The 113,389-nt window shown below is 61.1% G+C and carries 102 protein-coding genes and 15 pseudogenes (2 of these 117 only partly in view); 51 read left to right on the top strand and 66 right to left on the bottom strand.

Annotated elements, in window-relative coordinates; translation table 11 throughout:
- The 3 genes in view from P0D87_RS12935 to P0D87_RS12925 are tightly spaced (at most 38 nt apart) and all read left to right on the top strand, a layout consistent with a single transcriptional unit that may run on beyond the window.
- A protein-coding gene (locus tag P0D87_RS12935; protein ID WP_053860466.1) for an acetate/propionate family kinase crosses the window boundary here: on the top strand, nt 1-938 show its 3' portion. Its footprint begins 250 nt before the window's first position; only the last 938 of its 1,188 coding nucleotides appear in the window; its start codon lies beyond the left edge, outside the window; it ends in the stop codon at nt 936-938.
- 38 nt (nt 939-976) lie between these two features.
- Complete coding sequence (fabI, locus tag P0D87_RS12930; RefSeq protein ID WP_053860465.1) at nt 977-1,759, top strand: enoyl-ACP reductase FabI; 783 nt, start codon at nt 977-979, stop codon at nt 1,757-1,759.
- Nucleotides 1,760-1,791: 32 nt separating this feature from the next.
- Nucleotides 1,792-2,052: a hypothetical protein gene (locus P0D87_RS12925; RefSeq protein WP_006051621.1), complete on the top strand. Its 261-nt coding sequence runs from the start codon at nt 1,792-1,794 to the stop codon at nt 2,050-2,052.
- A gap of 175 nt (nt 2,053-2,227) precedes the next feature.
- On the opposite strand, the gene P0D87_RS12920 is transcribed toward P0D87_RS12925, so the two are convergent.
- On the bottom strand, nt 2,228-2,602 hold the full coding sequence (locus P0D87_RS12920; RefSeq protein ID WP_053860464.1) for a winged helix-turn-helix transcriptional regulator: 375 nt from the start codon (nt 2,600-2,602) through the stop codon (nt 2,228-2,230).
- A 97-nt stretch (nt 2,603-2,699) separates the two neighbouring features.
- On the opposite strand from P0D87_RS12920, the gene P0D87_RS12915 reads away from it, so the two are divergent.
- Complete coding sequence (locus tag P0D87_RS12915) at nt 2,700-3,461, top strand: NADPH-dependent F420 reductase (RefSeq protein ID WP_053860463.1); 762 nt, start codon at nt 2,700-2,702, stop codon at nt 3,459-3,461.
- 36 nt (nt 3,462-3,497) lie between these two features.
- Here P0D87_RS12915 and P0D87_RS12910 read toward each other — a convergent pair whose 3' ends face one another.
- Nucleotides 3,498-4,853, bottom strand: coding sequence for an LLM class flavin-dependent oxidoreductase (locus P0D87_RS12910; RefSeq protein ID WP_006051624.1), 1,356 nt, complete (start codon nt 4,851-4,853; stop codon nt 3,498-3,500).
- 131 nt (nt 4,854-4,984) lie between these two features.
- Nucleotides 4,985-6,574, bottom strand: coding sequence for an ABC transporter substrate-binding protein (locus P0D87_RS12905; RefSeq protein ID WP_053860462.1), 1,590 nt, complete (start codon nt 6,572-6,574; stop codon nt 4,985-4,987).
- Nucleotides 6,575-7,056: 482 nt separating this feature from the next.
- On the opposite strand from P0D87_RS12905, the gene P0D87_RS12900 reads away from it, so the two are divergent.
- The 4 genes and pseudogenes from P0D87_RS12900 to P0D87_RS12885 all read left to right on the top strand — a co-directional run.
- Complete coding sequence (locus tag P0D87_RS12900; RefSeq protein ID WP_006051627.1) at nt 7,057-7,200, top strand: hypothetical protein; 144 nt, start codon at nt 7,057-7,059, stop codon at nt 7,198-7,200.
- 126 nt (nt 7,201-7,326) lie between these two features.
- Nucleotides 7,327-8,535, top strand: a complete 1,209-nt coding sequence (locus tag P0D87_RS12895) for an LLM class flavin-dependent oxidoreductase (protein WP_053860461.1) — start codon at nt 7,327-7,329, stop codon at nt 8,533-8,535.
- Between the two features lie 234 nt (nt 8,536-8,769).
- Nucleotides 8,770-10,395: an ABC transporter substrate-binding protein gene (locus P0D87_RS12890; protein ID WP_053860460.1), complete on the top strand. Its 1,626-nt coding sequence runs from the start codon at nt 8,770-8,772 to the stop codon at nt 10,393-10,395.
- A 34-nt stretch (nt 10,396-10,429) separates the two neighbouring features.
- Nucleotides 10,430-11,440, top strand: a pseudogene (locus tag P0D87_RS12885) (aldo/keto reductase); the annotation flags it as partial.
- Between the two features lie 136 nt (nt 11,441-11,576).
- Here the strand turns inward: P0D87_RS12885 and P0D87_RS12880 are convergent.
- From P0D87_RS12880 to P0D87_RS12820, 13 genes and pseudogenes are all read right to left on the bottom strand, one after another.
- Nucleotides 11,577-13,319 carry an ABC transporter ATP-binding protein gene (locus tag P0D87_RS12880; RefSeq protein WP_053860458.1) on the bottom strand — a complete coding sequence of 581 codons (1,743 nt, stop codon included), beginning with the start codon at nt 13,317-13,319 and terminating at the stop codon, nt 11,577-11,579.
- A 2-nt stretch (nt 13,320-13,321) separates the two neighbouring features.
- Complete coding sequence (locus P0D87_RS12875) at nt 13,322-14,299, bottom strand: ABC transporter permease (RefSeq protein WP_006051632.1); 978 nt, start codon at nt 14,297-14,299, stop codon at nt 13,322-13,324.
- 58 nt (nt 14,300-14,357) lie between these two features.
- Complete coding sequence (locus tag P0D87_RS12870) at nt 14,358-15,338, bottom strand: ABC transporter permease (protein ID WP_029968779.1); 981 nt, start codon at nt 15,336-15,338, stop codon at nt 14,358-14,360.
- Nucleotides 15,339-15,351: 13 nt separating this feature from the next.
- Nucleotides 15,352-16,950: an ABC transporter substrate-binding protein gene (locus tag P0D87_RS12865; RefSeq protein ID WP_053860457.1), complete on the bottom strand. Its 1,599-nt coding sequence runs from the start codon at nt 16,948-16,950 to the stop codon at nt 15,352-15,354.
- A 285-nt stretch (nt 16,951-17,235) separates the two neighbouring features.
- Entirely contained in the window at nt 17,236-17,583 is a 348-nt protein-coding gene (locus tag P0D87_RS12860) for a DUF3088 domain-containing protein (protein WP_006051635.1), read from the bottom strand.
- A 44-nt stretch (nt 17,584-17,627) separates the two neighbouring features.
- Nucleotides 17,628-18,845: an acyl-CoA dehydrogenase family protein gene (locus tag P0D87_RS12855; protein ID WP_006051636.1), complete on the bottom strand. Its 1,218-nt coding sequence runs from the start codon at nt 18,843-18,845 to the stop codon at nt 17,628-17,630.
- A gap of 306 nt (nt 18,846-19,151) precedes the next feature.
- The gene (locus tag P0D87_RS12850; RefSeq protein WP_053860456.1) at nt 19,152-20,246 is read right to left on the bottom strand and encodes an extracellular catalytic domain type 1 short-chain-length polyhydroxyalkanoate depolymerase; all 1,095 of its coding nucleotides are present in this window, start codon (nt 20,244-20,246) and stop codon (nt 19,152-19,154) included.
- A 40-nt stretch (nt 20,247-20,286) separates the two neighbouring features.
- Entirely contained in the window at nt 20,287-20,712 is a 426-nt protein-coding gene (locus P0D87_RS12845) for a ribbon-helix-helix domain-containing protein (RefSeq protein ID WP_053860455.1), read from the bottom strand.
- A gap of 331 nt (nt 20,713-21,043) precedes the next feature.
- The gene (locus tag P0D87_RS12840) at nt 21,044-21,847 is read right to left on the bottom strand and encodes a transglutaminase-like domain-containing protein (protein ID WP_053860454.1); all 804 of its coding nucleotides are present in this window, start codon (nt 21,845-21,847) and stop codon (nt 21,044-21,046) included.
- 250 nt (nt 21,848-22,097) lie between these two features.
- The gene (locus tag P0D87_RS12835; RefSeq protein WP_408636841.1) at nt 22,098-23,255 is read right to left on the bottom strand and encodes a GGDEF domain-containing protein; all 1,158 of its coding nucleotides are present in this window, start codon (nt 23,253-23,255) and stop codon (nt 22,098-22,100) included.
- A gap of 182 nt (nt 23,256-23,437) precedes the next feature.
- Nucleotides 23,438-23,662: pseudogene (locus P0D87_RS12830) on the bottom strand (hypothetical protein); the annotation flags it as partial.
- 785 nt (nt 23,663-24,447) lie between these two features.
- Nucleotides 24,448-24,693 carry a helix-turn-helix transcriptional regulator gene (locus P0D87_RS12825; RefSeq protein WP_082367211.1) on the bottom strand — a complete coding sequence of 82 codons (246 nt, stop codon included), beginning with the start codon at nt 24,691-24,693 and terminating at the stop codon, nt 24,448-24,450.
- Between the two features lie 338 nt (nt 24,694-25,031).
- Nucleotides 25,032-25,173: pseudogene (locus P0D87_RS12820) on the bottom strand (transposase); the annotation flags it as partial.
- 205 nt (nt 25,174-25,378) lie between these two features.
- Here P0D87_RS12820 and P0D87_RS12815 point away from each other — a divergent pair.
- Both P0D87_RS12815 and P0D87_RS12810 read left to right on the top strand, forming a co-directional pair.
- Entirely contained in the window at nt 25,379-25,585 is a 207-nt protein-coding gene (locus P0D87_RS12815; protein WP_006051641.1) for a type II toxin-antitoxin system VapB family antitoxin, read from the top strand.
- Nucleotides 25,582-25,743: pseudogene (locus P0D87_RS12810) on the top strand (VapC toxin family PIN domain ribonuclease); the annotation flags it as partial. The gene P0D87_RS12815 and the pseudogene P0D87_RS12810, both read left to right, overlap by 4 nt.
- A gap of 10 nt (nt 25,744-25,753) precedes the next feature.
- Here P0D87_RS12810 and P0D87_RS12805 read toward each other — a convergent pair.
- The 4 genes from P0D87_RS12805 to P0D87_RS12790 form a co-directional block, all read right to left on the bottom strand.
- Nucleotides 25,754-26,215: a hypothetical protein gene (locus tag P0D87_RS12805; protein ID WP_053860452.1), complete on the bottom strand. Its 462-nt coding sequence runs from the start codon at nt 26,213-26,215 to the stop codon at nt 25,754-25,756.
- A gap of 16 nt (nt 26,216-26,231) precedes the next feature.
- Nucleotides 26,232-26,456 (bottom strand): hypothetical protein, encoded by a 225-nt coding sequence (locus P0D87_RS12800; RefSeq protein WP_149029255.1) that lies wholly within the window; start codon nt 26,454-26,456, stop codon nt 26,232-26,234.
- Nucleotides 26,457-26,857: 401 nt separating this feature from the next.
- A complete protein-coding gene (locus P0D87_RS12795; RefSeq protein ID WP_053860450.1) occupies nt 26,858-27,223 on the bottom strand; it encodes a type II toxin-antitoxin system VapC family toxin in 366 nt (121 codons plus the stop codon).
- A complete protein-coding gene (locus tag P0D87_RS12790) occupies nt 27,217-27,435 on the bottom strand; it encodes a ribbon-helix-helix protein, CopG family (RefSeq protein ID WP_006051645.1) in 219 nt (72 codons plus the stop codon). Before P0D87_RS12790 ends, P0D87_RS12795 begins: the two co-directional genes overlap by 7 nt.
- Before the next feature lie 205 nt (nt 27,436-27,640).
- Between P0D87_RS12790 and P0D87_RS12785 the strand changes: the two genes are divergently transcribed.
- Complete coding sequence (locus P0D87_RS12785) at nt 27,641-27,838, top strand: hypothetical protein (protein ID WP_006051646.1); 198 nt, start codon at nt 27,641-27,643, stop codon at nt 27,836-27,838.
- Between the two features lie 408 nt (nt 27,839-28,246).
- Here P0D87_RS12785 and P0D87_RS12780 read toward each other — a convergent pair whose 3' ends face one another.
- The 3 genes from P0D87_RS12780 to P0D87_RS12770 form a co-directional block, all read right to left on the bottom strand.
- A complete protein-coding gene (locus P0D87_RS12780) occupies nt 28,247-28,501 on the bottom strand; it encodes a hypothetical protein (protein ID WP_053860449.1) in 255 nt (84 codons plus the stop codon).
- A gap of 233 nt (nt 28,502-28,734) precedes the next feature.
- Nucleotides 28,735-29,025 carry a type II toxin-antitoxin system RelE/ParE family toxin gene (locus P0D87_RS12775; protein ID WP_006051648.1) on the bottom strand — a complete coding sequence of 97 codons (291 nt, stop codon included), beginning with the start codon at nt 29,023-29,025 and terminating at the stop codon, nt 28,735-28,737.
- Complete coding sequence (locus P0D87_RS12770; protein WP_006051649.1) at nt 29,022-29,330, bottom strand: type II toxin-antitoxin system RelB/DinJ family antitoxin; 309 nt, start codon at nt 29,328-29,330, stop codon at nt 29,022-29,024. The genes P0D87_RS12775 and P0D87_RS12770 overlap by 4 nt, the downstream gene beginning before the upstream one ends.
- 1,054 nt (nt 29,331-30,384) lie before the next feature.
- On the opposite strand from P0D87_RS12770, the gene P0D87_RS12765 reads away from it, so the two are divergent.
- On the top strand, nt 30,385-31,587 hold the full coding sequence (locus tag P0D87_RS12765; protein WP_053860448.1) for a phage tail protein: 1,203 nt from the start codon (nt 30,385-30,387) through the stop codon (nt 31,585-31,587).
- A gap of 52 nt (nt 31,588-31,639) precedes the next feature.
- On the opposite strand, the gene P0D87_RS12760 is transcribed toward P0D87_RS12765, so the two are convergent.
- Both P0D87_RS12760 and P0D87_RS12755 read right to left on the bottom strand, forming a co-directional pair.
- A complete protein-coding gene (locus tag P0D87_RS12760) occupies nt 31,640-32,710 on the bottom strand; it encodes a tetratricopeptide repeat-containing glycosyltransferase (RefSeq protein WP_006051651.1) in 1,071 nt (356 codons plus the stop codon).
- 65 nt (nt 32,711-32,775) lie between these two features.
- Nucleotides 32,776-32,970 carry a hypothetical protein gene (locus tag P0D87_RS12755; RefSeq protein WP_149029254.1) on the bottom strand — a complete coding sequence of 65 codons (195 nt, stop codon included), beginning with the start codon at nt 32,968-32,970 and terminating at the stop codon, nt 32,776-32,778.
- 900 nt (nt 32,971-33,870) lie between these two features.
- On the opposite strand from P0D87_RS12755, the gene P0D87_RS12750 reads away from it, so the two are divergent.
- Both P0D87_RS12750 and P0D87_RS12745 read left to right on the top strand, forming a co-directional pair.
- A complete protein-coding gene (locus tag P0D87_RS12750; RefSeq protein WP_321175845.1) occupies nt 33,871-34,506 on the top strand; it encodes a two-partner secretion domain-containing protein in 636 nt (211 codons plus the stop codon).
- A gap of 8 nt (nt 34,507-34,514) precedes the next feature.
- Nucleotides 34,515-36,254, top strand: a complete 1,740-nt coding sequence (locus P0D87_RS12745) for a filamentous hemagglutinin (protein ID WP_321175844.1) — start codon at nt 34,515-34,517, stop codon at nt 36,252-36,254.
- Nucleotides 36,255-36,811: 557 nt separating this feature from the next.
- Here the strand turns inward: P0D87_RS12745 and P0D87_RS12740 are convergent.
- Nucleotides 36,812-37,468, bottom strand: a complete 657-nt coding sequence (locus P0D87_RS12740) for a TetR/AcrR family transcriptional regulator (RefSeq protein ID WP_053860447.1) — start codon at nt 37,466-37,468, stop codon at nt 36,812-36,814.
- Between the two features lie 35 nt (nt 37,469-37,503).
- Entirely contained in the window at nt 37,504-38,289 is a 786-nt protein-coding gene (locus P0D87_RS12735; protein ID WP_006051655.1) for an SDR family NAD(P)-dependent oxidoreductase, read from the bottom strand.
- A gap of 690 nt (nt 38,290-38,979) precedes the next feature.
- Here P0D87_RS12735 and P0D87_RS12730 point away from each other — a divergent pair.
- Complete coding sequence (locus P0D87_RS12730) at nt 38,980-40,545, top strand: methyl-accepting chemotaxis protein (RefSeq protein WP_006051657.1); 1,566 nt, start codon at nt 38,980-38,982, stop codon at nt 40,543-40,545.
- A gap of 729 nt (nt 40,546-41,274) precedes the next feature.
- Here the strand turns inward: P0D87_RS12730 and P0D87_RS12725 are convergent.
- From P0D87_RS12725 to P0D87_RS12710, 4 genes and pseudogenes are all read right to left on the bottom strand, one after another.
- Nucleotides 41,275-42,471: an aminotransferase class V-fold PLP-dependent enzyme gene (locus tag P0D87_RS12725; RefSeq protein WP_053860446.1), complete on the bottom strand. Its 1,197-nt coding sequence runs from the start codon at nt 42,469-42,471 to the stop codon at nt 41,275-41,277.
- 26 nt (nt 42,472-42,497) lie between these two features.
- Nucleotides 42,498-42,635, bottom strand: a pseudogene (locus P0D87_RS12720) (RidA family protein); the annotation flags it as partial.
- A gap of 579 nt (nt 42,636-43,214) precedes the next feature.
- Nucleotides 43,215-43,652 carry an NADPH-dependent F420 reductase gene (locus P0D87_RS12715; protein WP_006051661.1) on the bottom strand — a complete coding sequence of 146 codons (438 nt, stop codon included), beginning with the start codon at nt 43,650-43,652 and terminating at the stop codon, nt 43,215-43,217.
- A gap of 35 nt (nt 43,653-43,687) precedes the next feature.
- Nucleotides 43,688-43,891: pseudogene (locus P0D87_RS12710) on the bottom strand (NAD(P)-binding domain-containing protein); the annotation flags it as partial.
- Between the two features lie 230 nt (nt 43,892-44,121).
- On the opposite strand from P0D87_RS12710, the gene P0D87_RS12705 reads away from it, so the two are divergent.
- Entirely contained in the window at nt 44,122-44,439 is a 318-nt protein-coding gene (locus tag P0D87_RS12705; protein WP_321175843.1) for a winged helix-turn-helix transcriptional regulator, read from the top strand.
- 3 nt (nt 44,440-44,442) lie between these two features.
- Here P0D87_RS12705 and P0D87_RS12700 read toward each other — a convergent pair whose 3' ends face one another.
- Complete coding sequence (locus tag P0D87_RS12700) at nt 44,443-45,039, bottom strand: TetR/AcrR family transcriptional regulator (RefSeq protein ID WP_053860880.1); 597 nt, start codon at nt 45,037-45,039, stop codon at nt 44,443-44,445.
- Nucleotides 45,040-45,148: 109 nt separating this feature from the next.
- On the opposite strand from P0D87_RS12700, the gene P0D87_RS12695 reads away from it, so the two are divergent.
- Nucleotides 45,149-45,904 (top strand): SDR family oxidoreductase, encoded by a 756-nt coding sequence (locus P0D87_RS12695; protein WP_006051663.1) that lies wholly within the window; start codon nt 45,149-45,151, stop codon nt 45,902-45,904.
- Nucleotides 45,905-46,071: 167 nt separating this feature from the next.
- On the opposite strand, the gene P0D87_RS12690 is transcribed toward P0D87_RS12695, so the two are convergent.
- The 3 genes from P0D87_RS12690 to P0D87_RS12680 are packed head-to-tail and all read right to left on the bottom strand — an operon-like array spanning nt 46,072 to nt 46,975.
- Complete coding sequence (locus P0D87_RS12690) at nt 46,072-46,359, bottom strand: tannase/feruloyl esterase family alpha/beta hydrolase (protein ID WP_082367208.1); 288 nt, start codon at nt 46,357-46,359, stop codon at nt 46,072-46,074.
- The gene (locus P0D87_RS12685) at nt 46,356-46,580 is read right to left on the bottom strand and encodes a hypothetical protein (protein ID WP_053860445.1); all 225 of its coding nucleotides are present in this window, start codon (nt 46,578-46,580) and stop codon (nt 46,356-46,358) included. Before P0D87_RS12685 ends, P0D87_RS12690 begins: the two co-directional genes overlap by 4 nt.
- Complete coding sequence (locus P0D87_RS12680) at nt 46,553-46,975, bottom strand: tannase/feruloyl esterase family alpha/beta hydrolase (protein ID WP_408636840.1); 423 nt, start codon at nt 46,973-46,975, stop codon at nt 46,553-46,555. Before P0D87_RS12680 ends, P0D87_RS12685 begins: the two co-directional genes overlap by 28 nt.
- Between P0D87_RS12680 and P0D87_RS12675 the strand changes: the two are divergent.
- Nucleotides 46,944-47,123, top strand: a pseudogene (locus P0D87_RS12675) (LysR family transcriptional regulator); the annotation flags it as partial. The gene P0D87_RS12680 and the pseudogene P0D87_RS12675 sit on opposite strands and share 32 nt — an antisense overlap.
- On the opposite strand, the gene P0D87_RS12670 reads toward P0D87_RS12675, so the two are convergent.
- A complete protein-coding gene (locus P0D87_RS12670) occupies nt 47,108-47,998 on the bottom strand; it encodes a LysR family transcriptional regulator (protein WP_006051666.1) in 891 nt (296 codons plus the stop codon). The pseudogene P0D87_RS12675 and the gene P0D87_RS12670 sit on opposite strands and share 16 nt — an antisense overlap.
- A 92-nt stretch (nt 47,999-48,090) precedes the next feature.
- Between P0D87_RS12670 and P0D87_RS12665 the strand changes: the two genes are divergently transcribed.
- From P0D87_RS12665 to P0D87_RS12650, 4 genes are all read left to right on the top strand, one after another.
- Nucleotides 48,091-49,065 (top strand): zinc-binding dehydrogenase, encoded by a 975-nt coding sequence (locus tag P0D87_RS12665; RefSeq protein ID WP_053860444.1) that lies wholly within the window; start codon nt 48,091-48,093, stop codon nt 49,063-49,065.
- 536 nt (nt 49,066-49,601) lie between these two features.
- A complete protein-coding gene (locus P0D87_RS12660; protein ID WP_006051668.1) occupies nt 49,602-49,979 on the top strand; it encodes a DUF2306 domain-containing protein in 378 nt (125 codons plus the stop codon).
- Nucleotides 49,980-50,053: 74 nt separating this feature from the next.
- Entirely contained in the window at nt 50,054-51,103 is a 1,050-nt protein-coding gene (locus P0D87_RS12655; RefSeq protein WP_052303218.1) for a sensor histidine kinase, read from the top strand.
- Nucleotides 51,100-51,990: a LytR/AlgR family response regulator transcription factor gene (locus tag P0D87_RS12650; RefSeq protein WP_006051670.1), complete on the top strand. Its 891-nt coding sequence runs from the start codon at nt 51,100-51,102 to the stop codon at nt 51,988-51,990. The genes P0D87_RS12655 and P0D87_RS12650 overlap by 4 nt, the downstream gene beginning before the upstream one ends.
- Nucleotides 51,991-52,348: 358 nt before the next feature.
- Here P0D87_RS12650 and P0D87_RS12645 read toward each other — a convergent pair whose 3' ends face one another.
- The 8 genes and pseudogenes from P0D87_RS12645 to P0D87_RS12610 form a co-directional block, all read right to left on the bottom strand.
- Nucleotides 52,349-52,747: a potassium channel family protein gene (locus tag P0D87_RS12645; protein ID WP_006051671.1), complete on the bottom strand. Its 399-nt coding sequence runs from the start codon at nt 52,745-52,747 to the stop codon at nt 52,349-52,351.
- A gap of 125 nt (nt 52,748-52,872) precedes the next feature.
- Nucleotides 52,873-53,886: a DUF2955 domain-containing protein gene (locus P0D87_RS12640; protein WP_006051672.1), complete on the bottom strand. Its 1,014-nt coding sequence runs from the start codon at nt 53,884-53,886 to the stop codon at nt 52,873-52,875.
- A gap of 19 nt (nt 53,887-53,905) precedes the next feature.
- Complete coding sequence (locus tag P0D87_RS12635) at nt 53,906-55,033, bottom strand: HlyD family secretion protein (protein ID WP_053860443.1); 1,128 nt, start codon at nt 55,031-55,033, stop codon at nt 53,906-53,908.
- Nucleotides 55,030-56,601, bottom strand: coding sequence for a TolC family protein (locus tag P0D87_RS12630; protein WP_053860442.1), 1,572 nt, complete (start codon nt 56,599-56,601; stop codon nt 55,030-55,032). Before P0D87_RS12630 ends, P0D87_RS12635 begins: the two co-directional genes overlap by 4 nt.
- A complete protein-coding gene (locus tag P0D87_RS12625) occupies nt 56,601-57,704 on the bottom strand; it encodes an AI-2E family transporter (RefSeq protein WP_053860441.1) in 1,104 nt (367 codons plus the stop codon). The genes P0D87_RS12630 and P0D87_RS12625 overlap by 1 nt, the downstream gene beginning before the upstream one ends.
- 132 nt (nt 57,705-57,836) lie before the next feature.
- A pseudogene (locus tag P0D87_RS12620) lies at nt 57,837-58,396 on the bottom strand (hypothetical protein).
- A 77-nt stretch (nt 58,397-58,473) separates the two neighbouring features.
- Nucleotides 58,474-59,043 carry a BPSL1445 family SYLF domain-containing lipoprotein gene (locus tag P0D87_RS12615; RefSeq protein WP_006051677.1) on the bottom strand — a complete coding sequence of 190 codons (570 nt, stop codon included), beginning with the start codon at nt 59,041-59,043 and terminating at the stop codon, nt 58,474-58,476.
- A 99-nt stretch (nt 59,044-59,142) separates the two neighbouring features.
- Nucleotides 59,143-59,490 carry a hypothetical protein gene (locus P0D87_RS12610; protein WP_082367202.1) on the bottom strand — a complete coding sequence of 116 codons (348 nt, stop codon included), beginning with the start codon at nt 59,488-59,490 and terminating at the stop codon, nt 59,143-59,145.
- A 2,530-nt stretch (nt 59,491-62,020) separates the two neighbouring features.
- Between P0D87_RS12610 and P0D87_RS12605 the strand changes: the two are divergent.
- From P0D87_RS12605 to P0D87_RS12585, 5 genes and pseudogenes are all read left to right on the top strand, one after another.
- Nucleotides 62,021-62,185, top strand: a pseudogene (locus tag P0D87_RS12605) (integrase core domain-containing protein); the annotation flags it as partial.
- A 354-nt stretch (nt 62,186-62,539) separates the two neighbouring features.
- The gene (locus P0D87_RS12600; protein ID WP_232292367.1) at nt 62,540-62,893 is read left to right on the top strand and encodes a hypothetical protein; all 354 of its coding nucleotides are present in this window, start codon (nt 62,540-62,542) and stop codon (nt 62,891-62,893) included.
- Complete coding sequence (locus P0D87_RS12595) at nt 62,890-63,762, top strand: hypothetical protein (protein ID WP_149029253.1); 873 nt, start codon at nt 62,890-62,892, stop codon at nt 63,760-63,762. The genes P0D87_RS12600 and P0D87_RS12595 overlap by 4 nt, the downstream gene beginning before the upstream one ends.
- 498 nt (nt 63,763-64,260) lie before the next feature.
- Nucleotides 64,261-64,587, top strand: a pseudogene (locus P0D87_RS12590) (NAD(P)-dependent oxidoreductase); the annotation flags it as partial.
- A gap of 213 nt (nt 64,588-64,800) precedes the next feature.
- A complete protein-coding gene (locus P0D87_RS12585) occupies nt 64,801-65,199 on the top strand; it encodes a hypothetical protein (RefSeq protein ID WP_053860438.1) in 399 nt (132 codons plus the stop codon).
- A 616-nt stretch (nt 65,200-65,815) separates the two neighbouring features.
- On the opposite strand, the gene P0D87_RS12580 is transcribed toward P0D87_RS12585, so the two are convergent.
- A complete protein-coding gene (locus tag P0D87_RS12580; RefSeq protein ID WP_006051689.1) occupies nt 65,816-66,376 on the bottom strand; it encodes a hypothetical protein in 561 nt (186 codons plus the stop codon).
- 1,055 nt (nt 66,377-67,431) lie between these two features.
- Between P0D87_RS12580 and P0D87_RS12575 the strand changes: the two genes are divergently transcribed.
- Both P0D87_RS12575 and P0D87_RS12570 read left to right on the top strand, forming a co-directional pair.
- Nucleotides 67,432-68,382: a transporter gene (locus P0D87_RS12575; protein ID WP_408636839.1), complete on the top strand. Its 951-nt coding sequence runs from the start codon at nt 67,432-67,434 to the stop codon at nt 68,380-68,382.
- A gap of 147 nt (nt 68,383-68,529) precedes the next feature.
- Nucleotides 68,530-69,969 carry an IS1182 family transposase gene (locus tag P0D87_RS12570; protein ID WP_053860436.1) on the top strand — a complete coding sequence of 480 codons (1,440 nt, stop codon included), beginning with the start codon at nt 68,530-68,532 and terminating at the stop codon, nt 69,967-69,969.
- 399 nt (nt 69,970-70,368) lie between these two features.
- Here the strand turns inward: P0D87_RS12570 and P0D87_RS12565 are convergent, their stop codons facing one another.
- Genes P0D87_RS12565 through P0D87_RS12555 form a run of 3 tightly spaced genes read right to left on the bottom strand, consistent with a single transcriptional unit; the run spans nt 70,369 to nt 76,316 of the window.
- Nucleotides 70,369-71,856 (bottom strand): efflux transporter outer membrane subunit, encoded by a 1,488-nt coding sequence (locus tag P0D87_RS12565; protein WP_053860435.1) that lies wholly within the window; start codon nt 71,854-71,856, stop codon nt 70,369-70,371.
- Nucleotides 71,853-75,065: an efflux RND transporter permease subunit gene (locus tag P0D87_RS12560; protein WP_053860434.1), complete on the bottom strand. Its 3,213-nt coding sequence runs from the start codon at nt 75,063-75,065 to the stop codon at nt 71,853-71,855. The genes P0D87_RS12565 and P0D87_RS12560 overlap by 4 nt, the downstream gene beginning before the upstream one ends.
- A 12-nt stretch (nt 75,066-75,077) precedes the next feature.
- On the bottom strand, nt 75,078-76,316 hold the full coding sequence (locus P0D87_RS12555) for an efflux RND transporter periplasmic adaptor subunit (RefSeq protein ID WP_053860879.1): 1,239 nt from the start codon (nt 76,314-76,316) through the stop codon (nt 75,078-75,080).
- A gap of 336 nt (nt 76,317-76,652) precedes the next feature.
- Here P0D87_RS12555 and P0D87_RS12550 point away from each other — a divergent pair, with 336 nt between their 5' ends.
- A complete protein-coding gene (locus P0D87_RS12550) occupies nt 76,653-77,393 on the top strand; it encodes a response regulator (protein WP_053860433.1) in 741 nt (246 codons plus the stop codon).
- Nucleotides 77,377-78,624, top strand: a complete 1,248-nt coding sequence (locus tag P0D87_RS12545) for an ATP-binding protein (RefSeq protein WP_053860432.1) — start codon at nt 77,377-77,379, stop codon at nt 78,622-78,624. The genes P0D87_RS12550 and P0D87_RS12545 overlap by 17 nt, the downstream gene beginning before the upstream one ends.
- Nucleotides 78,625-79,576: 952 nt before the next feature.
- Here the strand turns inward: P0D87_RS12545 and P0D87_RS12540 are convergent.
- Both P0D87_RS12540 and P0D87_RS12535 read right to left on the bottom strand, forming a co-directional pair.
- Nucleotides 79,577-79,999 carry a type II toxin-antitoxin system VapC family toxin gene (locus tag P0D87_RS12540; RefSeq protein ID WP_006053134.1) on the bottom strand — a complete coding sequence of 141 codons (423 nt, stop codon included), beginning with the start codon at nt 79,997-79,999 and terminating at the stop codon, nt 79,577-79,579.
- Nucleotides 79,996-80,247: a FitA-like ribbon-helix-helix domain-containing protein gene (locus P0D87_RS12535; protein ID WP_006053135.1), complete on the bottom strand. Its 252-nt coding sequence runs from the start codon at nt 80,245-80,247 to the stop codon at nt 79,996-79,998. The genes P0D87_RS12540 and P0D87_RS12535 overlap by 4 nt, the downstream gene beginning before the upstream one ends.
- Before the next feature lie 130 nt (nt 80,248-80,377).
- On the opposite strand from P0D87_RS12535, the gene P0D87_RS12530 reads away from it, so the two are divergent.
- Nucleotides 80,378-80,932, top strand: a complete 555-nt coding sequence (locus tag P0D87_RS12530; protein ID WP_149029252.1) for a hypothetical protein — start codon at nt 80,378-80,380, stop codon at nt 80,930-80,932.
- Here P0D87_RS12530 and P0D87_RS12525 read toward each other — a convergent pair.
- Nucleotides 80,914-81,117: a hypothetical protein gene (locus P0D87_RS12525; RefSeq protein ID WP_053860431.1), complete on the bottom strand. Its 204-nt coding sequence runs from the start codon at nt 81,115-81,117 to the stop codon at nt 80,914-80,916. The genes P0D87_RS12530 and P0D87_RS12525 overlap by 19 nt on opposite strands.
- Before the next feature lie 63 nt (nt 81,118-81,180).
- Nucleotides 81,181-81,828: a POTRA domain-containing protein gene (locus P0D87_RS12520; protein WP_321175841.1), complete on the bottom strand. Its 648-nt coding sequence runs from the start codon at nt 81,826-81,828 to the stop codon at nt 81,181-81,183.
- Nucleotides 81,829-81,940: 112 nt separating this feature from the next.
- Here P0D87_RS12520 and P0D87_RS12515 point away from each other — a divergent pair.
- Nucleotides 81,941-82,197 (top strand): annotated as a pseudogene (locus tag P0D87_RS12515) (ISL3 family transposase); the annotation flags it as partial.
- 494 nt (nt 82,198-82,691) lie between these two features.
- Here the strand turns inward: P0D87_RS12515 and P0D87_RS12510 are convergent.
- Nucleotides 82,692-82,994: a hypothetical protein gene (locus P0D87_RS12510; protein WP_408636838.1), complete on the bottom strand. Its 303-nt coding sequence runs from the start codon at nt 82,992-82,994 to the stop codon at nt 82,692-82,694.
- A 44-nt stretch (nt 82,995-83,038) separates the two neighbouring features.
- On the bottom strand, nt 83,039-83,299 hold the full coding sequence (locus tag P0D87_RS12505; protein WP_053860427.1) for a hypothetical protein: 261 nt from the start codon (nt 83,297-83,299) through the stop codon (nt 83,039-83,041).
- A gap of 122 nt (nt 83,300-83,421) precedes the next feature.
- Here P0D87_RS12505 and P0D87_RS12500 point away from each other — a divergent pair.
- Nucleotides 83,422-83,826: pseudogene (locus P0D87_RS12500) on the top strand (amino acid kinase family protein); the annotation flags it as partial.
- Between the two features lie 231 nt (nt 83,827-84,057).
- Here the strand turns inward: P0D87_RS12500 and P0D87_RS12495 are convergent.
- The gene (locus P0D87_RS12495) at nt 84,058-85,185 is read right to left on the bottom strand and encodes a hypothetical protein (RefSeq protein WP_053860426.1); all 1,128 of its coding nucleotides are present in this window, start codon (nt 85,183-85,185) and stop codon (nt 84,058-84,060) included.
- Nucleotides 85,186-85,590: 405 nt separating this feature from the next.
- Here P0D87_RS12495 and P0D87_RS12490 point away from each other — a divergent pair, with 405 nt between their 5' ends.
- Entirely contained in the window at nt 85,591-85,974 is a 384-nt protein-coding gene (locus P0D87_RS12490; protein ID WP_006050710.1) for a hypothetical protein, read from the top strand.
- 57 nt (nt 85,975-86,031) lie between these two features.
- Here P0D87_RS12490 and P0D87_RS12485 read toward each other — a convergent pair whose 3' ends face one another.
- The 5 genes from P0D87_RS12485 to P0D87_RS12465 form a co-directional block, all read right to left on the bottom strand.
- Nucleotides 86,032-86,952 (bottom strand): hypothetical protein, encoded by a 921-nt coding sequence (locus P0D87_RS12485; protein ID WP_321175840.1) that lies wholly within the window; start codon nt 86,950-86,952, stop codon nt 86,032-86,034.
- A gap of 197 nt (nt 86,953-87,149) precedes the next feature.
- Nucleotides 87,150-88,571, bottom strand: a complete 1,422-nt coding sequence (locus P0D87_RS12480; RefSeq protein ID WP_053860424.1) for a DUF2252 domain-containing protein — start codon at nt 88,569-88,571, stop codon at nt 87,150-87,152.
- A gap of 71 nt (nt 88,572-88,642) precedes the next feature.
- A complete protein-coding gene (locus P0D87_RS12475; RefSeq protein ID WP_053860423.1) occupies nt 88,643-90,376 on the bottom strand; it encodes a SulP family inorganic anion transporter in 1,734 nt (577 codons plus the stop codon).
- A 175-nt stretch (nt 90,377-90,551) separates the two neighbouring features.
- On the bottom strand, nt 90,552-90,782 hold the full coding sequence (locus P0D87_RS12470) for a hypothetical protein (protein ID WP_321175839.1): 231 nt from the start codon (nt 90,780-90,782) through the stop codon (nt 90,552-90,554).
- 375 nt (nt 90,783-91,157) lie between these two features.
- Nucleotides 91,158-91,370 carry a potassium channel family protein gene (locus tag P0D87_RS12465; protein WP_321175838.1) on the bottom strand — a complete coding sequence of 71 codons (213 nt, stop codon included), beginning with the start codon at nt 91,368-91,370 and terminating at the stop codon, nt 91,158-91,160.
- Between the two features lie 255 nt (nt 91,371-91,625).
- On the opposite strand from P0D87_RS12465, the gene P0D87_RS12460 reads away from it, so the two are divergent.
- Nucleotides 91,626-92,576, top strand: a complete 951-nt coding sequence (locus P0D87_RS12460; protein WP_321175837.1) for a hypothetical protein — start codon at nt 91,626-91,628, stop codon at nt 92,574-92,576.
- 572 nt (nt 92,577-93,148) lie between these two features.
- On the opposite strand, the pseudogene P0D87_RS12455 reads toward P0D87_RS12460, so the two are convergent.
- Both P0D87_RS12455 and P0D87_RS12450 read right to left on the bottom strand, forming a co-directional pair.
- Nucleotides 93,149-93,433: pseudogene (locus tag P0D87_RS12455) on the bottom strand (site-specific integrase); the annotation flags it as partial.
- A gap of 444 nt (nt 93,434-93,877) precedes the next feature.
- Nucleotides 93,878-94,939: a DMT family transporter gene (locus tag P0D87_RS12450; protein ID WP_053860421.1), complete on the bottom strand. Its 1,062-nt coding sequence runs from the start codon at nt 94,937-94,939 to the stop codon at nt 93,878-93,880.
- 128 nt (nt 94,940-95,067) lie between these two features.
- On the opposite strand from P0D87_RS12450, the gene P0D87_RS12445 reads away from it, so the two are divergent.
- The 6 genes and pseudogenes from P0D87_RS12445 to P0D87_RS12420 all read left to right on the top strand — a co-directional run.
- Nucleotides 95,068-96,048, top strand: a complete 981-nt coding sequence (locus tag P0D87_RS12445) for a chromate resistance protein ChrB domain-containing protein (protein WP_053860878.1) — start codon at nt 95,068-95,070, stop codon at nt 96,046-96,048.
- Nucleotides 96,049-96,062: 14 nt separating this feature from the next.
- Nucleotides 96,063-97,237, top strand: a pseudogene (locus P0D87_RS12440) (chromate transporter).
- A 36-nt stretch (nt 97,238-97,273) separates the two neighbouring features.
- Complete coding sequence (locus P0D87_RS12435) at nt 97,274-97,996, top strand: superoxide dismutase (protein WP_321175834.1); 723 nt, start codon at nt 97,274-97,276, stop codon at nt 97,994-97,996.
- Between the two features lie 91 nt (nt 97,997-98,087).
- Nucleotides 98,088-99,263: an MFS transporter gene (locus P0D87_RS12430; protein ID WP_321175833.1), complete on the top strand. Its 1,176-nt coding sequence runs from the start codon at nt 98,088-98,090 to the stop codon at nt 99,261-99,263.
- Entirely contained in the window at nt 99,263-100,318 is a 1,056-nt protein-coding gene (locus tag P0D87_RS12425) for a YncE family protein (protein WP_053860876.1), read from the top strand. The genes P0D87_RS12430 and P0D87_RS12425 overlap by 1 nt, the downstream gene beginning before the upstream one ends.
- A gap of 56 nt (nt 100,319-100,374) precedes the next feature.
- A pseudogene (locus P0D87_RS12420) lies at nt 100,375-100,513 on the top strand (FAD-dependent oxidoreductase); the annotation flags it as partial.
- A gap of 305 nt (nt 100,514-100,818) precedes the next feature.
- On the opposite strand, the gene P0D87_RS12415 reads toward P0D87_RS12420, so the two are convergent.
- A complete protein-coding gene (locus P0D87_RS12415; protein ID WP_053860419.1) occupies nt 100,819-101,943 on the bottom strand; it encodes a VIT1/CCC1 transporter family protein in 1,125 nt (374 codons plus the stop codon).
- Nucleotides 101,944-102,200: 257 nt separating this feature from the next.
- On the opposite strand from P0D87_RS12415, the gene P0D87_RS12410 reads away from it, so the two are divergent.
- From P0D87_RS12410 to P0D87_RS12390, 5 genes are all read left to right on the top strand, one after another.
- Nucleotides 102,201-102,557: a hypothetical protein gene (locus P0D87_RS12410; RefSeq protein ID WP_053860418.1), complete on the top strand. Its 357-nt coding sequence runs from the start codon at nt 102,201-102,203 to the stop codon at nt 102,555-102,557.
- Between the two features lie 21 nt (nt 102,558-102,578).
- Nucleotides 102,579-103,181 (top strand): cytochrome b, encoded by a 603-nt coding sequence (locus tag P0D87_RS12405; RefSeq protein ID WP_053860417.1) that lies wholly within the window; start codon nt 102,579-102,581, stop codon nt 103,179-103,181.
- A 175-nt stretch (nt 103,182-103,356) separates the two neighbouring features.
- On the top strand, nt 103,357-104,187 hold the full coding sequence (locus tag P0D87_RS12400) for an undecaprenyl-diphosphate phosphatase (RefSeq protein ID WP_053860416.1): 831 nt from the start codon (nt 103,357-103,359) through the stop codon (nt 104,185-104,187).
- 698 nt (nt 104,188-104,885) lie between these two features.
- A complete protein-coding gene (locus tag P0D87_RS12395) occupies nt 104,886-107,348 on the top strand; it encodes a cation-translocating P-type ATPase (protein ID WP_321175895.1) in 2,463 nt (820 codons plus the stop codon).
- A gap of 16 nt (nt 107,349-107,364) precedes the next feature.
- A complete protein-coding gene (locus P0D87_RS12390) occupies nt 107,365-108,000 on the top strand; it encodes a hypothetical protein (protein ID WP_408481771.1) in 636 nt (211 codons plus the stop codon).
- Between the two features lie 98 nt (nt 108,001-108,098).
- Here the strand turns inward: P0D87_RS12390 and P0D87_RS12385 are convergent, their stop codons facing one another.
- Together P0D87_RS12385 and P0D87_RS12380 are read right to left on the bottom strand one after the other, a co-directional pair.
- Nucleotides 108,099-108,641: a cytochrome b/b6 domain-containing protein gene (locus P0D87_RS12385; RefSeq protein WP_321175832.1), complete on the bottom strand. Its 543-nt coding sequence runs from the start codon at nt 108,639-108,641 to the stop codon at nt 108,099-108,101.
- 5 nt (nt 108,642-108,646) lie between these two features.
- Complete coding sequence (locus P0D87_RS12380) at nt 108,647-108,931, bottom strand: PepSY domain-containing protein (RefSeq protein ID WP_053860413.1); 285 nt, start codon at nt 108,929-108,931, stop codon at nt 108,647-108,649.
- Between the two features lie 213 nt (nt 108,932-109,144).
- Here P0D87_RS12380 and P0D87_RS12375 point away from each other — a divergent pair, with 213 nt between their 5' ends.
- The 4 genes from P0D87_RS12375 (at nt 109,145) to P0D87_RS12360 (ending at nt 113,057) form a co-directional block, all read left to right on the top strand.
- Nucleotides 109,145-109,807, top strand: coding sequence for a response regulator (locus P0D87_RS12375; protein WP_053860412.1), 663 nt, complete (start codon nt 109,145-109,147; stop codon nt 109,805-109,807).
- Nucleotides 109,804-111,180, top strand: a complete 1,377-nt coding sequence (locus P0D87_RS12370; RefSeq protein ID WP_053860411.1) for an ATP-binding protein — start codon at nt 109,804-109,806, stop codon at nt 111,178-111,180. Before P0D87_RS12375 ends, P0D87_RS12370 begins: the two co-directional genes overlap by 4 nt.
- 97 nt (nt 111,181-111,277) lie before the next feature.
- Complete coding sequence (locus P0D87_RS12365) at nt 111,278-112,240, top strand: universal stress protein (protein WP_053860410.1); 963 nt, start codon at nt 111,278-111,280, stop codon at nt 112,238-112,240.
- Between the two features lie 634 nt (nt 112,241-112,874).
- Nucleotides 112,875-113,057, top strand: coding sequence for a hypothetical protein (locus P0D87_RS12360; protein WP_321175831.1), 183 nt, complete (start codon nt 112,875-112,877; stop codon nt 113,055-113,057).
- A 36-nt stretch (nt 113,058-113,093) separates the two neighbouring features.
- Here P0D87_RS12360 and P0D87_RS12355 read toward each other — a convergent pair whose 3' ends face one another.
- Nucleotides 113,094-113,389, bottom strand: partial view of a CreA family protein gene (locus P0D87_RS12355; protein WP_053860407.1) — the 3' portion only. The gene runs 181 nt beyond the window's last position; the window shows 296 of its 477 coding nt (coding positions 182-477); the start codon falls outside the window, past its right edge; it ends in the stop codon at nt 113,094-113,096.

Genomic DNA, 113,389 nt, shown 5'->3' with positions numbered 1-113,389 from the left:
ATCGTCTGATCGCCGTCGGCCATCGTGTCGTACACGGCGGTCAGATGTACTCGGGCCCGGTGACGGTGACGCCCGCCGTTCTCGACGAACTGGACAAGCTGGTGCCGCTCGCACCGCTGCATCAGCCGCACAACCTGAGTCCGATACGCATCATCGCGCGAACTCGGCCCGATATCCCGCAGGTAGCCTGCTTCGATACGGCGTTTCATCGCTTGACACCCGAGGTCGCGCAGGCTTATGCGCTACCCTCGGCGATCACGGAAAGAGGCGTGCGCCGTTATGGCTTTCACGGCCTCTCCTATGAGTACATTGCGAGCGTGCTGCCTCGGATCGCACCGGCCGCGGCAGCAGGCCGATGCGTCGTAGCCCATCTCGGCAACGGCGCCAGCATGTGCGCGATGGTGGGCGGCAAGAGCGTCGCGAGCACGATGGGCTTCACCGCCGTCGATGGCCTCCCGATGGGCACACGCTGCGGCAATCTGGACCCAGGCGTAATTCTCTATCTGATCGATGCACTGAAGATGGAGAAGCAGGACATCGAAGATCTGATCTACCGGCAGTCGGGCCTGCTTGGCGTGTCCGGTATTTCGAGTGACATGCGCGCACTGCTCGCGAGCGATGCGCCACGCGCCCGTTTCGCAGTCGATATCTACACGTACAGGATCGCCCGTGAACTCGGCTCGCTAGCGGCCGCGATGCACGGCATCGACGCGCTCGTTCTCACAGCCGGCGTGGGGGAAAACGCCAGCGCGATTCGCGAGCGCATTGTGCGCGACGCCGCATGGCTCGGACTGGAACTCGACCCTGCGGCAAACGAGTCGGGCGGCCCCTGCATCAGCGCTGCGTCGAGCAAGGTATCTGTCTGGGTCATCCCGACCAATGAAGAACTCATGATAGGGCAACACACACTCGCGGCGATCCATGCCGCCGCCTCATAGAGCGAACGTACGCCGGACCGGACCCGAAGGATACCTCCATGACATCCGCCCCGCCGCAGCCGATCCTGAGTGGCGCGAAAGCGCTGGTCACAGGCATTGCCAACGAATATTCGATCGCGTACGGATGTGCGAAAGCGTTTCGCGAGCTGGGCGCGGACCTCGCGATTACCTATGCCAACGAGAAAACAAGGCCCTATGTAGAGCCGCTTGCAACGGCCCTCGGTGCATCGATCTTCGAGCCGCTCGATGCTTCGAGCCCGGGCGAGCTTGCGGCCGTGTTCGAGCGAATCGACAGGGAATGGGGCAACCTCGATATTCTCGTCCATTCGATCGCGTGGGCGCCCAAAAATGATCTGCAAGGACAGTTGATCGACAGTTCGAGCGAAGGCTTCGCGAGTGCAATGGACATTTCGTGCCACTCGTTCGTGCGCATGGCACGCCTTGCCGCGCCGTTGATGAAAAACGGCGGCACCATGCTCACCATGAGCTATCACGGCGCAAACAAGGTAGTGCCTTCCTATAACATGATGGGCCCCGTCAAGGCCGCACTGGAAGCCTGCGCCCGTTACCTTGCATATGAACTCGGCCCGAAGGGAATCCGCGTGCACGCCATTTCACCGGGGCCGCTCAAGACGAGAGCCGCGTCTGGCCTGAAAGACTTCGATCTGCTACTTACGGAAGCTGCGCAACGCGCGCCGCTGGGCGAGCTGGTCGACATCATGGATGTTGGGTTTACCTGCGCCTTTCTGGCGACGCCCTACGCCCGGCGCCTGTCCGGAGAGACGCTGTATATCGACGGCGGCGTCAATATCATGGCCTGACCGCCGTATCGATTCCACTAAGGGAGCACTTTATGGCTGATCTGTGGATGGGAAACGTTGAAGACAATACTTCGGATGACGAAATCAATGATTTCCTTATCAAATACGGCTTTCCGCCATTCGATCGGATCCACCGCTATCACGGAACGGGAGCGCGGCCCGCGATCGTGCTCAGCTTCAGCGGCACGTCGCCGGATGCGTTGCGCAATCTGCAGGCCCGAGTCCACAACATGTTCTGGAAGAGCCGGCCCATTGTCGTTCAGGTCATGCCGGAGCGCGCCGACAGGTCGTAGAAGGTAAGCGGAACGGTATGTGACTGGTCCTGGACCCCTTGCTTGCCGACCCAGGTTACCGACGGCGACGGGATCAGTTACGTCGGGAACGGCGACTCGTAGTCCTTGCACTTTGCCCGAGGTATCAGCGAGCCGCACGCCGCGCCGCGCGGTCGAGCCGCCGCCGGCCTCTTTCTCAGTAGCCGTCACCTCCGGCACGTTTGCGCCTCATCTCGGCCCACTCGATTAACGCCTGCATCGACGGCCCGAGCGCATATCCCATATCGCAAAGTTCGTACTCTACCTTCGGCGGCACTTGGGGATACACCGTTCGCCGCACGATGCCGTCTTTCTCCAGCTGCTTGAGCTGCTGAATCAGCATTTTCTGGTTGATGCCGTCAATCAGCTTCTCCAGATCGGAGAATCGCAGCGGGCCTTTTGCGGCAAACAACTGGCAAATGATGACGATCTTCCACTTGCCCTCCAGAACCCGGAGGGCCTCTGTCGTCGCCTCGGCCCATTCAAGCCGCTTCTTGGGATCTTCGCAGTTCCATTCACGCTCTTCAGACACAAACACCTCGGTACGCTACTTACTTTTTAGTCGGTACTTACCATTACAACATAAGCCAGCTAAAGTGGGCGCCACGTGCAATATGGAGGATACAGCTATGAAAATCGGGATCGTCGGAACAGGAAACATTGGCGCGTCTCTCGCCCGCAAGTTGAGCGCGGCAGGCCATGAAGTCCGCGTCGCGAACTCTCGCGGGGCGGATGGTGTTCGACAGTTCGCCGACGAGATCGGCGCGCAAGCCGTGGATGTTCGCGGCGCGGTCGATGGCGCGGAAGTCATCATCCTGTCGATTCCGCTGCCCGCCATACAGGCGCTTCCTGCGGATTTGTTTGGTTCCGTAGCGGCTGACGCGATCGTCGTCGACACCGGCAACTACTACCCGGACATGCGCGACCCGCACATTCCGGAAATCGACGAAGGAATGCCCGAAAGCGTGTGGGTATCCCGACAGATCGGGCGCCCTGTCATCAAGGCATTCAACAACGTGCTGGCCTACACGCTCGCAGAACTGGGTCAGCCGGAGGGGACGCCTGGCCGCCTCGCCGTCGCCGTGGCGGGGGATGACCTGCGCTCCAGGGAAATCGTGATGGAGCTGGTGAATCAGACGGGCTTCGATCCGGTCGATGCGGGCTCGCTCGCAGAATCCTGGCGCCAGCAGCCGTCAACTCCTGCGTATTGCTGCGACTACGATGCGGATGCCATGCGCAAGGCGCTGGCTGCGGCCGCTCCTGGAATTGCGCCCAGGATACGCGACCGGCTGCCGGAGGTTTTCGCCAGCCTCGGCCCGAATCCCACCCACGCCGATATTGTCGCGGCAAACCGTGCAACCAACATCGTTGCAGGCAAACCAGCGTCGTGAGCGGGCTAGTTGTAGCGCCGCGCTTCATCTAACGCCTCAAGCTACGGTAGCTTCGCGCTGATACCGCGACACCGGCCGCCGCAGGCCCAGGTTCTCGCGCAACGTCGCACCTTCGTATTCCGTGCGGAAGAGGCCTCTGCGCCGCAATTCCGGCAATACCAGTCGGATGAAGTCGTCGAGGCCGTCCGGCAACAGCGCCGGCATTACGTTGAAGCCGTCTGCACCATAGTTGACGAAGCGTTCCTCGAGCGCATCGGCGATATGCTTCGGGGTACCGATTAGTTGCCAATGCCCGCGTGCGCCCGCGACGCGCAGATACAAATCGCGGATCGTCAATTTCTCGCGCCGCGCCAGTTCGAGCGTCAACGACTGCCGGCTCTTGCTTGCATTGGTCTCAGGCAATTCGGGAATCGGCCCGTCGAGCGGATAGCCCGACAGATCGAAGCCGCCCGTGAGCCCGGACACCAATGCAAGTCCGACCGCCGGATCGATCAGCGCCTGTAGCGCGGCGAACTTGTCCTGCGCTTCCTGCTCGGTCGCGCCGACAATCGGCATCACGCCGGGCATGATCTTCAGATCGTCCGGGTCGCGTCCGTACTGCGCGAGGCGGCCCTTCACGTCCGCGTAGAACGCAACGGCGTCGTCCAGCGTTTGCTGCGCGGTGAAGATCACTTCGGCGGTACGCGCTGCGAGCGCCTTGCCTGCTTCCGAGGAACCCGCCTGCACGACGACCGGCCTGCCCTGAGGCGAGCGTTCGACATTCAGCGGCCCGCGCACGTTGAAGAATTCGCCGCGATGATCGAGCACATGACGCTTTGCCGGATCGAAATAACGCCCGGCTGCTTTGTCTCGCACGAACGCGCCTTCATCCCAGCTGTCCCACAGCCCCTCGACCACTTCCGCAAATTCCACCGCGCGCTCGTAGCGGCGCGCGTGAGCGAGATGTTCGTCGAAGCCAAAATTCTTCGCCTCGTGTGCATTCGACGACGTGACGAGGTTCCAGCCCGCTCGCCCGCCGCTAATGTGATCGAGCGACGCAAACTTGCGGGCAATGTGATACGGCTCGTTGAAGGTCGTCGACGCCGTGCCCACAAGGCCGATTCGCTCCGTGACCGCAGCCAATGCCGAGAGCAAGGTGAGCGGCTCGAACTGCGCGACGTAGCTGTGCGCTGTGCGGCTCAGGAAGTCGACGTTGTCGCCACGCGTTCCCGAGCCGTCCGCGAGGAAGACCAGATCGAACCTTGCTGCTTCGGCGGCTTGCGCAAGCCGGACGTAGTGCCGAAAGTCGCGTCCCGCATCCGCGTGACTGCCCGGATGACGCCACGCGGCGATGTGATGCCCGGTCGGATAGAGAAACGCGCCGAGGTGCAGTTGTCCTTTTCGTTGGCTCATGGTGTGTGCGAAGTGTGCTTCGGATGGCGAGCGCGCGATGCTGCCGGTCGCGTGCGCCAGCGCTGTGCGTTGGCGGGATGCGCGAGACCGGCATGCACGGCGCGTTCAGTTCGGATCGGCAGCCAGGCGATTCAGCGTTCGATATACAGGTCGGCGAAATTGCCGCGTATGCCCTCGCCGCCCGGCGCATAGTTCTTCACTTTCCTGGACGAAATCGTGATGTTCGGATTTGCACCGAACTCGACGGACGGAATATCGTCGTGCACGATCTGCTGAAACTGCATGAAGAGCTGGCGGCGCTGGGCATCGTCGGTAGCGACGGAGGCTGCCTCGAGCAATCGGTCTACTTCCGGATTGGAGTAGTGCGCGGCGTTCGAGAACGGCAGACCGATCTTGAAGTTCTTCGACCAGAACACTCGCTGAACTCCGACGGTCGGATCGAAGGTGTTCGAAAGCGCTTCTAGCGTGATGTCGAATGCGCGATCGGTGTACGCCCGCTTCACGTACGTGGCGAAGTCGTAACTTTCGATCTCGCCGTCGATCCCGATTCGCGCCAGCGATTGCCGGACGAAATCCGCCGCACGCGGGTCCTGGAACGGGTTGTACAGCAGCCGCAAGCCGAAGCGCTTGCCATCGGGTCCGCGCTTATAACCCGCTGCATCGAGGGCCGCGTTCGCCTGCGCGACGTCGTACGGAAAGTAGTGAATGTCGGCGTTGTGATACTTCGCGTTCGCCGTACCGATCGCGGCGGCCGACACCTGACCATATCCATACCAGACCACACGGTTCAGCGCATTGACGTCGAGCGCCTGCGAGATCGCCTTGCGGACCGCCTTGTCTTTCAGAACGGGCGTATCCAGGTTGAAAATCAACTGCTGATGATTGCTGTTGTACGCCCAGTTCGTCGTATCGACATTGAAGTTCGACAGCGCGCTAAAGCGCTTCACATCCGATAGCGGGATGGCCTGGTCGCCGAGATTGGCGGCGCCCGACTCCAACGCCGCGGCGCGCGCCGCGCCATCCGGCAAAAACCGCACGACGATCCTGTCGACGTAAGGCTTCGGCTTGTCCCAATAGTCGGGGTTGCGTTCGAGCACGATGTTGCTGCCGTGCACGAACGACTTGAATACAAACGGACCCGTGCCGACCGGGGCGCTGTTGTATGGGCTCGCCGCGATGTCGGTGCCCTCGTACAGGTGCCTCGGAATGATCGGCGACTCGGTGCCCGCGAGCGCCGTCAACAGAAACGGCGCGGGCCTGGAAAGCTCGATGACTGCGGTGTAAGGGTCCGGCGTTTTCACGTCGGTCACGTTGGCAAACGTGCTTCGCCCCCGCGGATGCACCTGCTTTAACGTCAGGATCGAAAAGGCAACGTCGGCGGACGTGAAGGGCTTGCCGTCATGCCACTTCACACCGCGACGCAGATTGAACCGGTATTGCAGTCCGTCCGTGCTGACTACCCAGGAAGTGGCGAGCAGCGGCTTCGGGTTGAGGTTCCTGTCATACGTCAGAAGGCCCTCCACCACCTTGGGGCCGATCTCCGCATTGCCCCCGGCCGTCGTAGTGAGAGGAACAATGGAAGCCGGCTCGGGCGTCACGAGCCAGGTCAGCGTTCCACCGTGGTCGGGCGCGGCGCTCGCGCCCGCAGGCACGATCCCGATGAATGCGCTCGCCAGTAGCGCGACAAGCCGGATCGCGCGTGCCCTGTGTGTCGTTTTCATTGTGGTCCTCTTGTTGTCTTTTCGTTGTCGTTGTTGTCGCTTTGTTGTCGTTTCATTGGGCTGGCGCGGCTGCGTGCTGCGGCGCTATTGGGTCCGACTCTCGCGCCTTGAGCCGGTTGGACTTGAGATCCGGATCGTTGCGCGCGGCTTCGCGTTTCGCAAGCCAGGCAGCGCGCTTTTGCACGAGATACTCGTTGAGCGTCGTCATGTATGAGCGGTTGAAATGATGGGTGACTGGACAAGGCTAATACGCTGCACAGCATAGCCAGCCACTCCACATGAGCGAACCAAGCGATTCTTCTTTGCTTACGCTTTTGCGTTATTTCCCGCGCTGCCCAATTGCATGAGCAGATAAGGATAGAAATTATTGTTCGTTGTCCGATGTGTTGAGTTGCCGGTAAGTTTTGATGGCTCCGGTGCGCCTGCCCGAATGCGACGCCCGACCCTGAACTTCGTCTGTCACAGCATCGGATATGTCCGTCATGACCGGTTTTTTCGCGCCATTGGCGCTCATCCGCAACACCGACCGGGTCCACACGGTGCATGACCCGGTGCGCTGGAAGTACGCGGCGATCGGCGACTTCTATCCGAATGGTGTGCGGCCGCCCGCGACCGGCAAAACCTGACGCGCTGCGCCCAGGCATGCGCTTAGGCTGCATCGCCGTTGATCGCGCCGCCATCCGGCCGAAGAGCGAGACCTGACACGCGCCACGCCGAACCGAACCGCCACGTTCTCTACACCGATTATCGCCATGACCGACACCCTTCTCGCCGCCGCACCGCAAGCATCAGGACAAGCGCCGGACGCCACGTCTTTCGTGCCGGTGCGCTCGCCCGCCGACTTCCCTGCCAGTCCCGTTGCACGCGCGCTCGAACAGCCGCTGCTGCTCGGGCTCTTCCTGCCAATCCAGGCGGGCGGCTGGAGCGCGTCGACGCTGCCGCGCACCACCGACTGGAACTTCGACTACAACCTCGCGCTGGTGCGGAGAGCCGAGAGCCTCGGTTTCGATCTCGTCTTCGCGCTCTCGCAGTGGCTCCCCAAAGGCGGCTACGGCGGCGTGTTCAACGGCGAGGCGCTCGACTCCTTCATGTCGCTCGCGGCCATGACCGCGTGCACCGAAAAAATCATCCTGGTCGCAACCAGCCATGTGCTGTACGGGCCGTGGCATCCGCTGCATTTCGCGAAGTTCTGCGCGACGCTCGATCACATTTCGAAGGGACGCTGGGGCATCAATGTCGTCACCGGGCATCGAGCCGTCGAACACGAGATGTTCGGCTGGCATCGCATCGAGCACGATCGCCGCTATGAGCTGGCGAGCGAGTTCCTCGACGCCGTGCAACAGCTATGGGCACAGCCCGATAACTTCAGCTTTGCGCCGCCTTTGTCGAGCTGGAGGCTCGACAAGGCGTTCGTCACGCCGAAGCCGCAATACGGCCGCCCGTTGCTCGTCAATGCGACCGGCTCCGATGCGGGGATCGAGTTCGCCGCCCGCTATTCCGACGTGGTGTTCATCACGAGTCCCGCGGGCTCGGAGATCGAAGCGGCGCTCGCCGCCTTGCCCGCGCACACGGCGCGTGTGAAGGCCACTGCGGCGAAATATGGCCGCAAGATCCGCACGCTGATCAATCCCATGGTGATTTGCCGCGAAACGGCTGCCGAAGCGCTGGCCTATCGCGACGCGATCGTCGCGCATGGCGACGAAGGCAGCTTCCATCGCTTCGAGAGCGACGCGCACGCCTGGCGTGGCAATTCCGAACAGCGCAATCAGGCAGCCGCGCGCGCGGTGGGCGGCAACATTTCGATAGTCGGCTCGCCGCAGCAAATCGCCGATTACATCGTGCGGCTTCACCGGGCCGGTATCGACGGCGTGCAATTGAGCTTTTTCGATTTTCAGCCGGACCTCGAATTCTTTGGCGCACACGTGTTGCCGTTATTGCGCGAAGCCGGTCTGCGCTACTGATCCCGGACCCATCCCCCACTTTCTCTTTACTTCATGGCGAGACGCATGAGCCGACTCTGGTACACCCGCTGCCCCGCTCCAACTCCATTCGGCATCGCCGTACAGAAGGGCTGGCGTGGTGCTCTGGCGCGACGCGATGCAACGGCTTCGGCTTCCGTCTGAGGCGCCGCCATTCCGCTGCCATTGCGCTGCCATTGCGCTGCCATTCATCTCCTCTTTCTATCGAACCGTAAGATGCTTGCTCTCATCTCGCAGGCGGCGCCGCGTCGTCGCGGCACCTCGTTGTTGCAGAGCGCGCTTGGACTCGGCACCGCCCTGCTGATCTCGCTCTCGTCTTCATACGCAAGCGCGCAAACGCCTGTGCGCGGCGGCACCCTGAACTTCGTCGTCACGCCCGAGCCGACCGCGCTGGTGGATCTCGCCACGACCGCGACCAACGTGCTGAAGGTCAGCGCGAAAGTCGTCGAAGGACTGCTCGAATACGACTTCTCGTTGCAGCCGAAGCCGTCGCTCGCAACTTCATGGGACATCAGCGACGACAGCCGCAAGTATGTGTTTCATCTGCGGCACGGCGTGAAATGGCATGACGGCCAGCCGTTCACCTCCGCCGACGTCGCCTATTCGCTGCAGACACTGCGGCAAGTGCATCCGCGCGCCAAGACCACCTTCGCGAATGTGACCGCCATTACGACGCCCGATCCGTACACGGTCGTCATCACGCTGTCGAAGCCGGCGCCGTATCTGATCAAGGCGTTCTCTTCGTCGGAGACGCCGATCGTGCCGAGGCATCTGTACGAAGGCAGCGACCCGCTGACGAATCCCGCCAACAACGCGCCGATCGGCACGGGGCCATTCCGCTTCGTCAAATGGGTGCGCGGCAGCTACATCGAATACGCGCGCAACGACGACTACTGGGACAAAGGCAAGCCGTTCCTGGACAAGATTGTCGTCAAGATCATTACCGATCCTGCGGCGCGCACCGTCGCCTTCGAAGACGGCTCGATCGATCTGAGCGGCGACACGCCGGTGCCGCTGTCCGACCTCGCGCGGCTGAAGAACAGCCCGAAGCTCGCACTCGACTCGCGCGGCTACGAGTTCCAGGCCGGCGTCACCCGCATCGAATTCAATCTGGACAATCCGGTACTGAAGAACTTGCAGGTTCGCCAGGCGATTGCATCGGCGATCGACCGTGAAGTGATCCGCAAAGTGATTTTCTACGGCTACGCCACGCCGCTTGCCAGCCCGATCATTCCGTCGAATCCTTACTACGATCCCGCGCCCGCGCCGTATCCGTATGACGTGGAGCGCGCCAACGCGCTCCTCGATGCAGCCGGCTTTCCACGCAAGGCCGACGGCACACGCTTCGCGCTGACGGTCGACCCGTTGCCGATCGGCGAGCTGCCCGCTCGCACCGCTGCCTACGTGAAGTCGGCGCTCGCCAGAGTCGGCATTGCGGTCACCGTGCGCAGCCAGGACCTGCCCGCGTATCTGAAGCGGATCTACACCGACCGCGACTTCGATTTTTCGATCAACGGCATGAGCAATCTGTTCGATCCGGTGGTCGGCGTCGCGCGCCTCTACACGACCGGCAACTTCCGGCGCGGCGTGCCGTTCACGAACGGCTCGCACTACAGCAATCCGCAGATCGATCGATTGTTCGCACAGGCGGCCGAAGAAACGGACGAGGCGAAGCGCAAGCAACTGTTCTCGCAGATCCAGCAGATTCTGGAGCGCGACCTGCCCGACCTGAATCTCGTCGCTCCGCGATACCTCACCGTGTATTCACGCGCGGTTCACAACCATACGACTGGCCCGGACGGGGTCTCGGCAAGCTTCGCCGACGTCTGGCTGCAACGTTGAAACGATCCCCACTCACTCTGACGGAACTGTACTCATGGAATATAGACAACTCGGCCGCAGCGGCATCAAGGTTTCCGCACTCACGCTCGGCACGATGATGTTCGGCGGCCCGACCGACGAAGCGACCTCCGCGCGCATCGTCGGAGAGGCGCTGGAGCAAGGCGTCAATTCGATCGACACCGCGGACGTCTACGGCAAGGGAGAATCGGAGCGCGTAGTGGGCCGCGCGATCGCCGCGCAGCGCGAGCGCTGGGTGCTCGCCACCAAATTCGCCAACCCGCTCGACGAACGCGACGTGAACGCCCGAGGCGCGTCGCGCAAACACATCCAACGCGCAGTCGAAGCGAGCCTCACGCGCCTCGGCACCGACTATATCGACGTGCTGTACCTGCATCGCGAGGATCATTGGACGCCCGTGGAAGAATCCGTGCGTGCGCTCAACGATCTGATCCGCGCCGGCAAGCTGCGCTACTACGGGCTGTCGAATCATCGGGCGTGGAAGATCGCGGAATTCGCGCATACGGCGCAGGCCCTCGGGCTCGACGCGCCTGTCGCGAGTCAGCCGCTCTACAACATCGCCAACCGCCAGGCCGAAGCCGAACAACTGACGGCGGCGCACCGCTACGGTCTCGGCGTGATTTCGTACAGTCCGCTCGCCCGTGGCGTGCTGACCGGTAAGTACGAACCCGGCGCGGCCCCTCGCGCCGACACGCGCGCGGGCCGCAGCGACAGGCGTCTGCATCAGACGGAGTGGCGGCCCGAATCCATCGAACTGGCCCGCCGAGTCGGTGAGCATGCGCAGCCGCGCGGACTGTCGGCGGGTCAATTCGCGCTTGCGTGGGTGCTCAATAGCCGCTACATCAGCTCGACGATTGCCGGACCGCGCACCGAGGCGCAGTGGCAGGACTATTTACCCGCGCTCGGCTACCGCTTAAGCGCGGAAGACGAAGCGTTCGTCGATTCGCTCGTTACCACGGGCCATCCATCGACGCCGGGTTTCAACGATCCGGGGCATCCGTTCTTCGGGCGCCTCGTTCGTCATGGCGACACAACGTCAGACGGCAACCGGATTCGAGTGGACGTGACCGGGCACGCCGGGATCGCCGGGATCGCCGGTCAAGCCGGCATCAAGCTCGTTCCGTTGGAATCGACACGGGCGCCAGTGATTCGAGGCACCCGCCTCACGCGGCCCGCGCGTCCTCGGACTTGCGGCCCGGTACTGCGTCGAGCAACGTGCGGGTGTACGGATGCTGCGGCGCACGCCAGATCTCGCGATGGTCGCCGCTTTCGACAATCCGTCCGGCCTGCATCACATGCACCCGGTCGGCGATATAGCGCACCACCGACAGATCGTGCGAGATGAACAGATACGCAAGTCCGAGATCGCGTTTCAGGTCGACGAGGAGGTTGAGAATCTGCGCCTGAATCGATACGTCGAGCGCGGACACCGGTTCGTCGCAGATCAGAAGATCGGGCTCCAGCACGAGCGCGCGTGCAATGCCGATGCGTTGCCGCTGGCCACCGGAAAACTCATGCGGAAAGCGCTGCTGCGCGCTGCCCGGCAAGCCCACTCGGTCGAGTATTGCCGCAATGCGCGTGCGGCGTCGCCGTGCATCGCTCACACCATTGACCACCAGAACCGTGTCGAGGATTTCGCCGACAGTACGCCGCGGATTGAGCGACGCATACGGGTCCTGAAACACCATCTGCACGTGGCGGCGCAAAGGCCGCAACTCGCGCTCGCGAAGCGGCACGAGATCGGTGCCCCGTAAGCGGATCTGGCCGCCCGAGGCCGGCACGAGCCGCAGAATGGCTTTCGACAGCGTCGACTTTCCACAACCCGACTCGCCGACCAGACCCACCGTTTCGCCGGGTGCGATCTGGAGGGACACGCCGTCCACCGCACGCAGCGTCGTCTTGCCATGACGCTGCGGATAGTCGATCCGGACGTCGTGCAACGAGAGCAACGGCGCGTCGACGCTTGCGGCGTTGTCCGCCTCGCGCCGCGCGTCGTCTTCGATCGAGTACGGCGCGCGCGGGATCACTGAAAAGGCTGCGCTGCCGTCGTCCGATCGAACATGTCGGATCTCCGGCAATTTCCAGCCGCGATAGTGCAGATCGTCGACGAGATTCAACGACGCGCCAAGCAATCCGCGCGTGTAGGCATGTTCGGGCCGCGCGAAGAGTTGCGAAGTGGCCGCCTGCTCCACCAGCCGGCCCGCCAGCATGACCGCGACGCGATCGGCGTGTTGTGCGACCACGCCCAGATCGTGCGTGATCAGCAGCAACGACATGGACAGTTCGCGTTTCAGGCCGTCCAGCAGTTCGAGAATGCGCGCCTGGATCGTGACGTCGAGCGCGGTAGTCGGTTCGTCGGCAATCAGCAGGCGCGGCCGGCATGCCACGGCCATTGCTATCATCACACGCTGCCGTTGGCCGCCGGAAAGCTCGTGCGGATAGTCGAACACGCGCCGTTGCGGCTCGGGAATGCGCACAAGGTCGAGTAACTCCACGGCCCTCTTCCATGCCGCGGTTTTAGACAGGTTCTCGTGCTGACGCAATGTTTCGACGATCTGTGCGCCGATCGACAGAACCGGATTGAGCGAAGTCATCGGCTCCTGAAAGATCATGGAGATCTGCTGGCCGCGCACAGCGCGTATCTCAGAGGCGGACAGATCGAGCAGATCGCGGCCATCGAACCGCACGCTGCCGCTCACACGCCCCGGGCTGGGCACGAGGCGCATCAGCGATAGCGCGGTGGCCGACTTGCCGCAACCCGACTCGCCCACCAACGCGAGCGTCTCGCCCCGGGCAACCTCAAAACCGATTCCACGTACCGCTTCGTGCGCGCCGAAGCTGACGCGCAAATCACGCACTTCGAGCAGGTTGTCGGCTTTGCTCACGCCTTGCGTCCTTGCGTTCATGGTCAGGTACGCTCCCGCAAACGCGGATTCAACGCGTCGTTCAGGCCGTCCCCGAGGAGGTTCAACGCCAACACGGCGACGACGATCGCGGTGCCCGGAACCGCCGTCAAATACCACGCCGTTCGCAACGAATCGCGCCCCGCGCCGATCATGGCGCCCCAGCTCACAACATTCGGATCGCCCATGCCGAGAAACGACAGCGACGACTCGATCAGGATCGCGCTCGCCACCATCACCGAAGCGGTCACGATCACCGGCGGCAGTGCGTTGGGCAAAATCTCGCCGAATATGATGCGCGCGTTGCCGAAGCCCTGAGTGCGCGCCGCCAGCACGAAATCGGCCTCGCGCAGCGTGCGAAACTCGGCGCGCACGATTCGCGCAACAGTAGGCCACGACGCGACGCCGATAGCGAGCGCGATCACCTCCACGCTCGGCCGGCCAATCGCAACGATCACGATCACCAGCAGGAACGAAGGAATAGTCTGGAACAGCTCCGTTACACGAACCAGCACGTTGTCGACCAGACCGCCGAAGAAGCCGCCCACGGCGCCCACCAGTGTACCGATGAGCAGCCCGATGCCAGCCGCCGACGCTCCGATCAGAAGCGACACGCGCGTACCGTGAGCAATGCCCGCCGCCACGTCGCGACCAAGGGAATCGGTGCCGAGCCAGTATTGCGGATCGCTGCCCGGCCATTCGAAAGGCGCGGCGACCATGTCGAGCGGATCGCCGGGAAACAGATGCGGTGCGGCGAGCGCCAGCACGATGAAGGCAGCGAGCAGGACAAGACCGCTCAACGCCGACGGATTGCCGGCGAGCGTGCGCAGCACGCCGCGTCCGCTGCGCCGTGACAATCCGGCCGCAGCGATCCGCTCACGGCGCTGGCCGAACAGCGCACCGGCCAGTTGACGCCGCCATGAAGACGATCCGGCAGACTGCTTCGGCGTCGTCGAAATGATATTGGAGGATTCGGAAGCCATTGCGTCTCTCAGGTGAATAACGGTTCAGCGACAGCGAACAGATTCAAAGGCACACTGCTTAGGCGATACGCGGATCGAGCCAGGCCTGCAGCAGGTCCACCAGCACGTTAGCGATAATCACCAGCAGCGAAGACAGCAGCAATACGCCGAGCAGCACGCTGAAATCGCGCGCCATCACCGCATCGAGGGCGAGACGGCCAAGGCCTGGCCAACTGAACACGGTCTCCGTGACCGCCGCGCCACCGAGCAACGTGCCGAAGTGAATGCCGATCATGGTCGTCAGCGGCATCAGTGCATTGCGCAGCACGTGACGCACCGTGACACGCCACGGGTGCAGTCCCTTGGCCTGCGCGGTGCGGACGAAATCCTGGCGCTGCACTTCGAGCATCGCCGCGCGCGTGAGCCGCGCGTAGATTGCAATGAAGAACGTCGACAGCGTCGCGGCAGGAAGCAACACGTGTTTTGCCGCATCGGCGAACCAGGCAAAGCCATGCAACTGGACGCCGAGCGTTACGTTCCCGCCGCTCGGCAGCCAGCCGAGGTGCACCGAAAACAGCACGATGGCGAGCAGCCCGATCCAGAATCCAGGCGTCGAATAGAACAGTAATGCCAGCACCGACAGCACACGATCCGGCCACCGGCCTACCCAATGCGCCATGACGGCGCCGAGCGTGACGCCGACCGCGATCGCGAACGTCAACGCCACGCCCATCAGCAGCAGCGTATTGGGCAGGCGTGACAGGATCAACTGCATGACGGGCGCGTCGTAGCGCGGCGAATAGCCGAGGCTGAAGTGCGCAAGATGAGTCAGATACGACCACAACTGATGCAGCACCGGCTGGTCGAGCCCAAACTTCGCACGCAGTACCTGCATCGTCTCCGCCGTCGCCGAGCCGGATTCGCCGGCGAGCACATCGGCGGCGTCGCCGGGCATCAGCTTCAGCAGGAAGAAGTTGAAGATCACGATGCCGATCACGGTCGGCAACACCTGCCACGCTGTCCGCCGCGCAACCGCTCCGAAACGCACACTCCGGCTCATGCTGGATCTCCTGTCACGCGCTGAGAAAGACATCCGCAAGATTGCCCTCGAGGCCCTGCGCGGAAACGGTGTGGTTGCGCACGCGCCGGTTCGCCAGCGTGATCATGCGCGGCGCCACGAGGTTCAGAATGGGCAGATCGCGATACACGATCTGCTGAAACTCCTGATAGAGCGCGACGCGCTTGCCTTCGTCGGTCTCGACGGACGCGCCTTCCAGCAGCCGGTCCACCTCGGCGTTGCTGTAATGCGGCGCATTGGAGAACGGCACGCCCGGGCGGATGTTTTTCGACCAGTACAGACGCTGCACACCCACGCTCGGATCGAACAGCGTATTCACGCCGATACTCGTGAAATCGAACTGACGGTCTGCATAAACGCGTTTCAGGAACGCGGGAAGATCCTGAGAACGCACCGTTACATCGATACCGACGCGCGCCAATGCGGACTTCACGTAGTCAGCCTGACGGCGATACATATCGCCATAAGGCAGGAAGTCGTGCGTCAGCCGGAAGCGCACGCCGTCCTTGCGCGGATAGCCCGCCGCGTCGAGCAGTTGCTCCGCCTTTGCAATGTCGAACGCATAGGGCGAGAGCTTTGCGTCGTGATAGGGCGATCCCGGTGTGATCGGCGTCGGCGAGATGTCCGCGTAGCCATACGCGATCGTGCGCTGCACGACCTGCGGATTGATCGCATGGGCAATGGCCTGGCGAACTTTGAGGTCCCTGAGGATGGGATGATCGAGATTGAAGTCGATCTCCGACAATGGCTCGAGAAACCGGTAGCCGCGCGTCTCGGTGACGAGTTGCGGCAATTGCGAGAGGCGCGGCAGATCGGTCAACGGCACGGGGTTTTCGCCGCCCAGGTCGAGTGCGCCGGTTTCGAAAGCCGCCGAGCGCGCCGCCGCGTCCGGAATCACCTTGAACACCAGTGCGTCGATATACGGCTTGCCGGCATCCCAGTAGTCCGGATTGCGTTCATAGACGATGCTGGCGCCGCGTGTCCATGACTTGAAGCGGAACGGCCCTGTGCCGATCGGCGCGCTGTTGTGCGGGTTCGTCAACGGATCGCCGCTCGCGTACAGATGCCTGGGCACGATGGGAGATTCGCCTGCGGACAGCGCCTTCAGCAGGAACGGTGCGGGCTTCGACAATTCGATGATCGCGGTGCGGGCATCCGGCGTGACGACGCGTGTCACATTGGCGAAGGTGCTGCGACCGCGTGGGTGCACCGCCTTGAGCAGCTCGATTGAAAACGCAACGTCTGCCGACGTAAAGGGCTGACCGTCGTGCCATTTCACGTTCTGACGCAACGTGAAGCTGTATTGAAGACCGTCGCGACTCACTGCCCACGCAGTCGCAAGTTGCGGCTTCGGTCGCAGATCGAAGTCGTAAGCCAGCAGGCCTTCGAGTACCTTCGAACTGGCGACGAGCGCGGGGCCGGTCGTCTGAAAGATCGAGACGAGGACCGGCGGCTCAGGGTTGATCAGCATGTTCAACGTGCCGCCCCTTCTCGGCGCGACGTTGCCGCTCTGCGCGAGTGCCCATGCAGGCATGCCGGCTGACAGCGTTGCGGCCGTCGAGATCAGAAACTCGCGTCGGTTAAGTCCCGCCATTTGATGCAGATCCTTTTTGTCGATGCGCTGCCTCCGGTTCGAGGGCCTATTCCATCGCCGGCCATGCAGCAACGCACACGATAAAGCCGCTGCCGCGCCAAAAGAACCAACGGTTGCGCATAAGCAAAGCACGACACCGACGATAGAACCAGGCGCGCCTCCGGGAGTTTTCTCATCTGCGCGGCGACTTCTGTCGTTAACGCTTCCCCTTTTTTCGACCGCACAAAGCAAGGCGGGCGCGGCGACCACCTGGTCATCCGCGCCCGCATTTCAACGCCGTTGTATTCAATGCACCTTGGGAAAACCGTGACGTTCTGCGAGCAGGTCCAGAATGCGGCGAGTATCGGTCACGAAGCGCTTGTCGCCCAGCACCTGTGCATCGGCAGGCGCGGGTTGTTCGTCGCCGAAAATCAGCACAGGCAGCCCCTGGTGGTCAGCGTCGAGCGCCGCGACCACTTCAGCGCGCGGACGCGCAAACGCCACCCTGCGAATGTCGAGGCGCGCGTTGCGCGGCGCATCGCTCGCGAGCAGTCCTTCAATGGGCGCGCCCGCCGGACAGATGAAGCGCTCGCCCGGGTACTTCGGGTCGGTGAAGCCCGGTTCCAGCAATAGCAGCAAGTCTCGTCGGCTCATGGTGTTCCGTGACGGCAAGTGGATAAAAACGAGGCACGGCCGCGCTAGAACACGCGACCTTCGGTGAGATGCGTTGTCACGCCGTTCAATTCGTAGTCGCCGATCACTCGCGCTTTGTGAAGCAGCGGATTGTGGCTGAATATGGTGCGTAGATTGCGCCAGTGGCGATCGAAGTTGTGCGAGCGCGCAGTCGCCGACGCACCACCGATTTCGAACAGCCGCTCGGCCGTATGCAGCGCGAGTTTGCTGACGACGAGCTGGGTCTTCGCGGTTGCAAGCGCGCCTTCCAGCACCAGTTCTTCGGCGTTCGCCGCGCCGTTGCGGATCGCATTCGCCGAGCGATCCAGCGTGCGTGCATTCTGCTGCACGAGCGCGTCGATCGAGTGGCTGTGCGCCGCAATGTCGCCCACCACCTGCTGCACGAAGCCATCTTCGCGCGAAGATGGAGCGGGACTGTGAAGCACCGGACGGCCATGCTGCACGACGTAGCGTCGCGCGTCGGCGAGAATATTGCGCACAATTCCCGCAGCGACGGCAACGAGATGCAACTGTCGCAACGCACCACCGTGCCGACCTGGGAGAGTCCCGTAACCGCGTGCGGAGATCTCGTGCGCAAAGACCTGCACATTGTCGAGCAGAAGACTGCCGCTCGCCGTCATGCGCTGTCCCATGCCATCCCAATCGTCGACGACCTGAAGGCCTTCACGCGATACCGGCACAATGAACGATACGTTTTCGCCGTTCTCGTCCTGCACGTTGATCCGCGCATAGTCCGCGAACGCCGTACCGGTCGAGTAATACTTCTTGCCGGTCACGCGGAAATGCTCGCCGTCGCGCACGAGCCTCGTGACAATTTCGCCGGGCCGCGATGTGCCCAGTTCCGTCGATGCCCCGCCGAAAATCGCGCCTTGCCTTACCCGTTCGATCTGCGTGTCGTTGAACGACGAACGCGGCGACAGCAACAGTTGCTCAGTCTGATCGTAGTGAATCCGTAGAGCGTGCGCGACGTTCGACTCGTGGGCTGCCAAAGTACTCACGACATGAAAGAGATCTTCGAGCGATCCGCCAAGGCCGCCCCACTCGACTGGAAATCGCAGCACACCCAGCCCCGATGCACGAAATAGCGCGAAGCGGTCCAGCGGCAACTCGCGCCGCAATTCGCGCCCGGCCGCATCTTCTCCGATTGCCTGCGCGAGCGCAGGCAACGCTGCAAGCGCGCTTTCGAGTTTCGAGCGTTTAATGGTGTCCTGAGACGCCTGCATAGACTGGTTTCCTTTTGCTACCGCACACATCTTGAGATGGCCACGGCGGAAAGCCGCGCCACCATCGTTGACGAATTCACGCCGTATACGTGGGTTCGACGCAGCAGTATAGGTGCGCAGCTTTCGAGACAGAACCAGCGAATCAAGCTATGAATATGCGCGATTCCGAAATGCGAATCGCCGATAAGGATTGGTGAATTTGTTATTGGAGTGCCAGGCATCGAGTTCGTATTCGATGCCGGTCAGCGAGCGAGGCGCTCGGCTCCTTCATGTAGCCGCACCACTGCCGATTGCGAGTAGCGCGGCTTACCCGCGTCGCGGATGGTCAAGAAAGAAGCGAAGCATTTCGGCACTTGCGTCCGGCCCCGCAGGGTCGGTGTAACTGCCTCCTGCGTTTCCACCCGCCCATGCGTGCCCGGCGCCATGAATGGTCCAGAGTTCTGCGTCGATGCTATCGGCGGAATGCAGTCGGCAGACAGTGCAGGCGCGCCGGCCCTGGTAGGTCCGGTGCCCTTCGCTAGGGTCGTCAGGCCGTGCAGCGAAGCCGTGCAGAAGCCGGGTCGCATTCGCGATGTTGACTGTGGCATCGGCGTCACCGTGAAAGACGATGACGGGCCTTTTCGGTGACAAGCGCTCATTTTCTGGCGTGTGCCGTGCCCCACGCGGACGTTTGCCCCCTTTCATCGCCGCCAGCGCGGAGGGTAGATCGTGCGCGCACCCTGCCGGAAGACCGGAATGAACGCCGGCCGCGGCGTACAGTTCGGGGTATTCGGCGATCATGATCGCCGCCATTGCGCCCCCCGCAGACATGCCCGCGACATACACGCGCGTGGGATCGACGCTGTGAGTGGAGATGATTTCGCGCGTGATGCCAGCAATCAACGACGGCTCCCCGCGATCGCGCTGCTGATCGTCCGGCTTGAACCAGTTCCAGCACTTTGACGGATTCGCCTGCGGCGGTTGCACCGGATAAGCAACGAGAAACCGATGCCGGTCGGCAAGCGCATTCATTTGTGTGCCTGCTGCGAAGTCGTCGGCGTCCTGCGTGCATCCGTGCAGCATCACCAGTAATGGCAACGGTTCGCCCACGGCCCCCGCTGGCACATACAGCCGATACTGACGGCGACCGGCGGCGTTCGCATACGCATGCGTGCCGAAATATCCGCGGTCTTCCACGTCAATGCAGTCTTCTCGTGCGCCACGCGCGGCAGTCTCACTTACGTTTGCAGGAGCGAAATCCGCCGACACTGGGCCGTTTTCTCGTCGTGCCGAGTTATTCGGTGTGCCGATGTCGCCACGCAGCGCGCGTTGTATCGCTTCTGTCGCTTCTGCAACGCCGTGTGTACGCAGCAGGGTCATCGCATCGTGCATCGAGTTCAAAAAGCCTTCATTGAGTTTCATTAATTTCCCACTTTCTGATGTTGGCTTCGGCCTCAGGCGGCTAGAGAATTCTGCCGGCGAGCGCCGCCTTGACGGCAGGCGAAGCGTGAAAGGCACCCAGCACGACGACGCTTTCGATAGTCGCCAGCGCGAGTTCCGGGGAAACGTCGGCAGCAATGCTGGCCAACCCAAGGACCTGAATATTCAGACGCTCGTGCGCGGCCTGGAGCGCCTCCAGATCTTGCCTGGAAAAACGCTGCAGCCCGAGCACCAGCGAACGACGCGCAACCGTTTCCCGCACGACCCCCGCATGCAGCGCGAGCTGGTTGCGGATTGCCGTCCGGATCAGGTCCGTCCGGTTCGAATAAAAGCCTTCCTCGACGAGCAGATCGATCTGCCCGAGGTCGACGGGGCCGAGGTTGATCGTGATTTTTTCCGACTCGCCGCCTGCCGGACGCGGCGTTACGACAGCAGACTGCTTTTTCATTTTTCCATCCGTACACCATCCAATGGGATGGTTATACGCGGGTTCGCCGGAGGGCGCAACGCATAAAAAGCGGGCCAGAGGCGATGGGCGGGACGTCGTTATCCACCGGAGGCGAAGGGTTTGCCGGGGGAAATAACAGCAGCCGGTACGGCGGCCTGGCTACCGCGTGAGCGTGAGGTGTGGCCCGCCGCCTGCAGCCGGCGAGCACGCGAGATGGCTCTGGCCCGAGCACCAGAAAGTCGAAGCCGCCCTTCGGATTCGGACGGCACGCGTCATTGCGGCAGACCGTAGGGGCGTCGGCCCGTCGGCTCCGCGGTCCGCCGTTACACGCCTATTCCTGGTGACAATGCACCCTGAAGTGTCTCAGCATGGCGGGCCCGAACGCATTGCTGATGGCCACATCGGCCGCATCACGACCATATGCCATCAGAATGCGCCCAATGCGCGGTGCGTTGTTGCGAGGGTCGAACGTTTGCCAGCTACCTCCCACGTAGGCCTGAAACCAGCCCGCGAAATCCATCGGCGCCTCTACCGGCGGCAGGCCAATGTCGCTGATATAGCCGGTGCAGTAGCGCGCCGGAATATTCATCGCACGGCATAGCGTGACGCCGAGATGCGCAAAGTCCCGGCAGACGCCTGTGCGTTCGCGGTACACATCGACTGCGGTTTTGGTCGCTCGCGCGTGTCCGTAGTCAAACCGGATATGTCGGTGCACGAAATCGCAGATTGCGAGAACCGTCTCGCGGCCCGGCGGACACTGCCCAAAGATTTTCCACGCAACATCGACCAGCAGATCGGTTTCGCAGTAGCGGCTGCCCAGCAGGAAAACCAGCGTCTCGTCGGGCAACTGTTCAACCGGATCGCGCCGACCGTCGATAGGCCGCGTTTCCATCGATTCCGGCACGTTCAGCAGCGCCGTCGTGCTCAGTCCAATCCGGCCGGCGGGCGCGACGATCCGGCTGCACAGGTTGCCGTAGCCATCGCGATACTGCCTGATCGGCACCGGCGGATCGGTAACAAGCACGTCCGCCACAAGAATATCCTTCGCATGCGAAGAATGCGTGTTCAACATCAGCATCATCGGCGTCGGTCCTGGACACTCGAACGACAGCTCATATCCGACGCGAAGCTTCATCGGAGCTCCTGGTTTGACTGATCGTTGGGAGGTGCTGCGGCAGGCATTCCAAAGTGGTGGGGATGTCTGCAATAACATCATCCCACGATGCGGGGCGCTTCGCCCTGCATCAAAAACAATCGCATGCCGGTGTTGCCGGTTGGGCAGCATTTCATGAAGAATCGCGACCTATCGCCACCTCGCCGCGGCCAACCGGATGTTTGCCTGCCGGGATGCCCCCGGTGGCCGGTCTTTGCCAGACGCCGGACGATCACACCATATTGCGCTCGGGGGCGTCCCGCGTCTGACCGGGTGATTCTCCGACCACCCGATTCCTTCCCGCGCGCTTCGCTGCATAGAGCAGCTGATCGGCGCGCGCCAGCAGCGCCCTCAAGTCCTCACCAGGCCGATACCGCGCGATGCCAGCACTGGTCGTGACGCGAAGCGTAGCCTCGATCTCATCGAAGCGCGAAGACTCCAGCACAGTGCGTAAGCGCTCGGCGATCTCATACGCGAATTTGTCGTCAGCACCGGGCAGCAGAAGCACGAACTCCTCGCCGCCGATGCGCGCGACCACATCTTTCTCGCGCACCGCGGCGCGCAGGATTGCGGCGAACTGGCGCAGCACCGCATCGCCGGCCGCATGCCCGTAACGGTCATTGATGGACTTGAAGTTGTCGATGTCGAAAGCGATCAGTGTGAGCGGATAGCTTCGCCGGTCCGCGACGCGCCGGCCCGCCAGGCGTTCAAACGCGCGCCGATTCAACGTTTCGGTGAGCGAATCGAGATCGCGTTCGAGAGTCAGCCGGTCGATTACGTCCGACATCGCCGCGGCCAGCAGCACAAGCCCCAAGACAGCGCCCATCAGGGCGAGCGACAACTGTAGCAAGACCCAGAACTTGGTTCGCGCGAACGGCGCAGTGCTATGCGGCAAGGGTTGGATCGTGGTGAGCGACGTTCTGATAAAAAAACTGACGCCGAAGATCAGCAGCACCCAGAGGAGAACGTGGTTGACGATGCGGCCATTGCAGTGTTTCCTGAAACGGATCGCGGTAAACAACATCAACAGCCCGGCGCTGAAATTCAGAATGTAGATACGCACCAGCAGGTTCGGCGTCACGAAGGAGAAGTAATACATGCCGGCCAGCACCAGCACGAACATCGACGCATGCGTCACCAGTCGCAGGTGAAGCCCGGCCCTGCGCATCACACCTTCCGCTAACAGTTGAATGCTCAACGCATAAAACGTTGCCGATACAAGGGCGTTCAATTGCCATTCATCCGGCAGGTGGCAAATCTGCACGGCGGAGCCGAGTGCAAAAGCAGCAAACGAAGCGGCAAGAAGGCGCAGATAACGCAGTCGTCGATCATAGAACCATGCACACGCAAAACCGAACGCAAAGACGGCCGTGATGCCTGGAATGATCAATTGAATGAGTTGATTGGGCGTTATCTGAACGGACATTTAGCTCGTTCTCCGGTGCCGGCTACGACACCGACGTGCCTACGAGTTCGCGTTGCGAGGTCCCATTCTAAAGGCGCTGCAACCGTCGGGAGAACGTGCAGATGCGAAGACAACCGTTCGTCTTCCGGTTGACTTCTGCATGCCCCTCCGGCAAACGACATGGCTGGCCATTCACCGGGCTCGACTTGCCGCATGCGGCTATCAACCGGTCACTTCTAGCGATACGTCCACGATTTCCGGCTCGTAGACGCTTGCAAGCGCAGTCCGGGGAATCCATCGAAGCTTATGTGATCGCCGCCCGGCAGCCTGGCCGCGGCGCGTGCATCGAAGGGCGTTCTTCCCTCGGCGTAGGACTCGCAGCTCCGCCCTATTCGTTCTCGTCGAAGTAGTGAAGTGGCCTTTGCCTGGCGGGCCTCTGCCGACCAACCTACGCCAGAGCCTACGCCAGAATACATCGCAGCTGTTTGACACGCTCGTGTCGCTTTTTTGCTACAAACAAAACGAAAGTGCCCGAATCGCAGCTGCTCGACCAGAAAGCAGTCACTGCCTAGCGCGCGCTGCACACGCTTCCATTCGATTGTCAATTCCATGGGGGGACCAGACGGCACAGATTTTCCGCCGGTTCACGCGAGGTCGATACCGTCACCTATACCGGGAATTCCAGACGGCAATTGTCAGCTTTGAGAACGCTGGATCGGAGGATCGAGGTGCGCCTGGTTGAACGATCGCGAACGCGAAGCATGCGAGGACCGCTCATGTGGAAACACGGTCACCGATACCCGTCACCACCTTGCAGTACGGTCCGGCAGAGCCTGCGGGAGCTATGCGACGCCTCGAACCCCGAAAGCTTCCCTCCAACGAAGCGGGAGCTTTCGAAACACCGCAGACGCCGCAGTTAAAAAAATCATTGCGGCAAATTCTTGCGCCGACACGCTAAATAATTGTGATGCAGAGGCTGTACCTCGCCAGCGTCAATCATATAGAGGTCGGCTGCAATTTCGATGTCAACATTTGGGCGGCCCCATGTCGGCCTCAGCACCACCAGCCGTCAGGAACGCTTACATTTTCCAGGTTTGTCTTGCATCGGTGCGTTTGCGTACCGTCCCGATCCGAGCCGCGACGATGTCTACTGCTACGACGCCAGGATGCGAATGGCTCACGAAGCGGGCCGCTCGCCTTTGGGAATTTGCCGCCTTGCAGCGCCCGTATTCTCCGGCGGCAGAAGGTTAGAAACCGGACGAGCGTCAGCCCACTCCCGGACCTCGTGTGCGAGCCATCCCACTCTGCGGCCCGATAGTAGCCGCGGTTCAGGGAAGCTTTTCTCGCGAACCAGCTTCTGTACAGTCGCCGGCGACAAGGAAAGCGAGTCGGCCACTTCTTTCAGAGACAAACAGATTTTCATCGTCGTTTCCACCTTCTTCTGTCGTCCTTAACACCCTATCCGCACGACACTGCTCTCAGTAACGCGTTTTTTCCGAATTTAATGGATGGGATCGAGTTGGGCAAATCTCCTTGGGAGAACAGAATTGCGTTTATCAGTGCATCAATTGTGCAACGCGCTTTCTCACGGGTTCCCCCGGCGCCCTATGCAAAGTCAGACCGAGCTGAAAGTCACCAGCGGCACAATTCCTGACGTTGATTTTTCTTTTTTATCGTTCCGTGAAGCGTATCTAGCAAGCAGGCTCTCGGGTCCTGAATCATGTCGCGCTTCTCATCCAGCTCACTCTCTTGGGGCCCACGGCTGCGCAGCCGCGCCCTACCGCCACTGCTGCTAACCGGGCGCAAGTCCGGTCCAGCTTGCCGCCTGCCGCCCGTTTCTGAAGTCGTGCCCAGCACCGATACCGGTGAGCAACGCGCCGTCCGTGGTTGGGCCGGTATCCCTCGGAGAGCACGCCCCCTTCCTGAATTCGAAGCTCGCACATCGCAGGCTTATCGGTCTGCCAGCGCGGCGCGCTCCATGAACCTGCGCCGACAGACGCCACCAGCCCATGAGCGTCCGCAGGAAACCTGGTTGACCAAATCTGGTTGATCAAGTGCGGGTTGATGCTAGCATCGATGCATCAACGCATCAAAACCGGAGCAATGCTATGCGAACCACCGTTACAATCGACGACGCGCTCTATCAGGAAGCTTTGGAACTTGCCGACCCGGGGACGGACAAGGCCGGCCTGTTCCGGTCGGCGATGCAGACTTTCGTCCGCGTCCAGGCTGCTAAACGCCTCGCCGCGCTCGGCGGAACTGTCCCTGACATCTCGGACATCCCACGGCGCCGCCCCAAGGCTGACAGAAAGTGAACAACGTACTGATCGATACCTCTGTGTGGGTAGACCATTTCCGCCGACGGAGCGAAACTCTCGTTCATCTGATCACCACCGATCAGGCGCTTACCCACCCGCTCGTGCTCATTGAACTCGCCTGCGGTACCCCGCCAGCGCAGCGGGCACGCGTCATGTGTGCTTTTCCTATGTCTTATCGAGTGCCAGGCTCGGCCGGAACTGCTCGACCAGTCGATGGTGCAGAATCCGCAGCGCGTCGGACGCGGAAAGCACCGCTGCTTCCGCCGCAGGCCGCTCGTTATCTGGCGATGGCCCAATGCGCTTGTGGATACGGACAGCAGCGCAATACTGGTTCACCGCCGTCTGCACCGAGTCTAGGTACTGACGCAGCGCTATGCCGAACAAAAACTGCGCGTCCATCTTTCGCCTCAAGAATTCGGCTAGTCGTACCTCTTGTTCGTCGTCGCTCCAGTTCATGTGAGAAACGAGAACGTCGTTCGTCGCCGCATATACGGCCCATCGCCGGTCAAACAAGGCATGCTTCAAGTTTCGATGAGCAAGCTGCCGTTGCTGGAAAGCGACGGCTACGCCTGCCGCTACAATTATTGGCGTCACTATGCCGAAAAGTGCTTGAAGCCAACCGGGCATTATCTTTTCCGATCCGTTAGCAGGCGAGTTTGTTTGTTTCCAAGTCGCGGCAATCTTCCTCGTAGGCTCGGTCCAGCCACTTCAGGAACGATTGTTTTCCACCCTCGAGTGCCAACGTCGCGGGTGTGTCCTTTGCGGTCGGCGCAATCACTTGTCCTTGCGGCGTCATGTCATAACCAATATCGACATAATTTTCGCCCTCGCCATGTTTCGACCCAATCCAGTAGGTAATGCCCACCACTTCGGGTTGGCCAGTGGGCCCTCCCCCAATATCGTCGTCGCCCCACGGGTGCCCGGTACTTGAACTTCGCGGGCCGTTTTGCCTGCGCATAGGCCAGAACTTGTGCAACCGTCGAACCGTCTGCGGTCTGATGGTTGTTCGCGGCCTGAGCCCAAGCGGCGGCTACATCATGGGGCAAGACGTTAGCTTTTGCCGGTACGGCGGTTGCTTGCGCCGTGGTCTGTGCCGCGGCCGGGCCGTCGTTGTCGCCACACGCGGACAGAAAAAGAACTGACATTGCGCCGCAAATGAAGATGGGGTTGGGGGCCGCACGCTGGCTGTTCGCGCCGCTTTATAAAACCAAGTATCGGGAGCGCGCGGATCCAGCAAGCTTTTCCGATTCGTGCACGTTTGCTTTTCCACTAAATCTTGTACGGGACACGTACACCGGGCTCGTCCGCGGGAAAATCCTTCGTATTGCGGGAAACCAACAGCATTGAATTCACTTGTGCGGAGGCCCAGACGATGGCATCGGGCAGTCGAATTCGCCTTTGTTTGCGAATCTCAACCGCCCGATTTGCGATCGCAGCGTCGAGCGCAATCACGTCAAACGAACCGAGCCACGTGCGAACAGCCACCTCATCTTCGGATGTTGTCCCAACAAGGACCTCCATCCAGGTGATCGTGCTAATAGCACGATACTCATAGCGCCCAATTTCTTTCTTCGCCGCGCCAACACCGCTGAGGTAGTCGATTAGAACGTTCGTGTCAAAGAGCGCCCTTACCATTCTGAGCGAAGTTCCTGTTGGTATTCCAGACCGTCAACTTTCTTGCTTTTCCATAGCCCGAAAACGTCGGCCCCGCGTGCTCGCCTGTGTTGCGCGATATAGGCCTCGATCGCGTCGCGGATGACAGCGGCGCGGGGACGTTGCTCCGTCTCCACGAGGACCGCCAACTCTTCAACTTGCGCATCAGGTAGGTCAATTAGTATTCGACTCATCGCCGCCTCCTTTCATGATATACATATCATATATCATTTGCGAGCCAGCCGCAAGCGAGCGCTTCGCCGTAATGTCGGCATTTTTGGCCTTACCTTTAGTCGAAGCCATCGGCCCGACGCGACCAAGACGGCGAGCGCTTCGTCGGCGGCTCCCCAACCTCCCGTTCGCGGACCGCGAGCGCATCTGGGCACAGCAGGAATGAAAATGACCTTGGACGACTTGGAACAAGTGGGAATTGTCGTCGGCGAGATTGCCGATGCAGCGTTAGGAAACCAATTTATCGCTTGTGTCGGCAAGGTGACTCGCGGCGGTATCAAATCCGACGACGGGCAACACTGGATGGGCGCCACACCCCTGCAAGCGGCAATGCGTTGCTACAAAGAGTCGGACGTGCTGAAGTAGGACGTTCGGAGCCGGTTGGTGACACGCGTGGGCATGATGGCCTCGAACTCGGCCCCTCCCCCTCAGACGCTGCTCGTCGCCATGCAGTGCGGTGATGCAAAACCCGCCGCGCACTCTCTCAGTTGTCGGTGAGCATCGTCTGCCGGCCGGCATGGCGGCGGCGGTCCCATCCGTCAGTTACCGCCACGCCCGGACGCTGCCCGATCATCGAGACGCGTCGGCGACGAACAATCGCTCAGACCTTCTGACGCCCCTGAACCCTGAGCAGCCCGTCGCGTCCGCCCTGCTCCGCCGCCGTCCATCTTGCGCCCGTGGTCATCCGTCGCGGCTGGGAGCATCGCGCTTAACTGCAATAGGCCGGCAGTACGGCCTGCCGCGAGCCGAGACAGCGCGCCGGGCGGCGCGAGGTCAGGACGATGACTCGGCCACAACCGCGATGTCGCATAGGGAGACGCCGTACTCGAGTGCGACAACGATTCGGGCAGCGATTCCCATCAAGCGCCCCTCCAGTTCAAAAGTCGAACCGAGCTCTTCTGCGGTTAAGAGCACCACTTCAATGTCGTCTGCGATGGTGATAAGTTCGTAGCCCGCTGCCACTACGGACTTTCGAAACTCCCAGACAAGCCCGGGCAACGAAGGCACGAGGGTACTGAGCAGTTCCATATTGAACGCGCTTCCATGGACCAGCCGCTTCAATGAACCCAACGGGGTCGCCCGTTCGGCTTGCTGAAGCGAAAGCTGTATCGTCGTCCCAGAACGGGCACGATGCGTCGGTGACGTCTGGCGTAGGCCTCGACGTTGCCAAATTCGGGCCTCGTTTTTCTGAAGTTTGCCATCACGCAAAGGAGCCGGTGATTTCTCTCGAATGTCCGCCGGCTTGCACCCTGCGTCCATGGCTAATCCAACATCTCATCAGGCCATAACTGCGCGCCGTGCAACACCCGCAGGATGCGCACGGTTTCTCCCATGATCCGATAGGCGGCTATATATGGTGTCCGGCTTATAACCAGTTCGCGAGTACCTTCGATGCGCCTAGGGCGGCCAGTCTCTGGAAACTGCAGTAGCTGCCTAACCTGCACACGAATCCGATCATCGACGACGACGGCCGCGTACGGACTGTCCTGTTCGATGTAATCAAAAATAGCGTCGCGATTCTCTACTGCGAAAGCAGCCCATTCAAGCCTCACGCGTCACCCTCGCCAGCTTTCCGAAGGGCCGCAGCGCGCCGCTTCGCAAAATGAGCTTCGACTTCATCCCCCGCGGTAGCAGGCCGCGGGTCGTTCAATGCTTCCTGCACTTTCGCACGGAACCAGGCGTCATGCACGGCCGGGTCGGTCGCGAAGGCGAACGGCAACGCACCTTCGTTCGCCACGCGCGTCAGCAGGATTCGCACCGCATCCGAGACAGTCAGTCCCATGTTGTCGAGCACCGCAGCCGCGCGCTCTTTCAGCGCGGGGTCGATGCGTGTTTGCACCAATGCAGTCGCAGCCATAACGATTACTCCTTCGCGTAGTCTTAGACCCCCTATTGTAATTCATTCGAATTACATGCGCGCGCTATCGTGAGCCGCGACCGGACGGCCAGCAAGCAGATCAACACTTTCCGCAGCCCACCCATTTAAGCCTGATCGGGCGGTCCATCGGGACCGACTCCGGCGCGCTGATGACCCATTGCGACGCAAGGCGGCCGAGGCGCTGCAGGTAGCTGCGCTCGATCAGGCAGCCGCAAATTGGCGACTCGTTCGCGCAAGCGAACTTGTTACTACTATCGGGCGGCGCAGCATTCTTGCCAGTCTCCGGTCCCACAAAGGTTTACGGCGCAGCGCCTCGTCAACTAATTCCGCTACTACTGTCCGGTCCGGCTGCAACTGATCTTGTAACGCACCGCACGCCAATGGCCGCGCCCGGGCCGAAAACACCGAACCACCGGCTGCGGCCTATGCGGCAACCGGTGGCGCCCCCAGCGCAAGCCATCGGCGGAACAGGACGGTACTTGATCGGACCTCGAGCGGCTTCGTCGCAAACCGGCCTCTAAGCGACGATTAGAGGTTGGAGTTAGATGACCGTTGCCGTCTCTGCAACGGCCGCTCGCAAGCAGTCGATGTCTTTCAACTTGAGTAAATATCGCGGACACGCTTTCGTCGAAAGCCGGGCGAAGTGTCACAAATCCTCGAATTTGCCATCAGAGTCCAATTTTAGACCTTCATTGAGTCCGCAACGATGTCTTAATGCCGTGGGACTTCACCGCTCCAATAATTTTTTTAAGGCGTGATTTTTCCGTTGAATTAGCGGAGAAATACGATTATTCTCGCCCCGGCGAACCGAAAGTCTAAGTAAGAAATGGCTAATAACAATGCTCGGTTGCGCGTCTGGTCGGAGGCATCCGCTCACTTTGGCTGACTGACAATGTATCGAAAACCGGAAGTCCCCCAGGACCAATATCGACCTTCGCCCGGGCGACGCAGATCGCCTGTGGATGTTTCTTGAATCCAGGAGAACACCGGGCTTGAGATAAAGAGCGGCATATATCGAATCAAAGGAATAAAAATGCAGGGGAAAAAAAGTACGGCGATTTTGCTTTCGATCGCGATGTCGACATTGTTCAGTGGCTGCGGCGGTTCGGATTCTGCGGCAACCAGTCAGGGCATTGTGCCGGCGTCGATGAAAGGTACCGCGGCGACAGGCGCGCCCATTGCCAACGGTCAGGTGTCGCTGAATTGCGTTGCCGGGCACGCCTCAACCCAGACCGCGGCGGACGGTTCGTGGTCGGTTTCAACTGCCGGATTAACGTTGCCGTGTGTGATTCGCGTTTCGGCTTCGTCGGGATTGGTCCTGCATTCCTATGCTGCTTCGCCGGGAACTATTAACGTGACGCCGTTCACCGAACTCGTCACGGCAGGCGCCGCGGCGAATTCCGACACAGAAACGTTCTTCAATGGGTTCTCCGCTGCGTCGGCGAGTGCGGCCAGCGGTCGGCTTGCCATCGCAGTTGCGCAAACCGGGCTATTGCTGGCTAAGCTCGGTGTGAATGTCAATGCAATCGATCTCATGAATCAGCAGTTTCAGGCGGTTTCCGGCAATGCATACGACGACGGACTGGAGTTGCTGAGCGCACGGCTCGCTGCCACCAACAGTACTCTGACCACGATTACCCAGCAACTTGTGAGCGGCAATGTTGGGCCGGTTGGAGTCACCGGCGCGACGGGGGCGACCGGCGCGACCGGTGCAACGGGCGCCACCGGTGCAACGGGCGCCACCGGTGCAGCGGGTTCCAACGGCGCGACGGGCGCTACGGGGCCGACCGGTGCCACCGGTGCGGTGGGCGCAATGGGGCCGACGGGCGCGACCGGCGCGCAAGGCACCCAGGGCGCACCCGGAGCAACGGGGCCGACCGGCGCGACCGGCCCGACCGGAGCCACGGGTGCTACCGGTGCTACCGGCGCCACGGGAGCACAGGGAGCCACAGGTTCGGTTCCGGGACTCGGTAATCCGGGCAATGCTGCCCCGGGAACGGGCGACACCTGCACGCTCGGTACTGTCTGGCTGACGGCGGCCGCCGTCGGCGTGGGGGTGCCTGCAAATGGCCAGCTTCTCAGCATCTCGCAGAACCCAGCGCTTTTCAGCCTGTTGGGAACTGCCTTCGGTGGAGACGGCGTAACAACCTTTGCGCTGCCCAACCTGGCGTCAGTCACGCCGAACGGCCTGACCTACATGATCTGCAATGACGGTACCTACCCGTCGCGTAGCTGAAGCAGCCTGGATGGGGCGTAATCGAGGCACAGGCTGGCCGGCAAGGTAGCCTCTACAGCCCGAAATATTGCCGGTTTCCCTCGATGCGTTGACGATGCTCCTGCGGGAATTTCTGTTCGCGCAGGAGCCGCTGCAGCGCGATACGCCCCTGCTCGATAGCACCGACGTAATACGCGCTCACCACCAGCTCGTCCAGAGCTCGCCAGGCGTAGACCGATTCGTCGACGAACAGCGTGTCCGTAGGACGCGCGATCGCAGCCGCCTGCCGTGCGAACAGATGCGCCAACGCGAACTCACCGCGCAGCCGGTGATACGCCGCGAGTCGGCTGAGTGGCTCAGCGCGATGCGGACGAGCTTGGTATGCCGCGAGGTACGCCTCGCGAACTTCGTTCGGATTTGCGCCACTGAGTTCAGTTAGGGATGCGATCTGAAAGAGCGCGAACCAGCGCTCTTCATCCCATCCTTCCATTCCACACCGCTCGCGGTACACGCGAATGCTATCCTCCAGCCGGCCAGCATCCCGGTAGCTCTGAGCGAGGTAAAACCGATAGCGAGGGTTATCAGGCTCGTTGCGTGCCGCTTTTTCCAGCACTTCGATGTCGCGCAGATAGGTGTTGGTATCGCGAGCACGGGCACCGTCGCGAGACACGACAATCGTCGCGCCCGGCAGAATCTGCCAGGAATGAGGCGACTCCTGAGTCAGGTACTCGTGCAATACGCCTTCCCAGCGCCAGGGTTGATGCGCCGCGACAAGTGCATTGCGCAGGTATTGCCATTCGTCGAGCTGGCAGCGGAACTGGTAACCGTCCGCTTCAAGCTGCTGCCATGCGAAACCTGCCTCCATCTGCAGGGTTTCGTCGGCGTCGATGAAGAACAGGTAGTCGCCGTGCGGCCTGGCGAGTGTCAGCGCTTCGTTGCGGTTGTGCGCGAAATCCCGCCAGACTCGCTCATGCAATGCCCCTGAAATGCCCGCCATACAGTGCCGAATAATGTCTTGCGTACCGTCTGAAGAGCCTGTATCGATGATTACCCAATGATCGATCCATGGTTTGACGCTTGTGAGGCACCTTTCGATGACTGGCGCCTCGTTCTTCACAATCATGCTCAAGCAGATTTTCTTCATCTATTTCCCATGGTCGCGTGGACGGTGTCATCTGTTCAGCGCCGCGTATACATTCCTAAAAAGAACTACGAGCGTCGACGCTCATTTTCCAGCGTGCGCATATTATTCTGAACGGCAGGATGCGCCCGTGATAAAGAGGGGGAGCCGTTGACCGTCACAATACTGATAAATATTTCTCTGCCGTTCAGACGTGTGAGTTTAAGATAGGTCCGCATGCCCGACTGTCCGTATCGCTCACCGACTGCTTCAATCAATTTCACGTCGTGTCTCCATGCTGAGTCACCTCACCATAAGTCGCCCCCGCCAGCCGTCGGGACGGTAGCAAATTACATGAGGCAACAACAACGGCTCGGTAACAAATAATTTGAGTCAATGCGCCGGCCAAGATAATTGTCGCCGCCCACCCTATGGCACTGTTCCCACGCGGCGTCCGCTGGACGCCTCGCACGCTGCCCCGCAGCCGGCCACCGGGTGGCGCAGGCTACTCGTCGTCGACGATCACCTGCCAAGTGCGGCAGCGATCAGCGCGGCGCTATCCATTGCAGGATACGACGTTCAGTTTATACGGAGTCCCCGCTTCATTTGCTCGAAGAGATCGCTCTAAGGCCCATCTGAAAAGGTCCAACGAGCTACCAGACCGGAATGTCTCAGATCGGTGAAGCAGCAGACCGTCGCCCATGTTAACTGAGTGACTCAAACGGGTCGGGGGGCGGCCGACCACGCGTAGGCTGAGTCGTGTTGGCAAGGAAATAGAAGTCGGCATATATCGGCAGTTGATGACGCTCTGTCCCGTTGTCGAACGTCGCGTTGTTGTTTCTGCTGGCGAAGACCTGTTCCGCTCGATCACGCCGCGTGTCGCCCCAAGTTGCATATCAAGAGGGCCGTTCCCCTGAATTTGATATGGTGCAGTCCCGCGATGAATCCGGTCTTTGCGTCATGTGGATGCTGCGGTGATAGCGCAGTCTCGCAGCAACCGACGCACGTGCAGCGCCAAGGGCCGACCTGGCTCCCGCGGGCCCAGAGCGCAAACCGCTAACTTTTGACCGACTACTCCTGTGCCGCCTGCTAACCTTCGGATCAGTGGAGGTGCCGACGGGCCCGGAGTCAAGCGCGCTCGCTCGGGATGATGAAGCCTTGATGCGCGGGGAAAGGGGGGGCCTATGACCGCTGCAGCACTAGCGCGTGGCACACGCGCACTCCATGATCGCCGGCGGTCGTTAGCCAGCCGGTGGGCCGGATTAGGACTTACCGTCGCGGCGCTTATTTACGATCACGCGAGTGTGGCGGCAGGACCCCTACCGCAGGGCGGCAGTTTTGTCGGCAGCACGGGCAGCATCGCTCAGAACGGCCGGAAGCTGAACATCACGCAAGCAGGCGGGCGTGGCATCATCAATTGGGACAGCTTTTCGATCGGCGTGGGGAACACCGTATCGATCAACAACGGCACGGGCGCGACGCTCAACCGTGTGACCGGCAGCGATGTTTCCGCGATCTACGGCGCGCTCAACGCGACGGGCAGTGTGTATCTCATTAACCCAAATGGCGTGCTGATCGGTCGAACCGGCGTGATTTCGACGGGTGGCCGCTTCCTGGCATCGACCCTCGACGTTTCCGACGACAGTTTCCTCAATCCGCGCACAATCGGCGGAACGGCCTACACCGGGAATTCCACGGCGAATGTCGTCAACCTCGGCAAGATCTCGTCGTCTGGCGGTGACGTTCTGCTTATATCGGCCAGCAATGTCGTCAATGCCGGAAGGATAGATGCGCCAACGGCAACGCGGAATCTGCCGTAGGCCGTCAGGTGCGCTTGTTCGATAGCGCGTATCAACAGCTTTCCGTCGATGTGGGAAGCGGCGGCACGATCAGAAACACCGGCACCGTCGAAGCGGCGACCATCAACCTTCAGGCGGCAGACGGCAACATCTTCGCGCTGGCCGGTCACTCCGGCGCGCTGCGCGCGACCGGCACGGCCACGCGCGACGGACACGTCTGGCTCGTCGCCGACACCACCACGAACTACCGCGTCAACACCGGCAACATCGACGCCCGCGGCGCTCAAATCAGCGCTCGCAATGCGGACGGCAGCCGCGGCGTAGTCGATATGTCGGGTGGCAGCGTCAAGGTGGGCGGCGCAGATGTTCAGGCCAGACAGTGGAACATCACGACTGGGGATTTCACCGTCGATGCGCGCACCGCCGACACGCTCGGCGCCAGCCTGAACCGCGGCGCGTCGGTCAACGTGCTCGCGAATGGTGCCGACGGCAAGCTGGGCGCGAACGGCAAAGGGAACATCGACGTGGAAGCGAGTCTGCGCTGGCGCGGAGACGCGTCGCTTGACCTCAATGCTGCGCACTCGCTGACCATCGCGCCGCGCGTGACCATCGCCAACATCGGCGCGGGGTCGCTTACGCTTTCTGCCGACAGCTATGGATTCGACAACGGCGGGAGCGTGATCAATCAGGGCACGCTCGACTGGTCGCGAAGCACCGGCATCATCACGGCGCTGTACGACATCAACGGCACTTTCACACGCGGCACGGTAGTCACAAATCCGTCGTGGCAGGCCGCGCCGTTCAGTGGGCTGCTCACGCAATTCACGGCTTATCAGCTAATCGCGTCGCTGGACGACCTGCGCGCGGTAAACAACAACCTCGCGGGCAACTATGCGCTGGCTTCGCGCGGAATTGAATTCGTCGATGCGGGCGAGTTCGGCGGCATCGGCTCCGCCGACCATCCGTTCACCGGCCAGTTCGACGGCATGGGCCATCTGCCGGCCGATCTTCATCTCGCCACTAATGCCGGAATGTTCAACGTGATCGGCCAGGATGGGGTGGTGCGCAACTTCACGCTGGCAGACGGCACGGGGACGTCTTTCTCGGGCCCCGTAGGTTTGCTCGCGGCAGTCAATTACGGGACGCTGATCAATGTCGGCGCGACAGGCATCATCACGTCGGCGGGCAACGCTAACTCGGTGATCGGCGGGCTGGTCGGCGAGAATTTCGGCAACATCGAGCGGTCGTGGGCGGGTGTGAACATCACCGGTACGGGTGAACTGGGAGGGCTGGTCGGGCGCAACGACGGGCACATCGATCGTTCGTATTCGCTCAACTCGATGAGAGCCGGTGCGCCGAGCACATTTGGCGGCCTGGTCGGCACCAACAATGGCGACATCGTTCGTTCTTACGCCTTCGCGTTCCAGATGAGCGGCGGCACGACGGTCGGCGGACTGGTTGGCAACAATACCGGCCGCATTGAGCAGTCGTACGCGTATGCGAAGCTCACGCCGGACGGCAACGCGACAGCGGGCGGCATCGCGGGCAACAATAGCGGCAGCATCGCCAAGGACGTCTTCTGGAACAGCGAGTCGTCGGGCGCGCAAGCCGGCGTCGGTTCGGGCACGGCGGTGGCCAGTTCGAGCAGTCTCACCGACCTGGAGTTGCGCGACCCTGCGAGCTTCGGGCCGACATGGAACTTCGCTGCCAACGGCACTTGGGTGTCAGGATATTTCGGGCCGTCGCTGCGCTGGCCCACGCAACCGTGATGTCGTGTAACTGGTGACCTGGCTGCTGATGAGCGTGTCAGCCAGGCCTACCTCGGTTGCGGGATTTCGGCCATCACAGCATCGTCAACGACCGCACGTATCGTAAAGATGCAGTTTTGCCGATGCGAGCCTCATGGACCGTTCCGGGTCGCGAAAACGACCGTGGACGCCAGCGGAGTGCGGCGGGTGTCAACTTGGTACGCGAATCGCATAGCGCACGGTTCGGCCACAACCTGCCGTTCAGCGAGCGGGCGACCTGCCGTTGGTACGGCTGCATTGGTCCGTTATCTGACCGACGCGCTACGCGCATAGTTCGGCGTTTGCGGACGTTCGGCTGCCGAGTTGGAACGGCCATTCGTACGGTGGCTACGCGGAAACGCAATCACCTTCGTAGCCGATACGCTCTGGCCGTCTCCATGGCTCCGACAGAAGCTAACTCGCGGCTCGAAAACGATGCGTGGACGACGGCGAACAGCCGAACGCCGCCTGGTCCGGCTGTGAAAGCCGAAGGTGGTTAGCAGCATCGCCCATCGCGGCGATAGATCGTCTGGCGGTTACTAACTGGGTCGACTACGCAGGAGCATCAGTAGCCCCTCTTCCAGATCTTGCCGAAAATCGTAGCGCAGGGCTGCCAGATCGGGGCGCGCCAGCACTTCCGCCGCGAGCGTGCCCGGATTGCTCAGCGGCCAGAGCCCGATAAGCAATGGCAGCGCCTGGTGAATAAATTTCTCGAACGCGGATGCGGAGATGGACGGCATGCAGTTGTGAAAGTCGAGCGCCGTCTCGTTTCGTATGTTCAGCAGCCCGTGCTTGAATCCCACCATGCGCTCGGCCGAAACATTGCGCTCGAGGATCGACGGGAAGACGCTGACAAGTCGGCACAACAGCGGGCGCGCTGACACGGTTGCGGAGAACGCCCGCGCGATGTGTTCGATGGTTCCGCGACGTCTGCCTCGGCTTAGTGCTGCGCGGAGTTCCGTGCGCCAGATCATGAACTCCTCGACGAGCACGGTGAGCAAAACCGCTTCGCTGCTCTCGAAGTATCGATACACGTTCGACTTGGTCATCTCCGCGCCCCGCGCCAGCTCGTTGATGCCGAGGTCGTGCACGTCCGGGATTTCGAGCAGCAGCGATCTCGCGGCGTCAAGCAGGTGCCGCCGGCGCTCTTCCTTCTGTTCGGCGGAGCGCGCCCTTAAATACGTCGATGTCGTCATCCTTGAAGAATCCGAAAAGCTGTTCCGCGAAAGCGCTAACTGTTCATGAGTCGGGCGATGATCGCCTGATGTATCCAGCGAGGCGTCGCCCAGATCATCGCCACCGCTGACTTGTTTGCCCAGCCAGGGACGACGCTGATGCGCCCCGCCTGCAGCGCACGTATTCCGGCACGCACGACAGGCTCCGGCTTCATCATGAGCAGCTTCAACGCGAACGTAATCTTTTGTTTGGCCGCTTCAGCGAATCCGGTGTCGGAAATGCCCGGGCATAGCGAAGTAACAGTCACGCCGTCCTGCTTGAACTCGCGGTGCAGCGCGTCGCCAAGCCGCAGAACATAGGCCTTTGCCGCACCATAGACCGCCATGTCCTGCACGCCGTAATGAGCCAGGAGACTGGCTACCAGCAGGATTTTGCCACGGCCTCGCTGACGCATGTCCTGCCCGAACAAACGCGTCATGGCAGTCAGGCTGGCAATATCCAGTTGCACCATGCCCATCATCGCATCGAGCGGCGCATCGAGGAACGGCCCTTGCAATCCATGCCCGGCGTTGTTTATCAGGACGTCGACGGCGATGCCCTGGTCAAGCAGCTGCGAGTGCAACCGACCAATGGCGTCAATGTCGGAAAGGTCAACCTGCTCCACGAGCACGTTGACGCCGTACGTCCCGCGCAGGGATTCCGCTAGCGTTTGGAGCTTGTCCAGGCGGCGTGCCACCAGTATCAATGAATGCCCCTTGGCCGCGTACTGGCGCGCAAACTCCTCGCCAAATCCGCTCGAAGCGCCTGTGACGAGAACCCATGAATCGTTATCAGATGCCATACCGGTAGCCTTTGCATGAAGGTGACTGTGCCGGCCGCCGAGGGCAGCCATGGTTGACCGCGTCCGCGGCCTCAGGGAATATAAAAGACCGCCAGTCTGCAATTTAACAGACCATCGGTCTCTTGTGCAACGATTCTATTCAAATGGCAGGACAGATAGGAATGACGGTGGACGCGAGGGACGCCGCCGGCAGAATTCACGGAGGCAGTCAGAGACTGTCGATCTCATGATGTTTCACGTGATCTTTGTGGATTGCCCGCGTGACGTCGGTGGCCCCGCGCTGGCGGCGCATGATCGAGCCCAGGAAGGCCCGCGGTCCATGAAAACGCCAGAAAAGGCGCCGATGCGTGCGTTGCAGACCGTTGTTGCGGCCCGATCCGCGCAATGTGCGACACCAGCACGATTGCTTGCGCGCCGCGCAGCGCAGCGCAAGCTGGCTGAGACTTGGTGCGTTTTTCGTCAACGATCTGAATACTGGCGACGAGTGCCCGCTCGTGCCCACCTCTGCCTGATCCGGTCGGATCAGACCGACGATTCGTGTGCAGGCCGCCCCGGCTTTCCCGTTGCCCAACCATCAAGTCGCACCCGCCGCGTGCCGATATGCAGACGTGACGCCGATGCATCCGCCGTGGAAATCAAAACACGACGGTCGCGGCGCCCGCCACCTATCAGGAAGGAGACGTTCCCCAAATGCAGTGGTTTTCCAATCTCAAACTGAGCCACAAGCTCGTCGGCTCGTTGATGCTGTGCGCACTCGTGACGGCGATCGTCGGCATCGTCGGCATCCTCAAGGTTCGCGAGGTCGCGACCATGCAAACCGAAATGTACGAGAGTGAATTCGTGCCGGTGCGCAACGACGGCACCGCCGCGTGGCAGGCGGCCTCGCATTTCCGTCGTCTGTACTCGTACATCCTGAACGCCGACACGGCCGGCCGCGCCGATACGGTGCGCCTCAATCATGGCGGCGAAGCGGCGATCCTGTCCGCGTTCGACTATGAACGCAAACACGCGAGCACCGCCGCGCAGAGCGCGTTGCTGAGTGATTTCGACGCGACGTGGCCGGCCTACACAAGTTCGGTCGCGAAGGTGATGGCACTCGCCGACCGGGGAGACCAGACGGGCGCCCTCGCCGAACTTCGATCGGCCACCGATCCGCTGCACGTGAAGCTGCGCACGCTAATGATCAAGCTGTCGGACCAGCGTGACGGACTGGCGCGCCAGCGCGTCGAAGAAGGCATCGATGCGGTCCGCTCGGTGACGTGGTGGATCGCGAGTTGCGCACTCGGCGGCGTCGCGGTTGCGATCGCTCTTGGCGTGCTGATGACGCGCGCCGTAGTGCGGCAAATAGGCGGCGAGCCCGCCGAAGTTGCGCGAATCGTCGAGACGATTGCGGACGGCGACCTGAGCGATCGGCTCGGCGCCGGCCACGTGCAGGAGCGCAGCATCCTCAGCGCGATCGCCCACATGCGCCAGCGGCTCGCGGCAACGATCGGCACCATGCGCGAAAGCGCGGAGTCGGTCAGCATTGCGTCACAGGAAATCGCGAGCGGCAACATCGATCTGTCCTCGCGCACGGAGGAGCAGGCGGCGTCGTTGCAGCAGACCGCGGCGAGCATGTCTGAACTCACGCAAACAGTCAGCCGCAATAACGACAACGCCCGCAACGCGAGCGAACTCGCGGCGCGGGCCGCGCAAGTCGCGGACACCGGCAATGCGGCAGTCGAAAGCATGGTGCGCACGATCGACGAGATCAGCGGCAGTTCGGCGACGATCTCGGAGATCACCGGTCTCATCGAAGGCATTGCATTCCAGACCAACATCCTTGCTTTGAACGCGGCGGTCGAAGCCGCGCGCGCGGGCGAACAAGGACGCGGTTTCGCGGTCGTCGCGAGCGAGGTGCGCAATCTCGCGCAACGCTCGGCGAGCGCGGCCAAGGAAATCAAGGAGACGATTACGGCGTCGGCGGCGATCATCGACGGCGGCACGCAGCAGGCCGGTAAGGTGAGCGCGACGATGGCAGACATCAAGGACGCGATTCATCGCGTGTCGAACATCGTAGGCGAAATCGCGGCAGCGTCCGACGAGCAGAGTCGCAGCATCCATGAGGTCGGCCGGGCGGTCGCGCAGATGGACGAGACTACGCAACAGAACGCGGCGCTGGTCGAACAGGCCGCGGCTGCCGCGCAATCGCTCGACCTGCAGGCGCGCAAGATGAAGGAGACCGTAGCGGTGTTTCGGGTTGAGCGGAGCGCGTGACAACTGCGCGGTCTGCTGAGGCCGACCCCACACGGGACAGTCGGTCAGCCTGAAAACCGACGTTCACCAGCGCAATGAGACGTACCGGACCCAGACGTCAACCATTTCACGCGCGCCGAAACCAATGTATCAGGAGATAGAGCGCACAACGCCGCCATCGACGCGCCACGCCGCGCCCGTCGTCGCAGACGCCTGTTCCGAACTGGACATAGACAAACTCATGTCGGACTACATCGGCGAGGGCCTGAACCGCTCGCCAGCGGTGAACCGGCTCGATGCTAGCAAGCCCGTGCAACTCGCGATCGACAAAGCGACACCTGGCAGCGTGCTGCATGCCGTCGCTGAAGATGGGGTCATCACGCGTGACATCGCGACGGCGCTGGGACAGTTCTTTGAGATACGAGTGGAATCAATTCCGGCCGAGCGCGCCCAGGCTCATTTTCGACTGGCTCGGCATGTTCTTCGGTGCCGACGCCCCTGCGTCCAGCGCACGCACGCGCTCACTGCTGGTCGGCGAGCCGACGCACGCAACGCTTCGGGAAGACATTGCTGCCGAACACTCCCCCCTGAGCTGACTGGTCGACTCGCTACGTCCGGCGCATCGCCGGGTACCTGCCGGCGTGCTGGAAATTCGCCTCGCTGCACATCAACAATTAGCCCGTTAAAAGCCTTTGCGGCGAAGGTCACGAAGAGGCTGCACCGGCTGCGCATCCGGGCGTAGATCGATTGCTAGCGCGTCAGTGCTCGTATTCCCTCCAGCAGTTTGCCGATTTCGGACTCAGTGGTCAGGTAGCTGACAGAAGCGCGCGCGATCTGCTTAAGGCCCCTGAATTCCATGTCCAACGGTGTATAGCCCACACCATTGCTACCGATTGTAATGCCTTGAGCCGTAAGACTGCGCTGCACTGACAGGGGGTCCAGTCCGTGCACGTTGAACGCCACCAGGCCGGATCGTTCGATGCCTTGATCCAGCACCGTCACACCGGGGATATCCGCCAGTTGTGTCCGCAACGTCCTTGCGATGCTGTCGATCCGTGCGCGGATAGTGTCAATCCCAATCTCCAGTGCTTCCCGCAACGCATTGGCGAGTCCGCAGTGCAGCGCCAGCGATGCTTCCGATGATTCGAACCGACCGGCGTCGTTCCGCAGGATAGGATCGCCGCTCGCATTCAGCGGTGCGGAGCGCGTGTCGACGAATGCAGGTGCCAGACGTGACAAAAAGTCCTGTCTTACATACAACAGGCCCGTGCTTCTCGGACCACGCAGTGCCTTACGGCCGGCACCGGTGAGAATATCGCAGCCCGCCTCGACCACGTCGATAGGAAGCTGCCCCACTGCTTGCGCGGCATCGATGAAGTACGGGATGCTGTGACGGCGCGCTACGCGCCCGATCGCAGCGGCCGGATTGATAAGACCCCCGTTCGCCGGCAGCCACGTTAGTGCAATCAGGCGCACTCGCTCGTCCAGCATCGCCTCCAGCGCGCGGGGATCTACAGTCCCGCAAGAGTCGGATGGTATGACTTCTATCGCCGCACCGGCGCCCTGCGCCGCAAGGCGCATGGTGGCCAGATTGCCGCCCCACTCATGGCGCCCGACCAGGATCCGCTCGCCTGGTCGCCACGGGCCCAACGCCGCGAATGCAGCGCCCCAACCGGGCGAATTCCCTGTAGTCACAGCGATCTCGGCCGGTCTTGCGTTCAGCAGCCTAGCCGCGAATAACCGCGCGCGTTCGCTGTGTTCGCGGCCGACCGCACCGGCTTCAATTGGCCCAATCGTGGCTTCGCGCCACAGTTGCGCCTGGATTGCCTCCAGCGTGGCCAAAGACGGCAGCGAGGCGCCGGCGTGGTTGAAATGTATGGTGCCTTGTGCACCCGGCGTCAGGGCGCGCAGCCCGTCCACGGCAGCAAGGAAGAGAGGTGAAGACATGGTTGTTCCTATGACGCCAGTTGGGTTCACGCCTGAGTAAGCGCGGTGACGGCTTCTGCCTCGACGGCCACACCCGAGGGCCGCGACGCGACGCCGACGGCACTGCGCGCATTGCGGCCCGGATCTCCGAATACCTGGACCATGAGGTCGGACGCCCCATTGGCAAAGTGGAAATCGAAGAGGTCATGTCCGGTGTATCCGGTCAGAACAAGGAGACTGCCATGCTATTGAATCGACCGTCGCGCGATCAGTCAATTTTCCTGTCTCCACCGATAAGCCAGACTGATCCATGCAATCCGACGGATCCCGTGCGGCGTCCTGTGTGAGCCAATCACCAAATAACGGCGCCGCATCGCCCAACGAGCGCTTGGGGGTGACCAGCCACTATCCGGTTCGAGGGCCATCCAGTGTGGTTTCAGGTGGCGCCTGCACGAGTGCCTTGCTCGCCAGCTGCGGAAAATGAGTCGATGGCGACCCATGGCGATGCCCTGCCCGGCCATTGCCGCTTCGACCACGATGTTGTAGTCGTGCAATTGCATGCGCTGCGTCAGGTTCACGCGATCCTCCGGATCGCCCCATGCTCGACTCCAGGGATTCCTGCGCGCTCAGCAGCGAACACATACGCCATGCACCGGGTTGCGGACTCTAGCCATTCCCGCAATGCATGCCATCACCGTTTGTCCCGTCATCGTGCCTCGGCTACCCGTTGCCAATATTTGCTTCGTGATGACGACCAGGCCAGGTCAGGACGCCGGTACGCTGACAACGACGTTGGTCGCACGGTTCATGGCGACAATATCGGCGTGGGCGGGATTGGGACCGGGCCTGGCGAAAACCTCCGGCAGCCGGTCACGTATCCTGGGCGCAATCCCAGGAGCGGCCGCAGCCAGCGCCTTGCGCATGGCATCCGCATCGTAGTCGCAGCAATACGCGGGAGTTGACGGCTGCTGGCGCCAGGATTCTGCGAGCGAACCCGCATCGACCGGATCGAAGCCCGTCTGATTCACCAGCTCCATCACGATTTCCCTGGAGCGCAGGTCATCCCCCGCCACGGCGACGGCGAGGCGGCCAGGCGTCCCCTCCGGCTGGCCCAGTTCTGCGAGCGTGTAGGCCAGCACGTTGTTGAATGCCTTGATGACAGGGTGCCCGATCTGCCGGGACACCCACACGCTTTCGGGCATTCCTTCGCGATTTCTGCAATGTGCGGGTCGCGCATGTCCGGGTAGTAGTTGCCAGTGTCGACGACGATCGCGTCAGCCGCTAGGGAACGAAACAAATCCGCAGGAAGCGCCTGTACGGCGGGCCGCGGAATCGAAAGGATGATGACTTCCTCGCCATCGACCGCACCGTGAACATCCACGGCCTGCGCGCCGATCTCGTCGGCGACCTGTCGAACACCATCCACGCCACGAGAATTCGCGACGCGGACTTCGTGGCCTGCCGCGCTTAACTTCCGGGCGAAAGCGCGCCAATGTTTCCCGTTCCGACGATCCCGACTTTCATGGCTGTATCCTCAATGTCGCATGCAGCACCCACTCTAGCTGGCTTATGTGGTAATGGCAAATACCGACTAAAAAGTAAGTAGCGTACCGAGGTGTTTGTGTCTGAAGAGCGTGAATGGAACTGCGAAGATCCCAAAAAGGGGCTTGAATGGGCCGCGGCGACGACAGAGGCCCTCCGGGTTTCTGGAGGGCAAGTGGAAGATCGCCATCATTTGCCAGCTGTTTGCCGCAAGGGGGCCCGCTGCGATTCTCCGATCTGGAGAAGCTGATTGACGGCACCAACCAGAAAATGCTGATTCAGCAGCTCAAGCCGTTGGAGAAAGACGGCATCGTGCGGCGAACGGTGTATCCCCAAGTACCGCCGAAGCAGAGTACGAGCTCTTTGCGATATGGGATATGCGCTCGGGCCGTCGATGCAGGCGTTAATCGGGTGGGCCGAGATGAGGCGCAAACGTGCCGAGGGTAACGGCTACTGAGAAACGGGCCGTGGCGGCGCGACCGTGCGCAGTCCTGCCATCACGAAGTCTATGAGCCAGGCAAGGCGCGGCTGCCACTCGTCATTGAAATCGATCTGCCAGATACCGGCACTTGCCAGGAAGAAGTCGTCAGTGGTCACGCCGGCCCGGATGGTTCCAGCTTTCTCGTTCGCATCGAGCAGCAATTGGGCCGCAGCGACGACTGGGGCATAGCCCGCCTTTCCCGGACAGTCCCGCATCAACGATACCTCGCGAATTGCATTGGCCAGGCCAGCCTTGGTCATCGCGTATTCGGCAAGGCGCTTCATCCACTCCCGCAATGCCTGGTCAGGCGAGCGCGTCTCAAGCAGGTGCTCCGCGAAGTTTTCGACCTGCCACATCTCGTAGCGATAAACCTCCATCACCAATGTCTCCCGCGTCGGGAAATGGCGATAAAAAGTCCCTTGCCCGACGCCAGCCTTCCTCGCGATCGTGCTCAGTGGCACGTCTGCCGAAACGGTCAATTCCGCGAGTGCGACCGCCAGAATGCGTTCGCGATTTTGCAGCGCGTCCGCGCGCGCCGGGCGATCCGTCTTTTGTGGCCGTGTCATTTGCCCCCCGAAGTATTTTGGCAAACGGACAATTGTCCGGTACGCTTCGTTTTAGCGGACACCTGTCCGTTTGACATTCTATCGGTTTCATCGATCTGGAGAGGCACAAATGAAGACTTCGGGCAATACGATTCTCATCACTGGGTCCACCTCGGGCATAGGGCTCGGTCTGGCGGTGCGTTTTAACGAGGCGGGCAACAGGGTTATCGTCGCAGGCCGACGCAAGGCGCTGCTTGAGCAGATCACCACGGATTACCCGGGTGTCGAGGCGATCGAACTCGACGTGGCCGACGCCGGGTCCATCGTCCAGGCGAGCGAACTGGCAGCCGAGCGTTACCCCGACCTGAATGTCGTCATCAACAACGCCGGCATCATGTTGAGCGAAAATGTTCTGGAGCCGGACTCACTGAAGCGTGCGGAAGAGTCGGTCGCGATCAACCTTCTGGGCACCATTCGCATGACCTATGCGTTCTTGCCGCAACTTGTCCGGAAAAACGATGGCATCATCATCAATGTCAGTTCCGCATTGGCGTTTGTTCCGTTCCCCATCGCCATGACCTACAGCGCCACCAAGGCGGCCGTTCATGTGTTTACCGAAGGATTGCGCGTTCAACTCGCCGGCAGTCCCGTGCGGGTGATCGAGCTGGTGCCCCCTGGCGTGCGCACCACGTTGTTCGGTCAGGAAAGTGACGAACAGGCCATGCCCCTCGAAGACTTCCTTGACGAGACGCTCGCCCTTTTGCATGCAGAGCCCACGCCCAAGGAAATCATCGTGGAACGCGCCAAGTTTTTGCGAACTGCCCAGGCTACTGGCAACTACGCCAACGCCCTTGAAATGCTGTCCGCATGGAAGGCCTCGGATTGAGGGAGTCGTCATCATCGATCGAACGGATTGATCGGTGCTTCGCTTACTCGATGCGCTTCGCGTCGACTACCCAATGCGCCGGCAAAGACGAGAAGAAGGCCCCCGATAGCGGGCCTTCCACGTTTGCGCAACTGTTCTTGCTAGTTGTCCTTATTGAAGCGTCAAGCTCATGTGCAAGTGTAGTTAGTCGCGCAAGTTATGTCGCCGCTGCCATTGTAATGCGGTGCCTTGCGGTAAAGGCAGACAGGCAGACTGCGTGAAGCAGTTGCGTTCGTTCGGAAAGTGTAAGTCAGTTGCGGGGGCGCCTCCCCCTGTTCTACCCACTTGATAATTGCGCCCGGCCAATCGATCTGCGTGACGTCTTGCCCTGCGGCATGCGGGTTCGCGGGCATGGGGAAAAGCCCGGTGTTAGTCGTCGGATTGGACAATCCCATCGTTCGAGCGATTGCAGTCATCCTCGCGTCATTCCTCTCGTGCTCGTTGGCGGCAGCAGGTTATCGCCAATGTCTTGCCACGAGGTCAGCTTCTTCCCGGAAGCAACGAACTGTGCGATCGATTGCACGTCGTTGTCGATGCCGGTTTGCTTCAGGCCCAGGCCGATAATGCCGTAATCGGTGTTGGGGTTAAAGGTTGCCTGCTTCGCCGGAGTCAGCCACGACTGGTCGCCTGTCGCCAAAAACGAAAGACACCACCAGGCGACCTGAAGGCCCCTCCAAACGCTGAGTAATCTGACCAGTTGAATCCGCTGTAAATGACGGTACCGTCGGAGCGCGCCATTGACGACAAATACTTCTGCAACGTGGTCACCTGTGCCGCAGGCAGGCAGAGCGCGGGATTCGGGTTGGCGGTGGACAATCCACATTGCAGTAGCGCCGGACTGCAGTGGCAAGCTGCTGCATTCGTCAGATAGCCGTCGGCAAGCCTGTCTGAAGAGTCGCATGCCGCTACCGCAGCTTGACAGGAAGCTGTGTATTGGGCGGTTGTCAGCGCCGCAGCAGTGCCAGCCGTTCCACCGATCTCGCTGTCGCCAGCGCAGGCACTTGTCGAACTCCAACGGCGCGCATGGCACATGCGCGCCCTCACCTTCATGATCGCGCAGCGGCGCCTGTACTCGTTTTCCGAATGCGAGACGCGACTGATTGCGCTCCTTGCCACTCGTCATCGCTTTTCAAAGGGGGCCAGCAAGCGCTCCGTCTCACGCGCTCAGCGAATCTTCTGATCCTGCAACTGCTTCCATAGCGTCTGCGCGACGGGCCCATGGGAAGCCTTGCGCCGACGCGCCGCATAGTGCGTGAGCGCGCCGCCGCGCAGATACGGCCCTTCCAGTGACACCAGCCGGTGCTCGGTCAGATCGTCAGCGATCAGGTGAGACGGCATGTGGCCCCACGCCAGTCCCTGCAAAATCAGTTCGCGCTTCATCAACTGGTCAGGCACGGTACAGGTCGGCGCGCCTTCGATCAGGTAGTAGCTCGCGTCCGACGGCTCCCTGCTCGTGTCACGAATGACGCACTGAACGTACGGCCGCAGGTCATCGATCGTGATCGATCCGTCAGTAGGTTGCTGCAGGAACCCCGGCGCCGCAACCGGCACGAGCTGAACCTCGAAAAGTTCGATTGTTTCTATTTCTGGCGTCGGTTTGTCGAGGTGGTGAAAGAACAGATCGCACTCGCCACGTTGTAGCCGTTCCCAGGGACCGCTGATGGCCTCGAACAACAACGTCAGGCGCGTACCGGTACTGGTCTCAAAGAACCGCCTCAGCGAGCCCAACGTTTCGGGCAATGGACACAGGTCTCCTACGACCACGCGTAGCTCGGCTTCCTGTCCTGCGGCGAGCCGCGCCGCTTCGCGCCGCAGACTCTCGTATTGACGCAGAAAGGCAACCGCGCGGGGGCGAAACGCCGCGCCATGCGCTGTCAGCGAGACCCGGTAGCCTGTTCGGTCCAGAAGGACCATGCCTACCTGCGCTTCCAGCGCAGTAACAGCCGCGTGAACCGTTGGGTGCGTGCGGTTCAGGCGCGCTGCGGCCGCCGCAAAACTGCCCTCGTTGAGCAACGCTTCGAAGCATTGCAGCTGAAACAGTGTAGGTTCATTCATTGTAGGGTCAAGCTTCAGTGTCTGTCGAAACAAAGTAATTTTTTGAGATCAAGATCGATCCTACCATTCGCTCTCCAACGAGGGAGGTCGACATGAAAGCAATCGTGCGCAGTAGATTCGGTGGTCCTGAAGTGCTGAAGGTTGTCGAGGTGCCAGAGCCTCTGCTGAAACCCGGCTGCGTCCTAATTCGCGTCCGTGGATTCGGTCTGAACCGTGCGGAGCTTTATATGCGCCGCGGCCTGTGGGGGACCGTTACTGAAATTGGCGGCATCGAATGCGTTGGGACGGTTGTATCGGACACGACTGGCGTGCACCGCGAAGGACAGACGGTAATGGCATTGATGGGGGGAATGGGACGAACGATCAACGGTAGCTATGCCGAGTACGTCGCTGTACCGACCTCCAACGTTGTCGCCGTTGAAACGACGCTCGATTGGGACATTCTCGCGGCGCTGCCGGAAGCCTATGCGGTTGCCTGGACCTGCATTCGGCGGAATCTGGAATTGAAGGCCGGACAGCGGCTTGTCGTGCGCGCAGGCACCTCGAGCCTCGGGCAGGCAGCCATCGACATAGGGTGCGAACTTGGTGCCGATGTGATCGCGATCACCCGTCGCTCGGACAATGAAACGTTGCTCCGTTCGCTGGGCGCAACACACGTCGTGACGACAACAGGCGATCTGCTTGCCGCACATGACTGGCCAGGCGGCAAGGCTGATGCCGTTCTCGACCTTGTCGGAAACAGTACGGTCCTTGACTCCTTGCGCGCCACCCGTCGCGGTGGCCGAGTGTGCCTCGCAGGCTTTCTTGGTGGCCTGGCGCCCCTCACCGGGTTCAATCCACTTGGGCAGATGCCGAGCGGCGTCCACATGAGTTTTTTTGGCAGCTTCATGTTTGGGAGTCCCGAATTCCCGTTATCAGAAGTGCCCATGCAGCAGATCGTAGACCTTGCGTCGATGAATCAATACCGAGGGCGACCTGCGCGCGTTTTCGGCCTGAGTGATGTGCCGATGGCTCACGAACTGATGGAGCGCAATGAGGCAAAGGGAAAGTTCGTCGTCGTGATCTAGGCGGTCGATCAGAACAAAACAATCGGATCGGCGGAACTCAACCGATGATTTTGAGAAAGTCGCGGCTCTGCTTTCTTTGTCTGTCGGTGTTCACAACTGCTTCTGGCCGTGTCGTCGAGGTTGCAACACGCGGAAATATACGTCCACGAAAGCTCCGGTCGGCGACCCGCTGGGCTCGTCCCCGCGCATTTGGGAACGGTCCATCAAGCCCTGCCTTGGGACGGTGACTGATGATGCCCGGGCATTGTGCGGAACGTGGAAACACCCCGAGATAGCCGTCGCCGACGATTTCATTGGAAGCTTCGCGGAGCGCTATCGGCATTTCGCTGCGGCGCTCTGCCTGCGCACGCGACTTCCGAAGGGGCAGCTTCTGTCTCAGACTGCCGGCCGCGCGCCTCTCCCTGAACCACACGCACCACTGAAAACGCTGCTCGCGCCGCCATTCGCACGTTTTGTCGCATGCCTGTCGAGAACGAGCTCACGACTGCGCACACTGGCAGCCATTGGGTCAGATGACCCTGCTGCGGAGGACAATCGTGACTACCATCATCGCCGTGCATATCGCTGTTGCAACCCTTTCTGTCATACTCGGAACAGCAGTCTTTGTGGCCGAAAAGGGCACGCCACGCCATAAGTGGCTCGGTCGTCTCTGGGCGGTGGCGATGTTCGCGACCGCTCTCGGTTCCTTCGGCATCCAGAAACTGAACCCGGGGCATTTTTCGTGGGTGCACGCGCTGTCGTTGCTGACGCTCGTCAGCGTCGGGCGAGCTATCTGGGCTATCCGGCAAGGCAACATTCGCGGTCACCGCCTCGCCATGCGCGGATCGTTCATCGGCCTCGTCGTGGCCGGTATCGCCGCGGTCGCCACGCCGCACCGCGTGCTGGATATCATCTTGACCGGATGGATAGCATGACTCCTGGTAGTAACGTCGAACTCCCCAATATCTCCACCGGGGCAAGCGCCCCGGCGCAACAACTGCGAGCCGAATTGGCCCGCGAAGCGATCCTCGTCGTCATAGGCAACGCGTTGATTGCGGTTGGGCTGACTGCGGTGGGCACGGGAGAAGGCCTCGGAGGAAATCTTGTCTTTAGCGAGGCGATCGGGCTATCGATCATGCTGCTGCTCAGCATCGGCCGTTTTTGCCTTGAGCGGCGCGATGCGCTCACCCTGCCCAGGCTTGCGGTCATGATGGTGGTCGCCATCATCGTCGGCGCCGCGATCGGGCGAGCTCTCGCGAGCGCGCTGCTCGGTCTCGACTTCGGCAGGACGTTCGGCGCCAAAGAACTTGCCACGACCGGCTGGATCGCGCTGGTTGCGACGATGTTCGGCACTTGGTACGGCTGGTCGCGAGCGCGCATTGCGGGCCTCAGCGAGCAGGTGGCTCGCACTGCGTGGCTGCGCGAAGCCGCCGAAAAAACGGCGCTGCGCGCGCATCTGCAAGCTTTGCAGGCGCAGATCGAGCCACACTTTCTCTTCAATACGTTGGCGACACTCGATAGCCTGATCGTTTCAGATGCGCCGCGCGCGCGAGAACTGCTTGGCAGCCTGAACCGTTTCCTGCGGGCGACGCTGGAAGCATCGAGAACCGAAAGCGAGACACTGGCAGTCCAGTTCTCGGTGCTCGACTCGATGCTCGCCGTGCACGCGATGCGCCTGGGCGCAAGGCTCGCTTATTCGCTGCACCTTCCTTCCGACTGCGCCGATCTCGCGGTGCCACCGATGCTGCTGCAACCGCTCGTCGAAAACGCACTGAAGCACGGCATCCAGGGCACGGTCGCAGGCGGACGAATCGACATGACGGCAAGGCGCGGCGATCACCACCTCGAACTTACTGTCGCAGATACCGGCCCGGGCTTCGGTGCGACGGCAGCGACACAGGGCACTGGTATTGGACTCGCAAACGTGCGCAGCCGGTTATGCGCACTCTATGGCGAGCGTGCCTCGCTGACCATCACCGAGAACGCACCGCACGGCGTGGTTGCCAGGGTGCAGCTTCCAATCGCCGACTCACCTATCGGGGGCGCTGCGAAACCATGAAGATCCGCCAGCCATGTATCGCCGCATTAAATGAACGCAAGAAGGCTGGCTCGCGTGAATACACGTGCGCTCCGACTGCGCTGATCGCGGAGGATGAACCGCTCATCGCGGCCGCGCTTCAGCGGGAGCTGTCAGCGGCATGGCCGGAGTTGAGGATAATCGCGTCGGTCGGCAACGGCCAGGACGCCATCGCGCGAACCGCCGCACTGCAACCGGACGTTGCGTTCCTCGATATCGCGATGCCGGGCGCGACGGGTCTCGACGTTGCACGAGCGTGCGCCAATCTCGCGGCGCCGCCGCAGATCGTTTTTGTGACCGCCTACGACGAACACGCGCTGGATGCGTTCGACGCAGCCGCCATCGACTATCTTCTGAAGCCTGTCGATACGGCACGGCTCGCGCGCACGGTCGACAGGTTACGCCCACGACTTGCGGACACCTCAACGGATCGGGCGCCCGCCATGGATGTGCAGGCTGATCTGCAACGCCTGCTTGGCCAACTGGAGCAGATGACGCGCAGCGTTCAGTTGGAGAGCCGCGCTCAGGAAAATGGACGCGGTGCGACGCTACGCTATGTGCGTGCCTCGAGCGGAAGCGAGATCAGGATGGTGCCAGTGGAAGAGGTGCTGTACTTTGAGGCTGCGGACAAATATGTCATCGTCACCACGCGCACCGGCGAATTGTTGATCCGCATGAGCCTCAAGGAGCTGTGCGCGCAACTGGACGCGGCGCGGTTCTGGCAGGTGCATAGAAGCACGGTCGTGAACGTCGACCACGTGGAGGGTGCCTCGGTCAACGCATTTGGAAAAATGGCACTCAAGCTGCGCGGCCACAGCGCCGCAGTTGCGGTGAGCAAACAATATGCACACCTGTTCCGGCAGATGTGAAGCGGCGAGCAGCCTGTTGCAACCGATCGTGCAACCGAGCCAATGTTGCCGAAATTCACCACGCGCTCCGCCGACTGGCGGAAAACGAGGACGACCGACCATAAACGATTCGTTGCCGGTGTCGAGGCCATTCAGTCCACCAAATTGGCTGGTCGGCTAAAGCCGTCGTTCGCTTAGTATTGAAACGACCTCCGCACAATGACGGTTTTAATTTGCAATCGGCGATTGGCCTCAGGCCCGCATGCGCGGCGCGAAGGCTTTCCGCCGGATATTGCCACGCGCGCGACGTTAGCAGTGCTCTCGGATATTTCCTCCCGTGCATCGGGCAGGTCGGCCAGCGGCTCAGACAGCACAGTGGTTATTGCTTGCCGGCATCTGCGACAACGCCCGCCGCCCGTCGCGCAGCTTCCTGCACGCCCCGCACGGCTGCAGCAACGACCAGCCCCGTGAACACCATGCCGATCAGGCCCAGCAATATCGCATCGATCCGGCCAAACGTTGAGGTAGGGACCACGTCGCCGTATCCGATTGTCAGCGCCGTGATCGCGCAGAAGTACAAGGTTTCCTCCATCGTCGAAGCCGTTCGCTTCACCGTCTCCACGGGGTCCCCCATGTAATACATTGCGACCGTTAGCAAAACAAACAGCACCAGAAGGCCAGCCAGGATTGCACGCAGGTACCAAAGAGTCCGGCCGGATTCCCGCAAGATCTCACGTGCCCGCAGGCGGACGACCGCGTCGCTTGTCGCATTTCCCATTGCAGGTACCTCCTACATTGTGCTCACCTGTTACACGTGGGTGAACGTCAGCCCCACCCGCTTTCGGGATTACATCAGCAGGGACCCAATGATTGCGTTGGGCTGAGGCGCGGCTGCGCGCAGCGTCATCGCGCGCGGTGGCTTCGCTCGAAAATCAGCAACATCAGACTGGCGTAGACCGTGACCGCCACAAAGAGTCCCATACGGACCGCGAACGCCGTGTAGACGTCCTTTCCCGCCGCGCTGTCCTGCACCGATTGGCCCAACAGAATGATCATGGTGACGAGGCTGTTCAGCCAGAAACTCGATGAGTAACGCGTTGTGCTGATGCGATAGAGCTTGCGACCCACCAACAGGCCGAACAGCAGCATCCAAAGGAAGAACATCCACAGGTCCACAAAGAGCCTGAGCGCAAGCCAGAACACGATCGCCAACAAGCCACCTAGCAACGTGGAGCCGATCAGATCGCGCGCTGCGCTATGGGCCGTCGTGATGCAGCTTTGTCGACCGAGGCTGACGGACTTCATGATGATCGGCATGTAGCTCGCTGGATCGGTGATGGCGAGCAGATATGCTGGCATGACCACGAGTGCGGCGCGCAGCGCGATGCGCGCCGCCTGCCCGTGGGGCATGGCCTGAGCGGCAGGTTGTGGCCACGTGCTCACGGGCTCGGGAAACAGCACGTGAGTAAATCCTGCCACCAGCACGGCGAGCACAAGGCCCTTCACCAGCGCGCCAACCACCGTCACGGCCGACTGGAAATCAGCGGTTCCGGCAGCGGAGATCATCGTCAGGCCGGCCACCAGAAAGGTTGAGATCAGATTATTCCCGCCGCGCAAACCATAACGAAACGCGAGGAAGAGCATGAGGCCAACCAGCATCACGCCAGCGAACGCGTAATGGCGAAGCAACGGCACAAGGAGCAAGCCGCTGCCCGTGGTCAAAGCCACGATCAGCGCGAACGCTACGCCGGCCTTGAACGACAGTGGGCGGTTTTGCGTTGCAAGAAGAAAAACGGCGAACACCGGCGCGATGACGGGGACCGACAGGTCCAGCGCGAAGCTGATTGTCAGGCAAAGTGCCGTCCCTGTGGCAACGCGTAGCGTACGTGGACCGAGAAGCTCTAGCCTGTGTTCCATAGATGCAGTAGTTAGCCATTCAGTAAAGGTATGAGACCCAACTCATCACGCGTAGAAACAGGCGACCCAGCGGATTGAGCGGATTACCCGGATCTGGAAACGCCATCACCTCTGCCTGCCCACCGACACGAACGTTGTGAAGGCGCGCCCTCTCATCCGGGTCGAACTCGACGATGACCGGAAAGCGTTGCGCGGGGCGCAGCCAGTCGCGGCTGTTCTGCACGGTGGGCAGCCCCCCGGGCGGCGCGCTCTGCCCCACGCTCACGCCATAGCCGATACTGCGAAGCCGTCCCCCGAAAACTTCGCCCGGCAGCGCGTCCAGCGCTATCCTCACGGGCGTGCCGGGCCGTAGATGCCCGAGATTGTTTTCGGTCATATCTGCACTGACCCACACGTCGCGGATTGCAATCAGCGTCATGACTGGATTGCCTGCCGCTGCAAACTGGCCGACCTCCGTGCGCAGATCCGTGATGACGCCGCCCGAGCGCGCCTTGATTCGCGTATTCGCAAGATCGAGTTCCGCCTTCTCGAGCGCTGCGGCAGCGGCGCGCAACTGCGCGTTCTCCTGCCCTTTACCGCCCTGCTGCTCGCGAGCGCGTTCCACTTCGGCACGCGCAGCGGCAACCTGGCTCTGGGCCTGCTCATGCGTCGCGCGCGCCACTTCAAGGCGCCGCAGCGAGACGGTGCCCTCATCGTCACGATACAGCCGTTCAAGGCGCTCGCTGTCCTGGCGTGCCTTGACTTCATTCGCGACGGCCGCGCGCAACGATGCGAGCGCCGAATCGACCCCGGCCGTGCTCGCACCGACCTGCCGGCGCGTCGACTCGAGTTCGGCCCGGGCGCGATCGACGGCGATCCGGTATTGCCCGCTATCGACCTCGAAGAGTACGTCGCCCGGTTTGACATCCTGGTTGTTATGCACGAGGACGCGCGTCACTCGCCCCGATGCTTCGGCGGCGACGGATACGACGTATGCCTGGACGCGTGCCTGTTGCGTATAAGGGGTAAAGCGATCGGCGAACAGATACCAGATCAGGCTGACGACGATCAGGCAGACGACCCATTTCACCGCTCTGCCCGACGGATCGGCGTCAGGCACCGGCGGAGGCGGCGGCGTGACGGGGGTGGGCTCGGGCTTGTCGCTCATCGGGACGCACCTTCAGTTGGCCCGGCGTTGGCGGGTGGAGCACTCGGCTCGTCCAGCAAATCGCCCCAGTCGGCGCGCTGCCGCATCTGCTGGCGCGTCGCGGGGTCGACGAGCGGCTGTTCCGAATACCAGCCTCCGCCAAGCGCCTTGTAGAGCGCAATCAGACTGCCCACCGCGTTGCCACGGTTGACGATGTAAGCGTCCTGCTGTGCGAACAGGGCACGCTGCGCGTCGAGGACCCGCTGGAAGTCCGAGTAGCCTTCCCGGTAGATCGTATTGGCAAGCTTGAGCGAGCGCCCCGCGGCCCCTTGCGCGTCGTTCAGGATCGTGTCGCGCTGCAACGCAGCGATGATTGCCGTGGCGGCGTCGTCGGCCTCGCGGGCCGCCTCGCGCACGGTGTTCTGGTAGGCGACAGCCAGCTCCTGCAGCCGGGCGTCCTGTACGCGCACGTTGTTGGTTATCTTGCCGTGATCGAACAGGTTCCATGTAACGCTCGGGCCGGCGATCACGGCTAGCGTGCTCGCTGCGCCCGTGAGCGAACCTGCGCTCCAGACAAGGGAGCCCAGCAACGACACAGACGGATAAAAATCGGCCTCCGCCACGCCGATGAGCGCGGACTGCGCGGCCATCTGCAATTCGGCCGCGCGTACATCGGGGCGGCGCAGCAACAGCTCTGCCGGGACGTCTTGCAACACGACCCGATCGACGAGCGGCACCACTTCCTGTTTGCCCGCTTGCGCATTCAATTCCGGCAATGGGCCTGGCGGCCGCCCCAGCAGCACGGATAGCGCATGATGCGCGAGCACGATCTGGCTTTCAAAATCGGGGATGCTGCTCAGTGTGCCGAGATACTGGGTCTTCGCCTGCTGAAGGTCGAGTTCATCGGTCTCGCCGCTCTTGAAGAGCTTTAGCGCAATCTCGTAACTGCGCTTCTGCAACCCCGCGTTCTCGCGCGCGATGCGCAGGCGGGCCTCGGCCGTGCGTAGCGTGAAGTATGTGTCGGCGACCTGCGCGTGCAGCAGAACCAACGCGTCTTCGCGGTTGGCTTGCGCCCCGAAAAACGAGGCGTTGGCAGATTCGATTGCGCGACTGAAACGCCCCCAGAAATCCAGCTCCCAGCCTATACTAAAGCCCGCGCCATACTGCCAGTATCCGCCCGAGCGCGAGTTGAAACCATCCGAGCGTCTGCCCGCAGAGTACAAGGCCTCCGCATTGGCCTGTTGTACCTGCGGATAGCGGCCCGCGACCGCGATGCCCAGTTGCGCGCGCGCCTCGAGCACGCGCAGTCCTGCAATCTTCACGTCGCCGTTATTCGCATCGGCCTGTGCGATCAGACTCTCGAGGTTCTGATCCGCGAATACCTGCCACCATTGCCGGATGTCAGGCTGTGTTGCCTGCTGGGTGACCTGCTCGATTGACGCGCTGCTCCAGTGCTCAGCCCAGCTCTCATGCTGCGGGTGAAAGTCGGGGCCGACACGCATGCACGCGCTCAGGCAGCTGGCGGCGAACGGCAGCCAGTAACGGCGCGCGTGCAGTGCCGCAGAAGACACGATCGGCCCCGGAAGCATCAGACGCGCTGATCTTCTCTTAACTGCTTCGGCCCCGGCTGATCCTTTACCCATCGCCAGAACAGTTGATACCCGACCGCGAGCATGACAGGTCCGATGAACAGGCCAATGACGCCGCCCGTGACCATGCCTCCGAGCGCACCGATCAACACCACTGGCATCGGCACGGCGACACCGCGGCCCAGCAGCAAGGGCTTAAGCACGTTATCAGCAAGCCCCGCGACGAACACATAGACCGAGAAGACGATCGTGATTGCGCTCACGCCTTGCGTGGCAATCACGAAGATAATCACCGGAATGGTGATCAGGGTGGCAGGCAACTGCATGATGCCAAGCAGCAGCACCGCGAGCGCGAGCAGACCCGCGCCCGGAATACCCATCACGACGAACGCGACGCCAATAAGTAGCATCTGGATGAATGCGATCCCGACCACGCCCTGGGCGACCGCACGAATAGTGGATGTGCAAAGTTCGGCGATCTGCGGGCCGTTTTCGGGGCCGGAGATGCGCGAGGCGATCTCCACCGCACTTTTATGGCCTGTCTCGCCATGGGCCATGAGGATGCCGGCCACAATCAGGGCGGCGAAGAACAGCAGCAGCCCAGCGCCGAGACCGGTAACCGTGGCGAGCAGAGCGAGCCCGGTGTCCTTGAGTTGTGGAGCAAACTTTAGCGCGAGACCCGTAAGGTCGACCGCGGCCTGCTGCCAGAAGTCATACACACGCTGCCCAACCACCGGCCAACTGGCCACCGAATCGGCGGGGGGCGGAATGCTGAAGGTGCCGCTTTTGAAAACGGCTATTGCATTATCGATCGATTCGGCTACCGCAACGCCCAGCAGATATGTCGGCGCGAGGATGACACCGAACGCGATGAGGATAATCAGCGTGGCGATCAGACCATCTTTGCCGGCGAGGGTACGCCGAAGTCCGACCTGAAGCGGATACAACGTGATCGCGAGGATCAGCGCCCAGATCATGAGGTTGAGGAACGGGAAGAATATCCGGAAACAGAAAATGGCCAGAACAGCAACGAGTCCAGCCCGGATTAGTACATCGAGCAATTCTCTGGATAACACCCGTTGGGTAATCGGTGCGAGCAGCATAACTTGTCTCCTGGCAGGCCACCTCGAGAATCTGCCGGCGACAATCCTGGGCACGCGCCTAACCATGGTTTCCGGCACAGAACCATGCCACTGCGTCCGTCCACTTCCAAAAGAAGTCGATTCATCGACCAGCTACGTGTTCATGCTGGGCGTGACGGATATCGCAACCGCCTCCGTGTACACGACCTCAACCTGATCCCCCTTGCGAACATTCTTCATCTGCTCGGGGTCTTCGACGATCACATCCACCGCGGTCTTGGCTTTCGCATTCACGCTACAACATCGGCCATGACCGTGATTTCCCGACCGATTGTGCCACCAGGCTTGGCCCCGGGCGAGGAGCGCTGTCCCATCGTGCGCTCCGAGGCGGAACGCGGGCCGCTCGTTTTCGAGAGAGTCAGCGACATCGCTTCCCGGTATTCGATTGTGACCACGTCGCCCACCTTGAGCTGGCCAAAGTTGCGCGCCTCTTCGCCCACCTCGACGTCAACGATGTGGCCGTTCTTGTCCTTCAGGGTAACGGTCCGGGTGGCTGGGTCAATTTCGACGACCGTGGCTGTGACCTTCGCCGTTCCGGTCACGGTGGCCGTGCCGGCACCTTTTGTGGCCCCCACCGACGTCTGTGGCTGGGCCAATGCCGGTCGCACCATCATGGCGACAGCGGCCATTACAAGGAAAATCCAGGTCTTCATGTCAACTCCTTAAACCATGGTATCCCTGCGCACGTGCTGGAACGACGCCTCGATAGTCATGCGCTACAGTGCCGGTATCAGATGTCGAGCTTGCTGATCTTCGTGCCTTCGAAGCTAAGATTGGCCATCAGGCCGGAGTTCGTCAGCACGAAACCGACGATCGGCGAATTCGTCGTTGCAGTGTCAAGCGTACCGTTGGCGCCTGTCTTCGCCACCGCCACCGAGCCATCCACGCCGGCTGTCCAGCCCTTGTCGCTCGTCCGGAATTTATCGAGCGCGTCCTGGGTCATGAACATCAGGATTACCGCCTTGGACTGGGCGCCAATCTGCAAGCCGAACGAGGCGGTGCTGGTCTTGTAATAGCCGACGGACGAGCCTCCCTCGCGCAGCGCCCCTTCGCCATATTCCCCACCGACCACCAGGCCCGCGGCGATCACTGACGGAAAGACGAGAATGGCCTTGGCCTTGCTGGCCTGCGCCTGCGCGCCCGGCGTCGAACTGTACAGTTTGCGGAGGGCGCCGTCGACGCCGGTATCGATTTCATGGCGTTTATTGGCCGCTTCTGTCGGATTCGAGGTCGAGCCGCAAGCGGCCAGCGAACTGGCCAGTGCGATGGCACTCAGCGAAAAGAAGGTACGGCGGTTCATGACACTCTCCTCGATCGAAGTGCGGCAGATTTGGGCCTGACGCAGGAACTGCTGTCCACATCGGCCCAAACAACGAAGTAACGCAGACTGACCCGCTGCCTAGAGGCAGCCGCTAACATCACCGCCGGTGTTGCCGCCTGTCCCGCTGCCTGCGCGAGAACCGACCCACGTTTTGCTGTTACCCGTCCACGACGGCCGCACGAGAGCGGCTGCGCCATTCGGAGGCTGCTGCCCCGGGACATAGACGTCCATCGCCTGGTTGTTCGCCACAATCACCTGGGATATGACCGTCTGTTGAGACTGGTTTGCCCATTTCTGGGCGATGCATTGCGAGACTGCCGGGACTGACTGCTGGCTTTCTCCAAGCGATTGTGCGCTCGGCGGCACGGGTTGGCTTGCACAGGCTGACACAGCAACGGCCACGACGAGAAGCGGTAACGTTTTCATTTTTTCACCTCACCTTGGTTTCGCGCTTCGAAGCGCAGGCGCGTCAATCTGTGCGTCGCGACAGGAAACGTGTCGGCTCTGGGAGATGTGACGAAGCGGGCTCAAGATCGAAGGTAACGGCGAACCGCCCGAAGGGACCATAGCCGTCAACAGGCCCGTTGATGTCGTCATCGCAATCTCCGAAGAAAAGTACCTCGGGCCAAGAATAGGCCTGGCGCACGCCGGCGGGTATTGGACCTTGGTTCTATGTCACCGGTAGCGGCAGTCAATGAACTAAAAACTGTCCGAGTTTTCTGAGGGGATTCGTGTTCGCGTCACGTGTCTTGTCACGTCGAGGCGACAAGGGTGCCAACCTCGCCGTTTGTCCGGCGTTTTGTAGCGATAACAGCGTTTAGCAGGCCGATTGTTTCAAGGTTGCTCAGCGCTGCCCCGTCCGCAAATCGGGCCCGTAGTTGAAGGATAGTGACCTACTATGATAGGCAAGCGATACAGCAGACGACGTCGTTGCTGGCGAGCCAGATCATCACCTTCACGGCAATTGCGAGTCGCTAGTCCGGTTCGGGCGTCGTCGAATGGTGGGATTTGTGATCAGCCAATGCGTCACGTTCCACTTGCATGTGAGCGCATAAAGCGCCTTCACCTCCGACCCGTCGCCAAACGCGAGTGGGTAAAGGCGGGTGTCGATGGCGGTGTAGCAATCTATTTGATGGCACGGAAATCGGTCTGCCCACAGACGTATTTTTTTAAGTGTTCGAAGTAGTCCTTCTTTTTCTCGGGCGTCATTCGTGGTCTCCTGGATATGACTCAGCCGACAAGTGGGATGCCGCCGAGGGATTGGGGGTGGCTCTTTGCGAGCATACGAAAGCGGCTTGCCACGACGCCAACTGCCGTTTCAACCAGGCATACAGGAGTGTGAAGATGGTTCCACCAAGAAACGGACTTTGGAGACGGACGATCGGAATTCTGACGGCGGCCGGACTCCTGGCGCTATCGGGCGCAACTCTCGCCACTAACCAGTCGCAACAGCGCCAGGCTGGCAGGAACGCAAACCAGAATGCGAAACAGCAGGCACGCTCGAACAAGGTCGACTGCCGGGCCGCAAACCAAAAAAGCAACTCCCGGTGCCGGCAGGACAAGCGCGACACGAAACAGGGTGGCCGCCAGCAAAAACGGGACATCAAGTACTGATGGAGAGTCTCGCTGCGATCAACCTACGGGGTGCATCGTCGACTCTCCATCCATGCAGTCGGCGCTCGATTTGGGCGTCGTCCGCCGCGACGAAGGCGTCCAGAGATCACAAAAAGACAAAAGGCCCGCAGATGCGGGCCCGGAAAACCGCGACTCACGGAAAAGGACGAACAGAAAGCCGTGGGCGGTTGACGCGTCCCAGCAGATGCCGGGTTGCGCCTGCTGTCAGGATAGGGTCCATCTTTGACTTTGAGGGAAATCCCGCGAACTCGGCCAACGGACTGGACCGCTCGATAGTCGCCGAACGCCCTCGCTCGTTTTGCTTCCTGGGTACCCGGGGGCGGCTGCCGTTAGCCATTGGATGACATCGATTTCGAATTATGCGAAACCTCGGATTAAAAGCCGTGCCGCACAGAAAGCGTCGCGCCCGCATCATGTGAGCGGAGAATCGCGACACGCGCCGTGGCGGAAAAGGCCCAGTCATTGACAGTTAGCGACAGCCTTCGCTGCGGTTGCTCACGGAGCGTCAAAGTCGTGTTCGGCAACTGGACGATCGAGAGTTGCGGCGCTGTCGAACGAACCGGAGTTAGAAAATTCGATGCCTGCCGCGGCGTCGGCTCGGACGTTGATCTGGTTTTCCCGGCGCTGAATCGATAGTTGTGCGCTATAAAAGTCCTTGATTTGCGGGTAAAACGGCTACTTCAAAGGCCCAAACTGCGCCAGACGGAGCGCTCTTCCCCGCGAGGCATAAGGCTTCCTTGCAGCATCCGCAGGATTCAGTTGCCTACTCCAAAATGACCTCCACCGATTGAACGGCTTGGATGTCCAGGAGACTCTTCGATGATACGAATGATCATCTAGGCTAAATCAACCCACTGAAACGAGAAGCTAAGATGGGGCGGAGTTTGGGCTTTGGCTCTCTATCTCATCACGCATGAAAGCCAGGAGGGAATGCCGCACTGGCCGAAGTGGCGACCATGACCGTCAGCCCTCGAATGTCCCTTACCAGCAGTGAAAATGACGTTCCAACGTCCGTGTCAAGGCGATAACCAGCGGCCGAAAATGGCCGATCGGGTGAGGTCGCCAACGGCCGCTCACTGGCATTCCAGTCCACAAACTTGAAATTGGCTGACTGACCGGTTTGGAGCAAGTTGTCTGACCGGAGTGGGTCGGAAGTACGCGCTGACGACTGTCCGCTCCCGGGCCGCGAGATTCCACTGGCCGCTTTCCGGCGATGAAACTGAAGAGCGGGCTGACGCTGCCCGACCCCTTCCCCTCATTCGAAGCGCAGCGTGCTATGGCCGCATTCAAAGCTAGCAGAGACATGGGAGTTGCAAGTCTGATGGCCCATCGATTTCAAATTCCTGATGTGTCCAAGCCTGACGTCAGGACCGCACTGCAAAACTTGGCCATCGCGTTCGATCGCTACAACGAGTCGCATCCGCACAGCGCCTTGAAATACTGCTCGCCCGCGAATTCCGCCAGCACGCAATCTCCAGCAGGGTAAGCTTCATGATCAAGCGCTGATCGCCGTTGCGCGACAGCACCCTCGACCGATCAAAACCAGCCGTTAACGCTTGACGAATCACATAAAGGGCACGTTACGTGGGACCAAAGTCCGATACCGGCGGCAAGACGCAGCAACTAAACTGGTCGGCACGGAGCGTGAGGCGTCGGAATTACGCGTCCGACGGTGGAAAGCCGTCGGCACGCACATCGTGTCTCCCGCATCGACCTGTCGCCATCACAATCACGCCGGGTGTTACCAAGTTGCAAGTATGGCTTTGCGAAATAGCTATTGGAGGCTCGCATGCAATTTCTCGGCGCGGAACGTCTGCTCCGGACGCGTTGCGCGCGTGCCATGTCTGCTGCGGCACTCCTGTTCAACGTCGTTGCTGCACACGCCAGCAACCTCAACTTCCTGAACGATACGCCCTTGTCATACGTGAAGCCGCGCGATATCGATTCGATCAAGCGTGCGATAACCGACGTGCTCAACATGAAGAGCGATGGCGAGTTCAGTCAATGGACCAACGCGGACACAGGCAATAGCGTGAAGATGGACGCAATGATGACGCCGTCCGACACAAGCCATGACGGCAACAAGACATGCCGTCACGTTGCCGTCGTGCTTTCGGCGAAAGGACAGTCGATGAACCTGCATCCTGTCTTTTGCCGCACGGGGAAGACCGACTGGGCTCTGCAAAAGCGTTGAACACGCGTTCCGGATGCGATCTGCCAGGAGAACGAAATCAAGGTCGATTGATGCGCTGGTACCCTGGATGCGTCGCCGCACTGATGATCGCCGCGACCAGCGCGCAGGCATCGGACACTGAGCCGGCTCATGCCGACGCCGACGCGCACTGGCAATTCGCCGTAGTGCCGTATCTGTGGTTACCATCTGTAACCGGGACGCTGCGTTTCTCGCTGCCGGGCGGGGGCGCCGATGCATCCACCGGACCGTACAACTATTTTCAGAACCTCAAATTTGCCGTCATGCTGCAAGGCGAGGCGCGAAAGGGTGACTGGAGCATCTTAGTGGACACGATCTACCTGAACTTCGGGCGACATGAGAGTTCGGTCAATGCGACGAACGGCCAGTTCGGCCCGGGCGAAACGGCGCAGAATGTCGAGACGGGTTTTCGCGGCACGCTGATGCAGGTAGGCGGCGGGCGCACGGTCATGCGACAGTCGTGGGGGAACATCGATTTGATAGCGGGGATACGTTATCTCGCCGTGAAGGCGACTCTCGACGCATCGCTTATTGCGTCGGTTGGGTCGGGTCCGGGCGTGAGCCCCCAGTTGAATGTTTCGGCTACCGAGAACATCTTCGGCGGCATCGCGGGCGTGCGCGGACGCCTGGTCATCACGGGCGACAGCTGCCGGTACGCGCCGTTATATCTCGACGCCGGCACAGGCACGTCGAAGTTCACGTGGCAGGCGATGACAGGCATCGGCTACGCGATGAAGATGTGCGACGTGAGCCTGACCTACCAGTATCTCGCCTTCTACGGCTCCGGTGATCAACTCGTGCAAACGCTGCGTTTCAATGGTCCGAGCTTGAATCTGACCTTCAGGTTCTGATGCGATTTGGCCGGCTACAACCGAGTGGCCAAGGCGCCATTGACAGCGAGTCGTTGCGCTGCAGATAGGAGGGATGTTCGCTGTGACGCTAACGCAGCCTCCGCGCCGCTGCGCGACGACGCCAGAGCGCACTTCAAGCGGGCACCACCCGGTTTCTTATGCTAGGGCTGGTTCCTCGCCCGATCCGAGCACGAAGCCCAGTAAGATGAGAAAGATTTGATTTCAGGCTGCTTGCATTCTTCACTCAGTAACATATCCTTTTCGCACGGTCCCTACTCACGCGCCGCTTCGGCATTCCAACGCAAAAATACACGGGAGGCGCCAGGCGGGAAACGGCAGCGCCGTTGCATCTGTTTGACCGGATAACCCGTATCTCCCGGTGGAGCCCGGCACGCAAAGGACACGCCAGCATGAGCAACAATCGCGCATCGAATGCTTTGTCGGAGGCCGCACTCTCCAACGACGAAGTAAGACGGATCGGCACCTGGCTTCGCGCGCTCGCACGCGAAGCCAGGTGCAATACTGATCGATACGAGCCGCGGGGGCCTGCTCGACACCGAGGCTGCCATCGACTCGTCGAAGACAGGGCAGCCCGGCGGGCTTCGAATAGACGTGTACGAACAGGAGGGGAATCTCTTTTTTCGCGACCTCCCGAGCGAGATAGTCACTGACGAAGTCCCTCAGCGACTCGTGTCGTTCCCCCACGTGATTGTGACGGGACATCAGGCATAGCTCACGCACGAGGCATCGGCGACCATTTGCGAAACTACGCTCGCAAGCGTCCCGGCGTTCCGGAAGAATCGGCCGTTGCAAAACGAGGTGAAGATCGGGCAGAGGAATGTCCCAACGTACGCTGAGCTCTCTCATGCGAACGCGCGGCGCACTTCATATCTAGGGCCAAGCTCAGAGCAAAGTGAGTTTGTAGCCGATATCGCCGCTGCCGGATCGTCGCAGTGATGGGTGCAGTAGCGTTCGGTTCGCTCTACGACGGGCTTGCCAAAAGCTGGCTAAGCAGTCACCTCGACCTTGGAGAGACTCATGACAGATATCGCACTTGCACGTAAACATGCCTGTCTTGCAGTGGTCCTTGCAGTATTGACGGACCTGCTCGACGACCGCAATCTGATCGACGCAGCTCTACGGGTTGCAGACTACATGGCCGATGAGCTTGAGGGAAGGATCACCGAAACGGACGCCATTTTACTTGCTGTCGCGGCGCTAACGAAAGTCAAACGCGCGATTCGTGAATGGTCCGACGTGGACGGCAACTCGATGGACGCGATGAGAATCGCAGACTTTGTCATCGATGAACAAGTAAACGGGTACGACTGTGCAACCAGACCACATTCGACCACTTCGTCCGCAGCAAAAATCCGGACGCGAGACGCCGCGGCGATTCGGCCAATAGGGTCACCGACAGGGCCCGTTTGCCACTGAGGCACGAAGGTACGGATGCCGTCCTCCCGTAACTGGGAACGCCAGCCAGTGACAGTCACAAAGCTTGTATCGCCTGTCGCTCGCCGGGTCGGTCCTGACGCGCCTTGCCGCCTTTGAGGTTCTGGGGACATTGCTGCTGATCGCCCCTCGGCAGTCCTCGACGCATCCAATCCGGCGATATTGAAGAAGTCACGCGGGTCGTCGGACAAGGTGGGCACCTGCCACTGCGAGCCCAGTTCTCTCTCAATTGCCTCGCGGATTGGTGCAATAACTGCGAGCACTGGTTCTGCTCGACATAGAAGAAATGCTCGCAGCGAGGAGCAATGACGACTCAACCGATGTGCGAAGGTCCGCTGCTAGAGGCGGATTCAACCGGTCGTTGGAACGTCCCAGCGAATCTGCGGACGAACGTCCGGAGTTGGCCGACAGTACGCGTTCGCAGGAACGCCGGAAAGCAGCCATTGAGACTTCCGACATCGTTGCGGCGGCACGCTCATTGAACCGGTGCTATCGGCTAAAAGCCGCCATTCGACGCTATTGTCCGAATCGGTGGCAATCAATCTCATACGTTCAGTGCTAGATCGGCATGTTGCCGCTCGGAGCGGACTAACGGTGCTCAGTAATGAATCGTTAGCGGCTCAGGGTAATGCTGCGTGAGCGAATAGGAGCTCTCGGCAACCCACGAGTCCAACGGCTCGGAGCTTGACACGCACCCGCCGTTTGAACGGAATGACATGAATGGGGTCCGCGCTGAGTAGGTGTCCCCCGCGATGTACACCGTCGCGTCAACTCCTTGCCTAACGATTTGAGCAGGACGCAGTTGCGAGGTCGGGGCGACACTTGGTGTAATGAGCGGGCTCCCACTGCAGTCTGGCGTCAGATATGCAGAGAAGTTGCCCGCCCATTCAAACTGGGACGCAGAATACTGACTACCGTTATTGATGCTCACCCGTTCAATCGGAGCAAAAATCATGGCGCCGTTGACATTGAGAACGGTGCCAAGCGGCTCATAGCTAACCAGCGGCCCCACCACCTTGCCTTGACCGTCAAAGACCTTCAGGATGCGTTGCCCACCGCGTTCGCCGCTTTCCCTGCCGTCTGAGCCGCTTCCATCGAAGCCGTGAGACAAGGTCGTCACACCCAGTGCTAGCAGAGCAGCCCCAAGCGACTTGCGCATTTTGAGTCTCCTTCATCGGTGACGCGGTCAGACCGGTACCATGCCGTCTATCGCAGGTTCCAGGGAAGGGAGATACCGCGCGGTATCGCGATCTGCATGTAGCTCATCCGCCGGCGGGCCCAATAACCGCTTCGGGCGTGATTAATACGGGGCTTCCGCTTGCGCGGTACGGATTGGTCCTGCCTTCCAGTGCGGCGGCCTCAGGGACAAGTACAGAGGTTGCGACAGAATCAGGATAGGTGCTGAGCGGAGCTCGGGCAAGGCGCTTTTGGCGTTTAACAACGGCAAGTTCCGACGGCTTCTTGCCGAACCTGCGTGCCGACGCTTTGTTCAGCGTTTCGCTAAGTCTCGGAGTCCGAACCGCTCGAACGACCGCTTGGGGTCGGAAGTACGCGCTGACGACTGTCCGCTCCTGGGCTGCGAGATTCCACTGGCCGCTTTCCGGCGATGAAACTGAAGAGCGGGCTGACGCTGCCCCGACCCGCTCCGGTCAGACGACTTGCTCCAAACCGGTCAGTCAGCCAATTTCAAATGTGCGGACTGGAATGCCAGTAGGCGGCCGTTGGCGACCTCGCCCAATCGGCCACAAGCGGTCGGTCGAGGTCGCCGTCCAATTTGAATACCCAAGGTTTCGTCCGCCGTCGCTCAATGGCCGGTTTCCGGCGAGCAAATTGACAGTGGTATTGCGTCAAGGCGGTCAAGAGCCGCCCGCAGCGGATGGACCGATAGACATTCCCGTGCGACCGGAGATCTTTGGGAAAGAGACATTTTCGCCGGTTTCGGTGTAGCGGGCACATCCGCCATACAGACCATTCTCCGCTTTTCGATAGGCGCCAGCCGCGATGCCTGTTTCTGCGTGCCGCGAACTGGCGCAATCGACGCCACGAAATGCTGCCCCTAAGGTTCCGACAAGCGAATCGAGCGTAGGTGGCAAGCGGTGCGCTCCGTTGCGCCGACATGCGACCAAGGTCCTATACCCCGCGATTGAGCTCACTGATACGCTGCATCACTCACGCTGGCGGTTCCCACTCCGATCGCGCCGTAGATCGTCGCCGTTGCCGGCCAGCCAGGTAGACCTGACCATGAGGTGTCCATTCATCCACTGGACGCTTCGGCACGCCGGCGCCGTCGCGCTCCTGCTTCTGGCGATCGCGGCGCAAGCCCAGGAGCTGGAGCCGCGCAGCTATTCGCCCTCCCCAATCGGCACGAACTTTCTTGTTGCCAGCTATGTCTATCTGTATGGCAATGTGCTGACGGATCCGTCCTTGCCTATTACCGGCGTGGAGGCGAAGATCAGCATCGTGTCGCTCGCCTACTCACGGACGTTCGCGCTGGCTGGCCACACGGCGTCGCTCGCGTTGGCGATGCCCTTCAGCAGCGGCAATCTCAGCGGCGTCGTCATTGGCGCGCCAACCGAAGTGCATCGCGCCGGAATTGGCGATCTGAAGCTGCGCTTCGCGTGGAACTTCATCGGCAGTCCGGCGCTTACGCCTGAGGAGTTCGCCCGGCGCGAGCAAGCGACCTTGGCTGGGATCAGCCTTACGATGTCGGCTCCGACCGGTCAGTATCTCCCTTCCCGGCTGGTCAACATAGGCGCCAACCGCTGGGGATTCAAGCCGGAGATCGGCATCTCGCAGCCCTATGGAAACTGGTTCTTCGACGCGTCGGCCGGTGCGTGGTTCTTCACCCGCAACAACGATTTTTTCCACGGCAACAAGCGAGGCCAGGATCCGCTCATGCTGCTACAGCTGCACGCTGGGTACAGCTTCCGTCAGGGGTTATGGGTCGCGGCCGACATCGGCTACGCCGCGGGCGGCCGATCCAGCATGAACGGGGTACCCAACGAAGACAGGCGGGCCAACATGCGTTACGGCCTGACGTTCTCTGCGCCCGTCGCACGCGGTTGGTCCGCGACGCTGGCGTTTTCCAGCGGGTTCGTCACGCGCGCAGGCGGCGACTACAAGTCTGTCACGTTAGCGCTTCAATATCGCTGGTTCGATCGTTGAGGCATCGATATAGGCTCAATGGCTGCTACGCAGTTGACAGCTGACATCGAGCTCACCCCTGTTCGAAGGGCCGAAGTGGGTCCAGCCTGTGTGAAAACGCATGCTGATCGCCTAAACTGAAGTAACGCGTTCAGATCGGGCGGCCACATGAAGCGATTCGTTGAAGGCGAAGACCGTAAGCAGGCTGTCCTGCTACCCGAGTATCTCGAAGACTATGTCTCCGAGGACAATCCGGTGCGCGTAGTCGACGTCTTTGTCGATGAGCTTGATCTCCATGATCTCGGCTTCGACGGAACCGCGCCCGCAGCTACGGGGCGGCCCTCGTATCATCCGTCTGTACTGCTCAAGATTTATATCTACGGCTATCTGAATCGCATTCAGTCCAGTCGGCGTCTGGAGCGTGAGACTCAACGCAATATTGAGCTTATGTGGCTAACGGGCCGCCTTTCGCCGGACTTCAAGACCATCGCCGACTTCCGCCGCAGCAACGGCAAGGCAATCCGCAATGTCTGCAGCCAGTTCATCGTGCTATGCCGTAATCTGGAGCTCTTCTCAAAGTCGATAGTGGCCATCGACGGCAGCAAGTTCAAAGCCGTGAACAATCGCGATCGCAACTTTACGAGCGCGAAGGTCAAGGCGCGCCTGCAGCAGATCGATGAGAGCATCGTCCGATATCTTTCCGCGATGGAGACTGCAGACCGGACTCAATCCGATGTTGCCGAGGCGAAGACGAGTCGGATCAGCGACAAGATCGCCAAGCTCAGGCAGCAGATGCAGGACCTCAAGGCGATGGAGCAGCGATTGCGCGAGTCGCCAGATGGACAGGTTTCCGTGACCGATCCAGACGCACGCTCAATGGCTACCAGCGGTCGGGGAACGGGAATGGTTGGCTATAACGTTCAGACGGCCGTTGATGACACGCATCATCTGATCGTCGCACACGAGGTCACCAACGTCGGCAACGATCGCAGCCAGTTGACGAACATGGCCAGCCAGGCACGGGCGGCTACCGGCATCAAGGATCTGACTGTTGTTGCCGACCGGGGCTACTTCAAGAGCGAAGAAGTCCTGCAATGCCATGAGGCGGGCATTACGACCTTCGTTCCCAAACCGTTGACTTCGGGCAAGAACGCTGACGGATATTTCGGCAAGCAGGATTTCATCTACATCGCCGGAGATAACGAATATCTTTGCCCGGCCCAGCAGCGGCTGAACTGGCGTTTCACAAACATCGAGCACGGCATGACGCTGCATTGCTATTCGAGCTCGGCCTGTTCTACCTGCACCATCAGAAAACAATGCACATCAGGCAAGCAGGCTCGCCGGATAAAGCGCTGGGAACATGAGGCCGTCGTCGAAGCGATGCAGCAACGGCTCGACCATAAGCCACAAATGATGCGCGTATGCCGTCAGACCGTCGAGCACCCGTTTGGCACGCTGAAATTCTGGATGGGCGCGGCGCACTTCCTTATGAAAACACGCGAGCATGTCAGCACCGAGATGAGCCTGCATGTCCTTGCATATAACCTCAGGCGCGTCATGGCGATCCTCGGCACGGCGGCGATGATGCAAAAGATGCGAGCCTGAGGATAAGCTTGCACCACGGAGGTCGCGCCGGGGCGCATTACGGCGCCTGAGTACCCCTTCCTCTCACAAAGAAGGCAAAGCGCCCATAACCGTCACACAGGCCACGTTGGGCCGCTGACGCCTGCGGCTCATCGCGTGAAGTCGTCATTGAGTCCGCCTTGCGTTTTTACACGATCTGGGTCGACGTGAGCCTAACGCCATTGGGCTCACGTCGGCCAGCAAAGGACGTTGGCTCACGCTTTCACACGGACGTTCGAACGTCGGCTCCCTCCAGACAACGGCACACCGCGAGCCTGCCCAAGGGACGTTCGCGTTTTCCGAAAGCAGCCATTCAACATCAACCAGACATGCTAGCTAATACTTCACCGGTCACGTAATCAATCTTCTCGCCCCAGCACATCAACTGCCCTCCCATCCACCGCCCAGCACCTTGTACAACGTCACGAGATTGGATTGCCGCGAAAGAATGTCCGTCGCGAGTTGCTGTTGCGCGGTGTAGAGCGTGCGCTGCGCGTCGAGGAACGTGAGAAAGCTGTCCGTGCCCGCCTTGTAGCGCGCCTCGGCGAGCGAGTAATAGCTTTGCGCCGACGCTACATATTCGCGATCCGCGTGCACCTGGTCGACGTAAGTGGCGCGCGCCGTCAGCGCATTCGACACCTCCTTGAATGCTGTCTGGATCGCGCTTTCGTAGTCGGCGACCTCGATCTGCTTCTCGATCTTGGCTACATCGAGCGATGCCTTGTTGCTGCCATAATCGAAGATCGGCACTGAAACGCTCGGCGCAAACGCCCATGCGCCGGTGCCTGCCTTGAACAGATTCGAGAGGGTCGAGCTCGATGTGCCTGCGGTGGCCGTCAACGCTATCTTCGGGAAAAACGCCGCGCGCGCCGCGCCGATGTTTGCATTGGCCGCCTTTAACGCATGCTCGGCCTGCACGATGTCCGGGCGGCGGATGAGCAGCAGCGAGGGCACGCCCGCACCGATGTCCGCGAACATCGATTCGTCGTCGAAGGCGCGCGCGGGCGGCAGGTCGTGGGGAATCGGCGCGCCGAGCACCGCCGCCAGGTTGTTGCGGTCCTGGGCGACGGCGCGCCGGTACGAAGCCAGGCTTGCCTTCGCGCTCGCGAGCGAGTTCTGCGCCTGTTGCACGTCGAGAAGCGATGCGTTGCCGAGTTGCTGCACGCGCCTGGTCACGTCGTAAGTGGACTGATCCGACTTCACCGTGTTTTCGGTCAATTGCAGCAGGCGTTCGTCGGCGAGCAGGGTCAGGTAGTCGGTCGCCACCGTCGCGATCAGGCTGATCTGCGTGCTTTGCCGCGATGCGTCCGTTGCAAGATAGTTTTCGAGTGCCTGGCGCTTCAGGCTACGCAGGCGACCAAAGAAGTCCACTTCCCACGAGGTCGTGCCGGCGCTGACATCGCTCGAACTTGCAATCGCACCTTGCGTCCGCTCGCGGGTCAAGCTGCCGGTTCCGGTGACGGACGGCCCGAGTGCAGCGCGCGTGATCCGGTATTGCGCCTCGTATTCCGCGACGTTCAGCGCCGCGACGCGCAAGTCGCGATTGTTGGCGAGCGCGATTTCAATCAGACGCTGCAGGCGTTCGTCGCGAAAGAAGTTTCGCCATGCTGTGTCGGAAGCGAGCGCGGGTGTGACTGCTGTCGTTGCGCTCGTTGCGCTCGTTGCGCTCGTTGCGCTCGTTGCGCTCGTTGCGCTGGCGTCGGCATCCGCGGCGGTCCGCGCCACGGTCGTGCTCTCATATGCGTCGCCTTTCGGATACGCAGCCGGAATCGGTGCGGCCGGCCGCTCGTAGTGCGGATCGAGCGTGCAGCCCGCGAGCAGCGCGAGCGCGAAGGCGACCGCGCATGCAGCCTGTCTGAGTCTCATCATTCAACACCTTCCTGTTGCTTGGCGTCGCCGTGTTCGCGGAACAGACGGCGCACGACGACAAAGAACACCGGAACGAAAAAGATTGCGAGGACTGTCGCGGCGATCATGCCGCCCATCACGCCGGTGCCGATCGCATGACGGCTCGCCGAACCCGCGCCCGTGCTGATGACGAGCGGTAACACGCCGAACACAAACGCGAGCGAGGTCATCAAAATGGGGCGCAGACGCAGGCGCGCCGCTTCGATAGTGGCTTCGATCAGGCCGCGTCCTTGCGCTTGCAGGTCCTTCGCAAACTCCACAATCAGAATCGCGTTTTTCGTGGAGAGTCCGATGGTCGCGAGAAGGCCGACCTTGAAATAAATGTCGTCGGACAGTCCGCGCAGGTGTGCGCCCAGCACGGCGCCCAATACGCCAAGCGGCACCACGAGAATCACCGCGATCGGAATGGACCAGCTCTCATACAAACCCGCTAGGCAGAGGAACACCACGATCAGCGAAATGGCGTACAGGTAGATCGCCTGCGAACCGGCCACGCGTTCCTGGTACGATTGTCCTGTCCAGTCGATGCCATAGCCCGCCGGCAGTTTCTTCACAAGCGCATCCACGGCCGCCATCGCCTGGCCGGTGCTGGCGTTCGCGCCGGCTTGCGCGGTCATTTCCATCGCGAGCGTGCGGTTGAAGCGCTCGATCTGCGGCGGCCCGAAGGTCCACTTGCCGGTCGCGAATGCGGAGAACGGGACCATCTGGCCGTCGTAGCCGCTGGTTGTGGTGGTACTGCCGGTGGTGCTTGTGGTACTGCTTGTACTGCTGCTTGAACTGGTGCTGGAACTGCTGCTCGTGGTGGTCGACTTCACGTACCACCGTCCAATGTCGGACGGCATCATCCGATACGGCGCGTCGGCCTGTACATAGACCTTCTGGATCCGCCCGGTGTCCACGTAGTTGTTCACGTACGAGGAGCCGAGCGCCGTTTGCAGCGTATCGTTGACGTCGGCGATGGAAAGCCCGAGTGCGCTCGCCTTTTCACGGTCGATATCGACGTGAAATTGCGGCGTGTCCTCCAGACCGCCTGGCCGCATGCCGGACAACGCGCTGTCTTTGGCTGCGAGCGCCATCAATTGCTGGCGTGCGGCCATCAACTTGTCGTGCCCCTGGCCCGCGCGGTCTTCGAGTTCGAAGTCGAGGCCGCTTTGCGTGCCCAGTTCCTGGATCGCCGGCGGATTGACGGCGAAGATTTGCGCATCGCGCAAAGCGGCAAAACGCATGTTCGCGCGCAGGATTACCGCGGCCGCCGACCCGCTGCTGCCGCGCCGCGCGCTCCAGTCCTTCAGCCTGACGAAGGCGAGCGCGTTGTTCTGCCCCGAGCCGTTGAAGCTGAAACCCGTCAGCGTAATGAGCTGATCGACTTCGGGCTGACCGCGATAGTAGGCCTCGACCTTCTTGACGACCTCGAGCGTCTGCGCGGCCGGCGTGCCGACCGGTGCGGAGATCGACGTAATGATGCTTCCCTGATCCTCGTCAGGCAGATAGGACGACGGCAGCTTCATGAACAGCAGCGCGACGACACCAGCAATCAGCAGGTAGATCACCATGTAACGCATCGGCTTGCCGATGACGCGCGCAACCGCCGAGTCATAGCGGTCCGTGCCGCGCGCGAGCACGCGGTTGAACCAGCCGAGCACGCCGCGCTTTTCATGGTGTTCGACATCCGCGCGCCTGAGCAACGTCGCGCACAGTGCGGGCGTGAGCGTCAGCGCCAGGAACACCGAAAGCAGCATCGCCGCGACGATGGTGACCGAAAACTGCCGGTAGATCGCGCCCGTCGTTCCCGCGAAGAATGCCATCGGAATGAACACGGCTATCAGCACGGTCGTGATGCCGATCAGCGCGCCAGTGATCTGTTTCATCGCGCGGCGCGTGGCCTCGACCGGCGAGAGCTTTTCTTCCGCGATCAGGCGCTCGACGTTTTCCACCACCACGATTGCGTCGTCCACCAGCAAGCCGATCGCGAGCACCATGCCGAACATGGACAGCACATTGATGGAGAAGCCGACCGCCGACATCACCGCGAACGTGCCCAGCAAGGCGACCGGCACCACGATAGTCGGAATCAGCGTTGCGCGCAGGTTCTGCAAGAACACGTACATCACGACAAAGACGAGCAGCACTGCTTCGATCAGCGTCTTCACCACTTCTTCAATCGAAATGCGCACGAACGGCGTGCTGTCGTACGGATAATCGACGACGACATTGCGCGGCAGTTGCGCGCTCAATTCGCTGAGCTTCGCGCGCACGGCCTTCGCGACGCTCATCGCGTTCGCGCCGCTCGCGAGCTTCACCGCAAGCGATGCAGCCGGCTTGCCGTTCAGGCGCGAGTCGGTGCTGTAGTCGTCGGCGCCGACTTCGACGCGTGCGACGTCCTTCAGCATCACCTTCGAGCCGTCGCTGTTCACGCGCAGCAGAATCGCACCGAATTGCGCGGGTGTGGTCAGGAGGCTCGATGCGGAGATCGTCGCGTTTAGCGCCTGGGTCTTGGTCGAAGGAGAGCCGCCGATTTGCCCAACCGAAAGCTGCACATTCTGATTCGTGATCGCGGTCGTGACGTCACTGGTTGTGAGACCGACGGCCTGCAACTTCACCGGATCGAGCCAGATGCGCATGGCGTGCTGCGCGCCGAACAGCGTGACGTCGCCCACGCCGTTGATTTGCGTGAGCGGGTCTTCGATCTGCGTCGCAATGACGTTGCCGAGGTCGATGGAACTCATGCTGCCATCGGTCGACGAAAGCGACACGATCATCAGAAACGAGTTGGCCGCCTTCGCGACCTGCACGCCTTGCTCCTGCACCGTCTCGGGCAGCGACGAAGTCGCCTGTTCGACCTTGTTCTGCACCTGCACCTGCGCGATATCCGCGTTGGTGCCTTGCTGGAACGTCAGTGTGATGCGCGCCTGGCCAACCGAACTGCTCGTCGACGACATATAGAGCAGATGATCGATGCCGCTCAGTTTCTGCTCGATCACCTGGGTCACGGTGGTCGCGACGGTTTCCGCGGACGCGCCCGGATACGTCGCCGTGATCTGCACCGAAGCCGGCGCGACGCTCGGATACTGTTCGACCGGAAGCGTGGTGATGGAAGCGCCGCCAATCATCACGATGACAATGGCGATAACCCACGCGAGGATCGGTCGGTTGATAAAAAAGCCTGCCATGAGATTCTCGCTTTAACTCGGGGTGGCCGACGCGGCGTTTGGTACGTTCGCGGCGTTTGCGTTGTCGGCGGTGGCGGGCGTCTCGACCGGCTTCACGACCGCGCCGGTGCGCGCGTTATGCAAACCGGACACGATCACGCGGTCGCCCGTCTTCAGGCCGCTCGTAACGATCCAGTCCGAGCCCGACGCCGTATCCGCAGTGACCGGTGTCTGCACGACCTTGTTGTCGGCACTCGCGGTAAGCACACTCGCCGAGCCGTCGGACGCACGCGAGACCGCGAGTTGCGGAACCGTGATCGCCTGGTGGTTCACGCCCTCCTCGAGCCGCGCGCGCACGAACATGCCAGGCAGCAGCACGCCATCCGGGTTCGAGAACACACAACGCAGCGTGACGGAGCCGGTGGTCGCGTCGACGGTAATGTCGGAGAACAGCAGCTTGCCAGGCTGTGGGTAGGTGCTGCCGTCTTCCATCACCAGATGAACCACGGCGCCGTCGATGCCTGACTGCTGCAACTGGCCGCTCGCGAACTCTTTCTGCAGGCGCAGCCAGTCGGCGGAAGAACGGGTGACGTCCAGATACATTTCGTTCGTCGCCTGCACGGTGGCAAGCGCGCTGGTCTGCTCGGCGGTAACGAGTGCGCCTTCGGTCACGCTCGATTTGCCGATGCGCCCCGCGATAGGCGCGACCACCTTCGTATAGCCGAGGTTGATCGCGGCGGTCTTTAGCGCGGCCTTATCGGCGACGACGTCGGCCTTCGCTTCTTCAAGCGCGGCAACGGCATCGTCGTAATCCTGACGGCTCACGCCCTGGATCTTCGTCAGTTCCGCGTAGCGCGCGGCCTTGGTTTGCGCGGCGTTTGCAGTCGCGACGGCCTTGGCCAGCGTGCCGACCGCCTGATCGTAGGTCGCCTGGTAGCTGGATGCGTCGATCTGGTAAAGCACCGCGCCGGCTGTGACCTGCGCGCCCTCGGTAAACAGGCGCTTTCTGATGATGCCTTCGACTTGCGGCCTCACTTCCGCGACGCGAATGGCCGACAGCCGCCCGGATAGTTCGATATTCGAAACAACGGTGTGCGGTTTGATGGTTTCGACGCCGACTTCGGGCGTCATCTGCGGCGGACCGTGAGGCGCGTGGTCGCCGCAAGCTGCCAGCATCAGCGTGGCGGCGGCAACTGACGCGGCAAGCAGCGTGGACCGGAACGTGCGAGCCGTGCGACGCGGGGATGCCGACGGATTGGACAGGATTGGCATGCTCTGGGCATCCTTCGACTGGTTCGACAAAGGGCCGTCTGGCATGCGTCGCGGTTTCGTGTGGAAGCCATTCGACGCCGTGCCAGCGGCAACGGATGGCCCACAATAATGAAAGGCGTCTTACGGTGGCTTAGGCAAGCATTACGAGCCATGACGCACGACGTCGGTTTCGCTGGCGCGATAACGTGTGCCCGCCGATCGGAGAACGGCGCCGTAATAAACGGTAAGCCAGCAGAAGAACGCGAAAGCACGGGCGCCGACCGATTCGCTATATTTCTCTATCGTGGCAGGGCGCAGCGCGCCCGCCTTCAACGTCCCATCGAGCAGGGCTCAGCCATGTCAGACACGCCGATCCAGGTTTTACTCGTCGACGACGATGCCGACCTTCGCGACCTGCTGCGAACCTTTTTCCAGCAACGCGGCATTGAGATTTCCGTATTGCACGACGCGAATCATCTGGCGCGCCGGCTCCAACGCGAGCGGCCATCCATCGTCGTGCTCGATCTGATGATGCCGGGCGTCGACGGACTCAGCGCGTTGCGGCAACTGCGCGCAAGCGGCGAGACGATTCCCGTGATCATGCTGACGGCGCGCGCTGAGGGCGTCGACCGTGTGATCGGCCTCGAACTCGGCGCGGACGATTACCTCGGCAAGCCGTTCATGCCGCAGGAATTGCTCGCGCGCATTCACGCCGTGCTGCGACGGCACGCGCAACCGGCAGCGTCGGCCACACCGCCGGTCGAGAAGCGCGAGGCGCTGCGCTTTGGCAGCTTCAGGCTCGACTTCGCGAGCCGCACGCTGTATCGCGGCGACGAGCCGCTCAAGCTGACCGGCAGCGAATACGCGTTACTCGAGGTGCTCGCGCAGCACCCCATGCAAACGCTGTCGCGCTCGAGGCTCGTGGACCTGCTGCATGGGCCGCACTCGGACGTGACGGAGCGCGGCATCGACGTGCCGGTGTGGCGCCTGCGCCGTCTGCTCGAAGACGACCCGGCCAGCCCGCGGCGGATTCAGACAGTCCGCGGCATCGGCTATATGTTCGTGCCTGGCAGCAGTGACGATGAAAAATCCCTTTAACACGCTATTCGGCCAACTCGCATTGATGACGGTCGGGCTGATCGTTATCGTCCACGTCACGTCGTTGCTGCTGGTCGACCGTGATCGCGGACAGATCGACACCGGGCATGCGCAGCGCGCGCTTCTGCTTGCCGTCGAGGCTCAACGTAACGGCGAGGTGAGCGCTTCGCAGGTTTCGGCGACGCTCGGCATCGTGGCAATCAATTCGAGCGACGCAATCCCGTACGGTTGCCCGGCGCCTTGCCGGAACACGTCAGGCCCATTCCAGAACGACTTGCGGGCGAAGCTGCCGCCGGGGAGCCAGGTGGTCGCGGACCCGGAGAACGGCAACGTGTGGGTGCGTTATGCGGGCAATCCGGGCTGGCTCAAGCTCGAGAACTCGATGCTGCCGGCGCGCCGCTTTATCGGCGCATCGGCCATGATGCTGGTGTTCGCCGTGATGCTCGCGCTCATCGGCGCATGGTATTGGCAACGGCCCTTGCATCGCCTCGCGATCGCGGCACGCGAGTTTCGTCTCGGGCATCGCGCGCCGGTTGTGCCGGCGAGCGGTCCGCGCGAAGTGAAGGGACTCGTCGACGATTTCAATCAGATGGTGCATGAACTCGCGCTGGCCGAACAGGAGCGCGCGGTGATGCTTGCGGGTGTCGCGCATGACTTGCGCGCGCCGATCACGCGGATGCAGGTACGCGCCGATTTGCTGCCGGACGAAGTCAACCGCAGCGGCTTTCTTCGAGACGCGGAATCGTTGTCGCGCATCGTCACGCAATTCCTGGATTTCGCGCGCGAGAGCGCCGACAAGTCGCCGGCTGCGAGCGTCGATGCCCATTGCCGCCGCCATTACGGCGATAGTCTCGACGACGACGCGCTGATTCGCCTCGACCTTCAGGCGGGCGACGGCTTCGGCTTGCCGCTCGTCGACCTGGACCGGATTCTCAGCAACCTGATCGAGAACGCGCTCACATACGGCGAGCCGCCCGTCGATATTTCGACGTCGCAGCACAACGGACATTTCACGCTGACGGTGCGCGATCACGGCGGCGGCATTCCGCGCGATCAACTCGAGCGCGCATTGCAACCGTTCGTACGGCTCGACGAAGCAAGAAGCGGCGACGCACATTGCGGCCTCGGTCTTGCGATCGTGCGCCGTCTCGTGCGATACAACGGCGGCGTTTTCCACGCGGACAATGCGGCCGACGGCGGGTTCGTGGTGTCGATGAGTTTTCCTGCTTAAGGAAAGGGGCGGCTCGTTCGCCGCCCCTCGCAACAGTTCCCACACCGGCTCCTTCGTGTCAGCCCTGCGCGAGCTGACCCGGGACGACGACGGCGCCATGTGGAGCATCGCCATGGCCGCCGCCGCCCCAGCCAGGAGGCGGCCCCCCACCAACATCCGCTCAGCGTTGCGCTCAATGCGGCGAGCGCCGCGATTGCCAACAGCTTCTTCATGCTTTTCCTTCGATGGAATCACAATCGCGCAGAGCCGCGCACTGCCGCGCCATCGGTCCGAAGGCACCGCTGTCGTTTCATTAGCTCGACGCTTGAAACGGTCGCAACCGGTCCCTGAGACAGAAACGGACGAAGCCAGCCATAGCGATGCGCACGGCCCCCCCTGCAAAGCCGGACTTCCGACCCGGAACTTTCCCCGACAATCCAGAGCCCGCTGCGTCTGCATTCACCGGGAACCCGAAGCCCAATCGCCAATCAGCACGCCATCTGCTGACAAAAATCAGTCGCACAGAAAAATCCGTCGGATCACGGCTGATCATGGAGTACCGCGTCCGTTATGAGCACAGTCTGGCAAGCGCCCCCAATGACTTTATGCGCGCGTCGCCTCTCACGTGGTCGACGACATTCCCGCGAACATTCCGCGTGTCCTGCTCCCCGAATTCATCGCAGACCTGATCCTGAAACGATCGCCGCAAATCGGAGCATTCGTGATCTGAAGATAACGTGGCGCTTCCGGGCCAGACGCAATGCTACGCGGCCGTTCACACTGCTGTTTCCCGGCCGTTGCAGCGTTGACGGAGGGATGCCAAACCAGCCGGAAAGCCCGCACCAGGGAGGATCTGAAAAAACGCCGTTCCGCTACCCATACTTCTACCCATATTCCAAAGACCGTGTTTTTCTGCTGTTTCGGAGGCCCCGATTTCCGATTTCAGCCCGTCAAAAGACGGTTCGAATCCCACTCAGGACTCCGCCCACGGATTGATGACTGCAACCTCGCACCCGGTGAAATCCTTCACATTGCGCGTGGCCAGTGCCGCCCCTCTTGAGCGCGTGCAGGCAGCGATCATCGCGTCGAACTGACTGATCGGTCTGCCCGCGCTTTTACGCGCCCCCGCAATCCTTGCGTATGCGTCCGCTGCATCGCTGTCGAACGCGAGAAGCCGGCCCGCGAAATCCTCGACGAAAATCGCCTCGACCGCGGTAGATAGAGCTCCCTTGCGGGAGCCGTCCGGCAGCAGATGCAGCCCGTAGAGAATTTCGGCACGGGTTACCGTCGTCGTGAAAAGCGCCGCGCGCGGCTGTGAGCCAAGCCACGCCATCACCCTGACGTCTGGCACAGGCTTCAGCATCTCAGACAGAACGTTCGTGTCAAGAACGATCATGCGCCGAGATCCACTCGTTCCCGAATCGCGTCGCGTGGCGGCAATTCCAACTCTATGCCACCGAACGGCTCGATCCGGCGCCGGATCGACTCAGCCAGGTTACGCTGACCGCCAATGGATTCGGTCGAGAGTGCCGCGCGGAGAATGTCCCGGGCCTCGTCCTCCATTGACCGTCCGTGCTGGGCCGCTTGGACGCGCAGACGCGTCTTCAGCTGCTCGTCGAGGTTACGGATCGTCATGCTTGCCATTTTTCCTCCATCATTGATGGCATTTTAATCAATGATGGCAAGACTTTCAACCGGCGCCGCTGTGCGGACCACGGGTAGACGCGACTTGCGAAGCCGGATGCTGCTGCATGCCCCGAGCGCTTGAACATTCTTGAAGGGCATCTGCATGATGCCGGGTGGACGAGCATGGATAAGCTACTGGTTAAATCCGACGAACAGATTGACGGCGATCGTGAAGGTCGATTATTTCGCCGGCGGTGGGAAAGTGCATCCTGGACTTTTTCTTGGCCGGCACGCCTTGCCCCCTCTTGCAGCTGCGGCCTGCGGGTCTTGCGCGTGCCGTAAAATGTGCCAGCTGACTGAAAACCATTCGATGGCACCGACTTCAAAACAACGCAAGCCCAGGCAATCTGGCAGTAGACGGCCGATGACGCGGGACATGTTACTGCCGCTCCCGGCGACGATCTGGCGTCGCCGCTCACTCGAGCACCATCTTGCTCCTGCCGCCCTGCGCTCGGGAAACTGCAACGTGAAACTGATCGGCCGGTTGTTCAGGACTGTGTACCTCCCCTATTTCGTTCATGCAACGTCGAATGGTCGTCGCTCCCTCTGGCCCTTCCGGATCTCCGAGGCGGCGCTGCATGATATTGCGGTACGCATCAAGGCCGGAAGCGACTGGTCGAATGGTCATACGGCGTACGGATAATCGCCAAACCGGTCCTTGTACGCCTCCATATGCTTCCCAATGCCAAAATGCTCAATGGCCGCCGCCTCGCCGTTGAGAACATCTGCAAAAGCGGCATCTTTCTGGCTTGGGGGCGCCACCTTGTGCGCGGCCCTGGCTGCATGCCATTGATCCAGAATCGCGTTTCCCTGTTCGTCGTCCCGCATCGGCGCCCCTATATTTGATAAGGGACATTATCTTACATATGGCAAACCCGATCTAATCGCCCTTCATTTGTCAGTGGGGGCGCCGGTTATCATCCGCGGGGAGTTTTGGCGTGCAGAAGACTGTGAACCGCAACAGACAAAACTCGTTGTATCTGAGACCTCTTGACACCGCTTTCGATAGAATGCGTTCGCGATGGCAGCGATACGTTCATTGCTGCTGCGCGTTTTGCCGTGGATGGTTACGCGGTTCTTGCCGGATTCCAGACGGCCTTCCACGATCGTGATGACGGGATTGCCCGCCGTCAGGTCTTGCGGTGCGAGGTAGGCGTAAGCGAATGCGTAGCCTCGACCGCGCAGATATTGGGTGATCGTGTCTGCGATTTTATGCAAGCCCGCGTAGGTCAGCTTCTTGCCGACCATCAAGGCAGTAACAGACTGAAAATCTTCTGCATCTGCCACACTCTTGTCACCGTCAGAAGTGATGCACTTCAGCGTCACAGTCGGGCCGACTTGTGGTTCGGCTGCGCCCGGTGCGGCTTCGGACGGAATGACTTCTTCCGGGGTTGTGGCTTGCGGTGCGCACGGTTGTGGGGCGATTTGCTGCTCGTTCAGGAGCGAACCTGCATTCGGTAAAGACTGCGCGCAGGCAGGAGCCGCGAGAATCACGATCGCCAGACCAATAGGAGTGTGAAGTTTTCTTCGGAAGGTCATAGGTCGGTTATGGCCGTTGGTCGAGACTTAAAAATTGTCTCTGTTGAATTCCGGGTGGGTGGTCTCGCCCGGTTTTTTGCATAACAAGGAAGTCATGCATAGCCAGTTGTTCGCCGGCACTCGCTTTCTGCATGGATAAGCGGCTGGCGGGCATCCTGTGCATGACACTGTCCTCAAGCGCTACCGCCACCTGACCTTCTTCCGGCATGACTGCAATCTCGAACTGCGCACGCCGCGTGTGAGGCTGCCCGATCGCTGCGTCGCGCTCGTCGAGCCCGGTTGGGTCGGCAAGCTCGGCGCGTTCACGCTGCTGCGTGAGACGATGGCGCTCGCACTCGCCAGCAGATGCGTCTTGCCGCGGTGGCCCGCGCCGCCAGGTGCATGCGTCAACGCCCCAGGCCCGTCTTTCTCGACGACGCCGGTTCCGCTTATCGGCGCGGCATAGGTTCCTTTGACGTTCTGCCGGAATTGCGTGAGCCCATTGTTCGTCACGGTCGACGGCTGACTGCTCGCCTGCTGCGAGCTGGTTAATCTGCTGGTCATGCATTTCACCCCGACGATAATTAGTTATACTTCTTATCAGATTTCACCGATCCTGGAGTATGGAGTACGGTGATCGACCGTTTTTCAGCGACAAGCGCGACGTACCTGAATCGTCAGCGCAGCCTTTGAGAAAAGGTAGGTCTTTGTGCGCTCGCGGACGTGGGATTGCTTCCCTCAGGCAGGCGCCTACCATGGCTCGACAGGTGAACTCACGCTCCGTGCCGGGCCAGAAGTAGCGCTAGAGAGAAAAGACTTGGTAATTGATTCGCGAGAACTCGCGGATGATATACAAGCCATCAGAAAAAAACTATGAACAGGCGTTAAGCCACACACCGTAGCGCCCTTTCTAGCCTGCCCTTGTTCAGAATCGACAGAAGCCGGCACTCGTTGTAGCCGATGAACCCGGTGTCGATCGGGACAACCTTCGGGATCAGTTCTGGATAGCGTTTGCGAAACTGCGCAACCAGTTCCACCAGCTTCGGAAAGCGCGCGAGGGAGCGTGCCTCGAACACCGTCGACGCGCACAGCGGCAGCAGTCCCACGAGCGACCTGGTCTTCAGGCGCGTCGTCTTGCCGTCAGGAAGCCGCAGCAGATCATAAAAAAGCCGTCGTCGCCGTCTCACATATCGTCTTTGTGCTCGCCGCGCCGATCCAATGCATAGGCGATCTACAGCAAATGCTGAACGAACCTGAACGCGACATTCTCGTAGATCGGGGCGTAGTCACTTGGATTGATCGCCATCTCAAGCACGGTCTGGCAGTCGAACACCATCCATGCCGTCCCATCCGCCTGCTCGAGCGATCCGCCAGTCGGCAGCTCCGCGCTGCGGTCGAACACGCCGATGTTGTCAAGACCGATGAAGCCGCCGTCGAACACATTGACCCCCGACGGGTCCTTGCGGTTCACCCACCAGTTGAAACTAAGCATCAACTTTGAAACGACCGCTCCAGGAAACGCGAATCAGCCCGTCCGAGTCCTTTCTCGTCCTTGTACGGCCTGAGCGTGGCGGCGGCATGAACGGGCGGATTTACATCACTGAAATCGCACTCGTAGGCGGGGGTGGCATCCCGACCTGCCACGAAAATAAAAAACTGGTCGGCGTTGAAGCGGTCATTGACAGGGACCTTTGCTCGGCGCTTCTCGCACAGGAACTGGATGCGGATATGCAGGTGGTCGCGACGGACGTCGACGCGGTGTATGTCGATTGGGGCACGCCCGACGAGAGAGCCGTCGCGCAGGCGGACCCCAATGAGCTGGAGAAACTCGGGTTCGAAGCTGGTTCGATGGGCCCGAAAGTAAAAGCGGCAATTGAGTTCATTCGTCAAACTGGTAAAGACGCTGTGATCGGCTGGTTAGCCGACATTCAGGCCATTACCGAACACAGAGCCGGTACCTGCGTGAGCGGTTCGGCAACCGGCATCCGCTACCGTGCAGTCGGCCCAGTGGAAACGTAAACCTCGCGCATCTGATCCGCGACAGTCTCGGGCACGCTGCGCAATGAGCTGCATGGGGCCGGGCCGGATGCCGGCCCGGCCCCACGCTAATAAAGCTGGCGCCAGGCGAACGCCCGGTTCGCATGCGCGTGACAGAACGACGGGCAACGTCGAAGACCGTTGGGCGGCGCTCGAAAGTCTCGCGCACAAACAACGTCAGTTCCAGCGCAAGCCCGCGATTCGCCGTTACGGTTATTGCGCGGGAATCGTCACCAGCGGAAGCGCTTCGTGAGCGCCAGTGTCCGCCATCGTGAAAAACAGCATGACGGCGTTAAGCGCCCGTTTGGTTCGCAGGTCGCCCTGATCGATCCAGAACCAGTAGTCACGGTAGCGCACTGCCGCATAAGCGTTGACAGGTCTTTGCTTGCCACTGTGAATTTGCACTGCACCCTGCTGGAGCTCGGCTGCGCTCTGCGCGACGACGGGAAGCGCGCTATGGTCGGCGAGATGCTCTTCCGGCACGTCGATATAGCTGGAAAAGGCCTGCATGATTTGCAGCATTGAGCGGCTGTTCACTGTCAGTTCATCGTCGGCACCGCGCGCCGGAGAATACTTGATCTTGAATTTTTGTGGCCCGATTGGCATGCGCAGCAAGCGGCGCACTTCGGCGGTCTTTGCCACGACGTCGGCAGCGATGTCATCGCGCCGAAACAGTAGCACCGCGGTTGAACTCTTATCCTTGTCCTCCTCGACGCGCATGCCAACGGCGCCCGTGGCCTGTACTTCGCGCAGCAGTGCAACGGCCCGAAGAAAGTCCGGATCCGCCTCCTGCATCATTCCGGCGGCCGTCGAGCGATTGCGCACGCCGTTGAGCGACTCCACCGTCATGCCCAACAGGAAATCCGCTGCATAGCCACTCTGGAGCATGAAGAAGATATTCTTCGGGTCGATCGGTTCAAGCAACCCTCGTAAAAACTTTTGCCCCGTCGCTGGCGAATACGTGATGGTCGGCCGGTCCGTATAGACACCCTGGACTCCAGCCGCCAAAAAATTACCCTGCACTGCCCTCTCTCCTGACAATGTCCCATTCACCGACACACCGGTTTGAAGAGAATAACCGCTGACAACAGATGCGACCTCGACGAAGACAGGCAAGTCCAGGTACCGAAGCTTGACGATGTTCAGCAGCGTTTGCTGCTTCCACGAGTCGGCAATCGCCGCGCTGTAGTCGAAGCGGTCCGCAACGATAGTGGTGGGGCCAATGGACGTGCAGCCGGAAGCCAGCAGGCACACGGCGACGCAAGCGCATGACAGCCTGCGAACCAGAAAGCCGATGCAGCCAGTACTGCGGATGCTGCTGCAGGGATACGCCTGTCTCATGGCTGTCTGACCTCCGCGTCCGGGACTTCGCTACAGAATGCTGCCGGCAACTCTCGCGAGGCGTCCGGCGCTTCGGGCTATTCGAAAACGTTAGCGCTCCTTTTGGCACGCGTTCGGTGTGCTTATGTACTGGACGCCTATACTGCTTTACGTCGGTTGACTCAGATCAGTCCGTCAACGAGCCCTTCCGGCAAACCGCACATCGCGGAACGCATTCGTCGACCGGTGGCGCGCCATGCGATCTGGGTGTCGCCTTCTATCTACCTTGACCTGTATCAAGCAGGCAGTTGCCTCAAAGCCTATGCTGTATGGCAGGCGCGCGCCGCTCGTAAGAAAACGTTCTGACAGTCAACACCATGCGAGTGTGCCGGTGAATGAGACCAGCTCTTCAGTGGAGTGTCCGATATGAACCAGCCAACGATCTGCATTACGGTGCCGATACTGTCCCTGGAATCAACTGTGTGGTTCTCCGTCTATGGTTTCGGTTGGGGATATCGCGCCTTCGAGCTCTCCCGTCACACAGTGTGCGAATCGCTTGGCGCACGCGATATGTCGGAGCAACAAATCCTTCTCGCTTTCCAGCTCGGCAAGCGACAAATCCTCGATGCCGTTTTGCAGCAGGCATCGCTCTGCTATCACGGGGAGCGGATCCTGCTTTCTCTGGATGCAAAGTCCCAACGTATGCGTACCGACGCTCCCAAAATGCCGAAAGCAGGCGCAAAAGAAGAAGCAGCGCACATGGAAAATTGGCTCGCCAACAACTCAACGATAGCTCTGCAGATCAACTAGTCCAACGTGGATCACACCGCGATGCACTAGTTCGGTCGGGTCGTCTACCATAGGTGTCTAGATGGCGCGCGTCGCCAGATCGATGCGCAATCCAGCCGGCAGCAATTCCTTACGGGGAAACCGGACAAGCGCGAACGTTCTCGTAATAGGGGGATTACCGGGAACGCGCGCGAAGTAGCACTCGATTTCGTGGGCCGCCGCCACTCCGTCTGGCTGAATCACGTTCATCATATCGAGGCGCACACGCCTGCTCGCAACGAAGAGATGATCAGACGGTGACGACATCACGTCGCACACGCATTTCACTTCGAGATCAGCTAACCGCCCAGGCACTCTAAGCGCGGCAAGCGTTGCGGAATTCGAATCGATCTGCGCCTGCAGGCGCTCCACTTCAGCCGATCCGGCAGGTAACAGCGAGGCGCCTATTACGGCCCGCATACCAGTGCCTTGCTGCTCCAACAGCGCGACGCGCTCCTCGATTAATTCCCGCGATTGGCGCGCCAGATTGCGTTGCATCGTAGAAAGGCTCGCAAGCCCCTCAAGCGCCAATTGGTCAATCATTCGGCGCCCGATTTCGACGCGTAGCGATGCTTCGGAATTGCTGCAGATAGAAACGCGGTGATCACTGAAGCAGAGCGTAGTTTGCGGCACGTCGTGACGAATCGAGTTTCCTTCCATCGCGACGCCCAATACGTGCCGCTCGATCATCGACATGCCGAGGACGGCATAGGCCGCCGCTTGATCCGCTTCTCTGTCGAAATAGGTTTGCAGTGTTTCCGAGCGGCTAAAGGCGTCGGCCAGATCTTCTCGCGTGGCAAACATGGCGCGAATCAACGGATCGGACGACCATGCGTCAGCGTTGGCCTCGTGCGGCGAGGGTAGCGACGCGACCAGTTTGTCCACGTATTCGTGCGCGGAGGTTACCGCGCGCGTGAGCTTTTCTTCGTAGTGACGGGCGTACTTTAATCGCGGGTTCATCGCGAGGACGCGAGCAACGGTTTCCCGTGACCTCGCACTTGATTCTGTCCACCCATGGTGCTGCGCAAACAGCCTGCGGAGTAATCTCATCGGTCGCCTCCAGCTACTTTTCCCGCAGTAGGAACGGATAGTCGCGAACTGCCTTTTCGGCGGAAGTGCGCTGGTGGAGTTTGGCGCACACTCAAGGGCCCCCGGGCCTAACCTTCCATTACTGCTTCGATCCTGCCTTCGCGGATCGCCTGGACGAAGTCGCGATAATCGCGCCGGTTTTGCGAGCTGTATTCTGTTGCGAATTCGGTCATTGCGTCGTCGAACGTCTGGCCCGAACCCATGTAGCCAGCGATCATCGCAGGATCCCCCGAACGCGCGTGACCGCGCGCAAGAGCGTGTGCGCACATGCGGGCATACTGGCGAAGCATCCCTGCATCGAGCGCTTCGATCACAACCGATATCTTCATATCGCGAAGCTGGCGAACATAGAAGTGCCGACCGTTCTGAGCGCGACTCCAGCCGAGAAATACATCGCTGGCGGATTGCATGATGCGTTGGCCCGCAATTACCCGCTGACCGTGATTCGCATACCCACTCTTGCCCGCATAGGGCTCGAGTACCGACGCCCTCGCCTCCTTGACTTGCAAAAACAACGGGTCGTTGTCAGACGCAATGAACAAACCTACGCCGCACATGGTGCCGACACTACCCACCCCCACCACCTTGAGCGCGAGGTCCACGATGCGAAATCTGTCGAACAGGACGCGGACATGATCTGCGAGGCTATCGCGATACGAGGCGATCGCCTCGGCATACCCCGACTGAAGACCCGGCGCCATCTCTTCAGTAGGATGAAACATGAGAGGCGGATCGTCCTTGATTCGGGGGCGCCCGCCCTCCTGCGTAACAAGCTTCGGATACAGATGGTCCGGCACGGTCTTGCGGCGCTCAGTTTCGATCCGTTGCGCAATCCGCTTGCGCGTGGCTTCTACGATCGCGGAATCGCCTGACCTGTCCTGGTACTTTTGCAGGTCGATACGGTCATACCAGACGTCGAGCACGCGCATCGAAGCATAGTCGTGCATGCGTTCGCGATACTCCCGCACCAGGCCCGCCGCTATGCGCACGGTCTCGCTGTAGGGCAATTCCAGGTGCTGGGCCGCAATCACCACGCTCGCTGCGAGCCGCTTTAAATCCCATTCGAACGGGGCAGGCAACGTCTCGTCCAGATCATTGATGTCAAAAATCACATTTCGCTCCGGCGTCGCAAATCCGCCGAAGTTCATCAGGTGCGCGTCGCCACACGCCTGCACCTGTACACCGCTTGTAGGCGTGGAAGCCAGATCTGCCGCCATCACCGCCGCGGCGCCGCGATAGAAGGCGAACGGGGATTGCGACATCCGACCGAAACGAATGGGAATCAGGCTCGGGAGACGGCCTTCATTGGACTCATTGAGCAGTTCGATCGGGTCCCGGCGTCGGGCGGGCAACGCCCATCCGGCCTGAGATGATCGGGATACCGAATCACGTATGACTCTTCCTTCTGCCGCCCTTTCATCCGGCGTGCGATACAGAACCGGTTTCGCCTGCGTATTGCGTGCGGCTTTCTTCGAAACGGCTTTGTCCATGATAGCCCCTGGCTAGTTCGCCTTTTACCCGTTACTGTTACCACTAAACTTTTTGGACGGCATCTGGCCGCTCACGGCGGCATTTCCAACGATGCGTCCCGGGCGGGCTGCTCTCGTTGCGATTCGTGCCACGCAGTCACCGCCTGTTCGAGATTAAGAAACATGCGTTCGCGTCCCAGCGCCTTGCCAAGCGGCGCGTTCTGCACCACAGCGAATACCCCAGGACTAAGGCCTACCAGCCACAAGGCAATTCCAGCCTCGCGATATTTCTTTTCCGCCTCCGTCAACATTTTCAAGGCCGTGTATTCAAGGTCGAAAACGGCCCGCATGTCGAGGGCTACAACGTGGGGGCGCGCCTCGTCCACGAGAGGGGTAATCTTGTGACCGACATTCGACGCGTTGAGGAAAAAGATTCGGCCCTCGGGACGCACAAGCAGCATTCCTGGAAACTCCTCATCGTCCGGATGCTCCGCGCTGACCGGCCGGAACACGTTAGTGCCTCGCTTGCGGCGCAGCACATGCACGGGAGGATTCGACACCTGGTATGCCAACGCGACAAGCGACACCAGAATCGCGATCAGAATGCCGCGCAACGTACCGAGCAGCACAACGCCCGCGAGCGCCACGAGTGCCCAGACGAACTCCGTGCGTCTGACGGCGAGAATCGCGCGAAAGTCCGCGGGTTTGAACAACCCGACCGAATAGACGATCACGACGCCAGCGAGCGTCGCGTGCGGCATCAGTCCGATAAGGGGCGCGAGCAGGAGCATCGTGCCCAAAGTTACGGCAGCTGTCACAAGCTCAGCCAATTGCGAGCGCGCACCCACGAGGCGATTGACTGCCGTCTGGCTAGTCCCGCCGCCTGCGGGCATGGAACCCAACAGCGCGCCTGCTGCGTTGGCGAGACCCGTGGCCACAAGTTCACGATTTGGCAGCGGGACAGGTTCGCCGCTCTGGACGAACGCCCGGCCCGCAGCAATACTTTCTGTGAAGCTCATCAGCGCGATGCCCACGGCCGCCGGCCACAGGGCTGCAAGCAACGAGACGTCCGGCATGACGAGCGACGGCAGTCCGGTCGGGATATGGCCGACAACCTCTATTCCATAACGGGGAAGTCCAAGGAAGTACACGCCCGCAATTCCGCACGCGACGGCAACCAGTGGAGCCGGCGATTTCGGATAGAGACGTTCGAGCAGAACGAGTATCGCTACTGTCGCGGCACCGACGGCAATCGTGGCCGCTGACGCGTGAGGAAGCCCGGTGACGAACGCGTATAAGTTATGAACAAACGAGCCCTTGACCACGTGGATGCCAAACAGTTTGGGCAACTGATCGAGTACGATGACGACGGCAATGCCGCCCTTGAAGCCGGTCAGCACAGGCTCGGAAATGAAGTTGGCGACGAACCCGAGTCTCAGAAGCCCGGCGAGTACGAGAATGACACCGACCAGTAGAGTCAGCGTGGCAGTGGCTATCGCGAGGTTGCCTACTCCGCCATCCGGTACTGCCTGTCCCAGCGCAGTCGCCGTGAGAATAGCCAGCGTCGCAGTGGTACTCACACTAAGCGGCCTCGATGTACCGAGGAGTGCGTAGACCACCATCGGCACCAACGCCGTATAGAGCCCTATCTGCACGGGCAGCCCAGAGACCGTCGCGTATGCCATTGCTTTTGGTAACACGACCGCCGCCGCCGTGACACCAGCAACACAATCCGGTTTGACCCACGACTTATCGTAACCGCGAACCCACTCGAGAACCGGAAGATGAAAGCCGGGACCACGTTGCGACAGGGGCAGATGGCGCATATTCGCGTTCCATGTGTAGCTACAAGCGTTACCGGAACGGGCAACAGGTGTCCGCACGGTGCAGTCTCACGTTGGCCCCTGTACGAAGCCACTGCGCGATATCTGCGTGGCAGAGTCGGTGTCGCTGCGCGTCATGGCGCGTCCGAATCGCTGACTGTCCTGAAGAATCCGCTTTCTAGCGGATAGTCAAAGCGAGCTGCGACAGCTGATTCTTCGGCTCCGACGCATCGCACTCTGTGCCGCCCGGCGCGCTGTCGCTTACCGTGTTCTTCAGCGTAAGCATCAGCCTGCTTTCCCTCGTCGAGGCAATGATCTGGCCGTAGCTGACGGCCGGGATGAACCGGATATCGGGAGCGACCACCACCGATGGGTTCGCGGTGCCGTCCACGGTCAAGTCGAATTCCACGGTAACCGAATCTATCGCAACGCCCAATCCTGCTTGCAGGCGGCCAAATCCTTCTTAAAACTGCACAATCCCGCGAGGACCTGCATCATCGCAGTACGAATGCCGACTGGCCTGTCTGGCAGCATCAAACCGCGATGGACAACGTAAGCAACGGCGCTGTGCGGTAGACGCGTGCGCGAATTACTGGCGGTGCATGCGTGACTGTCACAGGTCGCCGGTCTCTTTCGTGTTCGTTAAGCGATACCCGCTCGGCCGGAGCGCGAAAGCAGATGAACTTCCAGCCTATACGCATCGAGAAGAATGTTGTATCGGACTTTGGTCCAATGACAGTCGCGTCGGTCAGCGTTGGCGGATCAGGCTCCGACAACACAGTGGTTATTGCTTGCCGGGATCTGCGAGAACGCCCGCCGCCCGTCGCGCAGCTTCCTGCACGCCCCGCAGGGCTAGAGCAACGATCAGCCGCGTGAACACCATGCCGACCAGCCCCCGCAATATCGCATCGATCCGGCCGAACGTTGAGGTGGGAACGACGTCGCCGTACCCGATGGTCAGCGCCGTGATCGCGCAGAAGTACAAGGTTTCCTCCATCGTCGAAGGCGTTCGCTTCACCGTCTACACGGGGTCCCCGATGTAATACATTCCGATTCATTTTCGCGGCCGGTTTGCCTGAATTGCCGAAGCTTCTCCACGCGCCGGGCCAACTCGCGGACGCGCAGGGTGTGCCGGCCGCGCGCACGGAATAAATGGGCTCGATCAGCTGTTGTCAAAATGCCCGGACCATCGATCGGGAGAACCGTTGGCCGTTGCTCTATCGTTACGCCAACTTTTATGAGGGAACAGTGGATGAATAGGTCTTATATTCTGTCTTCGGATCGGCTCGGAACGCAAAACCTGAATCAGCAGTGTGACGGTTGCAAGGAATGCATGTTCGCGGGCAGCGACGCAAAAGATGCGCAGCCCGGCGGCTTCGTGCTGAAGAACGGCAGCCCGGTTGTCGGCGACTGGAAGAAGGCACTTTACCGGCGCAATGGTGTGATCGACGCGAGTCCGGCGCTTCAGCGGCGCAACCTGAACGACTTTATTCGTTACGTGCCAGTCGGAATCTTGCAGAAAGGCACTCGACTGTTGCATGTAACGAGCGACGCCGGGTGGATCTCCAGAAAGATGGTGGGCAGCCGTGAGCAGGACGACTACAGCTTCTTCACACTGGAGAACTACGGGATGGCAAGCGCGCATCGCAACGACCTCGTCGGTGCAGTGAAACTGCAGCTCGCTCAAGACCTTCACTGTTTTTTTGCCAAAAGCTATGCGTTCAGATTTTGGCGTGAGCAAGAACAGCGTTTCCACAACGGCAAAACTCAGAGCGTGATCGCCCAAGGGCACACGCGTGTAGGCGGTGAACTGGCGGGTGTGGTGAAGGCATCATGGCCGGAAAAGTATCGACCGGCGGCGTGGGCTAGCTGTTCCGAATGCGAGATTGCGATCCATAATGCGGTGGTGCCGCTGGTGCTTGAAGTGATAGGCGCGGCACGGCAGAGCCAGCAAGCCTTGCAACCGTCTCGGCAACGAATCGGGGACGGCGAGCGGGTCGGATCCCCGCAGCCGGGTCAGACGCACGCTTATGTGCCGACTGGGGAGCTGCCGAAAGTCGCGGCGCCCGCCGGCCACGACGGTATCTCTGCGCCGTACTGGATGAGCCCGTATTTTCATAGTCAAAGCAAGGTAAAACAAGCCGTCGAGCGCATGCGCCGCGCCAATGTGCCGCTGACCGATTCGGACAGCCTCTTCCGTTAGCAAGGTCGAGGAGTAGCGCTCGCACCGTCAGGCCCAGCCGGTCGGCAGCACGTCCAGGTTTCGGACCGGTGTCCACCGCAGCCTGGATCACCTTCAGTCGGTCGAGTTCGCGCATGTTCAATGTCACCGGTGTCGCTGGATGCATGGCCGGCTCCGTAATCCCGCAGGGAACCGGCAAGCATACCCAGACCAGAACCCGACATTTCCAAATGGCTAGAACACGACATTCCTATAGAGCTCTGACACCGACTCGTTGGACAACCTTACTTATGCAAAATTGATCAGGAGCCCTCTTGGAGCGGAGACTCCCGTCGTCGGCCCAAGTAATTTTGTTCCCGTTTTGCAAGCAAATTTGTTCCTAGCCCGCGCGACGACAGTCCAGCTGTTAGCTTTCTGTTGCGCCGTGCTGGTCAGTAACGACTCGGTAGTGCGGATGCTGCACGCTGCTCGATAAGGCTTCTAGGTCATGCGCACAGCCACGACGAATTGGTGCTGATCGCTGCGGTATTGCCGTGCGCTCTTCGCCAGTGAACGCCTCGATGACTTCGGCCGATCTCCAGTGATCTCCCATAGCGGACACCGCGAATGCCTGCCGCGCTGTCCTGCTCGAGGCTGCCGATGACAGGTGTATCGGGATGCCAGGGGGCGGCGTGACCTGCAGCCTTCGCTCCACCAGCTAGCGGTCCAGCGCAGTGCGACCCTGCCAGCCTTGCGGCCTTTCCCAATGATGCTCAGCCAGTGATCGCCCCGGACATCGGTTCGACTTTGCCGAGACGGGCGCCGACCAGCTCGCCGACGCGCAAGCCGGTCGCATACGCGAAGTCCAGCACGAAGTGCAGGCGTGGTCCAGCCGGCGCCGGAATATCCATCTCCATGAGGAACCTCGCGATGCGACCTGGTTAAGACAACATGCAGCAGTGTCGCGCTTCCCCGAAGGGGCGTCGGGTCCATCTCAGTAAATCAACAGGTGGGCCAGCCTATCGTGCGCCGACCAACCACATTTCGGTCGCTGGTCCGGCGATTAATCGGCGTTTTTCCAGACGATGTAATACGCCACTGCAAGTGCGGCCGCACCGACGAATGCAATGAAGCCGCAACCGATCGCAAGCAATATCACCATTGACGCTCCCGGGAGTATTCGTTGCAGCCATCAACGGCACTATCGGACAGCGTGTTCGCAGCCGATAGCCAAGACGGAGGGGCATGACATGCTACTTTGCGGCGATCGCGTCCCTTTTGAATCTTAGCCAGCATCCTCAAGCGCTTCGTTGCGCTGAATCAAACAACCATAGCGCGGTTAGCTAGTGCCGATGCCGGTGGTGTATGTCAGGAAAATGGGCATGAGAATGGGCAATCGGCAGGTGCACATGCGGATGCGTATGCGGCTCTTCACCCGAGTAAGGAAAGTCGTGCTCGTGCTGGTGATGCCTGTCATTGCGATGCCGGTGCGTGTGCTCGAGGAACTCATGACTGTGTTCATGCTCGTGCCGCTCGCGCACATGCAGCCAGATCCCCAGCGCCATCAGCGCGGCGGCAATCGAGAAAGAAAAATCGGGCAACGCGGGCCACATGAGCAGCGAGAGCATGACGCCGAAGAGCGGAGCAACCGAGAAATAGGCGCCGGTCCGCGCTGTGCCCAGATGGCGAAGCGCGACGACAAACAGCACCAGGCTGATGCCATAACCGGCCAGCCCCGTCATCATCGCCGCCGCCATTGTGACCGGTGACGGAAGCGAAGCGCCGGCCGCTATTGCGATACCGAGATTCACAGGACCGGCCACCAGGCCTTTCAGACACGCGATCACCATTGCATCGTTCGCCGAGACCTTACGCGTGAGGTTGTTGTCGATAGCCCAGCACATACAGGCGCCGACGATCAGCAATGCACCGACCGGCACGCCCGCCTGTCCAGGATGCCACGACAGAATCACGCCGCCGGCCACGATCGCCGCCATGCCGAGAAAAACCTGAACGTCGACATTTTCCCGGAAAACGACCCACGCGATCACCGCAGTCAGGACACCTTCGAGATTCAACAGCAGTGAGCTGGTCGCCGCGGGCGTGTTCGCGAGACCCAGCATCAGCAACGCCGGCCCCGCAACGCCGCCTGTCGCGATGGCGCCGATCAGCCACGGCAACTCGCTTCTGCTAATACGATGGTCCGTGCCGGAGCGCAGCCCGCGCGACCGGAACGCGCGCCACACGATGCCGATGCCAAGCCCCAGACCGCTCCCGAGATAGAACAGCCCAGCGAGCATGAAAGGACTGACCGAACCCAGCAGCGCCTTGGCCAGTGGCGTTGCGGCGCCGAACAGCGCCGCTGCCGTCAGGGCGGTGAACACCGCGTTGTACCGGGACTTCACAATCTCAAACCTCACGCCATCGCAAAACGCCAGTGTACGGCTCGGGACCCGGCGGGACGGGCTAACCCCGATGCGCATAAGGGAAAGTTTACTTGTAGAGTGCACTACTTTTTCGTAGCATGCTCTACATGAACACACCTCTGATCTGGTCGTTGCTGGTCCTCACATTGCCCACAGAGAACGCCACCGCAAGGATGCGACACTGGCGTGCCCTGAAGGCTCGGGGCTGTGCGGTGCTTCGGGACGGCATTTATCTGCTGCCCTACAGCCCCGAGCGCGAGGACATGCTGCGGGAACTGGCTGCATCCATTGTCGCGAGCGGCGGCACCGCTCATCTGCTGCGCGCACCGAGTTTCGACGCGGAGCAGGAAAGCTACTTCCGTACGCTATTCGACCGCTCCGACGATTACGCGAGCTTCATGCGGACGCTCGCCGATGCGCGCAAGGCAGTGCCCGGCCGGGCGCCCGCAGACCTGGCGCGACTGCAGCGGCGGCTGCGCAAAGATTACGGGAGCGTCGTCGCGACCGATTACTTTCCATCGGAGGCCGCGACACGTGCGGAATCCGCGTGGCAGGACTTCATCTCTCATGTGGAGACCGTGCTGTCGCCCGGCGAACCGCATGCGGCCGAGCGGCCCATTCCCCGTCTTCGGATCGATGACTATCAGGGGCGGACCTGGGCGACGCGCCGGCGATTGTGGGTGGACCGGGTTGCGAGCGCCTGGCTGGTTCGCCGGTTTGTCGATCGCGACGCACGGTTCCTGTGGCTGGAATCGCCCGCGCAGTGTCCTGCAGACGTCCTAGGATTCGACTTCGACGGTGCGACGTTCACACACGTCGGCGAACGAGTGACCTTCGAGGTGTTGCTTGCAACGTTTGGCCTCGACCAGGATGCGGCGTTGCTGCGCCTCGGGCAGATGGTCCACGCCCTCGACGTGGGCGGCGAACCTGTGCCGGAGGCCGCCGGCTTTGAAGCCGTGCTGTCCGGCACGCGCGGGCGTGTGCCTGACGATGACCGGTTACTCGCCGAGATGACACCGGTTCTGGATGCGCTCTACGGATACTTCGCAGCGACGGCAAGAAACGGCGACGGGAGGGCTCGCCGATGAGCACGCCGACGAGCATGAGGACCGCAACGACGCGGGCCTACGCGCTCGGCCAGATGGTTCTGTATATGCTGCGGCTCGGTGCATTCGGGTTCGGCGGGCCCGTGGCACTGGTCGGCTACATGCACCGCGATCTTGTCGAGCAACGACGGTGGATCACCGAGGCCGACTATCGCGAAGGGCTTGCACTCGCGCAGACGATGCCGGGTCCGCTTGCCGCGCAGCTCGGCATCTATCTCGGCTATGTGCACTATCGCGTGGTGGGTGCAACGCTCGCCGGCATCGCGTTCGTCCTGCCGTCGTTCGCGATGGTGGTCGTACTTGGATGGGCCTACGCACGCTTTGGCGGTCTCCCGTGGATGCAGGCCGTTTCTATGGCGTTGGGGCGGCCGTCGTCTGCATCATCGCGATGAGCGCATACAAATTGACGGCCAGGACGGTGGGCCGAAACCGGCTACTGCTCGCAATCTATGTGACGCTGGCGGCCGTGACGGTGATTACCGAATCGGAGATCGCCTGGCTCTTTATAGCGGGCGGAGTCGTCAACTGTCTGGTTCAGGCGCGGCCGACATTTGGCAAGGGCGGTCTTAACGCGGCTGTCGCAGCGCAGTTACCGGCCGCAAGCGGAGTCCTCAGTGGTCTTGACTGGCCGTTGCTTGGTCAGCTCTGGCTGTTCTTCGCAAAAGCCGGTGCCTTCGTGTTCGGCTCGGGTCTGGCCATCGTGCCGTTTCTTTACGGTGGGGTCGTGACCGAACATCACTGGCTCAACGACAAGCAGTTCGTCGACGCAGTCGCCGTCGCAATGATCACGCCGGGTCCGGTCGTGATCACGGTCGGCTTCATCGGTTATCTCGTCGCCGGATTTCCGGGCGCCTGCGTCGCGGCGCTCGGCACCTTCCTGCCCTGCTACCTGTTCACGGTGCTGCCGGCGCCGTACTTCAAGAAGTACGGCAAGTTGCCTGCCGTCAAGGCGTTCGTTGACGGCATTACGGCAGCGGCGGTGGGCGCCATCACCGGGTCGGTGATTGTCATCGCGCGGCGCTCCATCGTTGACTGGCCGACTCTGGCGCTTCTTCTTGTGACGGTCGTGTTGCTCTGGCGTTTCAAGAAGCTCCAGGAGCCAATGATTGTCGTAGCGGCGGCGCTGTTCGGCCTTGCCGTCTATCCGCTTGTCCATGCCCACGTCATCTAAACGCGCGGGAAGGCGCGTTTTCGAGGAAAAGCAATCATGGCAACACGTCGCACCTTCCTGCACAACACCGCTGCGGTTGGCGCGGGAATCATGCTGGCTCAGGCACAAACTGTCCATGCCGCGGAAGAGCCCGGTTACAGCGACAAGCTCACCGACGCGGACGGCAAGTATGCCGCTGGACCGCTGCCATTCGCCTACGACGCGCTTGAACCCGTTATCGATGCGCGCACCGTCGAACTGCACTACAACTTTCACCACAAGCCCGCAGTGGTTGCCGCGAACAAGGCTGAGGACGGCCTCGCGAAGGCGCGGGAGTCGAACGATTTCGCGCTGGTGAAGTTCTACGAGAAAGAGCTCGCATTCCAGCTCTCGAGCCATAACCTGCACACCATTTACTGGACCAGCATCTCGGGCAAGGGCGGTGAACCGAAGGGTGATCTTGCAAAGGCAATCGACAGAAATTTCGGCTCGTACGCGAAGTTCAAGGCTCAACTGGTTGCCGCAACGATTGCTGTGGAAGCATCGGGCTGGGGCGTCGTCGGATACCATCCTGCGACGGGCAAGCTCATGATCCTGCAGTGCGAGAACCATCAGAAGCTGACCGCGTGGGGTATCCAGCCTATCCTCATCCTCGACGTCTTTGAGCACGCGTATTACCTGAAGTATCAGAACAGGCGCAACGAATACGTCAATCAGCTTTTCAGCATCCTCAACTGGGACAACGCGGCTTCGCGGTTGCACGCAGCAACGCGCGCGTAACACTGTCATGCGATGCGACGGCCCATCCACGACGGCTCTTGCCCGGCTCTCAGCCGTGTTACTGCCGGCGGGCGTGAAAGCTGACGCGTTGATGCTGCTTGTGGCTCGCGGTTTGCGCGGCATCTGCGACGGCTTCGTCGCAGTACTGCTGCCGGTTTATCTGCTTCGGCTCGGGTTTGGGCAACTGGCTGTCGGCCTCATCAGCACCGCGACGCTCTTCGGTTCTGCTCTCGCCACGGTTCTCGTGGGACTGGTCGGCAACCGCTTCGCATCGCGCGGGTTGCTCTTGTTTGCCGCGGCGCTCATGACGGCGACAGGTCTCGCATTCGCAAGCCTTTCGTCACTGTGGCCGCTCACCGTCGTCGCATTCGTCGGCACGCTGAATCCCAGTTCCGGCGATGTCAGCCTCTTCCTCCCACTCGAACATGCAAGGCTTGCACAATCCGCGAGTGGCGACGTGCGTACTTCGCTCTTTGCGCGGTACAGCCTGATCGGTGCGCTGTCGGCGGCGGTGGGTGCGCTGGCTGCCGGACTGCCTGATCGCACGGCAACGTCTCTGGGCATATCTCAGCTTGCCGCGATGCGTGGCATGTTTGCTGTCTACGCAATCGCGGGACTGGCCATCTGGCTTCTCTACTTACGCATCCCCATTCACGAATCGCAGATTCATGGTGCCCGTGCGCCGCTTGGCCCGTCGCGGGCCATCGTCATTCGCCTTGCATTGCTGTTCAGTATCGACGCGTTCGCGGGCGGGCTCCTCGTCAACTCGCTGCTCACGCTGTGGTTGATCCAGCGGCTCGGGCTTTCGCTCGGCGCAGCGGGCTTGTTCTTCTTCTGGGCCGGCTTGCTGAGCGCCGCTTCGCAACTCGCCGCGGCCCCGCTCTCGCGAAGGATCGGCCTGCTGAACACGATGGTGTTCACCCATATTCCATCCAGCGTCTGCCTGATTGCGGCCACATTCTCACCATCGATCACGCTGACTCTGGCACTCCTGCTCGCGCGTAGCGCCTTGTCGCAGATGGACGTGCCCACGCGCAGCGCCTACGTCATGTCAGTGGTGACACCGGAGGAGCGCCCTGCGGCCGCGAGCTTTACGGCGGTGCCGCGAAGCCTTGCGGCAGCGCTCGCCCCTACGCTGTCGGGCGCGCTGCTCGGCCTCGGATGGCTCGGTGTGCCGCTCGTAGCTTGCGGCGTGCTGAAGATCGCCTACGACCTGTTGCTGCTCGCCGCGTTTCGCCACATCAGGCCGGAAGGAGACCCGCCATGATGCGCATCCGATCAGGTGGCTCGCGCGCCGTGTTGCTGTACCTTGCGCTGCTTGCACTGTCGGCGGCCGCAGGCATCGTCTTGCACGTCATTGCACCGGCGGGTGCGGAGCAGCCAGCGGCCGGGCTGCCGCTCGACCATGTGGCCGACGTTCCGTTGCCGGGTCGCGCGACGCGTCTCGACTATGTGAGCTACGACGCGGGGCGGCACCTGCTCTTCATCGCTCATCTCGGCGACAGTGAAGTGATCGTTTTCGATACGCTGAACTCGCGAGTTGTCTCGCGCGTGCGCGACATAGCCGCCGTACATGGTGTTCTTGTCGTGCCGGCACTGGGGCGCGCCTATGCATCAGCGACGGGCACGAACGAGGTCGTTGCGATCGACGAGGCAAGCATGCGTGTCGTGGCGCGTGTGCCCGGCGGCGTCTTTCCGGATGGCATCGCGTATGAACCTGACTCCCGCAAACTGTATGTTTCGGACGAAACGGGCGGCACCGTGACCGTCATCGATACGCTCAGCAACCGGCGAGTGAACACCATCGCGTTGGGCGGAGAAGCGGGCAATACGCAATACGATCCCGTGTCGCGGCATATGTTCGTCAATGTGCAGACGCGGCGACAACTGGTCGAAATCGATCCGTCGACGGACACCATTACGGCCCGAATCGATCTGCCGGGAGCCAATGGCAACCACGGGCTTGCCATTGTGGCGCAACAGCATCGCGCGTTCATCGCTTGCGAAGGCAACAACAGGCTGCTGGTGCTCGACATGCCGACTAAGCGCGTAATTCAGTCTTTGGAGGTGGGCGGTCAGCCCGATGTCCTCGCATACGATCCAGGACGAGACCTGCTGTACGTCGCTGGCGAAGCAGGCGTCGTATCGATGTTCCGCGTCTCAGGAACTGCGGTAGACAAGATCGGTGGAGGGCTCGTCGGCCCAAATGCCCATGTGGTCGGCGTCGACACCGAGACACACCGGGCTTATTTCCCGCTCAGGAATGTCAACGGCCGGCCGGTGCTTCGCATCATGACGCCACGGACAACGGAAGTCTGGTAGCAATGCGCACCGAGGCAATCGGCAAGCAAATTTGCATCACCCTCGAAACGCTTCGCGGGAACCGCGCTCTCGCGCCGCAACTGGCACTTAACGCTCGGGTCGGGCGCGAATCGCGGACAGGTGTTCGTCAGCGAACGCGTCACGCACTTTTTGCATTGTTCAACGCTGACAACCGACGAAGGTACCGTGCAGTTCCGATGGACGACTTCAGCAGCCGACCGTGTTGACGGTAACCGCAGCGAACGAACGGGGCTGGCAAAGCCGCCAGGCTCCGGCCGTTGCCTGCATGCTACGGGTCATAAGATGTGAATCCGCGGACGCACCGACCTCTCGTATGCATATGCCTGTTCCGCAGATGAGCAACGCGCGTGCGACAGGAATGCCTTGGCGTCAACCCGCCCGGTCCGAGGAAGCGCTTTGCTAGAGATGGTTGCACAGACCGCCGTTGGAAGTGGTGTTCCCCCTCTAGGCGGCGTTCCCGACCGAAACGCCTTTGCTCGTCATGAAACCGATACGCCCAACAGATGCCCAATGCCGAACGTGAATGCCGCGGCGACGAGCCCGATGACGATCTGCCGACCTGCCGAAAATACCGCGCTTCTACCGTTGAACAATGAGGTGAACATCCCGATGCCTGCCAGCGCCAAAACGCTGAATGCAATGCACTGGACAATCGCCAGCTCGCCAGCCGACCACAGGAACGGCATCGCAGGAAAGATTGCTCCGACCGCAAAAAGACAGAAGGACACTGCCGCAGCCGACCATGGATTTCCGCCCAGTTCTGCCGGATCAAGTCCCAGTTCCTCGCGGGTCAGCGCATCAAGGGCCTTGCCCTTGTCTTTCATGATCTGTGCAGCGACTCGCGTGGCCTCGTTATAGTCCAGGCCTTTGGCCCGATATATCAGACGAAGCTCATGCTCTTCGGCCTCGGGAGTGTGCTCGAGCTCGTCCGCCTCCTTCGCGATCTGCGTCCTCGCGAGCTCGCGGGCATTGGTTACTGACAGCCATTCGCCGAGTGCCATCGAGCAGGCCCCCGCGACAATCCCGGCAAGCGCGGTCAACAGGATGGCCTTGTTTTGGGTCCCAGCCCCGGCAACACCCATGATCAGGCAGAAATTCGACACCAGACCGTCGTTAGCGCCGAGTACTGCGGCGCGCAGATCGTTGCCGGACGACACACCCTTGTGCCAGGACTCGGCCTTCGCAATTTCGGCGCCTTTCGTTGCTTCTGGCTTGCCATCATTTGCCAACCTCTGGACGACGCTCGCGTGGTGACGTTCGTCCTCTGACATCTTCGCTGTGTCGGGGCTGTGGGCATACTTGTTCCGGTCGGCGAACTCGGCGGCAGCAATTGACGGGAGGACAAATCGCGGCCCGAATACATGAACCAGCCCTTTCATCAGCACGGTCTTCACGCCCGGTCTGGTAGGAACATGCTGTTTATTTGCTTTGAGCTTGTCTGCCCAGATCTTCGCGTGCTCCCGTTCGGAGGCGGCTAATTCGCCAAAGGTCCGTTTTCTTTCGGGGTCTGCTTCGACTCGCGCGAGCGTCTCGTAAATGGCCGCGCCATGCAGTTCGTCGGCAAGGTTGGCCCGATAGCGCTTCAGTTCTTGCCTTGATGCCATATCCGAGGGCTCCGGTAGACGCCAAAGCATACAGCTGGCCCGGCACTTCTCATCGATAAGCCTACGCGATGCGATAACCGCGAGTGGAAATCGTTCGCGTTTTGATTCACGATGTCTTTTCGTGCCCTTTGCTGTTCGCCGTCGCATGCGGAGGCGATAAAACGCTAGCGGACTTCAGGAAACCTTCAGCTTGTGCGGTCATATTAGCCGGAACCGCGGTAGCTGCGTCTGTCCGGCGCGACTGCCAGGAGGAAAGCTTGGAACACGACACTGTCCGCGTTGCCCGCGCATATCTGAAGAGTGCTGCCTCTGGTGCGATGCTTCCACAGAGTGCGGCGCTTGTCGGCATTGCGTTGCTCGGCGTCGACGAAGCCGTTTTCGAGACGCTACAGTTTCGCTGCTGGGCCACGGGAGTAATCATGGCGTTTCCTGCATTAGTGAGTTTCGCTAGTCGCATGGCGAACGAACACATACCAGCGGTGAATTGTGCCGGCGTAGACGCATACGATCGCACAGTCGCCCACTATAGCGTGGCCGCTGTCTTGCAGTTTCTGTCCGGGATTGACCATTGCGTTTCCGTCATGAAAGACGACGACAAGGAATCGCCGCGATGACCTTTTGATAGACACAGACCGATGCTACGCGACAAGATCTCTAACGCCTCGTCAGCGGCCACGCGAATTGCGGCCGGTGATGACAAAAGGACCTACGACAGTTTTTCCATTGCCCTGCACTGGGTTACCGCAGTCCTTGTTCTAGGCCAATTCCTACTTGCGCAAACGTGGGGTTTAACGCCGCGTCCGACGCGGCACCTCATGATTGTGGCGCACATGTCGTTTGGCATCGTGCTTACGGCGGTGCTGATCGCGCGAATCGGGTGGCGTCTGTTACGTGGACATCAGGCGCCGCCCCCAAACGTCGGGTGGGTGGAGCATGCCGCCAGGACTGTCCACTACGTGCTCTATGTATTGCTGGTTTCTGAGGCTCTGCTGGGGTTTGTTCTGCGTTGGTCGGGCAACGAATCCATGAGCTTTTTTGGACTGGAGCTCCCACCGCCGTTCCCGCCCTTTAGCAAACCAGCCCACCACAGCGTCGGAGAAGCGCACGATCTCATCGGATGGACGATCATCGTGTTGGCGGGCTCCCACGCAGCAGCGGCGTTGTTTCACCACTTCTTTCTGCGCGATGACGTGCTCCTCCGCATGCTACCGGGTCAGAAGCGCAGAGACGACACGTAAAGGGTAAAGCCCTCTGGTGATGGTGGCAACGCCGGCTCGCGTGCTCTGGGGCCCGGCCAACTGTAACGCTAGTCGCGCACGAGGACCTCGGCCAGTTGGGATATTGGCTGGACCGCTATCACTGCGCCACACATAGTCGGACGTTCGACGATTACATTTTCTACAAGGACCGCCCTTGAACCTGTCGTTCCTCATCTTTTTAAGCGTTTTGCAGGGCGTCACCGAACTTTTTCCGGTGAGCAGTCTCGGCCATACATTGCTCGTGCCCGCGCTGTTTGGCATGCACGTTGACAAACATGCGCCGCAATTGCTGCCGTTTCTCGTCGCGCTCCATCTAGGCACCGCGTTCGCGCTGCTGTGGTATTTCCGCGAGCGCTGGTGCGCGCTGGTGCGCGGCTTCTTCGCGTCATTCGGCGGACGCCGCAACGACGACGCGCACATGATGTGGGCGCTCATCATCGGCACGATTCCGGCGGGACTCGTCGGCCTGCTGCTGGAAAAGCGGCTCGAGCGGATCTTTCACGATCTGCGCATCGTTGCGCTGGCGCTAATCGTGAACGGCGTGCTGTTGTGGCTCGGCGATCGCCTGCAGCGTACGCGTGGACATCAGGCGCCGGAGAAGCTGACGTTTCGCCAAGCCTTTCTCGTCGGCCTGGCGCAGATCGGTGCGCTGATTCCCGGTTTCTCGCGCAGCGGCCTGACCATGATCGCCGGCAGTGCGGCGGGCCTGACGACGGAGAAGGCCGCCGAGTTTTCGTTCCTGCTGGGCACGCCGATCATTTTCGCGGCCGGTTTGCTTGAATTGCCGAAGCTCTTCCACGCGCCCGGCCAACTCGCGGACGCGCTGCTGGGCGGGGGGCTGACCGCGATCGCCGCATATCTCAGCGTGCGCTTCCTGATGCGCTATTTCGAAGGCCGCGGACGCCTTGCTTCGTTCGGCGTCTACTGCGTGATCGCGGGCATCGTGTTCCTCGGCTGGTTCGCGCTGTATCCACAACCGGCCTGAAATGGGTCGATGCCGTCTGAGGCGCTGCGAAACCAGGGCATCGAGAGTTGTCACGGGTACAGTGTCTGGTTGCCGGGATAACAGCCTCAGCCGGCGCACGTCGCAATCCGCCCGGAGTAGTTTACGGGCCCGCGGACCGCCAGTTTTTGTCAAAGCTCACTGAACCCGGCCCAGCAAAGTCGGGGACCCGTTTAGCTGACATACTTGCAGGCCGGATGGCGCGTTGCTCCGTGAGCGGACACGGTCAGCACCCCATTGTCCCTCTCGTCGCCGGGTACGGGTAGGACCAGCTCGCTGGCTGCCGATCGCATTGAGGCATTTTTCATAGGCCGTCGTGTTCCGCTTCACACCGGATACGCCATGCTGTATGCACTCATCCTCGCTGGCAGCGTCTGTTGCGTGGAATGGCGCAACGTCGCAACAACCGGTCACGGACTGCAAGCTGCGTCGCCCCGCATCCAACTGGTTGACGCAGGTCAACCCCCGCGTGTCCGGCCGGAGTCATTCTGAAAATAGGTCGCGGGTTACGCCGCACCGTTTCGCAGCGGATTGAGCATTCTTGTCCCGGCTACAGAGAATCGGAGTTGCGGTGGCCTGTATGGCCACAGGTCGTCGCCTTGCACGACATGCTTAATGGAATTGACACCAGCATGCAGACTATTCGCGTTGAGTCCGCCCCAGATGTTGTCTCTGCCGATATGGAACACGCATCGCCCGTCGGGCGCGTCGATACCCGGCGTGGATTGTCGAACGCGCAAGTGGAAGAGCAGCGCGCCCGTTTCGGCCGTAACCTCGTGGACTCAAAAGCGCGCCGCACGTGGTGGCAGACGCTCAAGGAAGTACTAAGCGAGCCGATGTTTCTTCTGCTCCTCGGCGCGACCGGCATCTACTTTGTGCTGGGCGATGTGTCGGAGGCGCTGGCGCTTCTCGCGTTTGTCGGCGCGATTGTGTTGCTGACCGTTTTTCAGAGCCATCGTACTGCTCGGGTACTCGACTCTCTTCGCGAACTGTCGGCGCCGCGTGCGCAGGTACTCCGTGACGGTCGGCGGCAACTCGTTTCCGCCGGTGAACTGGTGCCAGGCGACGTAGTTTTCGTCGACGAAGGTGCTCGTGTCCCGGCCGACGGGACGGTGACCGAAGCTCACGAACTGAGCGTAGACGAATCGCTCATGACGGGCGAGTCGGTTTCGGTGAACAAGTCCGTCGCAAGCTTCGATGCATCTGCGGAACAGCAGTCTTCCGGGCAGCTCTATTTCGGATCAATGGTGGTGCAGGGCCAGGGACAGATGATAGTGACGGCCACCGGGCAGAATACGATGCTCGGCCGCATTGGCAAGTCATTGAGCGGCATAACGGAAGCGCGCTCACCGTTGCAACTGGAGACCAGAACATTCGTCAACCGCGTTGCGGTGGCTGCCGTCGCATTGTGCCTGCTGCTCGTCATGGCTTATCGTTGGCGCTCGGGCGAATGGCTTCCAGGGGTGCTCGCCGGGATCACCCTGGCCATGGGCATTCTTCCCGAAGAAATTCCCGTGATCCTCACCGTGTTCATGGCACTGGGAGCCCGCCGCATTGCTAACGAGGGCGTGCTGACGCGCCGCATGAGTGCGATAGAAACCCTCGGGCAGACGTCCGTGCTGTGCGTCGACAAAACCGGCACACTGACGCAAAACCGTATGTCCGTGCGCATGCTCTTTGCACAGGGAAAGCGGCAAGTCATCGAGCCGGACATGCAGCGCATTGATGAGGCGTATCACGAACTCATCGAATGTCTGGTGCTTGCAAGCGAAATCGAGCCGGTCGACCCAATGGAGCGCGCGTTTCACGAAACAGGCCGGGTTGGGCTCGCCGGCACGGGGCGCATCCACCCGGAATGGTCGCTCGTGCACGAGTACGCGCTGACACCCGAGTTGCCGGCTATGTCCCATGCCTGGCATTCGCCGGAGCTCGACCATCACGCCGTGGCCTGCAAAGGGGCCCCCGAGGCAGTCTGCGATTTATGTCGCCTGAGCGAGCATGAAACGCGGACTGTCCTCGATCACGCCGCGCAGATGGCGTCGGGCGGGCTACGCGTGCTGGGGGTGGCCAAAGCACGGCACTCACGTCCCGACTGGCCGCAAACGCAGCATGACTTCGCGTTCTCTTTCGTGGGGCTGGTCGGTCTGCTCGATCCGGTCCGCCCGGAAGTCGCAGGTGCTATTGCGCAATGCCAGGCAGCCGGCATCCGCGTGGTGATGATCACCGGAGACTATCCGTCGACGGCGCGGGCTATTGCGACCGAAGTCGGCATCGACAGCGCACGGATCGTGACGGGCCAGGAAGTGGCCTCGATGGACGATGCACAGCTTCGCGATGCCATTCAGCGCGTCAACACATTCGCGCGCGTCAAACCGGAGCAGAAGCTGCAGCTAGTCAACGCTTTCCGCGAAAGCGGCCACGTGGTCGCGATGACGGGCGACGGTGTGAACGATGCGCCCGCGCTGAAGGCGGCGCATATCGGCATTGCGATGGGGCTGCGCGGCGCCGAAGTTGCGCGCGAGGTCGCATCGCTGGTCCTGCTGCGCGACGACTTCGCTCCGATCGTGTCGGCGATCCGGCTCGGAAGACGCATCTACGCCAATCTCGTGCAGGCAATCAGCTACACAGTCGCCGTTCACATCCCGATGATCGCCGCGGTCATGATTCCGGTTTTCGTCGGCTGGCCGCCGCTGCTTGCACCCGTTCATATCATCTTTCTGGAACTGATCATCAACCCGGTCTGCTCGGTCGTGTTTGAGAACGAGCCCGAACGCGCGGACCTGATGCGCTTGCCGCCACGCCCCATTGGCGCAAGGCTCCTGTCGAACTGGACACTTGTCAAAGGAGCGACCGCAGGTGCGGTGGGCGCCATGATGTTGCTGGGCTTTTACGGTTGGCTGCTGACCCATGGCTACCCGTTGCCCTTTGCCCGCACAGTTGCGTTCGTTTCGCTCGTAGCAGGCAATGTCGCTTTGATCTTTGTAATCCGTGCGTTGCCGGGTGCGGAAGGCCGCGCCAATTCGCCTGAGCGGAATCGCTACCTCCTGATTGTTCTGTGCGCAACGGGGGCTGCACTTCTGCTTCTGATGACAGTGCCCCCCCTGGCGCAGCTGTTTGGACTGGTCGCGTTGCTAAACAATTGACAGTGCAGATGCAAAAATGGGAGACGTTCTCGTGATCACAATGGCGGCACTGTTCGTAGCCATTCTGCTGCTCAACGTCATTCCGGCCTTCGCCCCACCAACGTGGATGGCAATGTCGTGGATAGGATTCAATCGGCCGGACGCGGACCCTTTCGTACTTGCCATAGTGGCTGCGTCCGCCGCCACAACAGGACGTCTGATTCTTGCGCGATGCTCGACATGGCTCGTTCGCGGCCATCTGATGCGTGAAGCGGACCGGCAAAACATCGACGTGATAAAGGTATGGCTGGAAAGAAAGAAGGCGGTGACTGCCGGGGCGCTGCTGCTCTACGCTTTCAGTCCGTTCCCGTCGAACTATCTGTTCATCGCCTATGGGCTGACCGGTCTGAGACTGTGGCTCATCGGCGTGCCGTTCTTCTGCGGACGCCTCGCGAGCTATGCAGTCTGGACACATTTTGCGCAGGTCGCACACTCGTACCTCGACCCCGAATTCGATCTCGAGGGAGGGTATCTGGGCGCCTATTTCATTGCCACCCAACTGGCTTTGCTATGTCTCGTTTTCGCGTTGATGCGAATCGACTGGAGTTTCGCAATTAATGAGCACAAGCTCCGTTTCAAGCGTGGCACACCGGCTCAAAACGCCCGTACCTGACTGACGCAACAGGATCGCGCGCGACAGGCATGTTCTATCCGAAGACATTCCGCGCTGCGATGCGCCGGCTGACACGACGGTATCGGCCGGCGAGCTCATCAATCATTGCGCTTGCGGCCGGTCAGCATCGCACCGACCAGATTTTCCCGATGGCGCCAGCTCGCGAGCAGAACGCCGACGACGTGAAGTGCAACGCATACGAGTACTGCGTTGGCGCACGCTTCATGGAGTGCTTCGACCGCCTCCGAACCCCAGAATGCATTCGTCGTAAGCAGCCATCCGGTCGCGCCCGTCGCGGTGAGCAGAACGAGAAGAGCAATGATCATCGCTCCGCCCGCGGGGTTGTGACCGAGGTAGCGCCGCTCGCGGCCGGCCAACATCGCCCTCGTATATTGGGCGAACCTGCGCGGACCGGGCACGAAGTTGGCAAAGCGGGCATGGTAACTCCCCACGAAACCCCACGCGATGCGCAATGCCACCAGCGCAAGGACCGCATACCCGAGGATGTGATGGACAGTGCCCCCGTCGTCGCTCGACGCATATGCTGCGCCGAATGTGACGGCAACGCTCCAATGGAAAACGCGGACAAACAGGTCCCACACTGGCGTGAAGCTGGACGCCTCGTCTGTGCGTGCGTTCATGCGACTCATTCGTTGACCTCCTCGCTCACAAGCTTGCCGTTCACCGGATTGACGACCATCTCGCGGCGATTGCCTGACTTGTCGAGCGCGTAGACCTCATAGCAATTGCCTTCAGTCTTGACCCGCTTGACCTGGTAGCCCTGCTTCTCCAATTGTTTCGAAATGTCCTTGTCCTGCATCCATTTCGCTTTCGGCTCAGTGGTACATGACCCGGTGGCTTGCGCGGACAACGGCAGTGCGATTGCGGCAACGGCGACTGCCGCGCAGAGGCGAACATTGATCTTTTGCATTTGAGACTCCATTAGTCGGTTGGCTTGTAAATCGGTAGGTTGTCCCGACTTACAGGCCGCATGCTGCGACGCCACCCTGAAGGGAATCTTAAGGAAATAAGCTTTGTGCGTGTGAGTTTCGCCCGACTAGACTAGTAGTCCAAACTGATGATCAAATGGACCCGCGTGCGGGAGACATGATTGGCCACCCCATGCCTTCGGGAGTTCACTGAGATGCGTGTGTTGCTGGTAGAAGACGACGAATTAATTGCAAGCGGTGTCGAAGAAGGACTGCGTGACGCAGGGTTGACGGTCGACTGGGCGCACGATGGTCGCGAGGCGATGCTCGCATTGAGTACAACGGAGTACGAACTGGTCGTGCTCGATCTCGGTCTGCCCAAACTGTCCGGAACGGAGCTGCTCGATTGGCTGCGAGGCCGTCGCGACGATACGCCGGTTCTCGTCATGACGGCAAGGGACACTGTTGCGGACCGGGTAGGCGGTCTAACCGCCGGGGCGGACGACTACCTGGGCAAGCCGTTTGACCTGAGCGAACTGATTGCGCGTTGCCGGGCGCTTTTGCGTCGCGCGCATGGGCGCAGCACCGAGACGATCCAGTATCGGGATCTGATCGTGGACCCGTCGACGTTCACCGTCACACAAGGCGGTTTGCGTCAGCCGTTGACCTCCCGCGAATGCGCCGTATTGATCGAGTTGCTGACCCATCAGGGCACCCCGCTCTCGCGCGCCCGCATCGAGGAAAACCTTTATGGCTGGCAGGAAGAAGTCGAGAGCAATGCCGTCGAAGTACACATTTCGAACCTGCGCAAAAAGCTCGGACCCGGAATCATCAAGACGATCAGAGGTGTCGGCTATGTGATGGAGAAGGCATCGTGACAACCTCGATTCGTCAGCGCCTGACGCTGCTCGTGCTCGTCAGCGTCGCGCTTGTGTGGGCCTTAGCGCTCATCTCGAGTTACCGCCAGGCTATTCATGAGGCCGGTGAATGGGACGACGCGCGAATCGAGCAAGCGGCTCGCACGCTGGCGCTCGTAGACGTGAACGATCTGGTGGCGCTCGTGAACGAAACCTCGCACGTTTCCGACGACGACGGCGACGATGACGTGTCGCGCCGCCTGCTTTACGAAGTGCGCGACCTTAACGGCCAGCTGCTCGCTGCGAGCCCTGGGTTGCCCGGGTTGCCACCTACGGCTGCGCCGTCGGCGCCAGGCAAGGACGCCGCAAATAGCGCAACGGCGGGCGTGCCGGAATGGAACATCCACCAGCTTCGCGATGCGCTCCATGATCGCAGCGTGCGCGTCTTCGAACGCAACGATAGCCGGGCGGATCTGGGCGCTGGCGTCGCCAGGCGCATCGCCAGACCGCTCGCATTCGCGCTACCGGTTCTCGCCCTCGTCATCTGGGCGGCGATAGGCAGTAGCCTTGCGCCGCTGAAAATTCTCTCCCGAGCAATCGCTGCGAGGAACGTAGACAATCTGGAAACGATAGACCTGCAAGGCACACCGGCCGAAGTCTCTCCGCTCGTCGACGCACTGAATGTCCTGCTGTCGCGGCTTCACGCGTCGCTCGATCGCGAGCGGGCCTTTACCGCAGACGCCGCCCACGAACTGAAGTCCCCGCTCGCCGCTATCAAGGTTCAGGCGCAGGTCGCGCTTACTACCCGCGACCCTGCAAAACAGCGCCTCGCGATGCAGCGGGTCGTCGAGGCCGTGGACAGAAGCACGCACCTGGCGGAACAGCTTCTGTTGCTTGCGAGACTTGATGAACGCATTCCTGCCGCAGCCATAGACGTGCAACTCGACACAGTGGCACGCGAATGCATCGCTGCGCGCGGGGCCGATGCTTTGGCCAAAGGCCTTGAGTTAAGCGTGGCCGGAGACGCGTATGTGACGATAGAAGCGCCGCCTGCATTCGTGCGCATCATGCTCGACAATCTGGTGGACAACGCCATCAAATATGCAGAAGCAGGCGGTCGCGTCGAAATCGTCACCCGTCAGACGCCAGAGGCCACGCTGCTGCTCGTGCGAGATAACGGCCGGGGCGTGACGGAGCAAGACCGGATGCGTCTGAGCGACCGATTCTTTCGCGCTGCAGATGCGCGTCAGAGCGGAACCGGATTGGGACTGTCGATCGTCGCGCGAATCGTGGACCGTCTCGGCGGGAAGCTGACTTATACGACGGGAATTGACGGCCGGGGGTTAGGCGTCGAAATCCGGCTCCCACCTAGTTCGCGCCATAACCTGCCATAGTTGGCTTGACATACGTCAACCGAGGCAGGTGCGGCACGTTCACAATGAGTCCATCGACGCCGGCAGGCGCACGTTACGCTCGAACGGAGACACGATCATGAGCCCGACTCAGACGCACGGCAACGCACCATACGAAATCAGACGAATCCTCGTCGCTGTGGACGGTTCCCCGCAGTCTGCGCGGGCGGTCGAATACGTGTGTCACATGTCAGTGGCCAGCGCCCGGATTCGCGTTGTCAGCGTCGCTGAGAGTCCTCGCACCCTCTTGCCGCTCGGTTCCATGACGGATGCGCAACTGCAACTCGCGCGTACCGAACTCGCACGCGATGCGGCCAATGCCGTGGCGCGAGCACGAATTGTATTTGCTGATGCTGGCATCGACATCGAATCGGACGTCATCGAGATCTCGAGGCAAGGCGGTTATACAGCCAACGCGCTGATCGATGCCGCTACCGAATGGCACGCGGACCTGCTCGTCATGGGGGCGCGCCAGCATCGCGGCATGCTGCGCTGGATCGAAGGAACGGTATCCGAGTTCGTCACTACGCAAGCACCTTGTTCGATCCTCGTCGTGCCCGCCGGCTACGAAGCGGATATCGGACCGTCTCCGCAACGGATTCTGTTTGCGCTCGACGGCAGCATGGCGTCGCTGGAGGCATTGCATTTCGGGTTGCGGCTCGCCCGGCCCGACTCTCGCCTTCGCGCCATCTACGTGGTCGACCGCGCCGTGCGTCTGACCGATTTCGTGCCGATCCACGTTCTGCAGGAGGCGTTTATCGAAGAGGGGCACGCGGCGCTCGCCGCAGCCGCGAGCGCGTTCGCGGAACTGTCCAACCACGCCGAGACCGCGCTCGTCAAAACAGAACCGGTCAGCGACGACGTGCCGCACACGATCGTGCGCGACGCCGAACGCTGGCATGCGGACCTGCTGGTCGTCGGCACACATGGACGGCGCGGTGTCGCGCGCTGGTTCCTCGGCAGCGTCGCAGCCCGCACCGCTCGCCTCGCTCGCACGCCGTTGCTTCTGGCGCCGTCGCGCGGCCAACGCAGCGCAAAGTAGCGCAATAACGATCTGGCGACCTGCCGGGAAAACCGAGAAGAGGCAACTCCGCTCTTTTTGGACGGCAGATACGATGGTTAGCACACGCCTGGACGCGTATGACAGCGGCAGCACAACCACGTGCAGCGCCTTAAGCAAACCTTCAGCCAAAGGGTTTACGGTGACGACAGCCGCACATGGCAACTTGGCTTAACCGCAACCTGTTGTGAGACCCGCCTCGAAACGAGATACCGTTGAGATTGCTCGCGCGTACCTTAAACGGCCGGCGTCGCGGCGATAGTTATGCCCGAAGAGACGGAAGCAACGCTGTCGTCCGCCATTACACAATGGTTGACGGAAGGCGACAGGCGCAGCCTGAGGCTTGCGCTCGCCGACCAACAAACGATCTTCGCGTTTCATTGGGTGCGATGCAGATGCCAGCGGGCTCACAGTGCTTTGCTGATATCGATAGTGATGGGTGTCGGAAAGACCTTGACTACCGGCTGACACGAGTGAGGAGCGGTGATTCGCAATTCATCTCTGCGTGTCGACAACCCCTCAGTTCGATTTCCGGTTACACCCGAATGGGCAAATTGCCATTGCGGCTTAGGTGCCGTTCGTCCCGGCTAAGCGGATCCCGCGCACTTTCACGCGTGTGGCGGCGCTGATCGGGGCCTTGAAACACGCGGGCATCGACGAAGCGTTTCGTTACCGGACGGCGGCTGTGCCGGCGACATTGCCTGGCACCGGCACGGCGCTTGTAACGCGGCGAAATGGTGAGGTTCCACCGCCAGATATCGATCAACTGAAGAACGGCGAGTGGCCCGCGCTGATGTGACACGAGGGTTCACCATAAAGTCCCGCCGTGAAAGCACTATTTCCTCGGCATCCGGAGATTCCCCGGTAACCGGATCACATACAGGCGGCCCGGCAAGTCTCCCGCAGCCTCGTCTTCCGAGTAGCTAAAGTACACTAGTGCGTGTCGCTCACGGTCGACTATCCGAAAGATGTGGAGGGAGTCAAAAATCGGGTTCTGTTGGGCCGCGAACACTTTTGCTTGGGCCGGAATTACGGCCGCAAGCTCGAGCTCGCCTGTCTGATGACACGACGCCGTCAGGTCCGCGGCGTGCGACATCCGTCCGCCTCCAAAAGCATCATCCGAATGCGATT

The sequence above is a fragment of the Paraburkholderia sp. RL17-368-BIF-A genome, from assembly GCF_046054045.1.
Taxonomy (GTDB): domain Bacteria; phylum Pseudomonadota; class Gammaproteobacteria; order Burkholderiales; family Burkholderiaceae; genus Paraburkholderia; species Paraburkholderia graminis.
This window is presented reverse-complemented; position numbering and strand designations above follow the sequence as displayed.

Bases quoted from the DNA above. Each gene is read 5' to 3' on its own strand.
- fabI (WP_053860465.1), top strand. From the start codon at position 977: ATGACATCCGCCCCGCCGCAGCCGATCCTGAGTGGCGCGAAAGCGCTG.
- P0D87_RS12925 (WP_006051621.1), top strand. From the start codon at position 1,792: ATGGCTGATCTGTGGATGGGAAACGTTGAAGACAATACTTCGGATGAC.
- P0D87_RS12915 (WP_053860463.1), top strand. From the start codon at position 2,700: ATGAAAATCGGGATCGTCGGAACAGGAAACATTGGCGCGTCTCTCGCC.
- P0D87_RS12910 (WP_006051624.1), bottom strand. From the start codon at position 4,853: ATGAGCCAACGAAAAGGACAACTGCACCTCGGCGCGTTTCTCTATCCG.
- P0D87_RS12905 (WP_053860462.1), bottom strand. From the start codon at position 6,574: ATGAAAACGACACACAGGGCACGCGCGATCCGGCTTGTCGCGCTACTG.
- P0D87_RS12900 (WP_006051627.1), top strand. From the start codon at position 7,057: ATGACCGGTTTTTTCGCGCCATTGGCGCTCATCCGCAACACCGACCGG.
- P0D87_RS12895 (WP_053860461.1), top strand. From the start codon at position 7,327: ATGACCGACACCCTTCTCGCCGCCGCACCGCAAGCATCAGGACAAGCG.
- P0D87_RS12890 (WP_053860460.1), top strand. From the start codon at position 8,770: ATGCTTGCTCTCATCTCGCAGGCGGCGCCGCGTCGTCGCGGCACCTCG.
- P0D87_RS12880 (WP_053860458.1), bottom strand. From the start codon at position 13,319: ATGAACGCAAGGACGCAAGGCGTGAGCAAAGCCGACAACCTGCTCGAA.
- P0D87_RS12875 (WP_006051632.1), bottom strand. From the start codon at position 14,299: ATGGCTTCCGAATCCTCCAATATCATTTCGACGACGCCGAAGCAGTCT.
- P0D87_RS12870 (WP_029968779.1), bottom strand. From the start codon at position 15,338: ATGAGCCGGAGTGTGCGTTTCGGAGCGGTTGCGCGGCGGACAGCGTGG.
- P0D87_RS12865 (WP_053860457.1), bottom strand. From the start codon at position 16,950: ATGGCGGGACTTAACCGACGCGAGTTTCTGATCTCGACGGCCGCAACG.
- P0D87_RS12860 (WP_006051635.1), bottom strand. From the start codon at position 17,583: ATGAGCCGACGAGACTTGCTGCTATTGCTGGAACCGGGCTTCACCGAC.
- P0D87_RS12855 (WP_006051636.1), bottom strand. From the start codon at position 18,845: ATGCAGGCGTCTCAGGACACCATTAAACGCTCGAAACTCGAAAGCGCG.
- P0D87_RS12850 (WP_053860456.1), bottom strand. From the start codon at position 20,246: ATGAAACTCAATGAAGGCTTTTTGAACTCGATGCACGATGCGATGACC.
- P0D87_RS12845 (WP_053860455.1), bottom strand. From the start codon at position 20,712: ATGAAAAAGCAGTCTGCTGTCGTAACGCCGCGTCCGGCAGGCGGCGAG.
- P0D87_RS12840 (WP_053860454.1), bottom strand. From the start codon at position 21,847: ATGAAGCTTCGCGTCGGATATGAGCTGTCGTTCGAGTGTCCAGGACCG.
- P0D87_RS12825 (WP_082367211.1), bottom strand. From the start codon at position 24,693: ATGAAAATCTGTTTGTCTCTGAAAGAAGTGGCCGACTCGCTTTCCTTG.
- P0D87_RS12815 (WP_006051641.1), top strand. From the start codon at position 25,379: ATGCGAACCACCGTTACAATCGACGACGCGCTCTATCAGGAAGCTTTG.
- P0D87_RS12805 (WP_053860452.1), bottom strand. From the start codon at position 26,215: ATGCCCGGTTGGCTTCAAGCACTTTTCGGCATAGTGACGCCAATAATT.
- P0D87_RS12795 (WP_053860450.1), bottom strand. From the start codon at position 27,223: ATGGTAAGGGCGCTCTTTGACACGAACGTTCTAATCGACTACCTCAGC.
- P0D87_RS12790 (WP_006051645.1), bottom strand. From the start codon at position 27,435: ATGAGTCGAATACTAATTGACCTACCTGATGCGCAAGTTGAAGAGTTG.
- P0D87_RS12785 (WP_006051646.1), top strand. From the start codon at position 27,641: ATGACCTTGGACGACTTGGAACAAGTGGGAATTGTCGTCGGCGAGATT.
- P0D87_RS12780 (WP_053860449.1), bottom strand. From the start codon at position 28,501: ATGGAACTGCTCAGTACCCTCGTGCCTTCGTTGCCCGGGCTTGTCTGG.
- P0D87_RS12770 (WP_006051649.1), bottom strand. From the start codon at position 29,330: ATGGCTGCGACTGCATTGGTGCAAACACGCATCGACCCCGCGCTGAAA.
- P0D87_RS12765 (WP_053860448.1), top strand. From the start codon at position 30,385: ATGCAGGGGAAAAAAAGTACGGCGATTTTGCTTTCGATCGCGATGTCG.
- P0D87_RS12760 (WP_006051651.1), bottom strand. From the start codon at position 32,710: ATGAAGAAAATCTGCTTGAGCATGATTGTGAAGAACGAGGCGCCAGTC.
- P0D87_RS12750 (WP_321175845.1), top strand. From the start codon at position 33,871: ATGACCGCTGCAGCACTAGCGCGTGGCACACGCGCACTCCATGATCGC.
- P0D87_RS12740 (WP_053860447.1), bottom strand. From the start codon at position 37,468: ATGACGACATCGACGTATTTAAGGGCGCGCTCCGCCGAACAGAAGGAA.
- P0D87_RS12735 (WP_006051655.1), bottom strand. From the start codon at position 38,289: ATGGCATCTGATAACGATTCATGGGTTCTCGTCACAGGCGCTTCGAGC.
- P0D87_RS12730 (WP_006051657.1), top strand. From the start codon at position 38,980: ATGCAGTGGTTTTCCAATCTCAAACTGAGCCACAAGCTCGTCGGCTCG.
- P0D87_RS12725 (WP_053860446.1), bottom strand. From the start codon at position 42,471: ATGTCTTCACCTCTCTTCCTTGCTGCCGTGGACGGGCTGCGCGCCCTG.
- P0D87_RS12715 (WP_006051661.1), bottom strand. From the start codon at position 43,652: ATGCCCGAAAGCGTGTGGGTGTCCCGGCAGATCGGGCACCCTGTCATC.
- P0D87_RS12705 (WP_321175843.1), top strand. From the start codon at position 44,122: ATGGGCCGCGGCGACGACAGAGGCCCTCCGGGTTTCTGGAGGGCAAGT.
- P0D87_RS12700 (WP_053860880.1), bottom strand. From the start codon at position 45,039: ATGACACGGCCACAAAAGACGGATCGCCCGGCGCGCGCGGACGCGCTG.
- P0D87_RS12695 (WP_006051663.1), top strand. From the start codon at position 45,149: ATGAAGACTTCGGGCAATACGATTCTCATCACTGGGTCCACCTCGGGC.
- P0D87_RS12690 (WP_082367208.1), bottom strand. From the start codon at position 46,359: ATGACTGCAATCGCTCGAACGATGGGATTGTCCAATCCGACGACTAAC.
- P0D87_RS12680 (WP_408636840.1), bottom strand. From the start codon at position 46,975: ATGTGCCATGCGCGCCGTTGGAGTTCGACAAGTGCCTGCGCTGGCGAC.
- P0D87_RS12670 (WP_006051666.1), bottom strand. From the start codon at position 47,998: ATGAATGAACCTACACTGTTTCAGCTGCAATGCTTCGAAGCGTTGCTC.
- P0D87_RS12665 (WP_053860444.1), top strand. From the start codon at position 48,091: ATGAAAGCAATCGTGCGCAGTAGATTCGGTGGTCCTGAAGTGCTGAAG.
- P0D87_RS12650 (WP_006051670.1), top strand. From the start codon at position 51,100: ATGAAGATCCGCCAGCCATGTATCGCCGCATTAAATGAACGCAAGAAG.
- P0D87_RS12645 (WP_006051671.1), bottom strand. From the start codon at position 52,747: ATGGGAAATGCGACAAGCGACGCGGTCGTCCGCCTGCGGGCACGTGAG.
- P0D87_RS12640 (WP_006051672.1), bottom strand. From the start codon at position 53,886: ATGGAACACAGGCTAGAGCTTCTCGGTCCACGTACGCTACGCGTTGCC.
- P0D87_RS12635 (WP_053860443.1), bottom strand. From the start codon at position 55,033: ATGAGCGACAAGCCCGAGCCCACCCCCGTCACGCCGCCGCCTCCGCCG.
- P0D87_RS12630 (WP_053860442.1), bottom strand. From the start codon at position 56,601: ATGCTTCCGGGGCCGATCGTGTCTTCTGCGGCACTGCACGCGCGCCGT.
- P0D87_RS12625 (WP_053860441.1), bottom strand. From the start codon at position 57,704: ATGCTGCTCGCACCGATTACCCAACGGGTGTTATCCAGAGAATTGCTC.
- P0D87_RS12615 (WP_006051677.1), bottom strand. From the start codon at position 59,043: ATGAACCGCCGTACCTTCTTTTCGCTGAGTGCCATCGCACTGGCCAGT.
- P0D87_RS12610 (WP_082367202.1), bottom strand. From the start codon at position 59,490: ATGAAAACGTTACCGCTTCTCGTCGTGGCCGTTGCTGTGTCAGCCTGT.
- P0D87_RS12600 (WP_232292367.1), top strand. From the start codon at position 62,540: ATGTCTGCTGCGGCACTCCTGTTCAACGTCGTTGCTGCACACGCCAGC.
- P0D87_RS12585 (WP_053860438.1), top strand. From the start codon at position 64,801: ATGACAGATATCGCACTTGCACGTAAACATGCCTGTCTTGCAGTGGTC.
- P0D87_RS12580 (WP_006051689.1), bottom strand. From the start codon at position 66,376: ATGCGCAAGTCGCTTGGGGCTGCTCTGCTAGCACTGGGTGTGACGACC.
- P0D87_RS12570 (WP_053860436.1), top strand. From the start codon at position 68,530: ATGAAGCGATTCGTTGAAGGCGAAGACCGTAAGCAGGCTGTCCTGCTA.
- P0D87_RS12565 (WP_053860435.1), bottom strand. From the start codon at position 71,856: ATGATGAGACTCAGACAGGCTGCATGCGCGGTCGCCTTCGCGCTCGCG.
- P0D87_RS12560 (WP_053860434.1), bottom strand. From the start codon at position 75,065: ATGGCAGGCTTTTTTATCAACCGACCGATCCTCGCGTGGGTTATCGCC.
- P0D87_RS12555 (WP_053860879.1), bottom strand. From the start codon at position 76,316: ATGCCAATCCTGTCCAATCCGTCGGCATCCCCGCGTCGCACGGCTCGC.
- P0D87_RS12550 (WP_053860433.1), top strand. From the start codon at position 76,653: ATGTCAGACACGCCGATCCAGGTTTTACTCGTCGACGACGATGCCGAC.
- P0D87_RS12545 (WP_053860432.1), top strand. From the start codon at position 77,377: ATGAAAAATCCCTTTAACACGCTATTCGGCCAACTCGCATTGATGACG.
- P0D87_RS12540 (WP_006053134.1), bottom strand. From the start codon at position 79,999: ATGATCGTTCTTGACACGAACGTTCTGTCTGAGATGCTGAAGCCTGTG.
- P0D87_RS12535 (WP_006053135.1), bottom strand. From the start codon at position 80,247: ATGGCAAGCATGACGATCCGTAACCTCGACGAGCAGCTGAAGACGCGT.
- P0D87_RS12525 (WP_053860431.1), bottom strand. From the start codon at position 81,117: ATGCGGGACGACGAACAGGGAAACGCGATTCTGGATCAATGGCATGCA.
- P0D87_RS12520 (WP_321175841.1), bottom strand. From the start codon at position 81,828: ATGACCTTCCGAAGAAAACTTCACACTCCTATTGGTCTGGCGATCGTG.
- P0D87_RS12505 (WP_053860427.1), bottom strand. From the start codon at position 83,299: ATGCTTAGTTTCAACTGGTGGGTGAACCGCAAGGACCCGTCGGGGGTC.
- P0D87_RS12495 (WP_053860426.1), bottom strand. From the start codon at position 85,185: ATGAGACAGGCGTATCCCTGCAGCAGCATCCGCAGTACTGGCTGCATC.
- P0D87_RS12490 (WP_006050710.1), top strand. From the start codon at position 85,591: ATGAACCAGCCAACGATCTGCATTACGGTGCCGATACTGTCCCTGGAA.
- P0D87_RS12485 (WP_321175840.1), bottom strand. From the start codon at position 86,952: ATGAACCCGCGATTAAAGTACGCCCGTCACTACGAAGAAAAGCTCACG.
- P0D87_RS12480 (WP_053860424.1), bottom strand. From the start codon at position 88,571: ATGGACAAAGCCGTTTCGAAGAAAGCCGCACGCAATACGCAGGCGAAA.
- P0D87_RS12475 (WP_053860423.1), bottom strand. From the start codon at position 90,376: ATGCGCCATCTGCCCCTGTCGCAACGTGGTCCCGGCTTTCATCTTCCG.
- P0D87_RS12465 (WP_321175838.1), bottom strand. From the start codon at position 91,370: ATGGAGGAAACCTTGTACTTCTGCGCGATCACGGCGCTGACCATCGGG.
- P0D87_RS12460 (WP_321175837.1), top strand. From the start codon at position 91,626: ATGAATAGGTCTTATATTCTGTCTTCGGATCGGCTCGGAACGCAAAAC.
- P0D87_RS12445 (WP_053860878.1), top strand. From the start codon at position 95,068: ATGAACACACCTCTGATCTGGTCGTTGCTGGTCCTCACATTGCCCACA.
- P0D87_RS12435 (WP_321175834.1), top strand. From the start codon at position 97,274: ATGGCAACACGTCGCACCTTCCTGCACAACACCGCTGCGGTTGGCGCG.
- P0D87_RS12430 (WP_321175833.1), top strand. From the start codon at position 98,088: ATGCTGCTTGTGGCTCGCGGTTTGCGCGGCATCTGCGACGGCTTCGTC.
- P0D87_RS12425 (WP_053860876.1), top strand. From the start codon at position 99,263: ATGCGCATCCGATCAGGTGGCTCGCGCGCCGTGTTGCTGTACCTTGCG.
- P0D87_RS12415 (WP_053860419.1), bottom strand. From the start codon at position 101,943: ATGGCATCAAGGCAAGAACTGAAGCGCTATCGGGCCAACCTTGCCGAC.
- P0D87_RS12405 (WP_053860417.1), top strand. From the start codon at position 102,579: ATGCTACGCGACAAGATCTCTAACGCCTCGTCAGCGGCCACGCGAATT.
- P0D87_RS12395 (WP_321175895.1), top strand. From the start codon at position 104,886: ATGGAACACGCATCGCCCGTCGGGCGCGTCGATACCCGGCGTGGATTG.
- P0D87_RS12390 (WP_408481771.1), top strand. From the start codon at position 107,365: ATGGGAGACGTTCTCGTGATCACAATGGCGGCACTGTTCGTAGCCATT.
- P0D87_RS12385 (WP_321175832.1), bottom strand. From the start codon at position 108,641: ATGAACGCACGCACAGACGAGGCGTCCAGCTTCACGCCAGTGTGGGAC.
- P0D87_RS12380 (WP_053860413.1), bottom strand. From the start codon at position 108,931: ATGCAAAAGATCAATGTTCGCCTCTGCGCGGCAGTCGCCGTTGCCGCA.
- P0D87_RS12375 (WP_053860412.1), top strand. From the start codon at position 109,145: ATGCGTGTGTTGCTGGTAGAAGACGACGAATTAATTGCAAGCGGTGTC.
- P0D87_RS12365 (WP_053860410.1), top strand. From the start codon at position 111,278: ATGAGCCCGACTCAGACGCACGGCAACGCACCATACGAAATCAGACGA.